Below are 114143 nucleotides of genomic sequence, written 5' to 3' on the forward strand. Positions count from 1 at the left end.
GATCAACCACGCACACCACCCAGAAGAAGTCCTCTACCCACCCGACCAGCACAACGACAACACCCGCGACACCGGCGACGAAGAACCACGACAACCCGCCTGACGACCCACACCACCACCACGGCACAGCTCTGCCTTCAACACAGCCTCGCCTCCCACACAGCCCGGCCGTCCCCACACACCCCGGCCCTCCCACACAACCCGGCCTTACTACCCAGCCCCGGCTTCTGCCCAGCTCTATCCGGAGTGCGCGGCATTGGCTTCCGCTTCTCTTAGCGGCCGGTGCCGGTGATGCGGCTGGGTTAGGTTGCGCAACATCGGGGCACCCTCACCGCATGGCAAATTACAGAGTTATCGACCCGCACGGAACCGTCGTCGCCACCAAGGACATCACCAGTTCCGAGGACGCGCACGCCTGGTTCAAGGACAGCCGCGCCGACAACGAGGAGCTGGGCTGGCGCCTCGAAGTCGAGCACGACGGCGACTGGGCATTCTTCAGCGACTCGGAAGGCACCAAGGACTAGACCTTGTGCTTTCACACGACAATCGGGCGGTCCCAGTGATTCGCGGGACCGCCCGATCGTTGTGCGGGGGGACGGCAAACGACAGTGGGCAGCCCCTGTGCAGGAGCTGCCCACCTCTTGTCGCGGCGATGTCGCCGCCAGTTCTATTGGTCGGTCGTCGGTCGGGAGGTCGGAATCGTCGACTCGAGGTCGGCAACCTGCAGCAGGCGGGTCACCGATCGGCTTGCCACGATCGACCACGAAGCACCGATGCCAGCCGTGTATTCACGAACTGCATCGAAGACGGAGAGTCCGGCGATGCCGAAGAACTCGACATTGGACAGGTCGAGAGTCAGATGCCGTTTGCTGGACACGCGACTGCAGACGAAATCGGAGAACATCGGCGCGCTGAGCATGTCGATGTCGCCGTGGACGGCGACGACGAGTGAACCGTCGGTGCCGTCGTGCGCGGTGAAGATGGCTCCGGTTGCTGCAACGGACACGGACTTCTCCGCGACGCTCACCGAAGTGGTTCGAACTTTGTTGCCTCGTGATTCAACACTCATGGCAGATCCCATCGATCGGTCGAACTGAAGGGGAAACCGATCTACGCAACGGGAGCAGAATTCTTCGCCTGACCCGGGCGCACACTTCGCTGCGTTTCCCCGTGACCGGCTGTTAGCTCAACCACGGCCAACCCTACGGCACCGGCACGCTCGGAGTCCAGCATTGGCACAATGCGGGCCCCCACCAGCGGTTCGAACATCCCGATGCGAACGCGGGCTACGTGCGGGTGCTGTTTCCCAGGTCGGCGTGATGCTCGCGCATGGCTCCGATGAGCGCTTCGAACACTCGGTGGGCAGCGTCGAGATCCGAATCCGGTAGGTCCTCGAGCGCAGCGCTGGTGCGCGCTCCCAGTGGTCCGAAGAACCCGCGAGCAACCTCCATACCGTGCTCGTCGTAGCGAAGTATGACTTTACGTCGGTCCGACGCGTCGGATTCGCGTCGAATATGACCGGACGCGATCATCCGCTCCACCAGATACGTCATCGCCGCGGACGACAGTCCGAGCATCGTGCCGAGCTCACCCGCGGTGAGGGGCGCGCCCTCGACGTCGGCGACCATCACATGCAGCAGAGCGCGAAAGTCGTTGGGCCGCAAGCTGTGCAACGCACCGAATACCTGACCGATCTGTTCCGACACCGATGACAGCGCCCGAAGGTCCGCCGATATCGCGGATTCGAGGTGGTTTCGGTCGGTCATGGCGGTGGTAACTCCTTCGCTGCGGTCATGGTCAGACTACTGCCCGCAAGAGATTCAGTTGCTTAATATCTAAGTAAATGAGATTGTTTCTTCGTGGACAGCACCCGTACCGAGACCACCGCAGCCTGGGACCGCATCGCCGCGGCCGTGACGCATCGTCGATCGTGGGCGCTCGCCCTCGCCATTCTTATTCTCTCGATTGCCGTGATCGGGCTCGTCGGTAGCAACGATTCTGCCGGTCAGTCGCCGAACTCCTTGCCGACATCCGCCGAGTCGTACCAGGTGGACGAGCTGCTCTCCCAGTTCCCGGACTCCGACACCGCACCGGTGATCCTCGTTCTGAGCCGCGTCGATGGCGGTGACCTGACCCCGGCCGATATCGAGGCAGCCGCTGCTGCGCAGGCCAGGCTGCTCACCGTCGACCGGTCGGTGACCGACGAACCTGGACCCCCTCCGATCGTCGCACCGGACGGGAAGGCCGCAATCGCGTTCGTTCAGGTGAACTCGGAACTGTCCGGCTTCACCCTGAACGACCTGATCACAAGCCTCCGATCCGCGGCGACGGTCGGCCTACCGTCCGATCTCAACGCCCAGGTCACCGGCGGGCCGGCATTCGGAGCGGACATCGCCAACTCGTTCTCCGGGGCCAATTTCACGTTGCTCGCCGTCACCGCACTCGTGGTGGCAGTGCTCCTCATCGCCACTTATCGATCGCCCATTCTGTGGTTGGTTCCGCTTGCCGTCATCGGTTTCGCCGATCGGTTCGCCTCCACCGTCGGCACGGCCCTCGCCGAGGCGACCGGGCTGTCGTTCGACGGCTCGACCTCGGGGATCACCAGCGTGCTCGTGTTCGGCGCAGGCACCAATTACGCCCTGCTGCTGATCTCTCGTTACCGCGAGGAACTCCGCCGCGAGTCCGATCACCGGCTCGCGTTGCGCCACGCCGTCCGGAACGCGGGACCGGCCATCCTCGCCAGCAATGCCACCGTTGTCCTCGCACTGCTGACTCTGTTGCTGGCCATCCTCCCCAGCACTCGCAGCTTGGGAGCGCTGGCCGCGGCCGGCCTCGTCGTCGCATCGGTGTTCGTGCTGTTCGTACTGCCTCCGTTGTTGGCACTGTGCGGCCCGAAGTTGTTCTGGCCCTTCGTCCCCAAGCCGTCCGATCGCGATACCACCACCGAGGGCGTCTGGCATTCGGTGGCCGCCGGTGTCGCTCGTCGTCCGGTGGCGACCGCCTCCATCACCATCGCCGTATTGCTCGCATGCTGCGCGGCCTTGGTCGGCACACAGATCGGGCTGTCGCAGACCGAGCAATTCCGGGTGACCGCCGAATCCGTCGAAGGATTCGACACTCTCTCGCAACACTTTCCGGCCGGATCCGCAGACCCGATCACGGTTCTCGCACCCACCTCGGATATCGACGGCGTCGTCGCCACCGTCCGGGACGTCGACGGCGTCGTCTCGGTGGATCGGGTCGCTGATTCCGGTACCGGACTGACCCGGCTGTCGGTGGTCACCGACGCTGCCCCCGCCTCCGACGAATCCTTCACCGTCGTGGAGAACCTTCGGTCCGCCCTTGCGGGTGTCGACGACGCACGAGTCGGCGGCAGCGACGCCAAAGCACTCGACACCACCGACGCTGCCGCCCGCGATCGGATCGTGGTGATACCGGCGATCCTGGCGGTCGTCCTACTCGTGCTGTTGATACTGCTTCGCGCCGTCGTCGCACCGTTGATTCTCGTCGCCACCACGGTCCTGAGTGCCGTGGCCGCCATCGGTATCGGTAGCTGGGTGAGTCTGCACGTCTTCGGCTTTCCCGCGCTCGACGACAACACTCCCCTGTTCGCGTTCCTGTTTCTCGTCGCCCTCGGTGTCGACTACACCATCTTCCTGGTCACGCGGACCCGGGAGGAGACGGTTCGGCACGGCACCAGATCTGCGATCGTGCGGGCGGTCTCGGCCACCGGCGGCGTCATCACCAGCGCGGGAATCGTTCTGGCAGCAGTGTTCTGCGTCCTCGGCGTCCTACCGCTGATCACCCTCACCCAGTTGGGAATCATCGTCGGCCTCGGCATTCTGCTCGACACCTTCGTGGTACGCACCGTCGTGATTCCCGCCCTGTTCACCCTCATCGGCCCGGGGATTTGGTGGCCGAGCACGATCGACAACGAGACGACCGCAACCAAGGAGCGAAATTCATGAAGGTACGTACGATGTTGAGCCGCACCGCAATTGCAGGAGCAGTCGCCGCAGGTGCCCTGCTCGGCGCGGCCCCGGCGCAAGCGCAACCGGTCGGCCCTCTGGGGTCGGTCGGTCTTGAGCCACTGGCTCCGATCCCGTCACTCGATGTCGAACGGTACCTGGGCACGTGGAACCAGGTTGCCGCGGTGCCGCAGCCGTTCAACCTGATCTGCGCCCGTGACACGCAGGCGAACTACCAGATGATCGACGAATTCAACATTCGCGTCGAGAACACCTGCACCACCTGGACCGGCGGTGAGAACCGCATCGTCGGCAATGCTCGGGTCAACGACACCGTCACCAAAGCCCAACTGCACGTGAGCTTCCCGGGCGTCCCCACGCAGGAGAGCCAGGAGGGGCCGACCAACTACATCGTGGCCTACATCGCAGACGACTACTCGTGGGCGTTCGTCGGAAGCCCCAGCCGCACGTCCGGATTCGTGCTCAAGCGCACGCCCGACGTCAGCGTCGAGCAGTTCCGCGAGATCCGCAGCGTCGTCGAATCGCTGGGCTACGACTCGAACTTCATCACCACGACGCCCACCCCGGGCGGCGCGACGACGATTCAGCAGCTCTCGACCGTGTAGTGCGGCGGAGCCGCAGTGGCGTGGTTATGTGCCGCAGAGGGCTTATAACCACGCCACTGCCGGAGGCACTCAGCTCGCGGACAGGATCGAGATAGCGAAGATCAGGCTGTCGCCCTGCTCGATTCCGGCTGCCGGATTGCCGGTCGCGTAACCGTCGGCCGACGTCACCGCTACGGCGACGGTCGAGCCGACGGTCTGTCCGGCGATGGCTTTCTGGAAGCCCGCCACCACGCCGGTCAGTGGGAACTCGACCGGTGCGCCGCGCTCGAAACTGCTGTCGAACGTCGATCCGTCGCGTCCGTTGACGCCCAGGTAGCAGACGGACACGTTCGCGTCGTCGGCGACGATCGGGCCGTCCCCGGCCTTCAGCGTTTTCACCTGCGTCTCGGCGACGCTGAACGGGGCTTCGACGTCGACGGCCGGTGCCGCAGTATCCGTCGATCCGGTGACGGCGATGCTGCCGGTGTCGCCTGCCAATGTCCACTCCGGGGTGGCCGACGGGTCGGGTGTGCCCGTGGGGCAGCTACTCGAAGCCGTCGCATCGGTGGAGGACGTCGCCGAGGACGTCGTCTGCGACGTCCCAGAATCCGAGTCGGAACTGCATGCACCCGTCAACAGGACGAGTGAGGTGGTGGCGGCCAGGAACAGGGTGCGGGTCGAGGTGAGTTTCACGGGGCCCACGCTACAAGTGGCATACGGGGCCCCGTGTATCCCGTCAGATCGCGGAGCGGAACACCTCGGCGACCGGGGTGGACGCGCGGCCGATCAATGCCTGCAGGTCACCGGAATCGGTGTCGAGTTCCCCGCGGGAGATACCGGCATCCGCGCTCGCCAGCATGGTCGCCACGAAATCGGGCAGTCCTGCGCCTTGCAGAATCGAGGCGTACTCCGACTCGGTGACATCCTTGTAGACGACCGGCTTCCCGGAGATGCCGGCGAGAACGTCCGCGAGTTCGGCATAGGTCAGGCGCTCGTCCCCGCCGAGCTCGTAGATCTTCCCGCCCTGGTTCTCGAGAGTCAGCACAGCCGCGGCAGCGGCGGCGTAGTCGGCGCGAGAGGCAGCGGCGATCTTGCCGTTCCCGCCTGCACCCAGCCACACTCCGCTGTCGATGGCCTGGCCGAGCGAGCCCAAGTAGTTCTCCCAGTACCAGCCGTTACGCAGAAACACAGCGGGAATCGGCGAGGCCGTCAATCGCTCTTCGGTGGCCTTGTGCTCCGGCGCAAGGCTGATGCCGGAGGTGTCGGCAGCGAGCACGCTCGTGTAAGCGACGAGGCTCACCCCGGCTGCCTCGGCGGCGTCGATGACGTTGTTGTGCTGAGCAATTCGCTGGCCGACCTCCGATCCCGAGATCAACAGCACCTTCTCGACACCCGCGAACGCAGACGCCAGCGCGTCGGTGTCGCTGTAGTCGGCCACCCGTACCACCACACCGCGCTCGGCGAGTGCGGCCGCCTTGTCGGCGTTGCGTACGACGGCGACGATGTCGGCAGGCGCGACGCCGCGATCGATGAGTGCGGCGACGACGAGCCCGCCGAGATTGCCTGTCGCTCCGGTGATGGCTGTGGTCATGGAAAACGCTCCCGAGGTTGAAGTATCAAGTTCCGTTTCATCATGCACTTACTTTTCGTGCAGTGCAACATCGAAATTTAGCGCTGCCGGTACGGCCTGCGTTAACATGGAGAAATGTCCGAGGCCGTCGAATCTCTCGAAGCATCCGTCTTCGCACGGGAATGCGGGTCACGGCAGACACTGCAGAACGCGACGAGCAGGTGGGGAGTGCTCGTCCTGGCGGCCCTCACCGAGAGCGACTACCGATTCAATGCCCTGCGCCGACGCGTCGACGGCGTCAGCGAGCGAATGTTGGCACAGACGCTGCAGACCCTCGAACGCGACGGCCTCATCGTGCGTACCGTGCTCGAGACCATCCCGCCCAAGGTCGAATACAGCCTCACCCCGCTCGGACGTGAGGTCGGATCACGGTTGACCGACCTCATCGAACTGATCGAGGGCTCGATGCCTGCCGTGCTCGAAGCACGCGCCGAGCACGACGCCCGCTAGTCAGCTGGGGGCGTCACTACACACCATTCGTTGCCCTCGGGGTCGAGTAGCACCTGGAACGACCCGGCCGCAGTGGTGTTCCGGTCCCCCACCGCCGTCGCACCCAGACCTACTGCCTGCTCGACGGCAACGTCGATGCTGGGAACGTCCACGTCGAGATGTAGTCGATTCTTGCCGGACTTACCCTCGGGCACTCGCTGGAACGCCATCCGGGTGAACCCGGGAACATCGACGAAATGCCACGAGTCGTCGCGCACGACGGGCTGACCACCGAGCACACCCGCCCAGAATCGGGCCAGCACAGCCGGTTCCGTGCAGTCGAATACGACCTCGTCGATACGTCCGATCATGGAGCCATCGTAAGCACCGAGGGTGGGGGAACGCTGTTTACCGCGTTGTGATCATACCGAGATGCATTCGTGACCATGCGGATCTCTGAGCGCGTCGCTACGGGGTAACACTCGAGGAAGGTCGTCGGGGCGCACGAGCATGTCGATCCGGCAACCGCAGGAGCGCGGCACGCCCGGTGCCTGCGCCAAATCTTGGAGGCATCGACCATGTTCCATACCAAGAGAATTCTCGGCGGAGCAGCAGCATTCGGATTCGCCTGTACCTTCGCGGCCCTGGTGCCCGGCACGGCCTCGGCCGCACCGGTCGCCTGCACCACGGCACCCGGAGGGGCCGACGTCGCCGCGCTCGTCGGAGGTTCACAGTGCGACAGCTCCGCAGACGGCGCAAGTGCCGCAGCAGGAGTCGGCCTCGAGGGATGGGGCTCGGCGGAGGCGATGAACAACGCGGCGGCACTGGCCCTCGGTCTCAACGGCGGAACTGCCGTCAGCAACGCCGGCTTCGGCGGCGCGCCTGCTGCGATCGCCTTCGGTCCCGGTGCCATCGCGCAGAACACTGCGGCCGGCCTCGGACTGTCGATCGCCGTGGCTGCGCCGGGCTCGACGATAACCCTCACCCCCGAGGGTGCCGCCTGCAACGGTGCCGGCTTCGCCGGAAGCTTCACCACCCTGCAGGGCTGCATCGGCTGATGCCCGTCGTCGTCGGGGTGAAACACGACTTGCGCAGGCCATATCAGTGCCGCCGGGCCCAGGTTGATCTACAGTCTCACTGACTACAGTCTCGGTACGCGAGCCGGTGACGGCCCGCTGAACAAGGAGTTCGACGGCAATGATGTCCTACCTGCTCTACGACGTTCTGCTCCCCCAACTCGGCCACGACGTCGCGTCGTATTGGGCACACCTTCTGGTCATCGCCCCGATCTGACATTCGGATCCGGTGCTCACGAAAAATCCCCGCTCGGCCGCGTTGGCCGGGCGGGGATGATTCGTATGGGGTGACCGAAGATCAGACAGGCTCGGGCAGCAGCCGCGTCAACACATCCGACAGGGTGACAACGCCGATAGTGCGCGCACTGTCACCCGCCTCGGCCGACGGTTCGACGACCAGCGCCAGATGATGTCTGGTCTCGCGCATCGACTGCAGGGCGACGTAGACCGGTGTCGTCCGATCCAGCGTGTAGGCCGGGCGGGTGATCTCGGCGAGATACTCCGGCTCGGTCAACGTATCCCTCACGTGCACAACACCTTTCACTACGTCGTCGTCACTGACGAGGATGCGCAGATGGCCGCTGATCCGGGACGCCTCCCGCACGTCGTCGATCGACGCCGACGACGGTACCGACGTCGGCGCGCCACTTCCGGCCACCAGGTCACCGACGGTCAGATCCTGCAATTCCAATGCCCCGGATATCTGCGCCTGGTAGCTGGCGTCCAGGGCTCCCACGTTGACCGAGTGCTCGACGAGCTGACGCAGGTCGTCTGCGTTCTGCCCGGTGCCGACGGTGTCGGCCGGCTCGACGCCCACCTTGCGTAGGCACCAGTTCGCCATGTTGTTCAGGGCCGTCAGCACCGGACGCGTGAGAAACATGAACGCGCGCATGGGGATTGCGAGCATCGTTGCCGACTTCTCGGGATGTGCGATGGCCCAGGACTTAGGAGCCATCTCGCCGACGACCAAGTGCAGGAACGTGACGATGATCAGGGCCAGGACGAAGCCGAGGACGTCCGCGAACCAGTAGGGCAGGCCGATGCTCTCGAACAGCGGCGTGAGCCAGTAGTGCACCGCAGGCTTGGTGGTCGCGCCGAGCGCGAGGGTGCAGACGGTGATACCGAGCTGCGATCCGGCGAGCAGCACCGTCAATTCCGAGGAGCTGCGCAGAGCAGCCCGCGCCGCCCGCGAGTTGGGGGCAGCATCCTCGAGGCGATGCCGTTTGGCCGCAAGAAGTGCGAACTCCACGGCAACGAAGAAGGCGCTCGCAGCGATCAGACCGATGGTGACGGCCAGAAAGACCCAGAGGTTGCTCATCGGTGCGCTCCTGCAGTATCGGACTCGGCCGAATTCTCGTCGTGCTCGGTTGTCCGCTCGTCGATGGTGAGGGTCAGTAGTGACGGCACGTGACTGTCGATCTCCTGCACCTCGATCGTGACGAATCGAATCGGCGACTCGTCGTCGTTGGCGAGGTCCGCGTTGTCCGGCGGCAGATCGACCTCGATACGGGTCCCGATGTCGGGTAGCGAACCATGATGGGCGATGGCGAATCCCGCGATGGTCTCGTAGTCACCGTCGGGGAGGTCGACGCCGATGGCGCGCTCGACCTCGTCGACGTGCACCTCCCCTGCCATCGTCCAGCTGCCGTCGTCGGCGCTGACCGGGCTCGGGTCGAGTACGCCGTCGTCGTGCTCGTCGGTGATCTCGCCGACGAGCTCTTCGGCCAGGTCCTCGATGGTGATCACTCCGGTGAGACCACCGTATTCGTCGATGACACAAGCCAATTGGTTCCGTGTCGCCCGCAGCTCGCGCATCGCGTCGGGCAGGCTCTGCATCTCGGGAAGGATCAGCGCATCGCGGGTGAGGTCTGCGATGGGGGTCGAATCCGGCGCGGTGGAGGCCAACACGTCGTGCAGATGCACCACGCCCACGATTCCGTCGGCCTCGTCGAGCACGGGGTATCGAGAATGCTCTTGGCCCATCAGTGTTTTCACCTCACCGAGGGTGTCGGTGTCGCGGACCGTCGCCGCACGCGAACGCGGGATCATGGCGTGTTCGACGTTGCGCGTAGGGAAGTCGAGAATGCGATCGAGCAGCGTCGACAGCTCGTCGGGCAGATCCCCGGTCTCCCGCGAATCCGACACGATGTGCTCGAGGTCGCGTGGGCTCGCCGAATGTTCCACATCGTGCACCGGCTCGATCTTGAATGCTTTGAGCAACAGGTTCGACGACTGGTCGAAAATGGTGATGAGCCAACCGAAGAGCTTGAGATAGATGGTCGTCGACAGCGAGAGCCATCGAGCCACGGGCTCGGGGCGGGCGATGGCGAAGTTCTTCGGAAACAGTTCACCGAAGAGCATCTGTACGAACGTCGCGAACGTGATCGCCAGAACGGCACCGAGGCCGACACCGACTGCTGTCGGAACACCGACGCCGCCCAGTATCGCTCCGAACGACTGCCCGATCAGCGGTTCGGCGACGTAGCCGACAAGCAGGCCGGTGACCGTGATACCCAGCTGTGCACCCGAGAGCATGAACGAGGTCCGCTTGGTGACGGTCAGCGTGCGAGCTGCGACGGCGTCGCCGGCCTCGGCACGCGCCTTGAGCCGGGACCGGTCGACGGTCATGTACGCGAATTCCTGCGCAACGAAGTAACCGGTTGCGACGGTGATGAGAAAAACGACGAGCAGGCCGAGCAGAAGAGTGAGCAGAACGCTCATTCGCCGGACACCGCCTCGCACGTAGTAGCTGTAGTGCGGGGAGCCGTGTCCGGCCCGGGTTTATCGCTGTCCATGATTCCTCGAGGTCGAGTGGTGGGATATTTGTCCGATACTACCGGGTCACGGCGCTTTCACGACGAGGACGGGGACCGGGCTGTCCAACAGAACGCGCTGCACCGTGCTGCCCATCAGGAATTTGCCGACCGCCGATCTGCGCTTGGACCCGATGACGAGCATCCCCGCACCGACGTCGGCGACGAGATCGACCAGTGCGCCGGCCGGGTCGCCGCCATCCGGTTCGACGCGCACAGTCGTCGCAGTTCCGGGGAGAGTCCGCTCCACCTCGGCCTGCGCCGCGCTACGGTCTTCCGCCGATACGGAATCGCGGTCCACCACGGACAATACGATCAGCTCGGTCCGACGCAGCTCTGCCTCCGCGGCACCGCGCCGCAACGCTTCCTGCCCCTCGGGGGTGTTGCTCATCGCTACTGCCACTGCGCTGCCTACCGCTGTGTTCGCTGAAGACACGGTCTCTCCCGTTGCTCGAATCCACCGAAGATCGACCTCGATGTTGTGAACTGGACTAATCGGACAAACTGTATCTAACCTGACGCTGTGACACACCACACGAAAGGTCTCTGATGGCGATACCGCCCACGTTGCTTCGAACAGTCGGTGCCCTGGCGGTGGTGGGAGCGGTGACCGTGGCGGGTATCGACGCCGCTCGCAGTGCCAGCGGCTCCGATGCCCGAGCCAAACTGACACTGATCGCTCCGGCTGCTGCGGGCGGCGGCTGGGATCTGGTCGCCCGCGAGTCGCAGCAAGCGCTGCGCAGCGATGGCATCGTCAACAACGCGCAGGTGGTCAACGTTCCAGGGGCCGGCGGCACGATCGGCCTGAGCCAACTCGAGAACCTCAGCGGTCAGCCCACCACGGTGATGATCACCGGCACCGTCATGCTCGGCGGCATCGCGATCAACAACTCCGACACCACCTTGGCCGACACCGTGCCGATCGCCAAGCTCGCCGAGGACTTCGAGGTGTTCGTCGTCCCGAAGGACTCGCCGATCCAGAATCTCGAGGACATGATCGAGGCATGGCGAGCGAACCCCGGTGGCCTGCCGATCGGCGGCGGGTCGCTCGGCGGCATCGACCACATCGTGGCGGGCCAATTGGCCCAGGAAGCCGACATCGATCCGGCCGCAATCAATTACATCGCCTACTCCGGCGGCGGTGAGGTACTCACGTCGCTGCTGTCCAACACCGTCGGCGTCGCGGTCAGTGGATTCAACGACTTCCGCGATCAGATCGAAGCCGGCAACGTGCGTGCCCTCGCCGTGGCCGCGCCCGAGCCGCTCGAGGGATTCGACGTGGACACGTTCATCGAACAGGGCTACAACGTCGACCTCGTGAACTGGCGCGGAATCGTTGCGCCGCCCGGGATTTCGGACGAGGACCGGCAGACGCTCGTCGACATCGTCACCGAGATGGTCGAGACCGAGCAGTGGGCGACGGCCGTCGACCGAAACCGCTGGAAGGAATCGGTCGTCACAGGAGACGAATTCGGGGAATTCCTCGAGGTCGAGCAGGCACGTATCACCGGAATTCTGGAAGAGCTGGGGCTGGTATGACAACGACGACTCCCGACACCGCAACCTCCCGCTCCTTCTGGACGGGCCGTAGCGGCCTGATCGTTCCGGCACTGCTCGTCGCACTGGGCGCATTCCTGGTCTACGGAACCATCACGATGGATGTTCCTCCCACCGCCACCTCCCCTGGCCCGCAGGTCTTTCCGGCCATCGTCGCCGGCGGCTGCTTCGTGGTCGCCGTGTTGGTCACGATCCAACTCATGGTCAAGCCAGACGTCATCGATCGCGGCGTCGACGACGACGGCGTGCCGCACACCGGTACCGTCAGCAACTGGCGAACCCTGTCGATCACCGTCGGATCGGTGGCAGTGTTCATCGCTCTCCTCGACCCGCTCGGCTGGGTTCTCGCCGGTGCCATCCTCTTCTGGGGTGTCTCGGTCGGATTGGGTGGTCGCCGTTACGTGTTCGACGCGGCAGTCGCACTGCTGGTCTCGAGCGCCGTCCAGATCGTATTCTCCGCGGGCCTCGGCCTGACCTTGCCCGGCGGCGTTCTCGCCCAGATCTTCTGACGGAGCTGAATTTCCGATGGATTCATTGAGTAATCTTCTCGACGGGTTCGGCACCGCGCTGACTCCGATGAACCTGGTGTGGGTGTTCGTAGGCGCACTGCTCGGCACCGCCGTCGGCGTGCTACCCGGACTCGGTTCTGCTATGGCGGTGGCGCTTCTGCTGCCGGTCACGTTCACTCTCGACCCCACCGCGGCGCTGATCATGTTCGCCGGAGTGTATTTCGGCGGCCTGTTCGGCGATTCCATCTCGGGCATCCTGATGAACACCCCCGGCAACAGCACCGCCATCGCCGGTACGTTCGAGGGACATCGAATGGCCAAGAACGGCCGCGCCCCACAGGCTTTGGCGACCTCGGCCATCGCGTCGTTCATCGGTGGCATGATCGCCACGACCTTGGTCGTGTTCTTCGCACCGACGCTTGCGGCGCTGGCGACCAACTTCGGACCCGCCGAATATCTCGCACTCGCGGTGTTCGCGTTCATCGCCACTTCGGCGGTGGTCTCGGACTCCGCCCTCAAAGGTCTGACCGCACTGCTGATCGGTCTCACTTTGGCCGTGATCGGTATCGACGGTCCGTCGGGGGCTTCACGATTCACCTTCGAGGTACCTGCCCTGTTCGACGGCATCCACATCGTCGTCATCACCGTCGCGATGCTCGCCCTCGGTGAGGTCATCCACATCGCGTCGAAGATCGGGCGGCCCGAGGATCGGTCGTTGATCAAGTCGCAGGGACGACCGTGGCTGAGCAAGGCGGAGTTCCGCGAAGCACTCCCGGCCTGGCTACGCGGGACGGCATTCGGTGTGCCGTTCGGCGTCATACCAGCAGGCGGCGCTGAGGTGCCGAGCTTCCTGGCGTACGGCACCGAGCGTCGGCTCGATCGTAAACGCGAGAAGCCGATGTTCGGCAAAGGTGCCATTCGTGGTGTGGCAGGACCCGAGGCGGCCGGAAACTCCACGGCCGGTACGGCCATGGGAGCGCTACTGGCGTTGGGTCTACCGACGTCCGCCACGGCGGCGATCATGCTCGCAGCGTTCCAGCAGTACGGTATGCAACCCGGACCGCTCCTGTTCGAGCGCAGTGGAGACATCGTCTGGGCCCTGCTGGCCAGCCTCTTCCTGGCGATGATCGTGCTGCTGATCCTCAACCTGCCGTTCGCACCACTGTGGGCGCAGCTGCTGAAGATCCCGAAGAACTACCTGTACGCGGGTATCTCGGTGTTCGCCGCCCTCGGCGTTTATGCGTCCAGTGCGTCGATCGTGGATCTGATCTTCATGCTCGGGCTCGGCATCGTCGGATTCATGATGCGGCGCTACGACATTCCGCTCGCACCGGTGTTGATCGCCGTGATCCTCGGCCCACTCGCCGAGGAATCACTTCGACGCGCGCTGGCCGTCAGCGAGGGCGACCCGTCGATTCTGGTCAGTAGCGGCATCACCATCGTGCTCTACGCACTGATGATCATCGCCGTGGTGTTCTCGATCGTCAGCAAGATCCGCGCCCGCAAGACCGCCGACTTCTGAGTGCCCTCCGCGCAGTGGTGTGGCTCTGTTCTCCGGTCGTTCCGCAGGCTTCACTCCTGCGCGCCCGCAGGCGCATAACCACACCACTGCGAAGCACTCAGTGCTGCAGAGCCGGGTAATCCGTGTAGCCCTTGGCACCGTCGGTGTAGAACGTGCTCTGGTCCGGCTCGTTCAGCGGAAGATCCTCACGCCAGCGGTACGCGAGATCGGGGTTCGCGATTGCCGGACGTCCGACCACGACGGCGTCGCCGACGTTGTCGTCGAGCAGCGACAGCGCTTCGTCGCGAGTGGTGATCTCACCGAAGCCGCTGTTGACGAGCACGGCACCACCGAACGCCTGCCGCAGATCCTGTACCAGCTCGCCCGACGGATCCTTGTGCAGCACACTGAGGTACGCCAGACCCAACGGCGCGAGCCGCTCGACCAGCGCGCGGTAGGTGGCACGCACGTCGTCGGAGTCCGTCTCGAGCGCATCCTGAATGTTGTGCTCGGGCGAAATGCGGATGCCGACCTTGCCGGCTCCGAGTGCCGCGGCCACGGCCTCGACCACCTCGGCCACGAACCGCGCCCGGTTCTCCGGCGAACCGCCGTACTTGTCGTCACGCTGGTTCGAGGCGGGCGAAAGGAACTCGTGCAACAGGTAACCGTTGGCACCGTGAACCTCGACGCCGTCCATACCGGCAGCGACCGCATTCTTCGAGGCCTGTACGAAATCGGCAATCACCGAGGGCAGTTCGTCCTCCCGCAGTGCACGCGGGGTGGGGTACGCCTTCTTTCCCTCGTACGTGTGAGTCTCGCCGTCGATGGCGATGGCACTGGGGCCGACGACCTCACGGCCACCCGTCGTCGCCTCGTGGGTCACGCGCCCGGCATGCATCACCTGAGCGAAGATCAGCCCGCCGTCGGCATGCACTGCGTCGGCCACATTGCGCCACCCCTCGATCTGCTCGTCGGTCACCAGACCGGGCTGACCGGGGAAGCCCTGGCCCGCATGGCTCGGGTAGGTGCCTTCACTGACGATGAGACCGAGGGACGCCCGCTGCTTGTAGTGCTCGACCACCAGCGGACCCGGCACTCCGTCACGTCCTGAGCGCACCCGCGTCAGCGGAGCCATCACCAACCGGTTGTCGAGCTTCAGGTCACCGAGCGTCAACGGGGAAAACAACTTCATGGTTCTCTATCTCCTTACGAGTGCGTGCACAGTACTTGCCACTGATCACTCGAACGACCGAGATCCATGAAGCTATTCCGATCCGAGACATTGCTCACTCACAGGATGTACAGCATCTCCTGGTACGTCGGCAGCGGCCAGAGATCGTCGGCCACCATTGCCTCGAGGGTGTCGGCCGCAGAACGGACAGCCGCCATCGCAGGCAACAGTTCGTCCTTGGCGTGGGTGGCCTCGGCCAGAGCGTCGCCGCCCGGATTCGCTTCGAGGGCGGTCTTCAATGTCGCCAACGCTGCCCGCAGCTCCGACAGTGGAGCCGAGACTGCGTGCAGCGCAGTCATGTCCACGTCGTCGACGCCCGCGCCCTTGAGCGCACTGACGTTCTGCGCCAATTCCGTCTGGTAGCGCAGTGCAGCGGGAAGGATCGATGTCTGACCCATTTCCAGCGTCAACCGCGCTTCGACGAACACCGTCAACGCGTACTGCTCGAGCCCGATTTCGTAGCGCGAGTGCATCTCTCGGTGGTTGAACACCTTGTACTTCTCGAACAGTTCCATCGCCGACTCGGAAATCAACTCCGGCAACGCGTCGAGCGTCGTACGCAGGTTCGGTAGGCCGCGTGCCTCGGCCTCGATCTGCCAGTTGTCGGAGTAGCCGTCGCCGTTGAACACCACCGCGCCGTGTTCGGTGATGATCTCGGTCAGCAGATTCTGCACGGCGGTGTCGAAATCGGTGCCGTCAGCGACGGCCGCTTCGAGGTTGGTCGCCATGTAGTCGAGCGCCTCGGCCATGATCGTGTTGATCGTGACCATCGGGCCGTTGACGGTCTGCATCGAACCGGGGGCGCGGAACTCGAACCTGTTGCCGGTGAAGGCGAACGGGCTGGTTCGGTTGCGGTCGCCGGGATCGGTCGGCAGTACGGGCAGGGTGTCGGCACCGATCATCATGGTGCCCTTGCCTTTCGAGGATGTGGCTGCGCCCTTGGCGATCTGGTCGAACACGTCGGCGAGCTGATCGCCGAGGAAGATCGAGATGATCGCGGGCGGAGCCTCGTTGGCACCGAGGCGGTGATCGTTGGTCGCCGACGCCACCGATGCGCGCAGCAGACCGCCGTACTTGTGCACCGCGCGGATGACGGCGGCACAGAAGACGAGGAACTGCGCGTTGTCGTGGGGGTTGTCGCCGGGCACCAGCAGCGATCCCAGGTCGGAGTTGCCGAGGGAGAAATTGACGTGCTTGCCGGAGCCGTTGACGCCCTCGAAGGGCTTCTCGTGGAACAGGCACTCCATGCCGTGCTTCTTGGCAATGGTCTTGAACGTCGTCATCAACAGTTGCTGGTGATCGGCCGCGATGTTGCCGCGCTCGAACATCGGCGCGATCTCGAACTGTCCGGGTGCTACCTCGTTGTGCCTGGTCTTGGCAGGAATGCCGAGCTTGAACAGCTCACGCTCGGTGTCCATCATGAAGCCGAGCACGCGCTCGGGGATGGCACCGAAGTAGTGGTCGTCGAATTCCTGACCCTTGGGCGGCTTCGAGCCGAACAGGGTGCGACCTGCATTGAGCAGGTCGGGACGGGCCAGGAAGAAGTGCCGGTCGACGAGGAAGTACTCCTGCTCCGGGCCACAGAACGAGACGATGTTCTCGATGTTCTCGTGTCCGAACAGCTTCAGGATGCGCTCGGCATGTCCGCCCATCGCCTGCTGCGAACGCAACAGCGGCGTCTTGTGGTCGAGGGCCTCACCGGTCATCGAGACGAACACCGTCGGGATACACAGGGTGTTACCGTTCGGGTTCTCGAGGACGTACGCCGGGCTGGTGACGTCCCAGCCTGTGTATCCGCGTGCCTCGAACGTGTTGCGCAGGCCGCCGTTGGGGAAGCTCGACGCGTCGGGCTCGCCCTGAATCAGCGTCTTGCCTGCGAATTCGGCGAGCGCACTGCCGTCACCGACGGGATCGAAGAAGCTGTCGTGCTTCTCGGCCGTCAACCCCGTGAGCGGGTAGAAGACGTGCGCGTAGTGCGTTGCGCCCTTCTCCAGAGCCCAGTCCTTCATCGCCGACGCCACCGCGTCGGCCACCATGGGGTCGAGCTTCTTGCCCTTGTCGATCGTGGCCATCACCGACTTGAAGACCGACTTGGGTAGTCGCTTCTGCATGACGACCTTGCTGAAGACGTTCTCACCGAATATCTCGCCCGGCTTCTCGTCTCCGACGAAGCTGACCGCAGGCGGCACGTACGCCTCGACGTCTTTGATCGCCTGCAGGCGGACGGTATTTCCACTCATGGCTACCCCTTGGCAAGGTGCGCTCCGCACCTGGTGTGTGCGGAGTCCGACTTGGCGACTGTACGAATGCCTCGTGGCGGTGGTGTTTCGTCGCTGTGTCCACTGCAATGCAAAACCGTCGGAAGGCAGGAGTTTCCTTCCCCGCAGACGGGGGTAACTGCGTAGCCAGCGTAATCAACCGGAAAGCGTGGCCCCATGACCGACGAACTGACCGTCCGCCGCGTGATCGACGCTCCTCCCGCCTCCGTCTTCACCGCGCTCGCCAATCCCGAGGTCCAGGCCGCGGTCGACGGCTCGGAAATGCTCCGCGGCGCGATCGATCCGACGCCGCTGAACGCGGTGGGCGACACCTTCGCGATGGATATGTATCAACCGGAACTGGGCGAGTACGTCATGGAGAACACCGTGTTCGTGTTCGAGCAGGACCGACGCATCGGTTGGATTCCCAATCGCCAGGGCATGGAACCCCGTGGCACGCGGTGGTCCTGGGAACTCGAGGAGGTCGCCCACGACAGGACAGCGCTGACGCAGGTCTACGACTGGTCCCGCGTCACCGATCCGGAGTTTCGAAAGATGGCCGGCTTTCCGAGGGTGACCGAAGAACAGATCGTCGGCACGATGCGCCGTCTCGCAGAACACCTCGGCGTCACCGTCGAGAACTGATCCATCGAAAGAGAGAACCTCATGGTCGACGTCACCCGAACCTTCACCGCCGCTGTCGCGCTCGACAAGGCCGCGGCATTCCTGCGCGACTTCTCCAATGCGTCGGCGTGGGATCCGGGAACCGAGAGCTGCACCCAGGTCTCCGACGGCCCGGTGGCCGTCGGAACGCAGTGGCACAACGTCTCGAAGTTGTTCGGAGTCACCACCGAACTGACGTATACGTTGGTCACCGACGAGCCCGATCACGTCGTGCTCGAGGGGAAGAACAAGACGGCAACCAGCGTCGACGACATCACGCTGACAGCCGAGGGCCCCGCGTCGACCCGGATCGACTACCACGCGCACGTCGAATTCAACGGTGCGGCAAAGGTTGCGGGCCCGTTCCTGAAGGCGGGCTTCGAGGCAAAGGTCGCTCCGGAGACCGTGGAGAAGATGACCGCCGCGCTGGAAAGACTGTGACCTCGACGCTTCCGAGCTCAGTACCTCGAAGTCACTTTCGTTCCAGCGCAGGCTTTTTCGCGAGGACGGTGAAGTTGTCGGCCGCGGACTCGTGTCGGTCCGGCGCGATGCGTTCGCCGTCGTCGCCGTAGACGGCGATCAGTTCGAGGCCTGCGCCGGCCACCAGAGTGCGGACGTCGTCGAGGGTCGAGAAGTGCATGACGAGTGCGAATTCGTGGGCTTGCAACGGGGCCAGAGCCCACGATCGGTGATCCTCGGCTTTCGACCGATTGACGAGCCAGTTCCGCACACCGCGCACCTGCGCAGACGGATCGAGCAGACGACGTCCGACGGCGACGAGAAGTGCTCGCAGCGAGAACTGTGGCCGAGTCGTCGGTCGCCGTAACTGAAACGGGCTCTCCAGATACGACCGGCCACCTCGATTGAGCGTCGAGAAGACCACGACGCCTGTCTCGTCGGTCACCCGCGCGAATTCGGCCAGTACGCGGCGGCGTTGCTCGTGGGCCACGGTATCGAGTCCGTTGTTGCTGAAGACGACCAAGCCGAACTCACCGTCCTCGAACGCCGCCAGGTCACGAGCGTCGGCGACGTGCGCAGGCAGATCGGGAAAATTCTTCCGGAAAGCGTCGATCATGTTGGGGGCGTAGTCGATTGCCACGTAGCGGTCGGAAAGCAGTCGCAGCAGCGGCGTGGTGCGGCCGCTCCCCACACCCACGTCCAACACCGGAACCCCGCGGGCCAGGTCTGCGGCGGCGACCAAGGCTGCGGCCTCACCGCGATCGAGAAATCCGTCGGTGGGTCCCATGAATTCCACGTACGTGGCGGCGACCCGAGCATCGTCGAAAACACCCCGGTTGGAGTCGGTGGACAACTCGGACACCTCCCCGTTCACGAGCTGCGGACGTACCGCAACTGCCGACGACCGTACCGACGAATCCTGAGGCGCGCCTGAGGTGCTGCCCCGGCGTCTCGGCACAGGTATGGTCTGGTTCCCCTCGTCCGTGCATCATCGACATATGACGAATTCGTACGACGCGTGGCCCGAACTTCGAGTCGACAGCTGGGCGGACACTCGCGACACGGTGCAACTGTGGACCCAGATAGTCGGCAAGACCCGAATGGCGTTGTCTCCCCCGCTCAACCACTGGTGGGGAGTTGCGCTGTACGTCGACGCGTCGGGCCTGACGACGTCGCTGATGCCACTCGGCGATCGAGGCCTCGAGATTCGCTTCGACTTTCTCGCACACCAGTTGATCCTCGCCACCACCGATGGCGAGCGCCGAACCATGAGGCTCGAGCCTCGAACCGTTGCCGACTTCTACGCCGAGTACACCGATCTGCTCTCCGGGCTCGGCGTGGAGGCTCCGATCGTGGCAGTGCCGGTCGAACTGCCACACGCGACACCGTTCGCCGAGGACGTCGAGCACGCGTCGTACGACGCCGATGCCGTCCAGAAGTTCTGGCGAGCGCTCGTCAGCGCTGATCGGGTGTTCTCGGAGTTTCGAGCCGGCTTCCGCGGCAAATCCAGCCCGGTCCACTTCTTCTGGGGCGCTTTCGATCTCGCTGTCACACGATTCTCCGGAAGGCCTGCACCACAACATCCCGGTGGTGTTCCGAACTGTCCCGACTGGGTGATGCACGAGGCATACAGCGACGAGGTGTCGAGCGCCGGGTTCTGGCCGGGCGGGGCCGCGGAGGGCGCGTTCTACGCGTACGCCTACCCGAACCCGGACGGCTACGACAGTCATCCGGCCGTCACCGCCCCCGCGTACTTCGATCGTGATCTCGGCGAGTACGTACTTCCGTACGAGTCCGTCCGCACCGCCGAGGACCCCGACGCACTTCTGCTCGCCTTTCTCGAGAACACCTACCGCGCTGCCGTCGAGACCGCCCACTGGGACTAGCTCGGGTGGGGGCGGTCATCGTTCCCCCCATTCGGGGGTACCCCACGGGTGACCCGGATCACTACCGTTCGTCGCATTCGGTATCGCACATATACCCGATACCCGACAAAAACGGAGGAACCATGACCGCTGTCTCGCCCGAGGATCCGGGCGTCGCCACTCCGACCCCACCGGCGGTGCAGACGAAGACGAGCGTCCGCCGAGTAGCGGTTGCCAGTGGCATCGGCACCACGATCGAGTTCTACGACTTCTTCATCTACGGCACTGCCGCCGCACTCGTCTTCCCCACGATTTTCTTCCCGGCGCTCGGATCGACCGCAGGCACCGTGGCGTCGTTCGCGACGTTCGCCGTCGCGTTCATCGCCAGGCCCGTCGGTGCGGTGCTGTTCGGCCACTTCGGCGACCGCATCGGTCGTAAGAAGACCCTGATCTCGACCCTGCTGTTGATGGGCGTGTCCACCTTCGCGATCGGTCTACTGCCCGGCGCAGCCACCATCGGAGTCGCAGCCCCGATCATTCTGGTACTGCTCAGATTCGGGCAGGGATTTGCCGTCGGCGGAGAGTGGGCGGGTGCCACGCTGCTCACTGCCGAGTACGCACCGGCCGGCAAGCGTGGGTTCTATGCGATGTTCCCGCAGCTGGGACCCTCGGCCGCGTTCATCTTCTCCAGTGCGACCTTCCTCGCCACCGGCCTGCTGTTCGGCGACACCAACGAGACCTTCCTCAACTACGGGTGGCGAATTCCGTTCCTGCTCAGCGCTGTTCTGGTCCTCATCGGCCTCTACATGCGGTTGGCCATCGAAGAGACCCCGGTCTTTCGAGCCAACAAGCTCGCCGAAGAGCACGCTCCGGCGAACTCGGCACCGACCAAACTGCCGATCTTCGACGCATGGCGCATCCAGAAGCGCGAAATCATCACTGCGGCAGGCGCTTTGGCGTCCCTCTTCGCCTTCTTCTACATGGGGACCGCATACCTGACGAGCTACGGCACCAAAACCCTCGGGTTCGACCGCCCGTTCGTGTTGGTTACCGGGATAGGCGCTGCGGTGATCTTCGGTATCGCCATCGCTACCTCGGCAACCTATTCCGATCGCGTCGGCCGACGTCGGGTCATCATGGCGGCGTGCATCGTCGCGGTGCCGTGGTCGATAGCACTGTTCCCCTTGCTGGACTCGGGCTCACCGGTCGCGTTCGTGATCGGCATGTGCGTGACGCTCGCGATCTTCGGTGTTGCGTACGGCCCGACCGGAGCTCTGCTTCCGGAGCTCTTCCAGACCCGATTCCGTTACACCGGAGCAGGTTTGGGCTACAACCTCGCCGGCGTTCTCGGTGGCGCGATTCCGCCGATGCTTGCCGCACCGCTCGCGGCCGCGTTCGGCAGTATCTCGATCGGCGTGATGCTGGCTCTGCTGTCGGTGCTGAGTCTGGTCTGCACCAAGAGACTGATCGAGACCAAGGATGTCGACATGGCGTAAGGGCCCACAACCGACACACACAAAGAACCGCGGCCACCCGGAAGTCGGGTGGCCGCGGTTCTTGTCAGCTGTCCTGGAACGAGACTCAGTCGTCGCCACGGGGCGGCGGCTGAACGTCGACGCCACCGGAGTTGTGCTCCGGTCCCGCCGCGGGATGCTCGGCCGGTACGCGACCGCGAGTCTTGGCGGCCTCACTGTCCTTGGTGGCACCCTCGGCGAACTTGCGACGCCAGCTCTCCTCGGGACGGTAGGGGCCCGGCTTCGGCCGAACCTTGCCACCCGGGAAGGCCAATCGTGCGATGGTCCGCTGGACCATCCCCCACTGCTGAAAGAACGGCCCGGTGTTGTAGGGCAATTCGTAGCGCTCGCAGATGTCCTTGATCTTCGGCGCGACGTCCGAGTATCGAGTGCTGGGCATGTCCGGGTACAGGTGGTGTTCCACCTGGTAGCTCAGGTTGCCGCTCATCAGGTGGAACAGCGGTCCGCCGTCGATGTTGGCGGCGCCCACCAGCTGACGCACGTACCATCCGCCGCGGGTCTCGTTCTCCACCTCTTCCTGGCTGAAGGTGTATGCCTGATCCGGGAAGTGACCGCAGAAGATGATCGCGTTCGACCAGACATTGCGAATGATGTTGGCGGTGAAGTTGGCGGCAACCGTCGAGAGGAACGTGCTCTCGACACCACTGACCCGACTGTCCAACAGGGCGGCCGTCCGGCGGTTCTTGCCGAAACGCGCGGATCCCCGCAGCTTGGACGCGAGGCGAGACCTCTTGCTCTCGGGTAGACGACCACCCGAGGCGAGCTGCGCCACCGCGAATGCCCCGGCACTGATCAGCGGCCAGCCCACGTAGTCCTTGACGAACTGCTTCCGTGCCTTGACGCCGATGCCCTTGAGGTCCTCGACGAGCTCCTTGACGGGCTTCTCTCCGCGACGGATAGCCTCGATGTCGAGATCGTGCAGGGCGACGCCCCACTCGAAGAACGCCATCAGCAGCACGTTGTAGAACGGCTGGGCCAGGTAGACAGGGCTCCACTTCTGACGTGGATCGATACGCATGATCTCGTAGCCGAGATCCTTGTCCTTGCCGCGAATGTTCGTGTACGTGTGGTGCACGTAGTTGTGGGAGTGCTTCCACGAGTTGGCGGTGGACGCGGTGTCCCAGTCCCACACGGAGGAGTGGATTTCCGGATCGTTCATCCAGTCCCACTGGCCGTGCATGACGTTGTGGCCGATCTCCATGTTCTCGAGGATCTTCGCGATGCCGAGGCATGCGGTGCCGGCCAGCCACGCCGGCTTGCTGGTGGAGCCGAGCAACAGCACGCGGCCGGCAACCAACAGCTGACGCTGGGCTGCGATCACCGAGGTGATGTACTTGCGGTCCTTGTCACCGAGGCTGGAGTACACCTCGTCGTGAATGGCGTCGAACTCCTTGGCGAGTTCGGCGATCGTCTCGTCACTCAGGTGCGCCAGCGGGTTCACCGGCTCATCGGTGTCGGTGACGCGCCTGGTGGTTTCGTCGATAGACATACATTCCCCTGTTCGAATGGAAGATCAGAGTTCGATTTCGATGTCGCCCTCAGCAGTGTTGACACAGATCCGAACCGCTTGCCCCGTAGGTTCGGAGATATCCCCGTTACGTAGGTCACGTAAACGCCCCTTCCTCAGGGTACCTACGCACGTATGGCAGATGCCGATTCGGCAGCCGTACGTCAGATCCAGGCCGGCTTCCTCGCCCGCGGCGAGAATCGTTGTGCCGCCGTCGCACTCGACGTCCTTCTCGCTGTTGACGAAGCGCACGGTTCCGCCCTCACCAGCATCGTCTCCACCGCCGATGACGGGCTGGAAACTCTCGTAATGGAAGCGTTCCGACTCGCCCTGGTCTTTCCAGTACGAGCGCAGATCGTCGAGATGCTCGCCCGGACCGGAGCAGAATGCTTCTCGCTCACGCCAATCCGGGACCAGTTCGTCCAGTTCCGACGCCTTCATTCGACCTTCGTCACTGGTGATGCGTAGCTTCACCGTCAGCCCGTCGTGCTTGGCTTCCAGTTCCTCGAGCGTGTCCGCGAACATCAACTGTTCACGGTTGTGCACCGAGTGCACCACGACCACGTCACGGACCTGGTCGTGATGATCCAGGGATCGCAACATGCTGATGATCGGCGTGATGCCACTGCCGGCGCTGATGAACACCATCTTGTCCGGAACCGGACTCGGAATCGTGAACTCACCCTCGACCTCGCTGAGCCGGACGATGTCGCCGGTTCTGATGGTGCCCACCAGATACGGCGACACGGTCCCCGACGGCACGAGCTTGGGACTGACGCTGACCAACCCGTCCTCGGGGTCAGGATCGGACGTGAGGGAGTACGCCCGCCAGTGATAGCGGCCGTCGATGAGCACCCCGAGCCGTACGTACTGGCCCGGCGTGTGGCCCTGCCACTCGAAACCGGGACGGATGTACACCGACACGGCCTCGGATCCCTCGGGAACCACACGTTCGACTTTGCCGCGGAGCTCACGAGTGGTCCACAGCGGATTGATCATCGACAGGTAGTCGTCGGGCCGGAGCGGATTGAACAACGACCGGACTGCGCGCAGCATCGTCCGTCTCACAAAAGAAACCTGGGGCTTGGCCCCCCGTTCAGCCATACTCAACGGTAACCCCGGGCGGCCTGCCGCGCGCCGGAATTGCTCAGACTCGAATGAGACTGCTACACAACATGAACAGAACCGGGAAATACCGACCGGTCAGCGTGCTCGCGACACTCGGTCTCCCAAGGCGGCACTGACCTTGCCATACCAGCCCAGCGGCCGGGTACCTCGAGTGGGTACATCCGCCAACAACGCCTCGGCTGTTTCCTCGGCATCGATCTTGTTGTCGCCGATGCCACCGGTCGCCCCGCGCTTGGCCCACCCCACCACGTAACACCCGGGCACCGGAGTGCCGTCGGCCGCGGTGACGCGGCCGCCCTCGTTACGGATGGTGCCGGTGATGTCGTCGAACGGGACGCCCGGCGACGGTGTTCCGCGATAACCGATCGCGAGCAGCACCAGCTCCGTCGAGAGAGTGACCGCGTGTTCACCCACTCCCACCTCGATGGACTCCACCGAGCCCTGCCCATGCACAGCAGAAGGTGCCCGCCCGAAGGCGAACACGATGCGACGCCCGTGCGCGCCGGATCCGAGATCGACTCGGGCCGCACCGGCCAGCGCCGATGCGGGAGCGGACAACGGCAGCCGGTCGATCGCGTCGAAAATTCCGTCCGGTCCCGCCACGACGACGTCGACTCCGGCGCGATCGACGAGCGCCTTGCACTCCGATCGTGTGAATGCCGCGAACTCCGGTCCTCGTCGAGCCAGGACGACCACCTCTCGCACGCGATTGCGACGGAGCTCTGCCAACGCGTGTGGGGCGATCTCGGTTCCGTTCAGAGAATCGGGATCGGCCGTGAGAATGCGCGCGGCGTCGAGGGCGACGTTGCCGTTGCCGATGATGGTGACGCGGTCGACGCCCGTGAGATCGATGGCGTCGGCGGGGACGTCGGGATGCCCGGTGTACCAGCCGACCAGGGTGCGCGCGCTGACCGAATTGTCGAGATCGACACCGGGAATCTCGAGCGCTCGATCCTTGTCGGCACCGACGGCATAGACGACGGAGTCGAACTTTCGAGCCAGCTCGACGTGATCGACGTCCTTGCCCACCTCGATGCCGAGCTTCATCGTCACGCGTGGGTGCGCGAAGATTCCGCGAAAGTGCTCGCTGATGCGTCGAGTGCCGAGGTGGTCCGGTGCCACGCCGTAGCGCGCCAGACCGCCTGCGGTCGGCAGCCGGTCGTAGAACGTGATCGTGGTTCCCGGCACGCGCAGCAGGGCTTGCGCGGTGTAGCAGGCCGCCGGACCGGTGCCCACTATGGCGATACTGACCGGAGGCAGCTCGTTGACCGTCGCCACCGGAAAGCGCGGCTCACCCCACTCCGCAACCGCCGGCTTGTCGCGGTAGTAATCCGCGTTGATCTCGGCGTAGATCTGCTGGTCCGGAGTCAACCGGGACACCCGGGTGATCGCGTCGACCGGGCACGCATCCGCACACGCACCGCAGTCGATGCACGATCGTGGATCGATGTACAGCAGCTCGGTCTTACCGAAATCCGGCTCGTCGGGGGTCGGATGAATGCAGTTGACCGGGCACACCGACAGGCAGGATGCGTCGTTGCAACAGTTCTGCGTGATCGCGAACGGCATGGGTTATCGGATGTCCTTCACGGCCTCGAAAAGAGTGGTCAGAGCATGTGCAGACGACGGTAGATCATCTCCGCCGGCTTGGTGATCAAACCGCAGTCGAGAAGAAATGCCATCAGATGCTCGCTCGAGGTGCGCATCATCGTGTGGTGGTGGGCGTTGTTCTTCGCTTCCTTCACCGCACGGTCGACATCGAGGCCCGCTGCTGCGTAGACCTCCTTGTTGACCATGTTGGACACGATCAGTCGAGCGGCGATCGCGACGACGAGCGCGCTGGCCTTGCGGCGAGCCGGACTCTTGCCTTCGATGTCTTCACGCATCTGCGCGCGCGCGAACGTCATGTGCCGCGATTCCTCGACGACATGGATCTTGCTGGTGGTGCGCACGAGGGGCAGGACGTTCTCGCCGCGCATCCAGTCGCGCTGCATGACGTCGAGAACTTCTTCGGCGACGAGGATGCCGCCGTAGGCGACCTCGGCGGATGCCAGGGCCTTGAATCCGCGGCCGAGTTCGATGCTCGACCGGCGCGGCAGGTACGCCTTGATGCCCATCTTCTGGCAGGCCCGAGCGAACATGATCGAGTGACGGCACTCGTCGGCGATCTCGGTGAGCGCGAACTGGAAATCCGAGTTGGACGAGTCCTTGCAGTACTGATCGCGCAACACCATCTGCTGCAGGATCATCTCGAACCAGATGCCGGTGCTCATGATCGAGCAGACCTCGTGGCGAGTGAGCGTGATGCGCTGTTCCTCGCTCATCTCGTCCCACAACTTCGTGCCGTAGAGCGTGCTCCACTCCGGATTGAGACCGTAGAGGGACGGATCGAGATCGGCCTCCCAGTCGACCTCTTCGGCCGGGTCGTACGACAGCTGGGCGGCGGAATCGAGCAAACGTGCGGAAACATCCTCGGGCTCGAGGACATCGTTCCTGGAGAGTGTGCTGGTCATCGCCGTCGTTCCTTTCATCGTCGAACAGGAGTGGTTAGCTGTTACGGAGATTACCAGGTACTTGTCGACACAGATAGTCACTCGGGCAGAATCGCCCGAATTCTTTTCGTCGGGGCACCTAGAGTTCGAGCGTGCAGAGAACGAAGAAGCGCCAGTGATCGCAGCACTGAGGTCCGCCCTCGCCCGCACCCCGATGCGCCTCTACGCGGCGGGAATGGTGTCGGCCAACGCCATCGGGGCGGTCATCGTCTTCGTGTTGGCGCGGTTCATCCTGCCGCTGCCGGTCGGATCGGAGGAGATCCTGTTCTGCTCTGGAGGTCACTCCGCAGGCTGCGCTCCTGACCGAAATTACCTGGCGTTCTTCGTCTACCTACCGGTCGCGATCGGTATAGGGATCGCGCTCGGACTTCGCGTCGCGAGACCGCTCGTCGAGTGGCTGCACACCGGCGGCACGCCGTCGGACGAGACCACGATCGCCGTGATCCGGCTACCCCTCCGGCAACTCGGCGTGCACGTTCTGTTGTGGGCGCTCGGTGTTGCGGTGTTCGTCGGCGTCAACGCCTCGGCCGGGGCTGCACTGTCGATCATCGTGGCCATCGCCGTCAGCTTCGGCGGACTGGCGACCTGTTCGCTGGGCTACCTGGTGGCCGAACGGACCCTGCGGCCGATCACCGCGGCTGTGATGGAGGTCAGCGAGGTCACCGACGCCGCGGCACTCGGCGTGAAACTGCGCGTCGTCCTGATCTGGGTACTGAGCACGGCCATTCCCATCCTGGGGCTCGGGCTGATCGGACTCGGCCGACTGATCGACACCGTCATACCCCCGGACGTCGACCTGTCCCCCGCGATGGTCTCACTGTCTGCCATCGCCCTCGTCGTCGGCTTCGGCGGCATGTTCCTCGTCGGTCGCTCGGTGTCCGATCCGCTGCAGCAGGTGAGCTCTGCCATGCAGCGAGTGGAGGCCGGTGCCACCGATACCCGCGTCGACGTCTACGACGCGTCCGAGATCGGCAGGCTGCAGAACGGGTTCAACAAGATGGTCGTCGGTCTCGACGAGCGCGAACGACTCCGTTCGCTGTTCGGCCGGCACGTGGGCCACGACGTCGCCCAGCGCGCGTTGGCCAGCGCGCCCCGTCTCGGCGGCGAAAACCGAACCGTCGCCGTCCTGTTCATCGACCTGGTCGGCTCGACCGCACTGGCCGAGCGCGAATCCGCCGCGACGGTCGTGGACCTGCTCAATCGGTTCTTCGCAGTGGTCGTCGAACACGGCGAGCGCAACGGCGGCTTCGTCAACAAGTTCGAGGGCGATGCCGCCCTGCTGATCTTCGGCGCTCCGGTCGATCATCCCGACCCGGCCACCGCGGCGCTGCGCACTGCACGCACCCTCGCCGCCGCGCTTCGCGCCGACGGCGGATTCGAGATCGGCATCGGCGTCACGTACGGGCCGGTGATCGCCGGCAACATCGGGGCCGAGTCCCGTTTCGAGTACACCGTCATCGGCGACACGGTGAATCAGGCTGCGCGGCTCACCGATCTCGCAAAAGACGACCCCGACACCGACGTGCTCACATCGTCGACGGTGCTCGAACACGCAACCTCGGACGAGCGGCAACTGTGGGAATCGGGTCGGTCCGTGACCCTTCGCGGGCGATCCGCACCGACGGTTCTGGCGGCTCCGATACTGCGCGGCGAACAGGCGAGCACACGGTAGAAAATTCGAAGGTTTCCCTTTCGGTGCCGATGGGGCATACCCCCCGAACCAACCCACCCATCGCGCTGGCGCGAGACATTTGCTGGTACAACGTCTCTCGCTCCGAAAGGCACCCATGCCCGCAATTCTGTTCGGCTCCATCAGCACTCTCGTCGACACCTCCGAGCTACAGCGACGCTCGTTCAACGAGGCCTTCGCCGCCCACGATCTGAACTGGAACTGGTCGCAGGACGACTATCGGTCCATGCTCGGATCGAACGGTGGTGCCGACCGCATCAGCGAATACGCGTCGAGCACCGGAACCGAGGTGGACGCGGCCGCCGTGCACGCCACCAAGTCCGAGATCTTCCAGCGATTGATCGGCGAATCCGACGTCAAGACGCGACCGGGCGTGGCCGACACGATCGACTCCGCGAAAGCGAACGGGTTGAAGGTCGGGTTCGTGACCACGACCTCGCGAGAGAACATCGACGCACTGCTCGCTGCCCTGTCTCCCGAGCTCACCGCCGATTCGTTCGACATCATCGTCGACGCCTCCTCGGTCGACGCTGGCAAGCCCGACCCCGCGTCGTACGAATTCGCCTTGAAGACGTTGGGCGAGAACGCGTCCGACAGTGTGGCGATCGAGGACAACGCCGGTGGAGTGCAGGCGGCAGCGGCAGCGGGCGTCACCTGTGTCGCGTTCCCGAACGAGAACACTGCCGGTACCGATTTCGGCTCGGCCACCGACACCGTCGATGCACTCGATCCCGAGCGCGTCCGCGCCCTGATTTCAGCCTGAGCGGAGCCTGCGGAGTGAGCATTTTGCCCGATCCTTCATCCATCTCAGGAGCAACAAGTGAGTAATCTTCAGGCCCAGGTCGTCGCCGGCGACCGATCGTTTCGTGTCGAGGGATACGAGCGGATCGAATACGACTTGATCTACGTCGACGGAGTGTTCGCGATCGAGAACACCGAATTGGCCGACAGCTACCGTCCGTACGGGCGCGCCCTGATGGTTGTCGACGAATCGGTGCACGCCATCTACGGCGACCGGATCAGTGCATACTTCGATCACCACGGTATCGCCCTGACAGTGGTGCCGGTCCACATTGCGGAGACCGCGAAATCACTGGAGACGTTCGAGCGCATCGTCGGCGAGTTCGACGCGTTCGGTCTCGTGCGAACCGAGCCGGTCCTCGTGGTGGGTGGTGGATTGACCACGGACGTAGCCGGTTTCGCGTGCGCGAGTTACCGCCGAAACACTCCCTACATCCGCATTCCCACCACGTTGATCGGCCTGATCGATGCGAGCGTCTCGATCAAGGTGGCCGTCAACTACGGCAAGCACAAGAATCGTTTGGGGGCCTACCACGCCTCTCAGAAGGTGCTGTTGGACTTCTCCTTCCTCGGCACATTGCCCGAGGATCAGGTCCGCAACGGGATGGCGGAGCTCATCAAGATCTCCGTGGTCGGCAACCTCGAGATCTTCGAGTTGCTCGAGCAGTACGGCCCGGAACTGCTACGCACCCGGTTCGGCCACCTCGACGGAACTCCTGAGTTGCGTTCGGTCGCAGACCGTTTGACGTACTCGGCAATCGCGACGATGCTCGAGCTCGAGGCACCCAACCTGCACGAGATCGACCTCGACCGAGTCATTGCATTCGGGCACACGTGGAGTCCCACGCTCGAGCTGACGCCGCCCGCGCCGTTCTTCCACGGCCACGCGATCAACATCGACATGGCCCTGTCGACGACGGTCGCCGAACAACGTGGCCACCTTTCGACGGCCGATAGAGACCGCGTGCTCGGAGTCATGAGCAGCATCGGACTGGCGTTGGACAGCCCGTACCTGACACCCGAGTTGCTGACCGAGGCAACAGCATCTATCCTCAAGACTCGGGACGGGATTCTGCGCGCCGCGGTGCCCGACCCGATCGGCACCTGCCGCTTCCTCAACGACCTGGAACCTCGCGAACTGGCCGACGTCCTGTCGTTGCACAAGAAGATCTGTCTGGACTTCCCACGGGCGGGCGAGGGTCTCGACATGTTCACCGCACCCACGCCGTGACCGATGCAGCCATGACGCCGCGTCCGGTCACCCCGACGACGATCCTGGCGCGCGAGCTCAGCGAGATAGCCTCGCTACTCGACGCCGACGCCGGGGTGACCGACGAGTTGACCACCCGTGTTCATCGGGCCCGCGATCTCGCCGCGGGACTCGACCCGTATCTCGACACCTGCACCACCTCCGAATCTGCGGCACTGGCCACGTTGGCGTCGCGGACCCGCTCTGCGGATTGGGGATCACGCGACGTGGTCTCCGGTTCCGGGCCCCTGGAGATGGAAATGCTCTCCGGCCATGTGGAGGGACGCTTCCTGGCGTTTCTCGTGCACATGACGCGGGCGACTCGGGTGCTCGAGATCGGTATGTTCACCGGTTACTCGGCGTTGGCGATGGCCGAGGCGCTGCCCGCGGGCGGCGAGGTCGTCGCCTGCGAGGTGGATCCGTACGTGGCCGAGTTCGCGCAGTCCTGCTTCGCGGAATCGACTGCAGGATCTGCCATCTCGGTGCAGGTAGGGCCTGCGCTCGACACTCTGCATGGGCTCGACGGGAAGTTCGATCTGGTGTTCGTCGACGCCGACAAGAGCGGATACCGCGGGTACGTGGAGTACCTGCTCGAGAGCGATCTGCTCTCCGACGGTGCCGTGATCGCCGTCGACAACACCCTGTTGCAGGGTCAGCCCTACGCTCCGCAGCCGAACGAGAACGGCCGGGCCATCGCCGAGTTCAACGACTATGTCGCGAACGACCCTCGCGTGGAACAGGTTCTGATTCCGTTGCGCGACGGTGTCACACTGATCCGGCGCACATGATCCGCACCGTTGCGGCGCTGATCGGCCTCACGGTCACCCTCCCCGTCGACCTCGCGGCGGTGGGGGTGGCGGCGCTGCGAGGTACCCGGCCCGTCGCCCATCGAACCGATTCGCCCAGAACGATTCTGATCAGTGGCGGCAAGATGACCAAAGCCTTGCAACTCGCACGGTCCTTCCATCTCGCCGGCCATCGGGTGATCCTCGTGGAATCGGCGAAGTACCGCTGGACCGGACATCGTTTCTCCCGCGCTGTCGACCGTTTCCATTGCATTCCCGACCCGGGTGATTCGGGATATGCGCAGGCTCTGCTGGACATCGTGCGCCGCGAGGGCGTCGACGTCTTCGTGCCCGTGGCAAGCCCGGCTGCGAGTATTCACGACGCCGACGCGCGTGCACTCCTCGATGCGCACTGCGAGGTGATCCACGGCGACGCGGATACCGTACGGATGGTCGACGACAAGTCCCGATTCTCCGAGCACGCAGCGTCATTGGGACTCCGTGTTCCCGACTTCAGGCGCATCACCGACCCCGCCCAGATCGACGAGTTCGACTTCGAGCCGGGTCGTGAGTACATCCTCAAGCGGATCTCGTACAACCCGGTCGGCCGAATGGATCTGACGCGGTTGACGGCGCACACGCCGGAACGCAACTCCGCGTTCGCCCGGAGCCTGCACATTACCGAGAACGACCCGTGGATCCTGCAGGAATTCATCGCCGGACAGGAGTACTGCACGCACGGCACGGTGCGCGAGGGTCGCCTGCAGGTGTACGGCTGCTGCGTGTCGTCCGCCTTCCAGGTGAACTACGAGATGGTGGACAAGCCCGAAATCCTGCGCTGGGTAGAGACATTCGTCTCCTCGCTCGACACCACCGGGCAGCTTTCGTTCGACTTCATCGAGTCCGCCGCCGACGGACGGATCTACGCCATCGAATGCAACCCGCGCACCCACTCGGCCATCACGATGTTCTACGACCACCCCGACCTGGCTGCCGCGTACCTCGACGACGGGCATGCCGAGATCGTGCCGCGTGCGACGGCCCGGCCGACGTACTGGATCTACCACGAGCTGTGGCGTCTGATCACCGAGGGTGATCGAGTATCACGGCTCCGCACCATCTTTCGAGGCAAGGACGCCATCCTCACCGGTTGGGATCCCCTGCCGTATCTGTTGGTACATCATCTTCAGATTCCGTCGTTGCTGATCCGGAACCTCCGCGAGCGGCGTGGCTGGTCCCGAATCGATTTCAACATCGGCAAACTCGTGGAAAACGGAGGCGACTGATGACGTTGTCGGTCGTGGTGCTCGTCGGGTCCTCGGTGGACCGCTTTCACAGTGATCTCTCTCGGGTCTACGCCGGCGGCTTCCTGGGTGCCCTCGGTAACGACCCCGCGTACGGTTTCGAGATCGCGTTCGTCTCTCCCGGCGGCCTCTGGAGTTTCCCCACCGATCTCGAGGATTCGAGTATCGCTGCGGCGCAGCAGATGCCGTTGGCACAGGCGGTGGAGCACATCGCGGTGCGAGACTTCGACGTCATGGTTCCGCAGATGTTCTGCATGCCGGGTATGACGACGTACCGCAGCCTGTTCGATCTACTGGGCGTGCCCTACCCCGGCAACGGTCCGGACCTGATGGCGTTGACGGCGAACAAGGCCCGCGCCCGCGCAGTCGTCGCGGCGGCCGGCGTGCGTGTTCCCGACGGCGTGGTCGTCCGATCCGCCGACGACGTGATGGACCTCGCCCTGCCTGTCGTGGTCAAGCCCGTGGATTCGGACAACTCGATGGGTGTCTCGCTGGTCCACGGTTCCGACGGGCTGGCACCCGCGATTCGAGAGGCTCTGACGTATTCGCCTGCTGCACTGGTGGAGACGTACGTTCCACTGGGTCGTGAAGTTCGGTGCGGGATCATCGTCCGAGACGGCGAACTCGTGTGCTTGCCCCTCGAAGAGTACGCCGTCGACTCCGTCCGCAGTAGTGCGGACAAGTTGAATCGCACATCCGACGGCGATCTCTACCTGGTCGCGAAAGAGCAGACCAGAGCGTGGACGGTCGACGTCTCGGATCCGATCACCGAAAAAGTCTGGGCAGCAGCACGATCGAGTCATGTCGCACTGGGATGTCGACACTACGGCCTGTTCGACTTTCGCATCGACCCGGACGGCGAGCCGTGGTTTCTCGAAGCCAGCCTCTACTGCTCCTATTCGCCGTCCAGCGTGTTGGCGGTGATGGCCGCAGCCGCGGGCATCACCGTCGAAGAATTGTTCGCATTCGCGCTCGAAGAACTGCCGGTGAAGGAGTCGTCGTCATGACGTTGGGAACCGAGATGGCCGATCTGAACTTGGAATCGGTTTCAATAGAGCAACTTCGAGAGCTCCTCGCCGAACACGGGGTGTTGATCCTGCCGAACCAGCCCGTCGACGATCAGCGCTTCCTGGCGTTCCTGCGCCGGTTCGGAGAGTTGATGTTCACCGAAGGCGAGACGCCTGTTCCCGACTGTCCGGATCTGAACGTCATCAGCAACGTCGGCCGTTCCACGCCGCCGAAGTCCACGTTCCACGTCGACACCACCTACATTCCGAATCCTCCCGCCTACACCGCGTTACGCGCGGTCGAAGTTCCCGCGGCCGGAGGCAGTACGTTGTTCAGCGACCAATACGCCGCATACGAGACGCTTCCAGCGGAAGTGAAGGAGCATTTGGCCGGGCGCACGGTGACGCACCGAGTGACCGGCGTGGCGTCGGATTCCGATTCTTCCGCCGACCATCCACTCTTCGCCGTTCACCCGATATCGGGACGCACCGCGCTGTCGCTGTCCGCGCCCGCTCGCTGTGTCGCGATCAGCGGACTGACCGAAGACGAAGCACGAGACACCGTTCGCTACCTCGTGGAGCATTCCACGAGGGAGGACAACCTGCTGCGGCACAACTGGTCCCCCGACGACATGGTGATGTGGGACAACAGGTGTGTGATGCACCGCGCCGATCACAGCGGGGTGGTCGGCAACCGGGTGATGCACCGCGGGATGGTGGCGAGCACCCACCCGACTGCCTCTGTGTGACCGATGACTCAAAGATTTGCCGCCGCGGCTCACGCCCGGAGAATCGAGTCATGACTTCCCCCTTGGCGATCAGCCGCGAAACAGCCGTCGGCGCCGAAGCTCGTCTGTCCTGGATCCTGTCCGGACTGGCAGGCATGGTGGGTGCGGTCGCGTTCCTGCATTCCGCCGGCTACTTCGTGACATTCATGACCGGCAACACCGAACGAGCCGTCGTCGGACACTTCGGCCATCCGGAGGGCAAGGAGGTGGCACCTGGAGCATCACCCTGGGCCGCATTGGCACTCATGGCGGCGTTTCTCGGCGGCGTGATCGTCTCGTCGATCTGTCGGCGCCGCTATTGGTCCAACCACCCCCATGGAGCGACGGTGTTGACCACCGTTGCGCTGGGAGCTGCGGGTCTGATCGACATCGCTGTCTCCGGGTGGTCGTCGGCAAACGTGAACTTCTACCCGATCCTCCTCGTCGCCTTCGCGCTGGGCGCGTTGAACACCGCGTTCACGAAGAAGGAGGAGACGTACATCCCGCTCAGTTACGTCACCGGAACGGTGGTCAAGCTCGGCCAGGGAATCGAGCGTCACCTCTTCGGCGGCGGAACACACTACGACTGGCTCTGCTACGCAACGCTTCTGGGCTCCTTCGCGGCGGGAGGTGCTGTCGGTGCGTTCATCGGCGTCGTGATCACCGGGCCGCAGGTGCTACTGCTCACTGCGCTCATCAGCTTCGGTGCAACGATCTTCACGTTCACCCACACCGAACGGAACTCGTTGCTCGGCTGATCGGTGGCTGATCGGCTAATCGGTGACCATCGGGGATGCGCCGACGATCGTGCGCAGCATTCGGTCGACGACGGGACGTGGCAGCCGCGATCCGATCAGCACCTGCCTCCCCACGAGACCCTCGATCATGACCACGAGCATCTCCGCATCCCCCTGGGGGTCTTCGGATTCCAACGACGCGACTATCCACTGGGTGTACGCGACGAACGCGGCCCGCTGAGAGTCGAACAGATCGCGGATTTCCCGATCATGTTGCGCTTCACCGAGCAGGATGCTGCGCGCGATCACTCTTTTCGTTGCTTCTCCGGTGGTCATCGCCTCGATGAAGTCGATGATGCGGTTCACGACGATGTCCACGGTGAGTGGTTTGACATCGACCAGACCACCGAAGGTCGCGCCGGCAGTGTCGTAGTCGCGGGCGAACAACAGCTCGAGCGCCAGGTGCAACAGTCGTCCGCGAGTGGGCGCGTGGTAGTTGACCGACCCGGGGCTCAATCCTGCTGCAGCGTCGACCGCCCGGTGCGTCAAGCCGCGAAAACCTTGCGTTGCCAACACTTCGATTGCTGCCGCGGCGATTTCGTCGCGCCGACGCACTCTCGACTCGTCGTCCTTGGGACGGGCAGGACTCATAGCACGGAGTCTAGTGCCCCACCATTGACAGTTGCCGAAGTCACGTCATAGTCTCAACCGATGTTGAGGAACCCCGCCCGATGAGCCGCGGCCCGTCGAGACGACGAATGATGGTGGGTGCCGCCGCGGCTGCAGCCACGGCTGTGTTCGGCCCCGCGGCACGAGCGGTCGCAACTCCCGGCACCGGTTCGAGTGAAGACTGCGGCGAGCGGTACCAGGGCTACCGCGACATCGACCGAGGACGGCCCTATGCCCATTTCTTCGCCGCACGGACGACACCGGCACCGGCCGTCGTGACCGACGCAGTCGGGGGGCCGCCGATAGCGCCCGAGTGGGTCCCGCACTTCGATTCCATCACAACCGATCTCGCGCCGACGGGATATTCGGCGATCGAAACCGGCTACGGACGACGCGCCGACGGCATGACGTTCGTGGCGGTGCACACCGCGATGCCCCGGGTCACGGCAGCGATGTGGGATTGGTGGTTTGGTTGGCATTCCGCCGAGGCGGCCCGCTACAAACTGTGGCACCCCGATGCCCACCTCCACGCCGCGCTCGCCGAGGACCGGACGGCCCACGCGATACCGGACAGGGCGAAGTACATCGGCAACACATCGTTCGTCGACGAGTACGTCGGCCCGAAGCTTCAGCAGCTGGGTATCGGCTTCCGTGACCCTGTTGCGCACGGTTTCGACATTCCCGCAGACCAAACGGTCGTCTTCGGCCGAGTGGGAAGTTCCATCGCACCGGTGGATCTGGGCTGGCTCGCCCATCAGGTTCGGCCGGTGCAGGGCGGTGCCGAGATGCGCAGCCGGTTCTATCTGAACCAACGGGGATTGCACGTTCCCGATCCGAAGCAGGCCGTGTGCGCAGTTCGCCGGGGTGCGTCCGTGGATCCGGGCGACCTCGTTCTCGGACTCGACCTCGCCCGAGATCTGCTGCTGCACTGCGGACAGGAGATGAACCATCTCGCAGGGTTTCTGCCGGAGCTGCACGCAGAGTTCGGCGGTTGATCCGTCCACGAGGGGCAGCTAGTGGCCCAAGAAGACTTTCGCCAGCACGATGAGCGCCGCGACGACGGCAGTGGCGAGCCCGATCACCAGGGCCCGAAACGTCGGACGGTTCCCGCGAATTCGTTCCGTGACAATCGGTATGGTGGCGATTCGTACGACGATCACCGCACCGGCCAGCAGTTCGGCCCATTGCGCCGGAAGCACCGACAGCCACCCGAGAGCCAGCATCGCCGCCGGAAACGTCCCGGAGCTCAGAATGGGGACTGCATCCCGGAATTCCTCGATGGCCTCGAATGTGCGCTGTTCGTCTGTTGCATCACCGTGCGCCTCCGGTATCTGGCTCCCGGCGACGAAATCTGCGAACACATGCGCGAGAAAAGTCGTTGCCGCAGTGGCCGCTACGAGAACGGCCGCCGTCCCGTGCCCGATGGAACTCGGCGTGGAGGCGGCAACCGCGGCGAGGACCAGGATGTTGCCGTAGATGTACGCCGAGAGCCTCCTGGCCGCCCGAACGGGCGACAAGGGGCCGTCGGACCGGGTGACCAACCGACGATAGAGATGGGTGCCGCCGGGGCGGTGTCCGGGATCGGTCATGCTGCAGATCGTCCCACGTGGCCGGCGATCGGTCGACGAATCATCCCTGCTGGTCGGCCAGCCACTGCCGAATATCGTCCGTGACGGGCTCGACCATGTCGTCGTACTCGTGATGTTCGCCGACGAACGCGGCCACCAACGGACAGATCGGAACGGCGTGCTTGTTCTCGGAACGCGTCGCGTCGAGCGCGTGCCGAACGACGATCGTGGCCAGACCACGTCCGCCGTAGGCCGCATCCACTTCGGTGTGGAAGAAGACGCGCCTGCCCTGCTCGTCGTCGGCGAACTCGGTGAAGCCGACCTGCGTGCCCTCGACCGAAATCGTGAACCTGTCCGCCTGCTGGTCGATCTCGACCTCGACACCGGTTTTGTCGACCGTCATTCGCACTCCTCGTTCGTCACAGGCGCACACCGCACCCGTTTGCACGATCGTCCCTCGAGACCGCGCGTCTGTACAACGAAGGGAAGTTGTCACGGCTCCCCCTGAAGGTCCGGCTCGTCACCGCGGATGGTCTCGGTGTGGATGGTCGACAGATCTCGCAAGAGTTCCGATGCCATGATCACCGACAATTCCGCGCCGGTGTGAAAGACATGGACGATCTTCTGCTCCGCCCACAGGGCCGGGCTCGACACGTTGAAGCCGGGAAACGCCATGATCACTGCCGTCGTGCGATCGTCCAACGGCTTGTTCAGTGCGATCTGTGCGCCCTTGTCCTGTGGGTCCTCTCGTCTCCACCCCCTTCGGCTCAGCGCGAGCAGTTGTTCGGTAGTGGTCTTTCGTCCTTCGAGTGCGGACATCGCAGATGCGACATCCGCACGGAACACCTCGCGTCGAACCTGCGCGAAGGGCTGCTCCGGCATGAACTCCCAGCTGCCGAGCACAGTGTCCATCGTTGCCGGGTGCGCCACGACAACCGGATCCTCGTCCCGAACCTCGACATCGCGACCGTCGGCACCGACAGGGACGCGCAACTCGGAGAATCGGAAACAGCGACCGTTCGTTGTCGACCACACCAGACGCCCGCAGAGTTGCCAGGTCAACGGATGACCGACGAGATGCGCCCGAACCTGTGCCATCGTCCAACGCCGCTGGTTCACCATTGCCTTTTCGAAACGAGAAATGAGTTCAGCGCGCACGCCGTCGAGATCTTTCCGGAGTTCGGTGTACCGACGGTATTCCTCACGCGCGCTGTCGGAATCGCCACGACCGGGCCGAGGCACGCGGTCGCGGGGTCTACCGTCACTGTCTTCGACCACGATTCGTAATGCGTGATCGAACCTGAGCACGAACGTTCGATCCCCGTAATCGAAGGTCGTCGTTCCGTCCTCGTCCAGCCCCAGGTTCGGCACCAGTCGATCGGCAAGTTCGAGCGGAGTCAGACCGAGCTCGTCGGCAATTCGATGAATCAAGTTGTCGGCCTTGGCCCGAAGCGCAGGAAACCGCAGCCCCTGGGAGATCGACCACAGGTGGCCGAGCGCTGCGTCGGTGCCGATCGAGGCGAGGGCATCGAGCCCCATCGCGGCACGTCGGTGCCCGGACTGCAGCGGCCAGGTCTTGATCAACGGAGTCAGCCGCCGCGCCGTATCGTCGTCGCCCACCGTCCCGAGCGCGTCGAGAGCCCAGCTCTGCGCCTCCGGGAAGCCGGCCCGCGACCATCTCTCGAACACGTCCCAGACGAGATCGACCAGCCCACGCCGATCGACGAGTTCTCGAACGATATCGACTCCGGCGTACACCTCGTCCATACGAGACAGGGCGAGCATCGTGCAGATATGGCGTACCGCGTCGCCCGGAAGCCGAGCGCCTTCTCCCCGTGAAGTCAACGGCGGAAGCAACACCGGGTCGAGCCAGTCGGGGATCTGCGGAATGTGTCGCGGCAGCGCGAACAGAGGATCTGCGTCGACGATGCCCTCTACCGCTGCGCCGGCAGACTCTCCGTACGACCGAGCTGCGGTGACCACGGCGTCACGATGCCCCCGCCGCGCCAGAGTGCGCAATGCTTGTTCGGCGAGCGTCCGTTTCGGCCCGAGGTGGCCGAGAGCGAGGGGAACGAGATCAATTACTGCAGTGTTGATATGGCGATCGAACCACTCGAATGCCACCGGCCTGAAAGACTTCTTGTGTAACCATTCGAGCATTGTCGCTGTCACGATCTCACCGACGATGGGGAGCAGAACCTGCGCTTGCCCGGCCGGCGCGGCGAGGACGGCCCGAAGCACGAAGTCGAGTGCATCCTCCTCGAATCGGGCCAGCAGGCGCCGAAGGGCGCTCACGTCTCGATACCCGTAACGCGGTGTGGGGGCGTACGCCAGAACCGGGCGTAACAGACGCTCCGGGGCATACGCGAGTTCGTGCATCGACCAGTAACCGGCACCTCTACCGAAGGCGGCGACCACCTCCGGCCAGTCTCGGCGCCCCAGATAGGGCACGTAACCATCGACGGCTTCGACCCACTGGCGTTGCTCGTCGACGCGCCAGACGATACGCGGCGGCGATCGGGGATGATCGAGCCGAATTACCCGATTGTCATCCCGATCGGCAAGGTCGGCCCGGTCGAGCCACGGCGGATCACGGAGCAGCGCGGGCACATCCGCTGGATCGAGAGTCGGGACAGCCACGTGCTCGGATTTCGTCAACTCCGGGTGGACTCGCTCGAGATCCCGGCGCAGCCGCTCGGCCTCCGGACCCGATGCGCCGGGCAGTAACCGTGCGGCCCGCTCGGGAGATCGACCTATTGCATCGATCATGGCGGGCTCTGCGTACTTGCTGCCCAACCGGGCAAGTAGGTGCTCGAACCCCGAGTCGGTGTCGATCTCGCTCAGTATCCCGGCACACCATTTCTTGTGCTGCGCAGACAGATTGCCCTCGAAGAGCTCGGCAACGAAAGGCTCGACGCCCGGCCCGATATTAGCGCACAGCGCATAGACGAAGTTCATGCTCATCCCGGTGGACCAGAGTGCGTGATCTCGCGTTTCCTCGAGGGCGAGAACCTTGTCGATGGACTCGACCGAGTCGACGCTGGCCAGCAGGTAGTAGCAATAGCCCCGGTAGAAGCGGTGGACGGTGGTCGCCCGCTCGATGTCTGCTGCAACCCAGTGTTGTTGGGTCGGAAAGAGGAACGAAGTCAAGATATTGCACCCGATATGCACCCCGCGAAACGACGCGAGCCTGTCCACCGCGGCCGTGTAGTCCCCGTCGGGCAGGGCTGCCAATGCAGTCCGGACCCTGCTTGCTGCGGCGCCGAACGCGACGTTGCGAAGGTCGTCGGGATCTCGCTCGCCCAGCGAGTGCCGGGCGCGAGATCGATCCGGCACGAGCTCCCGGGTAACCAACTCCACACGTACGGCCTCGGCGAGCATCTCGGCGGCGAAGGTCGCACCGAATCGACCGATGACGAACTCCACGAACGGGACTCGCATAGTGTGCTCGGGCTGGTCGGTGACCACCGTCAGGGTCACAGCTGCGCCTGACGGGGTCACATCGGCACCCGACCCGAGCCCGTCGACGAATGCGTGCGCCGCCGCGGCGTACTGGGACACCGACTCGGGGTGGTCGACAGTTTCGCTGAACCGTTCAGCCGTTCGGCTGAGCAGATCGTCGATGGCGGCAGCTTTGGCAACGAGAGCTCGCGTGGCCGCACGAGCGCTGGTTCTCGGTTGTGGTGAGCGCCCGTGAAACGCCTCGCCGCGGCGCCACCACACTGCGGGAACCTGCCATTCGGTCTGCTGCGCACTCACCCGTCGACCCTAGATCAGGCACATCGAACGTACGGGTCGTCCCGGTACCTCCTCGGCTATCCCGTCCAGCTGTACACCGAAACCCAGTCCAGCAACAGATGCCCGTTGCTGTTTCCGGTGCCGTTGGTCTCGGTCTGCAGTTCCCAGCGCATCGGACCCGAGGGAACCCACTTGGTGCTGTCCAGAACCACGGTGTCGTCGAGGATGTAGCGAACGCGGCCCGGGGACCATTCGATGGTGTACGTGTGCCAATCGGTGAAGTTCGCGCCGATGTTCTGGGCGACGTCCTGGCAGCCGCCGACGCACGAACCGGCACCCGAGTAGTGATGGAATCCGCCGACCTGCCCCGCGAGACTTCCTTCGGGAAAGTCCATTTCGCCGTCCGCAGGCCATCTTTCGGACTGCGGCCACAGCAACCATGCAACGTAGTACTCGGCCAGAGTTGCCGAATCGACCTTGAATCGCGCTGTGTATCTTCCGTACGTCTGGTTCTGCCCTGCCGCGTTGATCACCGGCGAGACGCTGGCCCCTGCCGGGACACCGTCGACATTGTGCAATCCGTAATCGAGCAGGCCGTCGTGCGTGGACAGCACGGCGTCCGCTCGGTACGGGCGCTTCTGATAGGTGTCCTTGTAGCACTTGGGGTACGTACGCCACTGCTGATTCTGAGCACCGACGTAGACGATCTTGGTGGGATCGCAGTCGTTGGCCCAACTGCCGACGGCGGAAGGCTTCGCGAAGTCGTCGACGAAGATCTGCTTCCACCCGGGTAGGTCGCCCACCGGAGCGGCTACCCCGCTGGGCGTGGTGGACGGAGTGGTCGGTGGCGTCGCGGGCGGTGTGGTCGTCGTGGGCGGTGTCGTCGGAAACGGCGTGGTCGCGGTGATCCACTTCTGAGCAGCAGACCCGTTGCATTTCGCCAACACCGGTCGGTTTCCGTTGACCTCACGCGAATTCTGAATGCACAGGCCGGTCTTCTGCAGCAACGAGATCGAGCCGTCCCCACGGATCGACCATTGCTGCGCGGGCTTGCCGTTGCACGCCCACGTCGTCAACGAGACGCCGGCCGCCGCGTAGCCCGATGCCGGCGACAAGCATCGGCCCTGCACTCGAATCGTGGCGTCCTCGGTACCGGTCCACGTCTGCGCGCCGGTACCGTTGCAATCCCAGATCTGGACGGGATTGTTCTGTCCGGTGAGGCCGCCCTTGTTGTCCAGGCAGAACCCTGCGGGCGTCTTGATCTGTCCCGAGGTGGCGGCCGCGGCCTGTGGCACGTGAACTACGAAAGCCGAAAGTAATACGGTGGTTCCGAGCGTCACCAAGGAACGCTTCAGAACAGCACGGCCCGAAACAGTCATGGTTTCATCCTTCGAGAGACCGAACATCGCATTGGATACACGGCGGATAAATACAACTGATTGCCGGCATCTCGAATCATAGGGATGATTCAGACATTGCGCAGTGAATTCGCATTCACCCTTAAACGCCTGGTCAGAGGCATAATTGAAAGAAATACGACCGGTACGAATTAGAGATTAAATATTAAACTAGTTGCTCCGAATCGAAAATCTATTCACGCGAATCGAATTGTCGAGCAAATCGTGCATCTGGACTTTTTACGACGTCATACCGATCATTTCGCTGGCAAACGAGCGCATCGCCAGCCCCGTGCAGGATCCGGCGCGACAATTCGAGGGACGGTGCGCACAGCATCGCGGCTTCCCGAGCACCGGGTCCGGAAAGCGGCACCGAACACCCTCTGTACGGTGGAGCGAAGGACCTCGACCGCGCATCACAAGGGAAAGGAACTTCATGGATCGGCCACAGAGGCTGGAGAAAGACCCGAACAAAGGCTTCGTAGCGCTGCTGGGCTGGAGTTTGGCCGCAGTGGAAGCCCTGGACGCGTTCGATCGACGCTACGTCGTCGTCGCGCCCGAGTGGGCCGAGGCGTACTGCACCGAGCATGACATTCCGTACCTACCGTGGAACTTCGAGCGACTCAACGACAGGTCCCTCGAGATCGCGGAGACTCTCCGAGACAAAGGCGTCGATGTAGCGATACCGCTGTACGAGGAGACAGTCGAGTGGGCCGGGGCCATCAACTCCGTACTGCTGGGCAATCCGAGGTTGTTCGGCCAGGCGATGCTGCTCCGAGACAAAGCGCTGATGAAGCGCCGTGCACAGCTCGGTGGCATTCGTGTCGGCATCTTCGAGGAAGCGCACGATCGTGAGGACGTTATCCGCTTTCTGCGCCGGGTGAACCAGACGCTGCTCAAACTCGACGGTGACCCGAACGACCCCATCCACCTCAAGGCCTTCGACAAGGCAGGATGCCTGGGCCACCGCGTCATTCGGACTCCCGACGAAGTCGACTCCATCCCGGACGAGGAGTTCCCGGTACTGATGGAGTCGCATCTCGACGGCTGGGAGTTCGCCGTCGAGGCGTGGATCCACAACGGAAAGATCAAGTTCCTCAACATCTCCGAGTACGTAACGCTCGGATACTCCGTCTTCGTTCCCGCGACGCCGGAACTCGAGAAGTATCGCGAGCAGATCACGGTGCAGATCGAGAAGCTCATCAAGGCGTTCGACATCGAGTTCGGGTTCATTCATCCGGAGTACTTCGTCACCAGCGACGGAGAAATGTACTTCGGCGAAGTCGCCTATCGTCCACCAGGTTTCAAGGTGTTCGAGCTCCTCGAGCGGGCGTACGGCTTCAACGCGTACCAGGGCCTGGCTCTCGCCTTCGACCCGAAGACCACCGAAGAAGAAATCGACGCCTTCTTCCCGCGCGAGGTGGTCGATGCCACCGGTCACGCGGGTTGCTTCGGGGTGTACCCACGGCGACGCGTCGTGAGCGATCTCGTCATCCCCGACGCGACCGCCGACGACGACTACTACGAGACCAACGACCTGTCGGCACCGGTCGAGGAAACCGTCACCAAGAGAACGGCTTTCGGTACCCACTGGGGCTTGCTGTACTTCTTCGGCGATGATCCGTACCGGATGCGCGACCTGCTCAAGCAACAGGAAGAACTGGACTTCTACGTGTGAAGCAGCAACTCGGCAACGACCACGAACCCACGACGCAGACGATGAACGACGCTGCACCGATCGACAAGGCTCTGGTGTCGCGGCTGGCGCAACTCGATCACGCCGTCGACGCGCTGGCCGCCGCACCGGAGTTCAGCAAGAGCACCAAGGTGCGACGGGTTCTGGATTCTGTTCACCGAGTGTTGTTGCAGCCCGGCGGTTGTGGCGCGGTACGCGAACGCGCCGCGGTGCTGGAGAACGCCGGGCTGTTCGCCGGTACTGACTGGGCGCAGCCGGACATTCTCGTTCCCGCGTTCGTGGGTCCGAGCCTGCGCAGTGGCAACGACGACACCGTGGTTCTCGAAGCAGCCAGCGAGTTGCGGATGGTCGCGATCGTCGCCGGTGAGTACGAGCATCCCGCAGTCACCGCCGACGATGCGCGACGCTTCCTCTCCCAGGTACTCGCGTTGAACCTCGAGGTGTTGTTCACCCCGCCCTCGGAATCGGAGCGAGTCCGTTCGGGGCGGACAGCACACCTGATCCGCGATCTCTTCGGCTACGTTGCCGGGGAGATCGGTTACGACAGTGTGCTGGACGAGTTGCTCGAGGAGATCTGGCGGATTCTGCGTCAGCGTCCGATCCAGGTCGACACCATCAAGTCCATGGTCACGCGCATTGCGATCTATCGCGACGACCCGACCGTCGATCTCGGCACGTCCGGTCAGGGACTCGATCGGTTGACCACGGCGTTGTTCGGCACCACGGACGCATGCCGCGAGGACCCGGGCGTGGAGGTCTACCGCAACCGGCTCGAGGCCATGGACGTCGAGGCACTGCAGTTCGAGGCCCGCGGTTTCGCACGGGCGATGCACGACACCGGTCTCGTTTCGCCGTACCACGCCACACTCACGCAGTATCTCGTCGACCACTACTCGTATGTCCTGCCCGAGGCCTTGGGGCTGTCCGACACCGGGCGTACGTGCCTCACTCGCTACCCGGAATTGGTCCACCGTCTGATCGAAGAAACCGTGTATCCCGAGACGGCGCAAAGTCTCTACGGATTGGCACTGCTCCTCGACCGCGGAATCCTGCATCAGCCGCCGATCGTGCCGTCCCTGTGGCGTCAGCTATCGCTGACCCTCGCGCCCGCAGTGCGAGAACGCTTGATCACCACTTTCGGTCCGGTTCCGGCACCGGAGTCGCGATTGCTCGGTGGGTTGCTCTCCATGCTCGGACAACCGCTCGGTGTCGGCCAGGGCGACAATCCCACGTGTCAGTCGGCGCGCGCGCTGTCGATGTGGGCCTACAACGATCCCGACTACCTGCTGCAGATGGTGGTGTGGGCGGCACGAGACGAAGAGATCGTCATGCACTTCGAGGGCCAGTCGATCTCGTCCGTCGACAGCGAAAGTGGTGTCGCGACCTCGGATCCGGTCGATCTGGACCCGGCATCGCTCATTCTGGTTCCGCACCTGGACCGGATCTACGCCGAGATGGTCCGACGCTGCGCCGACAGACCGGGCGATCCGCATCGCTGGGTCAATCCCGAATTCCACGGGTGGTGGTCGGCCCGCGAATTCCATATCGACGTGGACGTCGCGACCGGAAATCTGGTCGATCTGGATGGTTTCCTGCGGCAGTTCCATGCCGCTTATCACCCCGAGTACAACGGCCATCAGCCGCTGATCCACCCGCAACCCGCCGGGGTGGCCGTAACCGACAGCGCTGCACGGTATGTGGGGTGGCACGCCATCGCCATTCTGCGTGTTGCCCCCGATCCCGACGGCGTCATGCGGGTCTACTTCTTCAATCCCAACAACGACAGTGGGCAGGATTGGGGTGACGGAGTCGTCGTCGGAACGGCAGGGAACGGCGAACGCGCGGGCGAAGGCTCGCTACCGTTCGAGCAGTTCGCGTCTCGCCTGTACATCTTCCACACGGATCCGTTGGAAAAGGGTGAGCCGGAGAAGATTCCGAACGCGGACATCGACACGATCGTCGGTTACATCGAACGCAGTTGGGGTGCCGAGCGCTCGGCGCGGGCTGCGTATCAGCCGTTCCAGGAGTAGACCGAGACCCAGTCCAGGATCAGATTGCCCTCGCTGTTGCCGTCTCCCTTGGTTTCGGTCTGCAGCTCCCATCGCATCGGTGTGGACGGCACGAAGTCGGTGGAGTCCAACACGACCGTGTCGTCGAGGAGGTACCGGATCCTTCCCGGTGACCACTCCATGGTGTAGGTGTGCCAGTCGGTGAACTGCGCGCCGATGTCGAGGGCGGGCGTTTTGCACCCGTCGGCGCACGAGCCTTCGCCCGAGAAATGATGGAACCCACCGACGTTGCCCGACAGCGCACCTTCCGGGAAATCGAACTCGCCGTCGTACGGCCAGTTCTCGGATTGCGGCCAGAGCAACCATGCCGCGTAGTACTCGGACAGATCCGGTGAATCGACTTTCAGACGCGCCGAATATCTTCCGTACGTCTGATACTGGTCGGCACCGATCAGTGGAGAGATACTCGCTCCGGCTGGAACGCCGTCGACCTGACCGAGGTGGTACTGCAGCGCGCCGTCGACAGTGGACAGCACTGCATCGGGCCGATACGGGCGTTTGTCGTAGGTGTCGGGATAGCACGACGGATACGTGCGCCACCGCTGGCCCTCGGCTCCGGTGTAGACGACCTTCGAGGGGTCGCACTGATTGGACCAACTGCCGGTGGCGGACGGGGCGGTGAACTCGTCGACGAATATCTGCTTCCAGCCGGGCAGATCCCCGGTGGGTGCAGCAATTCCGCCGGGGTTGTCGGCGGTCGGTTCTGCGGCCGCTACCGGTGTCCACGTCTGCACCGACGAGCCGTCGCATTCGGCCAGCACGGCCACACGCCGAGAGGTCTGCCGTGCGTCGTCCGCAAGACAGAGGCCGGTGCCCGTCAGAGCGATCGCACCGGATTCGCCCGCGGTCCAACTGGCGACCGCACTGTCGTCGCAACTACCGAGGACAACAGGTACACCGGCTGCGGTCTCGCTGTTCTTCGGCACCAGACACTGCGATTGCGACCGAACCGTGCCGTCGGCCTCGGCGACTACTTGCTGCGCCGGCGTTCCGTTGCACGTCGCGAGACGGACGGTGTCGGTGTCACTTCCATCGAGGCAGAGCTTGTCGGGAGACTCGAACTGCCCGGTGAAGGTCACTGCAGACGGTGTGTCCGCGTCCGTGGTCGAGTCCCCGGAGAACACGCCGCAGCCCACGACGAGTACGGACACGGTCGCCAGCGTCCCCGTAGCGACAAGAGCCCTCCCCGTGCGGCAACCGCTACCCCACCGACCGAGACGCGAACGTGCACGAACAATCCGCATCGGGGTCGTCCCCATCGTTGCCTCCAAAGTGACGATCCGTCCCAGCCGAGGGTACAGATCGTCAGCAGGAGCAACTTTCGAGAAGCTTACGGAGCGAGATCAGTCCTTCTTGTCGAGCGATTCGGGCTTGTGCACTGCGTCCTTTCCGGACTTGTCACTTTCGACGCGGTACTGCGGGTCGTCTTTCGAGGCTTTGACCTTGCGGCCGGCGGCTTCGGTCTCGGAGGTGATCTTCTCCTGCACCGTTCCCTCGGTGGTAGTTCCGTGGGTCTGCCATTCGACCTTGTCGCCCTTGTGCAAATCGTCCTTCGACATGTTCCGGTGATCCCTTCGTCGGTGGTCTGTCCATCGACACTTACCCACGAGCGCGTCGGCGCAATCAGCTGGTTCCCAGAGCCGGAGCCAGTGTGGTGAACCAGGCCTCTCGCAACTGGTCCTCGAACAGCGGCCAGGTATGCGCACCTTCGTCGCGCATGGATACCGTCGCCGGAACGTCGGCCCGACGCAGGGCGTCGACGAAGATGGACGTGCAGTAGTTGACCATCGCTTCGACCGCCATGCCGCCGAACGGCGGAACGGCACCGTCGGGAATGCGATCCACGGCGCCGGGCGCACCGCGTGACGAGCTCACGTACACCGCCGTTCCACGAAGTCGTTCGACATTGAGCGACGGGTCGTGGTCTCGCCATCCCTGACTTCCCGGCAACCCCCACATGTTGAACGGGTTGTTGAGTCCGCCGGCGATCATGGCCGAGATGCCTGCGGTGGCAAGCGGATTGGACGGTGCCGGGCATCCGCTGAACGACGCGGCCGCGTCGAACACGTCGGGAGCCTGGATCGCCAGATCCAACGCCGGGCCACCGCTCATCGACAGGCCCGCGACGCCGCGCTTGCCCGTCGAGCCGTAAGCAGCGTCCACGGCCGCGGGTAGTTCACGGCTCAGATAGGTCTGCCAGAGGTTGATCCCCAGCACCGGATCGGTTGTCAGCCAATCGGTGTAGAAGCTGAACCGACCGCCGATCGGTGCGACGACGGTGACGTTCTTGTCGAGGAAGAACTGTTCGACGCCGGAGTTGTTGAGCCAGCCGACCCCGTCCTCGTTGCCGAGGGCACCGTTGAGCAGAACCAGCGTGGGCGCGGGACCACCTCCGGGCGAGTGCAGCACCTCGTTGGAGATGACCCGATTCATGGACGGAGAGAACACGTTCAGCACCGCGCGCGTTGCCGACACCTGGTGGATTCCGACGGCCCCGACTGCCGCATCGGCCGATCCGGTAGTGCCCGGCAGCGCCTGCGCCGCGTTTCCGGCCAACACTATCGACGCCAGTACGGCCGCCGTCACCACCGCGGTGGATCGCGTCAGCTTCTTTCTCATCTGTCCCACAGGCAACATCAGCACCATACGAGGGTTGCACGAATTCCGCTTTCGACCGCTAACGATCCGATTACAAAACCGCCCGGTCCGTTCGCTGTTTCCCGGTATCTCTACGAACCTGCGGTACGAATTCGAGTGGCGCGCAGCGTCAGATGATGCCGCTCGGCCACCGAGGACGCCGACTCGGCCGCACGCACGAACAGCTCGGCCGCCAACCGGAGATCGCCGGCCTTCTCGTGCAGATGCGCAGCCACCGCGTGGTACCGCGGTACTGCGGAATCGACGGCGGCGAGCGCCGCGAGTCCGGCGGCCGGGCCGTCCGCTTCCCCCACCGCGACAGCTCTGTTGAGCCGTACTACCGGACTGTCGGTGATCGCGAGCAACTCGTCGTACCACTCGACGATCTGTACCCAGTCCGTGTCCTCGACCCGTTGCGCATCGGCATGCAGGGCGGCAATGGCGGCTTGTATCTGGAACTCGCCCAGCCGATCCCGAGCGAGCGCCGCCTGCAGAATTCGAATTCCCTCGGCTATCGAGACGGTGTCCCAGCTCGACCGATCCTGCTCGGCCAAGGGAATCAGCCGGCCGTCGGATCCGGTTCTCGCAGCGCGCCGGGCGTGGTGCAACACCATCAACGCCAACAGTCCAGCGGTCTCCGCGTCGTCGGACAGGGTCGCGAGCTGCCTCGTCAACCTGATCGCCTCGGCCGCGAGATCGACGTCGCCGGTATACCCCTCGTTGAACACCAGGTACAGCACCCGCCGAACCGTCGAGAGGTCACCCGGAGCGTCGAAACGGACGTCACGCACCGCCCGTTTGGCTCGGCTGATGCGCTGGGCCATGGTTTTCTCCGGCAGCAGATACGCCTGCGCGATCTGCCGCGTCGTCAGACCCCCGACGGCACGCAACGTCAGCGCTACCGCTGCTGCGGGTGTCAGCACCGGGTGCGCGCAGAGGAAGAACAACTGCAGTGTGTCGTCGACGCCGTGGACACTGCCCGGTTCCGGCTCGGCCGCAACCCGGTTCTCTCGATCCCGTCGAGCCTTCTCCGATCGCTGGGAGTCGAGAAATTTGCGCCACGCCACGGTGACGAGCCACCCCTTCGGGTCGGACGGCGCGTCACCCGCCCCTGCCGACGCTCCCCACACCGAGGCCGCCTGCACCAACGCCTCCTGGACGGCGTCCTCGGCCGCCGCGAAATCTGCTCCACGGTGGACGAGGACGCCGATCACGGACGGAGTCAGCATCCGCAGCGCGTGAGGATCCACGAGTGCCGTCACTCGTCGATCGTGGCGGGGGCCTCCATGAACGGACGTAGCTCGAGCCATTCGCCGATCGGCTCACCACCGGCACCGGGTGCTGCCGAGAGCTGCCCCGCGAGTTCGAGTGCGCGGTCGTAGGACTCGACGTCGATGACCATCCAACCTGCGATCAAGTCCTTGGTCTCCGCGAACGGACCGTCGGTGACCGGGGGCTTTCCGGCCCCGTCCGACCGCACCCACGTTCCCTCGGGGGCCAGGGCCTGCGCGTCGACGAACTCGCCCGTCTTCTCGAGCTCGGCGGCGAAGTCTTGCATGAACTGGATATGGTCGTGCACTTCGGCCGGGGTCCACCGGTCCATCGGAATCCAGCCGGCAGGCTCGGGGGCCCCGCGGTAATGCTTGAGCATGAGGTACTTGGCCATGATGTCTCCTAGCGTCGGATGCAGTCATTCTTTCTGCATTCGCCCCTGGGACGGAGCCGGTCGGCCGATATCTACATACTCGGCCGAAAAACTTCACCGCATCGTGCGTCCGACCGAGCCGAGCATCTGGGTTGCCTCGACCACGCGGGCTGCCATGGCCGACTCGGCCGGCTTGCCCCACGATCGGGGGTCGTAGGCCTTCTTGTTGCCGTACTCGCCGTCGATCTTGAGAACCTGGTCGTACTTGCCGATCATGTGGCCCGCGATGGACCTGGTGAACGCGTACTGGGTGTCGGTGTCGATGTTCATCTTGATCACCCCGCTCGCCACTGCCGACGCGATGTCGGCGGCACTCGAGCCCGATCCACCGTGGAAGACCAGATCGAACGGCTTGTCCTTTCCGGTTTCGGCACCGACGACCGACTGGATCTCGTCGAGAATCTCGGGACGTAGATGTACCGAGTCCGGGTTGTAGACACCGTGGACGTTGCCGAAAGTCAGTGCCGTCATGTATCGACCACGCTCGCCTGCACCGAGCGCGGCGATCGTGGCGCGGGCGTCGTCGACGGTGGAGTACAGCTGCTCGTTGATCTCGTGAGACACCCCGTCTTCTTCCCCGCCGATCACTCCCACCTCGATCTCGAGAATGGTGTCGGCCTGCACCGACAGATCGAGCAGTTCGCGTGCGATACGCAAGTTCTCGTCGAGCGGCACGGCGGAGCCGTCCCACATGTGTGATTGGTACAGCGGTGCCAGGCCGCGCGAGCGTCGTTCGATCGCGTCGGACAGCAGTGGGCGCACCCAATCGTCGAGGTTCTCTGCGGGGCAGTGATCGGTGTGCAGGGCCACCGAGATCGAATAGTGTTGCGCCACTTCGTGGGCGTACTGCGCGAGCGCCTTGGAGCCGGCGAAGCGGTTCTGCACGGCATTGCCGGACAGGTACAGCGCGGTACCGACCGACACCTGGATGATGCCGTCGCTCTCGGCTTCGGCGAATCCCTGCAGCGCCGCGTTGAGGGTCTGTGAGCTGGTGACGTTGATCGACGGGTACGCGAACCCGCCCTCCTTCGCGCGGTCCAACATGGCGACGTACTGTTCCGGACTGGCAATCGGCATGGGCTGTTCTCTCTTTCGGGTGCGGCTGGTCTTCAGCGTGTTGCTGCAGCGCAGCCGCACGAATTGCGGTGGGTGAACGTAGTCGGTACCGAAATGGATCGCGGCGCGTCGTCACGGCCTTCGATTCGACCGATCAACAGGTCGGCAGCGGTTCTGCCGATGGTCTGCACGTCCTGCGCGGCGGCCGTCAGGCGCGGCTCGAACAGATCGGACCACTCGAAATCGTCGTAGCACACGAACGCCAGGTCGTCGGGAATCGACAAACCAAGGCCGCGAACTGCTTTGAGGGAACCGATGGTCATCGAGTTGTTCATCGACACCAGAGCCGAAGGCCGGTCCGAACCCGTCAGCAGTCGACGTACCTCCGTCTCGGCCACCTCGACATTGGACCTTCCCTCGAGAATCAACCGAGGGTCGACATCGATTCCCCGGTCGGCGAGCGCCCTGGCATAACCTGCGAAACGCTCTGTGGTGGACGAGATTCCCTCGATGCCGCGGACGATCGCAATTCGGTCGTGTCCGGAGTCGAGCAGATGGGCCGTCAGCTCGTACGCGGATTGCTCGTTCTCCGGGCCCACCTGATCGCACGGGATATCCAGCATACGGTCGATCAGCACCAGAGGTGTTCCGCTGCGCATGATCTCGGGAATCGTCGACTCCTCCGAGCCGGCCGCAGGCGCAAGGATCATGCCGTCGACCTGACGGTCCAGCAGAGAATCGGTGACGCGCCGCTCCGACGTCGGCTCGTCGTGCGAGTCACCGAGAATCAACACGTAACCGGCCTCCGACAACCGCTGCTCGACGGCATAGACGAGGCTGCCGAAGTACGGATTGGTCAGCGCCGCGATCGACAGTCCCACCGTGTGGGTTCGACCGGCCGCGAGAGAACGCGCCACGACGTTACGCCGGTATCCGATCTCGACGATGGCAGCGTCGACGCGTTGCCGGGTCGCCGGGTTGACCTTACGAGTTCCGTTGAGCACGTGCGAGACCGTCGACACCGACACTCCGGCGATCCGAGCGACGTCGTCCATGGTGGGCATGTCAGTCGTCTCCGTGGGTATCGGACGCCGGCGGTCTCATGTCAATCGCAGGATTCGATCGGCGCGCTGGGCGGTCGACCCGATGAGCTCGGCGTTGCGTTCGTCCGAACCCAATGCCCAGAACTGCGCTTCCTCGGGTGATTTCCCGTACGCCTCGTGCCGCGCGACGAGACGCTCGTGCCGAACGGCCGTGTGCGGAGCCAGGAACCACACCTCGTCGATCATCTCCCGTGCAGCAGGCCATGCGTCGGATTGCATCAGCAGGTAGTTGCCCTCGGTGATCACCAGCGGAACGTCCGACGGGACCGGTACGGCGGACCCGATCGATTCCTCGATCTCTCGCCTGAACTTCGGTGCGTACACCAGCGGATCGCCGGGGCGTTGATCGTGAATCGCGGCGACGAGACGCGCATAGCCGCCGTCGTCGAAAGTATCGTGTGCGCCCTTGCGATCGAGCCGGCCCAGTTCGATCAACACCTCGTTGGCCAGGTGGAATCCGTCCATCGGAACCAGCACCGAAAGCTCGGGTCCCAGTGCATCCACCAACTGCTGTGCCACGGTGGACTTTCCGGCACCCGGTGCACCGGTCAGGCCGAGTATGTGCCGCTCTCCCGGCACGGCGAGCCGCCCGGCCAGCTCCACGAGTTCGTCGAGGGATGCTTCCTGCACCTGTCGGTCATTGCTCACTGTTGTCGCTTTCGAGTACGTGGGTGGGAAGTTCGCGTAGCCACGCCCTGGGGCCTATGACCGAACAGCGCAGCGCGGCAACGCGAGCCGACCGTCGGATACGTTCCTGCACGGAGCCGAACTGCGTCGAGTAGTACGCGTACGCACCGTGGAAGACGTCGCCGGCTCCCAGTGTATCGACCACGGTGACCGCCTCGACGGCCACGGAGCCGGAGTTGCCCTCGGACCAGAATTCGACGGGCTCTCCGCCGTGGGTGGTGACAACCGTGCGTACGCCCGAGCGCACCAACGTCGCCGCGGTGGCAGCTGTGTCCGACGCTCCGGGCGTGCGAAAGTCCGCTGAGCACACCATGTCCGTGACGAACGGAATCAGCTCGCTCATCACGGGTTTCCAGCGTCCGGCGTCGACGACCGACGTGGTATCCCGCGCCGCCGCATGTTCCACGGCGGCGCGGGCGATCAGGGGGTGGTGGCCGTCGACGAGTACGACGTCGGCACCGGCGAGCACGGCATCGAGATCGTTCGGCGGCGCGGCGTCGGAGTGCACGGCGTCGGCCGAGACGACCGACCGGTCTCCCGTCGACTCGATCACTGTCACGGCCGACACTGGTACAGCTCTCACGGTGCCCGCGATCGAGTCGATCACGCGCACATCGCATTCCGCAAGTTCTGCCTTGATCAAGGCAGCCACCGGATCGTCCCCGAGCGCAGTGACGAGAACGGCCGTACCACCCAGTGCGGCGAACGTGACGGCGGCGTTGGCGGCAGGACCGCCGGCCGCAACGAACTGCGCGTTCGACGTGATCTTCTGGTTCGACGCCGGCGGCGACGACACTCGATGAATCACATCGAGTGTCGCCAGCCCGACGAAAACGCCGACCGGGCGAGACGCATCAGAGGCCGGCGCGTTCCTCATCGGTCGGCTCCTCCGCGCCGGTCATGAGCGCGACGACCTCGGACATGGTGCGCTTCTTCGGATCCACGACGCCTGCGCGTTTGCCTAGGCGGTGGATGTGGATGCGGTCGGCGACCTCGAACACGTGCGGCATGTCGTGGCTGATGAGCACCACGGGTATCCCACGGTCGCGAATCGTTCGGATCAGGTCGATCACCATGCCCGATTCCCGCACGCCCAGAGCTGCGGTCGGCTCGTCCATGATGATCACCCCGCGGCCGAATGCCGCTGCTCGCGCCACTGCGACGCCCTGACGCTGCCCACCGGACAACGTCTCGACGGCCTGGTTGACCGACTTGATGCCGATCTTGAGGTCCTGCAGATGCTTCGACGACTCGTCGCGCATTCTCGGCATGTCCAATCGCCGAAAGATGCTGCCGCTGATGCCTTTGCGCTTGATCTCGCGTCCGAGGTAGACATTCGAGGCGATGTCGAGCGCAGGAATGACGGCCAGGTCCTGATAGACCGTCTCGATCCCGGCCGCCCGGGCATCGCGGGTGTTCTTGAACGACACGGGCGAGCCGTTCATCAGGATCTCTCCCGAATCCGGAATGACAGCTCCGGCCAAAGCCTTGATGAGACTTGACTTTCCGGCACCGTTGTCACCGATCACTGCCAGTACCTCACCGGCCCGCAGCTCGAAATCCGCGCCGTTGATGGCCGTCACGCTGCCGTAGGTCTTGACCAGACCACGTGCTTCCAGAGCGAGGGGGGCAGTCACTGTGACCTCCTGCGTGCGAATTGATCGACGGCCACCGCGACGATGACGAGAATGCCGGTCGCGACGTTCTGGTACAGGCTGTCGACGCCGGCCTGGGTGAGCCCGTTGCGCAGCACCCCGACGATCAGAGTTCCGATGAGAGTCCCGATGACGGTGCCGCGGCCACCGAACAGGCTGGTTCCACCGATGACGACCGCGGTGATCGTTTCGAGGTTGGCGTTCTGATAGGCGTTCGGGTCGGCATTGGGGATTCGTCCGAGCGCTGCCCATGCCGCGATCGCGGCGATGACACCGGTGACGATGTAGACCGAGAACAGCACGCGACCGGACTTGATGCCGGAGCGGTCCGAGGCCTGCGGGCTACCACCCACCGCGTATATGTGCCTGCCCCAGGATGTTTGGGACAGTGCGTACCACATCACGGCGTACACGAGCAGCATCACCACCACGCCGTAGGTGGTGGAAAAACTGCCGATTTTGAACGACGTCCCCAGCAGTGTCAGCGGCCCGCTCGGCACCTGGTAGGTCTCGGAGCCGGCCAGCAACCTGGTGGCTGCCTGGATCGCGGTGAACGTGCCGAGTGTGACGATGAACGGCGGCAGTCGCAGCATCGTCACCAAACCGCCGTTGATCGCGCCGAACGCCACGCACACGGCCAGTGTCGAGCCGAGCGCCACCACCGGGCCGTTGGCACCAGCGGTCTGCGCCATGACGATGGTGCCCATCACGGCCACCGCGCCGATCGACAGATCGATACCGGAGGTGAGGATGATGAGCGTCTGGCCGACGGCCAGAATGCCGACCACCACCGACTGCTGCAGAATCAGAGAAACGTTCTGCGGGTTGAGAAACGAGCTCGAAATCGAGCTGAACACGATGATGGCGATGACGAGCGCGGCCATGGGCCCGAGCAGCGGTTCACGCAGGATGGTTCCCACGTTGAACCGGCTCGGAGCCTTGGGAGGCGCGGCGGTATCGGTGCTCACGAATCAGTTCCTGGTCCTCGACGGATTTCTGCGATCAGCCCCAGCAATTCGCTTCGCCCCATGCGGTGTCCTGGGATTCGATTCCGGCAACAGGCTTGTCGGTGACCAGCTGTGAACCGGTGTCGTTGAAGCCACTGGGCTTGGTGCCGTCCTGGGCGAACTTGACCACAGCGTCGACGCCCTGCTCGGCCATCTTCGCCGGGAACTGCAGCACCGTCGCACCGATGATGCCGGACTTGACGTTCGCGATACCGGTGCAGCTACCGTCGATCGAGCCGATGGTGATCTGATCGGCGCGGCCTGCGGACTGAATCGCCTGGTAGGCACCCGCCGCGGCGGGCTCGTTGATCGTGTAGAGCGCATTGACACCCGGAGCGCGCTGCAGCAGGTTCTCCATGGCCGTCTGCGCCTTGGTCTGGTCGCCGTTGGTGTTCTCCTGGCCGACGATCTCGGGAGAGCTGTCGGTCAGGCCCATTCCTTCGAGGAAGCCGTCGTGACGGAACGTGTCGACGGTGCCGCCCGCGGTGCCGTCGAGCATGATGACCTGGGGTGCAGTGGTTCCCAACGTGCCCTTGACCCATTCGCCCTGGCTGACGCCTGCCGCCTTGTTGTCGGTGGCGAACGTCGCGTCCACCGCGTCCTCGGGGTCGGTGGCCGTATCGAGGGCGATGACGACGACGCCTGCGTCGCGTGCCTTCTTGATCGCGTCGAGGACTCCGGTGGAGGAGTTCGGGGTGATCAGAATGCCTTTGACACCCTGGCCGACCAAGTTCTCGATCGCCGCGACCTGACCCTCGTTGTCACCGTCGAATGCACCTGCGAGAGCGACCAATTCGGCTCCACTGGAGTCCGCCTTGGCCTGAGCTGCCTCACGAAGCTTCACGAAGTACGGATTGGAATCCGTCTTGGTGATGAGTCCGACCTTGACGCTGTCCGAATCCGAACCGCTGCATGCGGTCAGTCCGAGCACGAGGGAACCGGCCATCAACGCGGTTCCGATCGTCAGCGTGGTCTTCCGACGGTGATTGAACATCTGGACTCCCTTGTCCTCGCTACGCAGGTCGCGTCGCTCGATTGCAGGAGCGTACGACCAATACAAGCGCTTGCGCATGCGCTTTCGCGAAATAGTTCCGAAAACTTTTCCGACCGGCCGGCGTCAGCTCGTCATCACGCCGCTCAGCCCCAGTTCCCGCAAACGCGCGCGCGTTTGCCATCCGCGCGCGGAATAGTGCCCGATCGCTCCGCTATTCCGCGCGCACCCAACGAATGCGCGCGCGTTTGCCCACGCCGATCGGTCTCCGCCCCGGTCTCCGCCGCCCCGGCCCTGCGCCGCCCCGGTCCTCGCAAACGCACGCGCGTTTGCCATCCGCGCGCGAAATAGTGCCCGATCGCCCAGCTATTCCGCGCGCATCCAACGAATGCGCGCGCATTTGCGGAGCCGATCAGTCCCCGCCCCGGCCCCGCCGCCCCTAGTCCTCGCAAACGCGCGCGCGTTTGCGGAGCCACGATCAGTCCCCGCCCCAGTTCCCGCCGCCCCGGTCCTCGCAAACGCGCGCGCGTTTGCGGTGCCGATCAGTCGCCTCGCGTGCTCGACGAGTCCTCGTCCACCACCGAATTCGGCTCGTCGTACGTGACGGTGATGTCTTGGAATCCTTTGTTACGCTGCGCTTCTGCCTGGCCGGTGTAGGAGTTCTTGTCACCCTCGGTGAGTTCGACGTTGTCGGTGAACGGCGTCAGCAGAGCCCGGGGATGCAGGTGGTCTACGCGCACGGCGTTGATCTCGATGCACAGCACGATCAGCACCGACGCGACGTACAGGAAACCGAGCAGACCGAGGACGATGGCGAAGATGCCGTTGCTTGCACTCGCGTTGCCCACGACGTAGCGGATGTAGATTCCGCCGAACGACTGCAGCGCCTGCCAGACGACCGCCGCGATCGCCGCGCCGGGGAGTACGTCGCGCACGCTCAAATCGCGCGCGGTGCCGATTCGGAAGGCCGCGGTGAAGACGGCGGCGTTGACCACCACCGCTCCGACGAGTGCGAGCGCACCACCGGCGAACCCGAACACGCCCGAGGACGCGACGCCGTTCAGCACCGTCAGTCCGATGATCGCGGTGCCGACAGTGCTGAGCAGCAACAATCCGCGCAGCCGACCCTTGATGGGGTCCGGTTGCTCGTTGCGCGGCACCGACCACGCCGTGTTCATCGCGTACTGCACGGCCAGCGACACTCCGAGTCCGCCGTACAGCGACCCGACGACGCCGATGACGATGGCTGTCGTGCCACCACTGAGGCGATCCGGTTGACCGAGCTGGTCACCGATGACCGGGATCTGACTCATCGCCGAGTCGATGATGCGGGTCTGCAGCTCCGGGTCTCCGGCCAGCACGATTCCCAGCAGCGTGGTGAACAGCAGCAGAAGGGGAAACAGCGACAGGAACGAGTAGTAGGCGATCAATGCCGCGAGGTAGCCGCCCCGGTCGTCCATGAATTTGTAGAGCACCGCCAGCGGGAAACCTGCCGAGGGGTGCCTGCGCTGGAAGTTGTCCACCTTCGCGACCATCATCGGTCGAATGTAGCCAGCGGCGAGCCTGCGGAAACGTCGACGCTCCGGCTTTCGGTGTGACCCAGATCTCACAGTCTGGACGTGCGCTTCGTCGGTCGAGCTCCGACCAACCCTTCGAGAACAACCCGAACCGAGAAAGGAACTCGCCATGAGCTTCATCGACAAGGCCAAGAACGCAGCAGAGGACGCCATCGGCAAGGCGAAGGAAGTTGTCGGCGACGCAACCGACAACAAGGACCTCGAGGCCGAGGGCAAGAAGGATCAGGGTTCGGCCGGCGTCAAGAAGGTCGGCGAGAACATCAAGGACACCTTCAAGTAACCAGCAGCCCCGGAAGGGTCGTCGATCGAATGATCGGCGGCCCTTCGTGCATCCCGCGATGATGCGCCGCGATACTCACCGGACCACCGCATCGCGAACCGTATAAAATCCATTGATCCGGCCTCGAGGTCGGGACAGGGCGTCCAGAAGCAGGCGCACGATCGAGGATCTCGCCGACGCGACGACGTCGACGGTCCACCGCACGAGAGGATCGTGTGAATGACTGATTCACCGGCCGAGCAAGACACGTCTCGAACGTCCGAAGCACTGTCGCTCGCGCAGTTCGCGCGATCGCTGCGCGACACTCATCGGTCGATGCCGCAGACGTTGAGTGAGATTCTCCGAATGGCGATTCGGCTCATTCCGGGCGCAACCACCGGATGCATCACCACGGTGAACAAGGGTGAGCGCACAGTCGTCGCATCGACGGACCCGATCGCCGAGAAGCTGTGTCGGTTGCAGTACGAACTCGACGAAGGTCCGATTCCCACCGAGGTCCGACACCTCGACGTGGTCGTGTCCTACGATCTGGCAACCGAACCGCGATGGCCGCAGTTCGCTGCGATGGCCATCGAGGCCGGTTTCAAGTCGCTCTCGGCCTTTCAGCTCTACAGCAACGCCGATGACCTCGGGGCCCTGGTGTTGTACAGCGACGTCACCGGAGCGTTCGACGCCGATGCGGTAGCGATCGGGGAGGCCTTGTCTGCGCATGCTGCCATCGCAATGCTCAGTGCCCGCGACACCGAGCAATTCCGGACCGGCTTGGCCAGCCGGGACATCATCGGCCAGGCAAAAGGCATGATCATGGAACGCTACGACCTCGACGCGGTACAGGCGTTCGACCTACTGGCGAAACTGTCGCAGCAACAGAACCTTCCCTTGCACACCGTTGCCCGCAACCTGGTCGACGCCGACCACCCCACGAACTCGACGTTCTGACCCTTCCGCGGTCACAGCCCTGGCTCCGGCTGGCAGTGCGGACACCACCATGTTCGACGTCGATCGGGGTCGTTCGGCACGTCGGCCTCGACACGAATGACGGTCGCGCACCGCAGACACGGTTTACCGGCCCGACCGGCAACCCAGTGGGTCCGGCCGCGACGAGTGTCGCCGGTGGTGACCTGCATGGACCCGGGGGTGCTCGCCGAATGCCGCATCGCCCGCTCGAGCAGAGTCACCAGTTTCTCCGCGTCGACGCCTGCCGACGGAGCCCAGGGCCACAGTCCACGCAGAAAACACAGCTCGTTCGCCCATAGATTTCCGGGCCCCGCGATGACCCGCTGATCCAGGAGGGTAGAGACGATCGGCCGAGAACCCTGCGCGAGGATGTTCGATGCCGCACGATCGGTGTCGAACTCGGCATGCAATGGGTCCGGTCCCAGATGCGCGACCAGCGCATTCATCGAGGCCGTGTACCCGTAGTCGACGACCGGCAACAGGATTCCGTATGCGGTCGGCCCGTCCACCGCGGCCAGCCGCACGCGGACGTCGGGCTGCACCCGCCGCGGTATCGAGCGGCCGGCTCGCACCACCGTCCACGATCCCGTCATGCGGAGGTGGGTGTGCAGCGTGGTGTCGTCGTCGAAATCGGTGAACAGATGCTTGCCGTGCGTTCGGTGCGCGACGACGGTTCGCCCGGCAAGATTCTCGACGGCGTGTGCGGGCACGTTCAGTCGCCCTGCCCGTAGCGTGACGCCGTCCAAGGCTCGCCGCAATCGTGCGGCGAGCGCGTGGACGGTGTCACCTTCGGGCATGGTCTCCGAGTATCCCGAGGGCGGCAGAAACAATCGGACCGACCGGCGAGAGCGCGTCGTCCTCCTCGCGTCAGTGCGCGGGCCGCCTGACGTATCCGACCATGAAGTCGACCGCCAGGAAGGCGACCAGGCTGAGCCCCAACAAGGGCAGGAACCAGCCGACGGCCACGGCAGCCGTGGCGAGGAGCACCGCAGAGATCGGCGAGATGCGGCGCAGTCCCCCACGCAGAGGCGGCCGGCCTGCGGTGAGTCCAGCGCTCTTCGTGGGGCGACGCTTCCACCACATCATGTAGCCGCGCACGATGACCGACGCCAAGGCGAGCGAAAGCCCAACCAGGGCAATCTGATTGGCTGCGCCGAACAGCGTCCCCATGTGCAACTGAATTCCCCAGGCCGCCAGCTTGGCTGCCACCGGCCAATCGGCGAAGTATTGGGTGTCGATCACCGCGCCGGTGCTGCCGTCGATCGAGATCGAGTTGTTCGACATCACCCAGGGCTGACGGGTTTCGGCGACGACGAACGCCACGTCGTCCGACGCCGGGATCGATGCCTCCACCGCACCGTCGATGCCGTTCGCTGCGGCAGTATCGATCACCGAATCGATGCGGCCGACATTGCTGTCTGTCGCCGACGCATCGGCCGACATGTCCATCGAATGCCCACCGTGGCCCGAGTGATCCCCCATGGTCGCCGTGTCGGAGGAACCGATGGTCGTGGCGACGGCAGGGGTCGTCCAGCTCAATGCCGCACGGAGGTCGGTGACGTTCGCGCCCGCGTAGGTGGACCACGTGAGTCCGGTGGCGGAGAGGAAGATCAGACCTACAGCGATCCAGATACCGGCTACGCCATGCCAGTTCAAGGATCGGTTGCGGCCCTTCGATTCACGATCGAAGGTGAGCAGTGTCGCCCGGTCTCGGTTGCGTCGGTAGCGATCGATCCACAGGTACAGGCCGCCGAGCGCGATCACCCACAACCACGATGCGGCCAGTTCGCTGTAGATCCGGCCCGGTTCACCGAGGTGCAGGTGTCGGTGCAATTCCGAGATCCACGTTCTGACCGGCAAGGCGCTCGAGGAGCCGTAGACGGCGAGTTCACCCACCGGTGACGCCGTGGCGGGATCGACGAAGACGGCCAGTCGTCGCGATTCGCCGAGGGTCGGGTCGGTGAACAGCACTCGGGTGGTGTCGCCGACTTCGGCGGCGGGTCGCACGGCCGACACGGTCAGATCCGGCCTCTCGGCCTGAGCGGCTCGGATCTGTTGGGCGACCGGGACAGCCGGTCCGGTGGAGTCGACGTGCAGATAGTCGCGATAGACGAGTTGTTCGATGGTCGGGGCGACGGCGTAGAGGCCGCCGCTGACGGTGGCGATCAGGATGAACGGTGCGATGAGTATGCCCGCGTAGAAGTGCAGACGAAGAATCAGCGGACGCCAGCTGCGCGGGCCGGACGGACGGGTGGGCGGGGAAGGATCGGCGACGCGTTCCTTTTCCGGTGTGGACATGAGAGCTCGTTTCGTGAAGGCAGGGGTGGGCGCGCGCCGTGGGCACGGGTCGACTCGATGTCGAGCGAATCGTGCTGTGCGCGTGAAGAAATTGCCGCAGCTCTGCTCGCCCCCGCGGTGCAGGAGCGGTAGGTGGGAGGCTGCGGTCAGTACGACGCGGCAGGCGGTCCGCGGTTCCCGGAGCCCGAGAGATCGAGGAGCCGGTGGACGCCGGGTGTGCGATACAGCGGAAGCGGGGCGGCACTCTGCGAGTCGTCGACGACGAGAATTGCCAGTATCGGGAGTATTCGACGAACAACGGTGGCTGCGTGCGAGATCCCACGCTCGGCCCCGTGCACGATCACCGCGCCGACGACGATCGCGATCGCGTGGGCCGCAAGCATCTGCTGCGTCAGCACCGAACCGTGGTGATCGCCGTCGACGATCGTCAGCAGCACGTGTCCGATCGTCTGCGCAGCGGCCAGCGTCGCCATCAGCTGCAGGCGAGGCGCGATGACGATCGGCACTGCGCCTGCGGCGTAACCGAGTCCCGCGCACACCAGTGCCAACAGGACGATCGCGGCGTCGGAGGGGAACATACCTCCGCCGAATGCGTGCGCGGTGGCGGTGATCGTTGCCGTCAGAGCGCCGACGGCCGACCCGCGCAGGGCTGCGGATCCGTCCGGGGTCGCGGGCACGAACAGCAGACTACTACCCGTTTCGGCAGAGGCACTGGCGTCTCGCCTATGTCGCATGGTTTGTGCGCGAAAACCGATCCAGCGGTCTTTTTCAGGTCCGTTATGGTGATCGCGAGTATCACGCCACGTTCAGAGAGGATTGCCGTGCCGGACAGTTCGGATGTGGCTCAGGCCCGTGTGTTCGCCCACATGCTCGCGGCCGAAATTGCGTCGACATCGAGCCGAATCGAGGTCTCCGAGAACTACGCCCACAAGGCCTTCCGGGTGGGCGACCCCCGCAGCGCGAAGTGGCACACCGACGAGGCCCGCGCTCAGAAGCAGGCGCTGTACGAATTGCACCGCCAACTGGACGCACTGCACAGCCGCTTCCAGATCTCGAATGGTGAACCCGAACCCGTGTGCTGACGTCGGCTCGGTGTGTGAGGGCGCCTGGTCCGGGGTACCGCGACAAGATGGTTTTCGACAAGACAGACAACGGCTCGGGGGCCGATAGCGAAGGACAACGAACGATCACGATCGGGTTGGTGGCCGACGAGGGATTCGCGTCGACGATAGCGGCCGCCATCGAACAGGAACTTCCGCCCACCATCACGATCGACGGAACCGATGCCCGACTGGACACGGCCCGGCCCGCAGTCACGCTGCCTCCCACCGAGGCAGGTTCTGCGCCGTTGGGTCAGTGGCTGGAGGCCATTCAGGCCACCAACACATTCGACCTGGTGCTCTGCATCTCCGAGGTTCCGCGACGCGTCGGGGCCAGCCCCGTCGTCGCCGAATTGCGTGACGGTTCGACCGGTGCTTTGTACGTACCCTCGTTCGGCACCATAGGAGTACGGCGTCGCGCTGTGGCGGTGGCCATCGCCATCGTGCACGATCTCCTCCGCAGCGATACCGCCTCGCGGCCACGCCTGCGACGGTCGATGTCCAAGTGGGCTCCGGGCCCCGACCCCGACGGTGGCGGAGAGCGAATCCTGCTCACTCCCGGCATGTTCGGCCGAACACGCATGATCATGGGCATGATTCGCTGCAATCGGCCGTGGCGTCTCGTCCCCGCACTGTCGAGCGTGCTCGCGGCCGCGAGCGCCGCGTCGGCGTTCGGTGTGTTCTACGCGAGCATCTGGCAGATGGCGGCCTCGATGACACCTGCCCGGCTCACACTGATCGGCGTCGCCGCCATCGTGGCTATCACGGTGTGGCTGATCTTTCCGCACGGCCTCTGGGAGCACCGACGGTTCCGCTCCTCGACCACCGATCGCTGGATATACAACTCTGCCACTCTCGGCACCGTCGTGGCCGGCGTGCTGTGTATGTATGCCGTTCTGTTCGCGGTCGTGTTGCTCTCTGCTGCCGTGGTGATCTCGCCCGAGTTTCTCACCGCTCAGATCGGGCGAGAAGCAAACACGGCGGACTACCTGTCACTGGCCTGGTTGGCGGCGTCGTTGGGCACGGTCGCCGGAGCAGTGGGCTCGTCGGTGTCCGATCGCAGCGACATCCTCAACGCTACGTACGGCCACCGAGAGATGCTCCGGCGCCAGCACAGTGCAGAACGGTCCCGCACCGACGACGCCGGTGCGGCTCAGCCCGAAGCTCGGTCCCAGGCCCGATGACCCAGGGCCGCGACGGCGGCGGTCAGCGCGGCACCGAGCAACACCGGTATCGCGATATCCACCCGAAGTAGCAGCGCACCGATGACGGCACCGACGAACAGCACGAGGATCGCCCAGAGCCGCCGGTTGAACAGCCGACCGGGGCCCTGGCCGACGAACGACTCGCCGGCGAGCGAGGTGATGGTCGACGTGACGACGACGGTCGTCATGTCCTTGACCGCGAGGAAGCGCGCGGCGAGCGCCTGAGCCCCCATGTCGACTGCGATGACACTGGCGATCGCGATACCGAGCGGCGAGTTGCCTTGCACGTCGACCACCAGCAGCGTGACGCCTGCTGCGAGAAGTGCCAGCGTTCCCACTGCGAAGATCGCGGTGACCCGAATGTTCCATCCCGGCGCAGCCGAGCGAAGCGTCACCCCGGCCAGCGCGGCACCGAGCACGAAGGCGAACAGCGCTACCAGCGGGCCGACGATCGGCAGTCCGTCCTCACCTGCCACCCCCATACCGAGGATGACGATGTTGCCGGTCATGTTTCCGGTGAAGATGCGGTCGAGCCCGAGGTAGCCGACGGCGTCGAGCATGCCGGTCACCATCGTCAGCACCATCATCGACCACAATCGGAGATGACCGTTCACGGCCTCGCCGACACGGTGCCTCATGGTCGTCGGTGCCGGCCCGTCTCCGGCCACCGTCGTTTCGTCGAGACTCATGCGGTCACCCACACGCCGCCGTCACTACGTGGGTCCGCGCCGGCACCGAGCGTTCCGTCGGCTGAAACCCTGGCCACCATGGAATGACCTGCGTTACTGTCCAATTCGGTGCCATGCTTGACGGTGAACACCGTCTGCGAGATCTGTTCGACGGCGAAGTCCTCCAATGTCGGCTCGACCAGTACCGAACCGTTGGGTGTGCCGGCTTCCAATCCGCCGACGATGAATCGGGGCGCGGAGACGATCTGCTGCGGATCGAATCCACGCAGCGCCCGCAGGATCAACTGGGTGTGAATCTGCGACTGCGCTTTGCCTCCCATGGTCGAGTGGGCGGACACCGCTCCGTCCGCCCAGTCCACGATCACCGGAACGAGCGTGTGCGCGGGCCGCTTTCCGGACTCGACGCGATTGGGCGACGCGGCATCGAGCGTGAAGAACGCAGCTCGGTTGTGCAGCACAAGTCCGGTGTCGGGCTCGAGGATCTGCGCTCCGAACGAGTGAAAGACGGACTGAATCAACGACACTGCTGTGCCGTCCTTCGCTACGACGGCGATTCCGACGGTGTCACCGCCCGGACGCGGAGACGCGGTCGAGGTCTGGCGTTCGGCTCCTGCCACCCGGGCTGCCGCCGCGTCGTGAATTGCCGCGAAGCCGGCCGGGGTCAGCTGATCGTGGATATCCACAGTGGCACAGCGTGGGTCGGCGAGGTAGGTATCACGATGCTCGTCGGAGTCGTAGAAGATCTCGGCCAATACCCCGGCGTCGACATCCCCCGCAGACGCACTCCCGGACAAGGCGGCACCGAGAGATCGAATCAGCGTGTAGCCCTGCGAGTTCGGTGGTGCCGTGGCCACCGAGAATCCGTCGAATTCGCGCACCAGAGGTTCTTCGACGCTCGGACGATGACGTTCGAGATCCTCTCTCGATACCGGCACGTCGAGTTTCTTCAGTCCGGCGGCGAATCGGTCGGCGGTGTGACCGCGATAGAACGAATCGAGGCCATCGGTCGCCAGGTCCGTCAGGGTTCGGGCCAACTCGGGCTGCACGACGAGGTGCCCGACGGGGATCGGCTGACCATCGACGAAGAACTTCGCGCGCAAGCCTGGATCGGTGATCAGTGCGTCACGGTCGAGCTCGATCATCTCGACGAGTCCGGGGCTGGCCGGAAACCCCTCTGTGGCAAGCGAAATTGCCGGTGCCAGTACGTTGCGTAACGGCAGCGAGCCACCGGCGTCGAGCAGAGCCGCCCACCCGGACACTGCACCCGGAACGGACACCGTCAGCGGACCGTTGATCGGCATCGTCTGGATCGTCTCGAACAGCTGGTCCACGGATGCGGCCGAACCGTATGCTCCCGATGCGTTGATACAGGTGGTGCTGCCGTCGCTCGTTCGCAGCAACGCGATGACGTCACCGCCCACACTGCACATGTGCGGGTAGACCACGGTGAGGGCCGCAGCCGCAGCGACCGCTGCATCGACGGCGTTGCCACCGGCTTCGACGATCGTGCGGGCAGCGTCGACGGCCGCGGTGTGCGGCGCGGCGATTGCCACGCCGGGTGCCGGTTGCGACTGTTCGGGCATGAATATCTCCTCGAGTGCGGCCGATCCGACAGCAGGATCGGTCGGGGCATGTTCTGGGTTCGTCCGAAAGTGTTGCGTTGGAGCAGTGTCACGTCATGGAAGTGTCACGTCAGAGCGCTCGTGCGATGAGCGTGCGATAGGCACCGTACAGCACCGCCGCGGCGACGATCGACGCCGCGGCCGTCGCACCGAAGAAGGTCAGTTCGGTTGTTGCAGAGTACTTCTGAGCGAGCAAGCCGGCCAGCGTCGATCCTCCCGCCATCGTGAGGAAGTACAGCGAGGTCATGCCGGCCTTGTGCGATGCGGGTGCGAGCTGCGCCGTCGCCGACAGGACCGACGGCACGACGGCTATCTCGCCGGCACCGAACAGCAACATCGCGACGAGAACCAGCACAACGGAATTCGTCGCCCCTGATGTGCCCGCCATTGCCGCGAACATGGCCATCGCCACCGCCAGCAGGCCGATTCCCACGACGATTTTCGTTCCGGGACTGGGCTGCCGACTGCCCATCCGAGTCCAGACGACGGCATAGATCGGAGCGATGACAGTGGCGAAGAGACCTTCCAACGTGATCACGGTTGCCGCAGGGATCGTCAACGAGCCGACCGTCAGATCGACGCGGGTGTCCATGTACACCGCCAGGGTGGTGAACAACTGGAACAGCAACGTCCAGAACAGCAAGCTACTGAGGAACACCGGAATGTAGGCGAGCACTCGTCGATGCTCGGTAGCGTCGACTTTTCTCGAGGACAACAGCATTGCGAAGTAGGCGATGCTGGCGATCACGATGATCGCGGTCAGCACGGTTCCCAGATTGTCGAGATTCAGGAGGCCGCTGACGGCCGCGGCAACGATGACCAGGGTGACCGATCCGGCGAAAGCTGCGGCCGCGGCCCGACGCGAGCGCGGAAGCGGATTGGCTACCGTTCGGGTGGCCTCGGGCAGATGCTTGTACCCGACCGCGTACTGGGCCAGGCCGATCAGCATGCCCACTGCCGCTGCGCCGAAGGCGATGTGGAAACCGGCCGAGCTCTGCAGGGCACCGGTGAGCAGCGGGCCGAGGAATGCGCCGAGTCCGATCCCCATGTAGTAGAGCGAGTAGCCCGAGTCGCGTTTGGGGTCGTCGTTCGCGTACAGCAGTCCGACCATCGCGGTGACGTTGACTTTGAGTCCGCCGGTTCCGATGACGATCAGCAGCAATCCTGCACCCATACCGGCTGTCGTCGTGATCAGCGCCAGTACGACGTGGCCGGCGATGATGGCGACAGCGGAGTAGAGCACCACCGTGCGCGGGGCGACGAGTCGGTCGGCAACCCAGGCTCCGCCCATCTGGGCGATATAGACTGCGCCGCCGTAGGATCCGGCGATACCGACCGCCACGCCGACATCGAGTCCCAGTCCACCCTCGGCGAGTGAGTAGTACAGGTAGTACGCGAGGATCACCTGTAGGCCGTAGAAGCTGAATCGCTCCCACAACTCCGTGCCGGCCAGCGTCACGAGCCCACGCGGCTGATCACGGAACGTCGAGCCGATCGCTCCCCGCTCTCCTGCGTTCGGCTTGTGGAGTGTTCCGTCCGTTGTCATGCTGGTCCACCTCTGGGGTCCATGGGAATCAGTGGTTCAGGAGAATGAGTGACCGTTGTCACGATGTGTTGATCTAAAACTGGTAGGACCAGACCGTCAAGGTGAAGAGTGGGATATTTACACGTCAACGGATCTTTACTGGGGAAACAGAGTGAATCTGGTATTTTGGTAGGACCAGTTCGTAACCTGCGGGGACGGGGCTTTCCATGACAGCGTGGTCCGAAATAGACGTCGAAGCGGCGTCGGTCCCCGAGCTGCTCAGCGCCAGGATCGCGCAGCTGATCGACAGCGGTCGCGTCGAAGCGGGATCGAAGCTGCCCAGCGAACGCGCCCTGGTGACGATGCTCGGAGCGTCGCGAATCTCGATCCGCCATGCACTTCAGGATCTCGAATTGCGGGGTTATCTGACGCGCAGGCCCCGCGCCGGCCGCATCGTCGCACCACTGGAGATGCGCGCTCTGGCCGAAGGCAGCATCTTCGGAAGCATGAGCAGCGACCAACGCACCGTTCGCGAGGTGATGGATCTACGCACGGTCGTCGAACCACCCATTGCCGAGCGTGCCGCCGTCCGCCACCGCACGTCCGAGTTACATGCCTTACGCACTCCACTCGAAACGTCCGAGCGAGAGCTCGTGAATCGGCCGCCGTCTCTGCAGGTCATGCAACTCTGCGACGTGCAGTTCCATCTCGCGATCGCCGGCCTTGCCCACAACTCCATGCTCACCAGGCTCGTGACCGAGACCAACGAGTGGATGGCACCGTCGAGGCAGGCAAGTTTTCAGACCGAGCAGCGGATGCAACGCTCCGTCGATGCCCACCGCAGCATCTATCACGCTATTGCAGAACGTGATCCGGTTCGCGCCCGGAAGGCGATGCACGATCACCTTGCCGACGTGCTCGAGGCGATCACACCGCTCGCGCACTGACTTTTACCGCCGATCGCACCAGCCTGTTGTCCGAAACGGTGCGCGTGAATGCGCTCGATTGGCCACTTCGTCGTGTGCGGATCGGGTGGATTCCGGACAGAATCGAGGTGCTATCGGCTCGGGCCGATCGACCGCGAACAAAGGAGCTCGACAGTGCCCACCCTCGACCGTGACGTCGCTATCGTCGGGGCCGGCCCTTCCGGCCTGGCCGCAGCAACCGAGCTCCGCAAAGCAGGATTGTCCGTCGCCGTGCTGGAAGCGCGTGACCGCGTCGGAGGACGTACCTGGACGAACACCATCGACGGTGCGAGCCTCGAAATCGGCGGTCAGTGGGTCTCACCCGATCAGGAATCTCTCATCGCGCTGATCGGTGAGCTCGGCCTCGAGACGTTCGACCGATACCGCGAGGGCGAGTCCGTCTACATCTCCGCCGCGGGCGAGCGGACCCGTTACTCGGGTGACTCGTTCCCCGTCGACGAGACCACCGAGAAAGAGATGGACCGACTCGTCGCTCTGCTCGACGACTTGGCCGCCCAGGTCGGCCCCGAGGAGCCGTGGGCGCACCCGCTGGCGCGTGAACTGGACACGATCTCGTTCGAGCAGTGGCTGATTCGTGAGTCCGACGATGCCGAGGCACGAGGAAACATCGGCATGTTCATCGCCGGTGGCATGCTCACCAAACCTGCGCACGCGTTCTCGGCTCTGCAAGCAGTCTTGATGGCCGCATCGGCGGGATCGTTCTCGCACTTGGTGGACGAGAACTTCATCCTCGACAAGCGCGTCGTCGGTGGCATGCAGCAGGTGTCGATCCGTATGGCGGCCGCCCTCGGCGACGACGTCATCCTCGACGCGCCGGTGCGAACGGTGCGGTGGAACTCCGACGGCGCAACAGTATTCGCCGACGGTGACATCGAGGTACACGCCAAGCGGGTCGTTCTCGCCGTTCCACCGAACCTGTATTCGCGCATCTCCTACGACCCGCCGCTCCCGCGTCGCCAGCACCAGATGCACCAGCATCAGTCCCTCGGACTGGTGATCAAGGTCCATGCCGTCTACGACACCCCGTTCTGGCGCGAGGACGGGCTGTCGGGAACCGGCTTCGGTGCCTCAGAGATCGTGCAGGAGGTGTACGACAACACCAACCATCAGGACAGCCGCGGAACACTGGTCGGCTTCGTGTCCGACGCCAAGGCAGACGCGATGTTCGAGCTCGACGAGCAGGAGCGCCGCGCGAAGATCCTCGAATCGATCGCACATTACCTGGGGCCCAAGGCAACCGAGCCGGTCGTCTACTACGAGTCGGACTGGGGTTCGGAAGAATGGACCCGTGGTGCGTACGCGGCCAGCTTCGATCTGGGGGGTCTGCACCGCTACGGCAAGGACAGCCGCACTCCCGTCGGCCCGATTCACTTCTCCTGCTCCGACATCGCCGCGGAGGGCTACCAACACGTCGACGGCGCAATCCGCATGGGTCACCGCACCGCCGCGGACATCGTCTCGAGAATCGTTTCCTGACACCCGATCTTCGATCGCACACCGCAGACCCACACCTAGCACCGAGGACACACATGCGCACTGTCACAAAACATAACTCGCCCGCTGCTGCGGCCTCGAACCTCGGGAGGCAGTGATGACGTGGACGATGCCGGCCGAAGGTGTTCGGCACGAACGGACCTGGATGGCCTACCCGTGCGAGGGGTATTCGCTCGGTGACACGCCCGAGGAGCACCACGAGGCTCGCACCACGTGGGCCGAGGTCGCGCAGGCGGTCGCTCGATTCGAGCCGGTCACCGTCGTCGTCGATCCCGCCGAAAGCGCCGTCGCACGCACGTATCTGACCTCCGAGAGCGCTTTCCCCATCGACATCCTCGAGGCACCGTTGAACGACGCCTGGATGCGCGACATCGGGCCCACGTTCGTGCTGTCCGAGGACGGCCGTGTCGGCGGCGTCGACTGGGTGTTCAACGGCTGGGGCGCGCAGGATTGGGCGCGCTGGGACAAGGACTCGAAGATCGGCGCGCTCGTCGTCGAGAAGTCCGGTGCCGAGATGATCGATTCACCGATCGTCAACGAGGGCGGCGGTATTCAGGTGGACGGGCTGGGAACGGTTCTCGTCACCGAGACGGTACAACTCGATCCCGGTCGCAATCCCACGCTGTCGAAGGCCGATGTCGAGGCCGAACTCGCCCGCACGATCGGCGCCACCACGGTGATCTGGCTTCCTCGTGGACTCACCCGTGACGCGGACGAGTTCGGAACCCGAGGCCACGTCGACATCGTCGCTGCCATCCCCTCGCCCGGCGTCGTTCTGGTGCACGACCAACGCAATCCCGAACACCCCGATCACGACATCAGCAAGGCCGTGTTCGAGATCTTCGAGAACAGCACGGACGCACGCGGTGAGAAGTGGACCATCGTGAAAGTTCCGGCACCGGAGATTCTCCGCGACGAGGAGGGCTTCGTCGATTACAGCTACATCAACCACTACGTCGTCAACGACGGTGTGATCGCCTGCAGCTACGGCGATCCCGCGGACGAAGAGGCTGCTGCCATTCTGTCGGCGGCATACCCGGGCCGCACCGTCGTCACCGTCGACGCTCGGCCACTCTTCGCCCGCGGGGGCGGAATTCACTGCATCACACAGAACCAGCCACAGGCTCAGACGGACTGAGTGGACGCGGGAGCAGGTATCGAATACTGCTCCCGCAACTCGTTCTTGCGGATCTTGCCCGTCGGATTGCGCGGGATCTCGTCGACGAGGATGTAACGCTTGGGGATCTTGTACCGCGCGAGCCGACCGCCGAGCGCGTCCGCGATGGCATCGAGGTCGACGTCTGCTCCCTCGACGACAGTGATTGCGGCAACGGCAGATTCGCCCCATTTTTCGTCCGGTACACCGAACACTGCGCAACTGTCGATGCCGGGCAGTTCGAGAAGTGCCGCTTCGACCTCGGCCGGATAGATGTTCTCTCCGCCCGAGATGATCATGTCCTTGAGCCGATCGACGATCGTGACGAATCCCTCCGCGTCGGCAATTCCGATGTCGCCGGTACGGAGCCAGCCGTCGTCGAACACGTCGGCGGTCGCGTCGGGACGACCCCAGTATTCCTTCATCACGTTGGGGCCCTGGATCTGAATTTCACCGCGCTCCCCCGGTTTCACCGGCTGTGACATCGCGTTGACGATCCTGACGTCGGAGAAGGTATGGGGAACCCCCGCGGTACCCATTTTTCGTTCGGCATCGACGGCAGCGAGCATCGTTGCGCCAGGACCACTTTCGGTGAGCCCGTAGCCCTGACACATCTTGATCCCGCGTTCGGAATACGTACGGAGCGTGCGCGGCGGCACCGGCGCCGCGGCCACCACCACCCGGCGTAGCGACGTCAGATCCGTGTCGTCCCACGCGGGATGCGACACGAGCGAGTCCAGGATCGTCGGCACTCCGAATGTATACGTGACCGAGCGTGATTCGACGAGATGGAGCACGCGTCCGGCATCGAACCCTTCCTCGATGACGACCGAGCCGCCCTTGAACAGGACGGGTAACGCAACCATGTCGAGCGCGGCGGTGTGAAACAGCGGAGCGCAGACCAGGGCTACCTCGTCGCTGCACAGGTCCAGATCGAGGACTGCGTTGAGAACGGCGAACAGCACGTTGTCGTGAGTCATCACGACGCCTTTGGGTTTACCGGTCGTACCGGAGGTGTACATGACGAAGCATAGATCCGCACCCTCCACCGATTCGTCGATGCGCGTCGAGGGGGCCGCCGCGATCAGCGATTCGTACTCCTCGCCGAGCGTGAGGCGACGCGTGGGGCCGTCACCGACCGCCGAGGTCGCGACGTCGTGCAAGGCCTCGGAATGCACCAACAACGACAGCCCCGAGTCCTGCACTGCGAAAGCAACTTCCGGTGCGGTCAACCGTGCGTTGAGTGGCACGAAGATCGCTCCGAGCACGCCACAGGCGAACAGTACTTCGAGGTAGGCGGGATGATTGGTGGACAACAGCCCGACCCGGTCCCCGGGACCCACCCCCAGCTCACGTAGACCGTGCGCGAGCCGGGTGGTGCGCTCGTCCAATTGCTCGTAGGTCGAGACCTGGCCGCGGAACTCGAGTGCCGTTGCTCGCGGGCACTGCCTGGTACGTCGACGGATCCACGAACCGACGCCTTTATTACGCATCTGAAATCTGTTCCTCTCGGGTCCGTGATCTCAGTCGAACATGCGGTAGACGGCCTCGACGACGACCGCGGGGCGCTCGCTGCCTTCGAGTTCGATCGTCGCGGCGACGGTCAGCTGAGCTCCGCCCTTGGGCAGCTCCTCGTACCCCTTCAGCGTGGCGGCCAGGCGCACTCGGCCGCCGGCGGGGACCGGGTTGGTGAAGCGAACCTTGTTCAATCCGTAGTTGATCTTCGTGGTGACGCTGTCGACGACCAGTAGCTCGTCCCACATCGGAATGATGAGCGACAGAGTCAGATAGCCGTGCGCTATCGGACCGCCGAAGGGGCTTTCGGCCTTGGCCCGTTCGGGATCGACGTGAATCCACTGATGGTCGTCGGTGGCGTCGGCGAAGGTGTCGATGCGCTGTTGCGGCACCTCGATCCACGAGCTGGTTCCCAGTTCGGTGCCTTCGAGGTTCTTCAACTCGGCGAGAGTGGCGACGCGGGTGGTCATGATGTCTCCTTGGCGGACAGGCCGAGTGCGGCCAGTGCATTGGTCTTGAACACGAGTGGACGAATCTCGTCCTTGATGTCGAGCTCGGCGAAGTCCTTCATCCAACGATCCGGCGTCAGAACCGGAAAGTCCGAGCCGAACAACACCTTTCGCTTCAGCATGGAATTCGCCGCCCGCACCAGTTGAGGCGGAAAGTATTTCGGTGCCCAACCCGACAGGTCGATGTACACGTTCGATTTGTGCGTGGCGATCGAGATCTGCGCGTCCGCCCACGGCACCGCGGGGTGCGCCATGATCATCGTCAGTTGGGGGAAGTCCGCGGCGACGTCGTCGAGCAGCATCGGATCGGAATAGCGCAACTTGATGCCGTGCCCGCCGGGAAGTCCGGCACCGATACCGGTTTGTCCGGTGTGGAAGAGCGCGGGTACTCCGGCTTCGGTGATGGCCTCGTAGATCGGATAGAAGCGGCGATCGTTCGGCTCGAAGCCCTGCATGCTCGGATGGAACTTGAAACCGCGCACCCCGAACTCCTCGACGAGCCGGTGCACCCGCCGCACGGCGGCCTTACCCTGCCACGGGTCGACCGAGCCGAAGGGGATCAACACGTCGTTGTGGCGTGCCGCCCCCTCGGCGATCTCCTCCACCGAGTTCGGTGAATGTCCCGACGCTGCACCGGCATCGACGGTGAACACCACTGCGGCCATGTTGCGGGCCCGGTAGTACTCGGCGATGGTGTCGATCCCTGGAGTACGGTCCTCGCCCGACTTGAAGTACTTCTCCGACGCGGTCATCAATTCGTCGTCCAGTGCGCGGTGGCCGCACCCGTCGATCTCCACATGAGTGTGCACATCGAGTGCCAGTATCGAGTCGAAGTCGATGGCGCACTGGTATTTCGAGCTCATCGCGCCGGCTCGACGGGGAGGTTCTCTCCGACCGATTCGAGGCTGCCCGCGAACGTCGACGGCCACACAGCGGCGATGTCCTCGGCCGACCAGCCGCCGTCGTGATAACTCGTGGCGATCATGTCCGGGTGCGTCCACAGTGCCAGGCGGTCACCGCCGACGGCGAATGCCTGACCGGTCACGTCTGCACTCGCGTCGCTTGCCAGGAAAGAGACGATTCCTGCGGCGTCCGCGGGGGTCCCGAACCCGAGTTCACGACGGGCGAACGGCGGCAACGGATCCCCGTTGTGCATGGCCTCGATGTACGGCTGCAGGAACGGGATGGTCTCGGTCATCGCCGTGGCCGCCACCGGGCACACCGCGTTCACAGTGACACCTGCACGCTGGAGTTCCATGGCCCAGGTCCGCACCATGCCGACGATCCCGGCCTTGGAACCGGAGTAGTTGGTCTGTCCGAAATTTCCGCGCTGACCGGCGGGAGAGCCGATGCACACGATCCGGCCGCCCTCACCCTGAGCGCGGAAGTGAACGGCTGCTTCGCGTGCGCAGGTGAACGTGCCGCGGAGATGAACGTTCACGACGGCATCGAAGTCGTCGTCGGTCATCTTCCACAACACCTTGTCGCGCAGGATCCCCGCGTTGGTGACCATGACGTCGAGACGACCGAACGCCTCGACCGCGCCTGCCACCAACTTCTGTGCGGTCTCGGTGCTGCCCACCGGAGCCACGACCGCCACTGCCCGTCCACCCGCGTCGACGATCGAGGAGACAGCCGCGTCTGCTGTCGCCTGGTTCACGTCGTTGATCACGACTGCTGCACCGTGGCGCGCGAGGTCCTGGGCATACGCAAGTCCGAGCCCCTGGCCGCTACCGGTGACGACAGCGACCTTGTTGTCGAGATTCATAGCTCTCTCCTCTTCGTGGTTACCAGACTGAGAAAACCATCAATAATTGAGAAAGTCAATGATTTACGTTTGCTAGAATTACCGACGATACGAGGAGTCTCATGACCGACATCGCACCCCTGTCCGACGACATCGGATTCCTGCTGACGCGCGCAGGAACGTCGCTGACGGCCGCCGCCAAGACGGCACTGGCACCCTTCGAGCTGCGCGTACGTTCGTACTCCGTGCTGGCCCTGGCCTGCGAACATTTGGACGGACTCGGCCAGCGGCAGCTCGCCGAGCAACTGGGCTTGGACCCCAGTCAGATCGTGGCGTTGGTGGACGATCTGGAGGTCCGCGAACTGATCACCCGACGGGTCGACCCCGGCGATCGACGAAACAAGCGAATCCACGCGACCGACGCCGGCCGCGCGCTGTGCGTCGACGCACAGCGCGCGCTCGCGGCGACCCAATCCGCCACGCTCTCAGCCCTTGGCGACCGCGGTGTCCGAGAGCTGCGGCAGTCACTGCAGTCCATCGTCCGCGCACAATAGATCTTGCACAGTAGTAAGTGCGCACGTAGGCCGATCACCGTTCGTAGACAACCCTGCCACCGACGACCGTCGCGATGATCGGTAGTTCGGGAATTCGATCCGCCGGGCCCATCAGGTCGCCGCCGACTGCGGTGAAATCTGCGGGACCACCGACGACGATGGTTCCGGTTCCGTCGGTCAGACCGGCCGCCGCCGCGGCGTGGGTGGTGTACCCGTCGAGGGCTTGTCGAGCCGAAATCGCCTGCCGGGGTTGACGAGGAGGGTCGGCCGGCAGGCCTGCGGGGCGGCGTAGCCGGGCATCGGCCATCACGACTCGGGGATCGAAATGTGCTACCGGCCAATCGGATCCGAGCGCAACGGTCACACCGAGATCGAGAAGCTCGGCCACCGGCCAACCACGGTCGATACGATCGCGGCCCATGCGCCGAGACCAGTCGTCGGCCTCGTCCGCTCGGGTGTACCTGGTGCAATGGGTCGGCTGCATCGATGCGGCAATACCGGCGTCCGCGATCGTTGTCAGATCCTCGGGACAGACGGTCTCGAGGTGTTCGAGGCGATGCCGAACCCCCGTCCCGAGGGCTGCCAGCGTCCGTACGCAGTGGTGCACAGCGGCATCACCGATCGCATGAGTAGTGGTCGACACTGCACGGCGGTCGAGCTCGCGCACCACGGCCGCATACCGTTCCGGGTCGGTCCACGACGGCCGGGTACCGTCGCCGTACAGGTCCGGGTGACACAACCACGCCGTCCCACCTTCGACGGTTCCGTCCATGAACAGTTTTGCGCCCGCGTATCGCCACCGCGCCCCGGCGGTACCGTGCACCAGCGCAGCCAGTTCTGCGACCCGATCGGCAGGATGATCCGGCTGGACCCAGCCGTACACCCAGAACCGCAGTCCGGCGTCGTCCTCGTCGAGCGCCCGGATCATCTCGACGGTCCCGGGGAGGTCGTCCATGACGTGCACCCCGGTCAGCCCGACCGATGCCATCTCCTCGGTCACGGTGCGTAACAAAGACTTCGCCGCGACGACGTTCTGGGCAGGCATGACCGCCTCCACCAGATGGATGGCCGGCTCCTCGATCAGGTGACCGGTGGTCTTCCCGCCACTGTCCACCGCCACTCGGGCACCGCCGTGGTCGAAGGTCTCTCGGCCGGTCACGCCGGCAATATCGAGTGCAGCCCGATTGGCCAGCGACGAATGCGCGTCGTAGAACCGAATGAGAACAGGGGTCGTGACCGAGTCGGAGATGGCTTCGAAGCTCGGAGCTCGGCCGCCGAATACGTTGTGGTTCAGGCCCCAGCCGCGAATCCAACCGTCCGTCGGGTGCGCATCGTGCAGTACCCGACGCACGTCGTCCAGATTCTCGCACCGACTGAAATCCACGCCGAGTGACATCAACGCGCCTTGCACCACGTGCGTGTGGGCGTCGACCCATCCGGGTGTCAGAGTGCTCCCGGCCAGGTCGATGATCTTCGTTCCGGGACCACTGCACCCCAGGACGTTGTCGGTACTCCCGAGTGCGATCACTCGGTCGTCTCGAACGGCTACTGCCTGCTGCGGCTCGGCACCATCGACCTGGGTGAGCACCGTGGCGTTCATCAGAATCAGTGTCGCATCAGTCATGTCGCACTCCTCGTGCATCATCGGTAGGTAGTGCGGTCGACGGTCCGGCCTGGGTATCGGGCAGTATCTCGGAATCGATGTCGGTCGTCCCCAGCCGTGCGTACACCTGGGGGCGGCGTGCCCGGATCCACAGGGCCACTGCCGAACCCAACGCGAACACCACGACGGATCCGACGGAGGCGACGGTGTTCACCACCGGGTCGGTCGTCAGGGTGGCGATTTCGATCTTGTCGACGACGAGGTACAGAGCGATTCCGATCAGGACGAACGCGGCGATTCCAGCGAGTGCCGCGCCCCGATCCCGTGCCACTTCTCTACCGCGCAGGAAGAACACGGCAACCGAGAGAGAGGTGAGCCATTGCAGCGCAAGGATTCCCACGGTTCCCGTACTCGCCGTCCACGCAGCCAACTGCAGAACCGGATCGACGTCGGCCGCGGCGAAACACGCGATGGCCACTACGGCCGTCGCCGTCTGCGCGATGCTGGCGATGTGCGGAGACAAGTGCTTGCTGTGCACGTGGCTGAGCCGCACCGGGAAGATTCCTTCACGACCGAGCGCATAGCCGTACCGGGTGATCGCGTTGTGGAAGGCCAGCAGAGCCGCCAGCCCGCTCGAGACGATCAGCACGCGCATCACATCCGTTGCCGCACTACCGACGTAGGTCTGCATGGCGGTGAAGAAGAAACCGGCAGGATCCGATGCAGCCGCGGCGACCGCGTTCTCGGCACCGAACGCCATGACCGCAACCCAGACGATGAAGCAGTAGAAGACCGCGAGGAAAATGACCGCGGCATAGGTTGCGCGGGGGACCGTCCGGTCCGGTCGTACCGCCTCGTTGCGGAACAGGGCGGTTGCCTCGAAGCCCACGAACGCGGCGAACGACACGGCCAGTACCGCCCCCATCGATCCGGTGAAGACGTTCTCGGGATAGAACGGCTGCAGGTTCAGACCACTCGCACCGCCCTTGGCGATCACTGCGATCGCCAATACGAGCAGCACCAGCACTTCGAGAACGAGCAGCACGCCGAGGACCTTGGCCCCCACCCGAATCGATCGATATCCCAGCACGGACACGATCGCCGCAGCGACCAACGCCCACAGCCACCAGGGTAGGTCGACTCCGACGAAGTCGTTCATCGTCGCCTTGGTGACCGCTCCGAACAACCCGTAGGTGCTGATCTGCAGGAGGGTGTACCCCGCCACGGCCACCAGAGCGCTACCGAGACCGGCAACTTTGCCCAGACCCATCCGGATGTAGGAGTAGAACGCGCCGTTGTTGTGCACGTGCCGCGCCATCTTGGTGAAGCCGATGGCGAACACCGTGCTGATCAGACCGGCGCACAGGTATCCGGCGGGAGCGCCGATCCCACCGATCAGCAACGCGATCGGAGCAACGGCCACCATGACGGTGAGCGGTGCCGCTGCCGCGACGACGAAGAAGACGATGTCGCGTGAGTTGAGGCTGGAACTATCGAGGGCATTCGGCTGCCCGGAATGTTGGGGGATGGTCATGGCCGGCTCCGTGTGATTAATCCAACGATGTTTGGTTTTGACGTAACGTAGACCACAGAAGACAGTTTGGAAAGACCCCGGCGAAATGGAGTACACGTGGCAAGGCCGAAGACAGCACTACTCGATGTCGATCGCATCGTCGATGCCGCACTTCAGATCACCGACGCCACAGGCGATTTCACAGTTGCACAGCTCGCCTCCAAACTCGCCGTGCATCCATCCTCGCTGTACCACCACGTGTCCGGAAAAGACGAAGTGATCGATCGAATGCGGGCTCGAATCGGTCGCAAGATCGACAACACGGGCTTCGGAACGGGCCCGTGGGACGAGGCATTGAAGAGGTTGGCGTGGTCGTATCGAGCGGCGTTCGCCCGTCACCCCGGGTCCATTCGCTTGTTCGCGACCTCACGCATCCGCGACCGCGAATCGCTGTCCGAGTACGAGCGAATCGCCGACGGTCTGCACGATGCGGGCTTCGCTTGGCCCGAGGTACTTCCGATCATCATCGCGTTCGACAACTTCATTCTCGGCTCGGCCCTCGACATGGGCAGCGGCGGTAACCTCTACACACCCGACCCGCAGATGCACCCGGCCCTGACTGCTGCGGTGGGCGATCCCGAGGAACAGCCGAACCCCACCGACGTCGCCTTCGAGCTGGGACTGTCGGCACTGCTGACGGGCCTGCAACACCGCCTGGGCAATCGCTGACGCACCCTCCGCTCCTCGGGGCTCAGTGCGCCCCGGTGTGTCCGAGAGCCAGGCGACAACTACGGAGGAAGCCGCGGAATTCGTCTCGTTGACGCGGCGACAGATCGGCGACCATGCGGTCCTCCAGGTCACCGATCTGCGCGTCGTACTCTGCGAGCAAGCGTCGTGCTTCCTCGGTCAAGCTCGTGAGCATCCGCCGTTTGTTGGCCGGATCCGTTCGGCGAGTGACCAATCCACGCTTCTCGAGTGCGGCGATCATCTCGCCCATCGTCTGAGCCGTCACGAAGGAATTGCGTGCCAACTCCGCGGACGACAGCCCGTCGCGTCGACGTAGCACCGTCAGCGCCGTGTACTGCACGGCAGTGATGTTCATCGGCCGCAACAGCGCATCCATCTGGGCCCGCACCGCCAGCTCGACCTGCTTGATGGCGTAGAGCAGCGTCGGCTGCTCGCCTGCCGACGACGGCCTCGATGCCACGTTCACCACCTCGCTTTCCGAACTCGCGTGTGGCTGCAGCCTAATTACCGAATGCCGCCGACCGGCACCTGGATCGCCTATTGCTTTCCGCGCATGCGCGAGGTTGTATATAAGGAACCCTGTTAATCAGGTCACAGCCGGCCATCGAAGCGAGGCGTTCATGACGATCACCGACGACAGCGTCACTCTCACCCGACCCGACGTCACTCCCGGACGGCTCTTCGTCGACGGTCACTGGCGTGACGCTGCCGCAGGTGGCCGATCCGACGTGCTCGATCCGTCGACGGGAGCGGTGCTCACCTCCGTGTCCGAGGCGTCCGCTGTAGACGTCGACGCAGCAGTGTCCGCAGCTCGCACCGCCTTCGACGACGGCCGCTGGTCGTCACTGCCCGGACGCGAACGGGCACGCATTCTGCACCGAGCCGGTCAGCTCATCCGCGAACGCGCCGACGAGATCGTTGCCGTCGAAAGCGCCGATGTGGGTAAGCCGGTGTCGTTGTGCCGCCCGGTGGACGTACTGACCTCCGCGGAGCAGTACGAGTACTGCTCCGCACTGGCTCAGACGCTCGGTGGATCGCATCGCGACACTCCGCTGTCTGCGCACGCGTACACGCGCAGAGAACCGCTCGGTGTGGTCGCCGCGATCACCCCCTTCAACTTTCCGCTGATTTTGTCGAGTTCGAAGATCGCGCCTGCACTCGCCGCGGGTAACACCGTGGTCCACAAACCCAGTGAGGACACCCCGCTCAGCGCATTGCTGATGGCTGAAATATTGACCGAGGCGGGCGTACCGCCAGGCGTGATCAACGTCGTCACCGGAACAGGTTCCGTTGCGGGAGAGGCACTTCTGCAGCATCCGGGAGTCGACAAGATCGCATTCACCGGGTCAACGGCTGTGGGCAGGCACGCTGCCGGGGTCGCAGGCCGCAATCTGGTACCGGTGACGATGGAACTGGGTGGCAACGCCGCGCACATCGTGTTCGAGGACGCCGACATCGACAAGGCGATCGGAGCGATCATCAAAGGGTTCGTCTTCAACTCCGGGCAGTTCTGCATGGGCGGCCCGCGCCTGCTCGTCCAGCGCTCTCGATACGAAACGGTGTTGGACATTCTGGCCCAGGCGGTTCCCGGTGTTCCCGTCGGCGACCCGTTCGATCCGGCCACGGTGGTCGGACCCATGGCCGGAGAGCGGCACGTGCACAAGGTCGAGGAGTACGTGGACATCGCCCGCCGCGACGGCGGCCGTATCGTCGTCGGCGGGCACCGTCCAGACCTGTCCGGTACGCCCCTCGCCGGTGGCTCGTTCTACTCCCCCACCGTTATCGCAGACTTGCCCGCCACGTCGCGGGTCGTTCGAGAAGAGATCTTCGGACCCGTTCTGACGGTACAACCGTTCGACACCGAAGACGACGCGGTCCGCCTGGCCAACGGCACCGAATACGGCCTCGCTGCCGGTCTGCAGACGACGAATGTGGCTCGCGCACATCGTGTTGCAGCACGACTGCACGCCGGCATCGTGTGGGTCAACGACTGGGCGATGCTCGATCCGGCCGTTCCCTTCGGCGGAGTCAAGAACTCCGGCTTCGGCCGTGAGTACGGCCCCGAGGGCCTCGACTCGTACACCAAGGTCAAATCCGTCGTCATCTCGCTCGACTGAATCGAAGGCTCGACCGAATCGAAGGCCTCGACCAAATCGAAAGGGCAGTGCCATGACCACAACCACAGCGGCAGTAGTCGAATCGGGCGGAGCCGCGTTCACATTGTCCCCGGTCCAACTGGGCGAACCCCGCAGCGGAGAAGTGCGCGTGCGCATCGTCGCAGCCGGCTTGTGCCACACCGATCTGGGCGTCGCCGCGGGCGGGCTGCCGTTTCCGCTTCCCGGCGTCCTCGGCCACGAGGGTGCGGGGGTCGTCGAAGCCATCGGTCCCGGAGTCACCGGCGTGCAGGAAGGTGACCACGTTCTGCTGTCGTTCACCTCGTGCGGTACCTGTGGAAACTGCCGAGCCGGTCATCCCGCCTATTGCGCAACGTGGTTGCCGCTCAACCTCATCGGCGGGGCTCGCGCCGACGGCTCCAGCCCGATCACGCGCAACGGCACTGCGCTCGGAGGCCATTTCTTCGGCCAGTCGTCGTTCGCGAATCACGCGATCGTGGACGAGCGGAGCCTGGTTCGGGTCGATTCCTCCGCACCGCTGGAGATCCTGGCACCGCTGGGCTGCGGGGTGCAGACCGGAGTCGGTGCCGTGTGGAATGTGCTGCGACCACGCCCGGGAGATACCGTCGTGGTGACCGGCGCAGGCGCAGTGGGTCTTTCGGCCATCATGGCTGCCGCTCTCACTCCCGCGGCCAAGATCATCGCGGTCGATCGGGTTGCCGAACGCCTGGAACTGGCCACCGAGTTGGGAGCGACCCACGTCGTCGACGCCACTCGCGAGGACACCGCGGCTGCGTTGGCAGAACTGACCGAGGGCTCCGGCGTCGACGGAGCCATCGAAACCACCGGGAACGTAGGGGTGCTGCGCACCGCGATCGATGCCCTGGCCCCTCGTGGAACCGCCGTCGTCGTCGGCGCTCCGCCCTTCGGCACCGAGGTCCCGGTCGACGTCAACGCCATGCTGCCGGGCAGACGCATCGTGGGACTGACCCTCGGCGACAGCGAAACGCAGACCCTGATTCCGGTGCTGGTGGATCTTGTCGTGTCGGGTCGATTGCCCCTGCAGCGCTTGATCACTCACTACCGATTCGACGACATCAACTCCGCGGTGGCGGACATGATCAGCGGTGCGTCGATCAAACCGGTCCTCCTCTTCTGACCGGGATTCCGACCGGGCTTCCGGCATCCGGAAGTCCGCTCGCACCGGCGGGGTGGCGTGCCACACACTCGATGTCACGATCGCTGACGAGACGTCAAGCGACCGAACGACTTCTACGTGTTCAGGAGAATCGATGACGACAATCGTCCGTAACCAGTGGTATGTCGCTGCGTACAGCAGAGAAGTGGGCCGAGAGCTGTTCTCGCGCACCATTTGCAGCGAGCCCATTCTGTTGTGGCGCACCGAGTCCGGGGCTGTGACCGCAATGAGCGATCGTTGTGTGCACCGGCGGTACCCACTCTCCGCGGCCCCCAGCCACCTCGATGGCGACACCGTGGTCTGCGGGTACCACGGATTCACGTACGGCATTGACGGCGGCTGCGTCTCTGTTCCCGGACAGAAGCGGGTGCCGAGGACGGCCAGGCTCACCACCTATCAGGTGCACGAGCAGGATTCGTTCGTCTGGGTGTGGATTGCCGACCCGGACGATCCGATCGACGGCGACATCACTCGTATTCCCCGGGCCCCGTGGATGGACTCCCCGGACTACACCGTGGTGAGCGGAATGGAGCCGATCTCGTGCAACTATCAGTTGCTCGTCGACAACCTCATGGACCTTTCGCACGAGACCTACCTGCACGGCGGTTACATCGGCACTCCCGAAGTCGCCGACACACCGATCACCACCGAGATCGACGACGATCGCAACGTCATCTACGTTTCGCGGCACATGGACGACGCCGAATGCCCACCGTTCTACTCGAAGTCCACCGGCATCGACACGCGCATCTCGCGTTGGCAGGACATCGAATACATGCCCCCGTGCCTGTATCTACTGCACAGCCGCATCGCTCCGCTCGGATCACCGCTACCCGCGGACGACGGCTCCGACGCCCACGCGTTCCACAGCGAGATCGTGTACGCGATCACTCCGGAAACCGAGACCTCGACACACGACTTCTGGGCTGTTGCTCGCGATTTCGCAATCGACGACAACGAAGTGTCCCAGTTTCTGGCCGAGAACAATCGCACAGTGGTCATGCAGGACGTGGTGGCGCTGAACATTCTTCAGCAAGCACTGGACACCGAAAAGGCCGGCTACCAGGAACTGTCGATCAACATCGATGCGGGCGGCCTCGGTGCGCGTCGGCTTCTGAGCAAACTCCTCGAGGGCTCGCGAGCAGGTGCCGAGGTGGTCTCGTGACACCGGAACCGAATCGAATGCTGCAGGGCCCCAACGTGCTGCGTGTGGTGTGGGTTCCGGGTACCGACCGGCTGCGCGGCGTCTGCCATTGTGGCTCGTCCCGGCTCGAGGAGGATCCGGCACTGCTGTGGGAGTGGTTGCTCGCGCACCCCATCGGGCACTTCTCGACCGTCGACCCCGGCCATCCCGAGTTGCCCTCGGTGCGAGGCGAACTCGTGAGTCACGTGGGGAGAGCCGAGTGACGCGAAACCTCCCCGAGTGCGACCTGGATCTGATCGTCTCGGACAAGTGCAGCGGCGCGGATGGCGTTGCCCTGCTGCAGTTGCGCAAGCCGGACGGCACAGACCTACCGAGCTGGACGCCGGGAGCTCATATCGATCTGGAGTTGACTTCCGACATCACGCGCCAGTACTCGCTGTGCGGAAGCCCGGCCGACCGCGGCACCTGGCGCATCGGTGTCCTGAAAGAACCGGCATCCCGCGGTGGTTCGCTCCATGTCCACGACACCCTTGCCGTCGGCGACACCGTCCGTGTCCGTGGACCGCGCAATCACTTCGAGTTGACCGAATCCGAGAACTATCTGTTCATCGCCGGCGGTATCGGAATCACACCCATCATCACGATGGTGGCCGAGGCCGAGCGGCGTGGGGCCGGGTGGTCGCTGGCGTACGGCGGCCGGTCCCGCGACAGTATGGCGTTCGTCGACGAGCTCGTTTCCCGCTACCCCGGCAACACGACCGTGGTCCCGCAGGACGAAAAAGGACTGCTCGATCTCGACGATCTGCTCGGGACTGCGCGCGTCGGCACGGCCGTCTACTGCTGCGGACCGGGGCCTTTGTTGGACGCCGTGACCGAACGGGCGGGGCACTGGCCCGAAGGAAGCGTGCACCTCGAGCGGTTCCGTTCCGACACACTCGATCGGCCGACACCCGATGCGTCGTTCGAAGTCGAACTCTCCGTGAGCGGACGAACCGTCACCGTGCATCCGGACGAATCGGTGCTCGACGCCGTGACGAACTCGGGAGTGCAGGTGCTCTCGTCGTGTAGAGAGGGAACGTGCGGAACCTGCGAAACAGCCGTTCTCGCCGGCACCGTCGACCATCGGGACACACTGTTGACCGAGGAGGAACGCGGTGCCAACGACACCATGATGATCTGTGTGTCCCGGTCGACGGGCTCCCGGCTCGTTCTCGAACTGTAGAGCTCGTTGTACGACATTCCACACGAATCGAAGCCCGACGAATCGAAGAAAGCACTCCATGACGGCCGAGGGCCCCGCTCGCACCGGTCCGGTGGCCGTACGCGCGCTGACACTGCTGGAGGCGTTCACGCCAGAGCATCCGACGTTGACGTTGAGCGAGCTCGCTCGACGATCGGGGTTCCCGCTCTCCACCACGCACCGGCTCGCGCTCGATCTCGTCGGGTGGGGAGCGATCGAGCGCGATGACCGGTCGGGCAGATTCCACATCGGTCTGCGACTGTGGGAGATCGCGTCACTCGCACCGCGGGGCCTGGTCCTCAGGGAAAGCGCGTTACCGGTCATGGAAGATCTCGCCCACGTCACCCAGGAGAACGTGCAGCTAGGAGTACGCGATGGTCACGAGGTCGTGTTCGTCGAGAGAATTCGCAGCCGCGACTCGGTGGCCCTGCGCACGCGCGTCGGCGGCCGTTTCGCGTTGCCGCCCACCGGAGTCGGTCTGGCGCTGCTGGCCCACGCGCCCGCCCACGTTCAGGAGGAGGTGTGCTCGGCACCGTTGACCAGATTCACCGAGCACACCATCTGCGATCCGGACATCCTGCGGCGCACGCTGGCCGATATTCGGAGAACCGGTGTCGCCGTCAGCGACAGACAGATCACCTCGGACGCCGTATCGGTCGCCGCACCGATCTTCGACCGCACTCGCACGATCCGCGCGGCCGTCTCGGTCGTCGTCGACGCCGATACCGCAGCCCCGTACATGCTCGCCCCGTTGCTGCGGGCCGCCGCCCTGAGTATCGAACGCGCACTGTCCCCGCCCGACATATCCGCGCGCTCGTAATGCGCGGAGCACGGTCGGTGTGATTACCCGATCTCGTGGTACCCCTGGAGTATGAGTGAATTCGCGACGGGACCGGTAGCTGCGTCCGACAACCCGCCTTCATCGGTCCCATCGTCATGGGGACTGGAGTCGACGTTGGTGGACGACGTTCCCGGCTTCACGGTGCCGTGGCAGGGCGCACTTGCACCGGATCCGCGGGTGCTGATCCTCAACGAGAACCTCGCCAGGTCACTGGGGCTCGACCCGTCGATGCTGCGCTCCGAGCAGGGCGCAGGCGTGTTGTCCGGGGCTCTCGCACCGGCCGATTCGACCCCCTCGGCGATGGCGTACGCCGGTCATCAGTTCGGCGGATTCGTGCCATTGCTGGGCGACGGTCGAGCACTACTGCTGGGCGAGCTGCACGACGAACACGGCCGACGAGTCGATCTGCATCTCAAGGGCTCCGGTGCCACGCCGTTCTCCCGCGGCGGAGACGGGCGCGCGGTGGTGAGTGCGATGCTGCGCGAGTACCTGATCAGTGAGGCCATGCACGCTCTGCACATCCCGACCACCCGCTCGTTGGCCGTCGTCACGACGGGTGAGCAGGTGGTTCGGGAAGCAGGTCCGCAGCCCGGCGCAGTGCTGGCTCGGGTTGCCTCGAGCCACCTGCGCGTAGGTACCTTCGAGTTCGCGGCCCGCCGCGAGGGTCTCGCGCAGAACCTCGCCGACTATGCCATCGCACGGCATTATCCCGAGCTCGCCGACCTCCCGGCAGAGGGCGCGGAGAGTCGATACCTCGCATTCTTCGAGGCCGTCGTCGACAAGCAAGCACAGTTGGTGGCGCAGTGGATGTCCGTCGGCTTCGTGCACGGCGTCATGAACACCGACAACACGACGATCTCCGGTGAGACGATCGACTACGGGCCGTGCGCGTTCATCGACGCCTACGATCCTGCAACGGTCTTCAGCTCGATCGATCACGGCGGCCGCTACGCGTACGGCAACCAACCCGCCGTCCTGGGTTGGAACCTGGCACGATTCGGCGAAACACTACTGCCGCTGGTCGATTCGGTTCCGGACCGCGCCATCAGCGCGCTGACGACGGTGTTGGACTCCTACGGTGATCGCTACCGACAGCACTACGAGAACCTGATGGCCGCCAAGCTCGGCCTCGACGCTATCGAACCGGACGGCAGTCTCCTCGACGAACTGCACGTGCTTCTGCGGGATCATCGTGCCGACTGGACCCTGACCTTCCGCGCGTTGGCGGAGAATCTGCGGGGCAACGACGCAGATTTTGCGTCACTCGTACCGCACGAGGCAGCTGCACCGTGGCTCGAACGATGGCGCGCAGCGGTGCTCGAGCGGGGCCACGACCTCCGGTCCGTCGCGGACGCCATGGACCGAGTGAACCCCGCGTACATTCCTCGCAACCACATGGTCGACGCGGCGCTGGCAGCAGCGACCGAGGGTGACCTCGCGCCCTTCGACCGCTTGTTGTCGGTCGTGACGAATCCGTTCGACGGTCGGGTCGAGCTGTCGGACTACGCCGGACCCGCGCCCGTCGACTTCAGCGCGGGGTTCCGAACGTTCTGCGGGACGTAGTCAGCTGACCGCAGCAGTTGCGACGCGATATTCGCGTCGCAACTGCTGTGCGGCACAGGGAGTTCGGGCCTACTTCTCGTCGGGATCCAGGGCGTCCTTGATCTTCCCCATGACGCCCTTCTCGGTACCCAGTGCGGCCGACGCGGGATCCCCCTTGGCCCCGTCGTACGTCGCGTACAACTTCGGATCGGGTGCAGGCGCGGATGCCTTGCCGCCCAGAGGCTGCGGATCGGCGAGGAACCCCATCTGCCGTTTGCCGTCGGGCGCAAGCCGATTCGCCCAGCCACCGGTCGAGGAGAACTCACCGTCCGAGAGGTGCCACAGATCGGTTGCGTGCTCGGATGCCTCCTCGTCGAGAAGTGCACTCGGTGCTACGACGTCCTCGAGTCCGTCGGCTTGCAGCTCTTCGATGGCAGCGAGCCACAGATTCTGATGGTGCGTATCGCGAGCGAGATTGAACTGCAGCATGGCCTTGACGCCCGGGTCGTCGGTCATGTTGTACAGACGCGCGGTCTGCAGCCGCCCCTGCGCCTCGGCGGCAACGTTCGCACGAAAATCTGCGAGCAGGTTGCCACTGGCGATGATGTACCGACCGTTCCACGGGTAGCCGTTGGAATCCGCCGGAAGCGCACCGCCGCCCGACACGATCGCCTGCTGCGGGTCCATGCCGCCCATCACTGCCGCTACCACGGGATCGGTAGCAGCGGCTTTGGTCGACTCGGTGGCCGGTGCACCCTCGAGCAGACGAGCGACCATGGTGGCCAGCATCTCCACGTGACCCATTTCTTCGGTCGCGATGTCCATGATCAGGTCCTTGTACTTGCCCTCCATGCGACAGTTCCAGCCTTGGAACAGATACTGCATGGTCACGGTCATCTCGCCGAATGCACCACCGATGAGCTCCTGAAGCTTGTGTGCGTACACAGGATCCGGCTTCTCGGGCTTGGCATCGAATTGTAGGTAGTCGGTGTGTCGGAACATAGGGACTCCAGTTCGGGTCGAAGTTCGAGCAGGTGACTCGATCCGGCTACCCGCCGAAATTCCCAGCAAACACTTTGCACTGCAAGGGTTTAGAACTCGATACACAGGTCTGGACCGCGACGCCTCGACGACGGACACCGGCGGAACATCCCGGTACACACGGCTTTCCGCAGCACCGTCCGCACGAGGGCCGCGGTGCTATCGACCTACAGGTAAGTCCCCTGCAGCGCATCGACGGCAGGGGTACGACGGCGCGATACTGCCGACATCGGATCGGACACCGCATCCGATCCCCGATGAACGTGAACACGCTCCCGGAGCCGTCGAACGTTGCGGTCGTCGGCGGAGGCCGGCGCGACGACGGTGAGACGGAACCCTCGGCACAGCAGCTGATGGGACGCATCGACGATGTACTGCGTTGCCGCATCACCGATCTCGGTGACACCGACCAGGTCGACCACCACCGGTCGGTCGGCGAGCACGGACCCCGCCAGGCAGTCTGCCAACAGGCGGGTATTGCCGGGGATCTCGAGTGCGCCCTGCACCGAGACGACGATGGGGCCGTCGTCTCCGCGGTCGACGGACATCGAAAACGACGAGGATTCGGGAATCATGGGCATTGACCTCCACAGATCGAAGACTGTGGCAGGGGAAGATCGTGGTTCGTACCGCAGTCGATTCTGCGGGCGTGGTCTCCACCCAATCACTTTGTAGGATACCCCGACTCGGGCCTGGATGCGACCACCCCTGCGTTCAGCGGGCCCGTTGGCGTGCGCTCGGGACAGGTGCGAATGCACCCGCGAGGCTCTGTATATTATGACCCCGTTCGGTCGAGTCGGGGCCGGGAGTTGACGAGTGGCCGCCTGCTGTCTATGCGGGGGCCCGACCGAAACGAGCCCACCAGATGAGTGACTTTTCAATCGAAGACGACCGTCTTCACGACGCACCGGACGCCTCGGGTTCGGCGTTCGCCCGGATCGGGCAATACATCCAAGCGTTGCGCCGAATCAAGGGGAAGATACTGACCGGTGCCGACGTCGATGCCGTTCTTCAAGCCGTGTGCTCCGAGGTCGCAGCCGTGGTTCCCGACGCGGATCTCGTCGGCATCACCATGCTCGACGACACCGGCCGACCGCGAACCGTGGCGTCCACCGACCCCGCTGTGCACGACATCGATTCCGACCAGTATCGCGCTGGTCAAGGCCCCTGCCTGCACGCCATCCGCAGCGGACGTATGGTTCGCGCACAGGCGCACGAGGCAGTAGCTCGCTGGCCTCGCTTCGCTGCCGCAGTGGCCGATCTGGGCGTCCACAGCTATTTGTCGGCCCCGCTGACGCCCGACGAGAACCGCCACGGGTCGCTGAACATCTACGGGACGAGTGCCGACGGCTTCGACCCACTCGACGAGGTCTCGTTGGCCCTGCTCGCCACCTCGATCGAGACCGTCATCGCGATCACCGAGCGCGCCCGGTCGGCCGAACGAGAAATCACCGGCCTGCGGACAGCGATGAAAACGAGAGCTGACATCGACCAGGCGAAAGGAATCATCATGGCGATGCGCGGAATCTCCGCCGACGACGCGTTCGCCCTGCTGTCCGAGCAGTCGCAGAACAGAAACATCAAGGTCAGCGAGATTGCGTCGGCGATGATCGAGTCGGTTGCCGAACATTCGAACTCTCGAACCGGCCTGCACGAAGAAACGAACAGTGGGTATGATTCGGACAGCGTGGTGTAGCCCCTGCCCGCAGTCGACAGCGCCGCTCGCACCGGGTTCGCCTCAATTCTGCAATCCTTGCCGGTCTCGGTTATGCCGCAGTGCGCTGTTCGACGAACATGCCACTGCACAGGGTAAGGACGGTGACCCCCTATGAAACACAACGAGTTGCTCGGGCTCGGCATCGCCGGCGAACACCATGACAACGCAATTGTTCTGCGGGTCAACGGAGAAGTGGATCTCGCGACCGCGTCCGATCTCGCCCACCACATCGAACAAGCGGTCACGGCAGCGCCTGCAGCCGTGATCGTCGATCTGTCGGGGGTGTCCTTCTTGGCCTCCGTCGGCATGAGCGTGCTCATCGCAGCTCGCCGAAAGGCATGCTGCTCAACCTCGTTGGTGGTGGTCGCATCCGGGCCGACCACGGGGCGGCCGATGCATCTGGTCGGACTCGATGCTGCGATTCCGATTTTCACCGATATCGATTCGGCCCTCGAGTCCGTCGGTTCGTCGCTGAGGAAGTCCGTAACCGGGGCATCGGGCTCGTCCGAGTCCGGTGCCGGGTGTCCAGAGTGTGCGACCGGCACGTCGACCGCGGATGTACACACTGCGTGAACCGGTCCGATTTCCACCGCCTACCCGTCGAGATCGCACTAGTCTTGGTCGATGACGACGGGTGACGAGGACGAGGACCACCGTGCGTGGAACGACAAAGCGCGCAACGAAACTCCCACTCAGCAGTTGGATCGCAATTGGTCGTCGTTGCTACAGGAACTCCGTGTCGTACAGACCGGTGTACAACTTCTGACCGGGTTCTTGTTGACCCTGCCGTTCCAGGCCCGCTTCGACGGGCTGTCCACGGCCGGCCACGTGGTCTATCTGATGACGGTGTCGGCGTCGATGCTTGCGACGATCCTGTTGGTAGCTCCCGTCAGCATGCACCGACTCCTGTTCCGGCAGCGTGCAATAGGGGTCATAGTGCGCGTCGGCAACATACTCGCCATCAGCGGTCTCGCCATGTTGGGAGTGACACTGGTGGGTGCTGCCGCCCTGACGTTCGAGATAGTGCTCGGTGTGCGCGCCGCAGCCCCCGCGGCCGCTGTCGTGGCGTCGACGGCCGTCGCGTTCTGGTTCCTACTGCCCCGGATCCACCGCCGTCGATAAAGTCTCGTCGACGGTGCCTCAGGGCCGGCAGTCGACGGCCGTGCGCCACCACCGATCGTCCGGCCCCACCGGCATGGCGCGCTTGTGCCGGGTCTTGTCGAACCAGCGCTCGATGGTGTCCACCGCATCGTCGTCGACGGGTCCGCCCTGCAGGTATGCGTCGATCTGTGCGTAGGTGACGCCGAGTGCTTGTTCGTCCGGGAGCGCGGGACGGTCGTTCTCGAGGTCGGCTGTCGGCACTTTGCGCCACGTCGATTCCGGTGCGTTCAGGTGCCGCAAGAGCTGCGCACCTTGGCTTTTGGTGAGACCGCTCAGCGGAGTGACGTCCGCGCCTCCGTCACCGTATTTGGTGAAGAAGCCCGTCACCGCCTCGGCCGCGTGATCGGTACCCACCACCAGAAGATTCTCCTGGCCGGCGATCGTGTACTGCGCGATCATGCGTTCGCGCGCCTTGATGTTGCCCCGTACGAAGTCCGCGATACGCGGAGTATCCAGCGCCGAGGCGGCCGAGCGCGCCGAGGCGTCGACGGCGTCGCGGATATCGACAGTGACCGTCCGGTCCGGCTCGATGAAGTCGAGTGCGACGACGGCGTCGGCTTCGTCCGCCTGAGTTCCGTACGGCAGACGCACCGCGACGAATGTGGCCTGGTTACCGAGTTCCGCGGCCTCGCGAACGGCCAGCCGAGCGAGCTTTCCGGCCAGGGTGCTGTCCTGTCCCCCGCTGATGCCGAGCACGAAACCCGCTGTGCCACTGACCCTCAGATAATCGGCGAGGAAACCGACCCGGCGGCGGATTTCCGCGTCGGGGTCGATCGACGGCCGAACGCCCAGCTCGTGCTGAATACGGCTTCGGACACTGGAATCGGTACTCATACTGCGCTCCGATCTCGTTGACGAACAGTTGTCTGCACTCCCCCGGCGTCAGCTACCCGTGGGCTCGTTTCCGCGCGTGGCGCAGCAGGGTATCGAGGGAAAACGCCATGGTCCGGGCCAGAACTTCTTCCGGTTCACCGTCGAAGTGCTTGCATTCGGTGCTCACGTCGCCACGGTCGTACACCGCTGCCCACACCGTCCCCGGTGGTTGGTCTTCCTGGCTCTGCGGCCCGGCTTCGCCGGTGACGGCGATCGTCAGATGTGCGCCGACCAGCGACGCCGTCGATCGAGCCATCGCCGTCGCGGCCTGTTCGCTGACGACCGGGCCGTCGGGGACCTCGAGCAGAGTGTGCTTCACGCTCTCGTGGTACGCGACGATTCCGCCGCGGTACCACTGCCCCGAGGACGGTGCCTTGCCGAGCATGGCCGCGAGATTTCCGGCGGTCAGCGATTCGGCGGTGCCAATCGCGATGTCGTACGTCTGTGCCAGGTCGGCAATCTTCCTACATACCGAGGAGGCGTCGGCCTCGGTCGGTAGACGCTGTTCTGCATCGGTGTCCATCACACACTCTCCGTACCTGATTCGTCGAAGGTGTTCGCCGGATTGTTTCAGCGACTGGTTCTGTGGGCGCGGGGCCGGAGGCTGCAGGGGTTGAACCTCCGGCCCCTGGCTCGACCGCACGGCCCGGGCGCGTACGCCGAGCCGTGTATCGAATTCCACGCACGACGGCAGTCCAAACACGGGGCTTACGACCGATATTCGGGTCCTTATCGCAGATACCGGACCCTTGGCACGTGTTCGCGAGCAGTGCTAATTTCGGATCGACAGTCAGTTCCAGGAGGTGTGTTATGCCGAATCGACGTACTTCTGCGGGGGCAGAGCGACCGGTAGCGTTCTACTCCGACACAGACCGCGCCATGATCGACTTCGCCCTGAGATGGGTCAATCACGGAGGCGGACCGGACGACGAAATCCGGTCCGCCTTCGCGATGTCGACTCAGGACTACTACCGCACCGTGTTGGAGATCCTCGACCGCGACCCCGGCAGCGTGTTCGGCGAGTTCGGCCTCAGCCCTGTCATGGTGACGCGAATCAAAGCCATTGCCAGAAGGCGCATCTGGCTCACCCGGTGATCGGCTCCGCGCTACCGGATGTCGAATCGATCGTTGTCTGTCAGCTTCGCCCACGCGGCCACGAAGTCGTCGACGAACTTGCCACCGTTGTCGGCCTGGGCGTACACCTCGGACAGCGCTCGCAGTTGTGAATGGGACCCGAACACCAGGTCGATCGATGTCGCTGTCCACTTCTGGCTGCCGGAGCCACGATCCGTGCCGACGTAGGTGCCGTCCTCACTCGTCGTCCACTCGGTGTCGGAGTCGAGAAGATTGACGAAGAAATCGTTGCTCAGAACTCCGGGGCGATCGGTGAACACTCCATGGCTCGAACCACCGTGGTTGGCCCCCAAGGCTCGAAGACCGCCGAGAAGAACCGTCATCTCGGGCGCAGTCAGATTCAGCATGTAGGCGCGATCGAGGAACAACACCTGCTCGGGAGTGCTCTCCCCTGCAGCCATGTAGTTGCGGAACCCGTCGGCTCGTGGCTCGAGTACCGAGAACGATTCGACGTCGGTCTGCTCCTGCGTCGCGTCGGTGCGACCCGGCCGGAACGGGACGGTCACCTCGTAACCGGCGTCGCGTGCGGCCTTCTCGACGGCCGCATTGCCGGCCAGCACGATGACGTCGGCGAGCGAGACCTTCTTGTCACCGGCCGCCGAGCCCTCGAACTTTTCGCGTATACCGTCCAAGATTGCGAGCACCTCGCGGAGGACCTCGGGTTCGTTTGCCTCCCAACTCTTCTGTGGCTCGAGCCGAACCCGAGCGCCGTTGGCACCGCCGCGGTAATCGGTGACTCGGAAGCTGCTGACCGACGACCACGCGACACCGATGAGCTGAGCGATCGTCAAGCCCGAGTCAAGGATCGCCGACTTCAACGCAGATGCGTCCGCCTCGTCGATCAGGTCACCGTGCGGCGATGGAACCGGGTCCTGCCACAGCTGAGGTTCGGGAACCCACGGCCCGAGGTACCGGGACACCGGTCCCATATCGCGGTGCAGCAACTTGTACCACGCCTTGGCGAACGCGAGCGAGAGCTCCCCGGGGTGATCCAACCACCTCCGAGTGATCCTCTCGTACGCCGGATCTGCCCGCATTGAGATGTCGGTGACGAGCATCGTGGGGGCACGGCCCGGACCGCCGAACGGATCGGGAATCGTGCCCGCACCGGCACCGTCCTTGGCAGTGAACTGCCACGCGCCGGCGGGGCTCTTCGTGAGCTCCCACTCGTATCCGTAGAGATTCTTCAGGTAGCCGTTACCCCACTGCGTCGGAGTCTCCGTCCAGACCACCTCGAGCCCGCTGGTGATCTGGTCCTCGGCCTTGCCCTTGCCGTAACCGCTCTTCCAGCCGAGGCCCTGCTGTTCGATGGGGGCACCCTCGGGTTCCGGCCCGATCTTGTCGGCCGGTCCGGCTCCGTGTGTCTTACCGAAGCTGTGTCCACCGACGATGAGTGCCGCCGTCTCCTCGTCGTTCATCGCCATCCGCGCGAAGGTTTCCCGGATGTCGTGGGCCGCGGCCACCGGATCCGGCTCTCCCTCGGGGCCTTCGGGATTGACGTAGATCAAGCCCATGGTGGTGGCACCGAGGGGCTTGGAGAGCTCCCGTTCGCCGGAGTATCGCTTGTCGGTGCCCAGCCACTGATCCTCGGGACCCCAGAAGACCTCTTCCGGTTCCCAGATGTCCTCCCGACCGAAGCCGAATCCGAACGTCTCGAACCCCATGGACTCGAGCGCCGCGTTACCGGCGAACACCAGCAGATCAGCCCACGAAATCTTGTTGCCGTACTTCTGCTTGACCGGCCACAGCAACCGACGCGCCTTGTCCAGGTTGGCGTTGTCCGGCCAACTGTTCAGTGGCGCAAAGCGTTGCGCGCCCTGACCCCCACCGCCTCGTCCGTCGAACGTGCGGTAGGTGCCGGCGGCGTGCCAGCTCATACGAATGAAGAGTCCGCCGTAGTGGCCGTAGTCGGCCGGCCACCAATCTTTCGAAGTGGTCATCACCGAGATGACGTCGGCTTTGAGCTCGTCCACGTCGAGCTTCTCGAATTCCGCTTTGTAGTCGAGCTTTTCGCCGAACGGGTTCGATTTGGAGGTATGCGCATGCAGGATGGACAGGTCCATCTGCTCCGGCCACCAGTCCTTGTTCGTCAGCGGTGCGTGCGCCTTGGGCTTCGGCGACTCGATGACCGGATTCTCGCTCTCGCTGGTGCTGGCGGTCTCGGTGGCGGAGTGGGGTGGGCGTGCGTCGGAGGTCACGAATTGTCCTTTCCGATGGGCATTGTGGATGGACGATCGCGGGCTGCGATCGATCGGTCGGATGCACAACTGGGGCACGTTCCCCAGTAGGTCACCTCGGCCTCGTCGAGGACGAAACCGTGATCTCGGGCGGGTCGTGCACACGGTGGCTCACCGGTGGCGCAGTCGGCGTCGACGATGAAACCACAGGAACGGCAGACGATGTGGTGATGATTGTCTGCCACCCTGGTTTCGTAACGTGCGGAGTGACCCGCGAGGCGGATACGACGAACCAAACCCGATGCAGTCAACGCATCGAGCACGTCGTACACGGCCTGCTTCGAGACCGTGGGCAGGGTGGCGCGCGCCAGTCGCAAGATGGTGTCGGTATCGGAATGCGGTTGTGCATCAACGATATCGAGAACCAACTCTCGGGGACGCGTCACCCTCAGTCCGGCGTCACGAAGCATGCTGGCGGAAGTGCTTGCCATGGCTTTCACGATAACCACCTTCGGTCGCATCGTCGATCGTTTCCTGGAATCGGTCGATTGTCGCGGCGCGGGCACGGCCGCCTACAGACGAGGCCGGCCACCGCGATCAACCCGCGTCCTGTGCCACCGGCGAGTTCCACTCAGCAGTAGTGAAACGGGCTGCGTGAGCAGCGACGGCGGCAGCGTCTGCATTGCGCGAGAAGATCCGGCGTTGGCGTTGCGCGCCGTTCCCGAGGTGCGTCAAACGTTCGAGAGAAGTCTGCACGCAGCGGAGGTCGCCTGTGCTGGTCAGCGCCGGTTCCACGTAGCGGACGAGCGATCGGAGCAGACTCGATGCCGACACCGGTCTCCCGGTGCTCGGATCCACTGCGACGCCGGTCAATCCATCCATGCGGGCACGGTGGTATGCCGCTGCGAGGTGATTGCCGGCCACGACGAGTGCCGGCTCGCCGCGGTCGATGGACCGAAGGGCCGTGACGACGAGACCGCGGACCAGTGCAGCGGACAACACCACCTCCTCGGCGACGGCAGGTACGTCGCCGACCCGCACCTCGACCGTCGGCTGGTGGGAGCTGGGCCGTACATCCCAGTAGAGCGATGCTTCGTCGAGAATCATCCCGGTCTCGATCATCGAGCCGACCAGGTCGTCGTACTCCGCCGTCGAACTCAGGTGAGGGGGCGGACCAGCCGTCGGCCACCTGCCCCACACCGTCGAACGCCAACTCGAGTGCCGAGTGTCGACGCCGTCGTGTATAGCGCTGTTGCACGTCAACGCCAGAAGTGTCGGGAGCCAGGGCCGCACGACATTGCATACCCCGATCGCCGTCTCCTTGTCCGGCACCTCGACATGAATGTGACCCCCACACGTGGCAACGCTCTCTGCCAGTGCGCCGTAGGTCTCGGCAAGACGCCGATAGCGGGAGCCGTCCGAGATGGGCAGGCGGCCACGATCAGCAGGCGCAACCGGCGAGACACCCGCCGCCAGTAGGTGGGCACCCTGCGCCAGGGCCACCGCCGACAGCGTGGCGCGGGTGGAGATCACGTTCTCCCGCAATTCGCGAAGACACTGCAGCGGAGGCGAATTGGCCTCCACCTGCACCTCGGTCAGCTCCGAGACGGCATCGATTCCCGCAGCTCGGGCATGCGCAACGACACCGGGGCCGACCGCCACCGGACGCAGCATGTCGATGTCGGCGAGAAAGAACTCCTCCTCCACTCCAACGGTGGGGACTGCCTCTGCACTCATCGGGCGCTGTCGCCCGGGTGATCGCCGACCCCCACCGCGAGATACACCGCGGCGACGATCGTGCACGGTGCGGAACTGCCGGTCACGCCGACCGCGCATGCGTCTCGCCTGTGCAGGAATTCGAAACCTGTTCGGATCTCGCCGGTTTCACCGCACTTCGAACGGCGTCCGCGACGCTGCGGACGCACTCCGTACCGAGGTGAGCGCCACTCGGATCGAGTTGTCGCTGCAGCTCGGGTGTACAGGCGACGATCGCGCGACACCGGTGCGCAGCGAGCCGAGAGGCAGCTGCCGAGAGGACGGGAACCACTGCGGGGTCGACGAATTCGACATCGAGCAGATCCACGACCAGCGACCGCCCGCACACGATGGCCTCCGACACGCATTCGCCTATGACCGGAATTGCCGATCTGTCGATCGACCCGATGATGCGGATGACGACCGGTCCGCCGACGAGTTCGTCCACGGACAGCGCGAATGCGCCGTCCTCGGGATTGTCCGGCCCACAGAACGACAATCGAATCGATTCCGGATCACTGTGCACCGACCGTAGAAACACCATTGCCCACCTCCACCGGCTCGCGACCGGAGACTGTCGGCTGCCTCTGACACCAGTTCTCGAGAAAACGAATCTCGGACCATCAGGTGTCGAAGAGCGCGGTCGGGCACATCTCGCAGTCGCTACTTCCTGACTACGGGGCTTCTCCTCAACCGCGTGGAAACAGTGTATACACAAATGCGCCTGGCGAAACACGCTACGCTGCTGCGATTGTCGGCGGTTGACGGTTGAACCGACCGCAATCCAGTGCCCGGAAGCCGTACCGAACACGCTCCCCGCTTCGGCCGCAAGGCACGTCGGTTCGGCCCGTTGTGAGCGTTCCAGCGATGGCAACTCCCTCGTGTGAGGTTTCGCAACGCGGCTGCACGTAATAGGGTGGTGTTCGACGCCCAGTTGCGATGACCGTTCTGGCCGCGTCTCGAGCACGCTGACTCCAAAATCGGGTCGGCATATCCCACACCCTTCACCGGTGCCGGGCTATGCGCCCGAAAGGGGCCGTGCGAACCCATCAGGGATCGAATCGATATGCACGTTGCGCTTGTCTCCGAACACGTGAGTCCGATAATTGATGCGGCCGGCATCGAGGCAGAACAATCGGCTGCCCAGCTCGATCGGCTGGCCTCGTCGCTGGCCCGCGCCGGCACCCGAGTCGATGTGTACACCAGGAAGCAGAACCCGGATCACGAGGACGAGCTGCTCACCCCCGACGGTTACCGGGTGGTCAACCTGTCTGCGGGGCCTGCTGTCCCGATGACCGAAGAGGAATCGATTCCTCACACGAGCGCGTTCGCCTCCGCGCTCCGCGATCACTTGCTCCGAACGAAACCCGATGTAGCACATGCACATTCATGGGTGTCGGGGCTGGCAACCATACTGGCCGCCGGCGCGACGGGCGTCCCCACGGTGATGTCGTTCCACGGTCTCGCCGCGACCGACCGATCCGGGCCCCCGACGGCCGGCACCGATTCGGTGGTTCCCCGGGCGGCTATGGAGAAGAAGATCGCTCGATCGGCGAGCCGCATCATCGCGTCATGTCCCGACGAGGCCGACATGTTGACGCGGATGGGCGTCGCCAGAGCCAAGGTGTCCATCGTCCCGACCGGGGTGGATCTGAGTGACTTCGATCCATCCGGACCGACCGCACCACGCAGCGGTGCCGCGTGTCGGGTGGCGACCGTCGGGTCGGATGCCGAGGTATCGACGATCATCGAACTGCTCGGAAAACTCGACGACACCGAATTGGTCGTTGTCGGCGGCGAGCCACGCGAATCCAGCGGCGTGGCGCAGCTACGCACGGTCGCCGCAGCACACGGCATGGCCGGGCGCACGGTGTTCACCGGCCCGGTCCGCCATCGCCACATGTCGTCGCTGTTGAGGTCGGCCGACGTGTTCGTCTGCCTGTCCCCGACCGAATCGGCAGGGATCGCCACCCTCGAAGCCATGGCGTGCGGACTTCCCGTCGTCGCATACGGAGTGGGCTACGCCGGAGAGTTGGTGATCGACGGGGTCACCGGCCGCTCGATCAGGCCGGGCGACCGTCGTCGCTTGGCACGAGAGCTGGCCCTGCTGCTACGCAACGAGTCCAGGCGTTTCGAGCTGGGAGTGTCCGGCTCCGACCGTGCGCAATCTCGCTTCTCGTGGGACCGCATCGCCGAGGACACTTCACGCGTCTACGAGGCAACCGCACAGACCGGGTCGACAGTGAACGCCGGGTCGACCCAGCAAGCCGGCTCGACTCACGACCATCCGGTGCCGCCGACTGCACCCTCTCGTCGGCACACGGTGTGAACAGCCGGCGAGCCTATCTGGACGAGCGTTCCTTGTTCGATTCGGAACCGAGGTCGACGAGTTCTGCGGCCAAGGTGGCCACCGGGACGTTCTGGGTTTGCGACAGCCGTGAAATCAAGTCGAACGCCTGTACCGCATCGATTCCGTACCGCTCCATCAACATGCCCTTGGCTTGGCCGATGATGTCCCGTGAAGCCAAGCCGGACTTGAATTGCTCGGTCTTGTTCGCTGCATACAACGCCACCGCAGCGTGGGTTGCGAGCACGCGACCGAGTTCCTCGTCCTCGTCGCTGAACGCATCACTGGTCAGTGCGAACAGATTGAGCGCCCCGATGGTGTCCTCGTTGGTGTAAAGGCGGAAGGACAGGCTGCTGAGAACCCCTGCTCCCACCGCCTCCGGACCGAAACGTGGCCAGCGGGAATCGGAGCGGAAGTCGTTGCACCGCACGAACAGCTCGCTTCGTGCGGCATCGATGCACGGCCCCTCGTCGAGGCGTTCCTGCATTGCGTCCAGGCGCACCGGCAGCTCACTGGTCGCGGCGTGCGACTGGTACTTCTTCGGCCCCGCCACCACGAGAATGTCGGCGCAATCGACCGCGGGTATCAGAGATCGGGCGCTCTCCGTCACGCCGCGCAGAGTCTCGTCGAGACTGGACGGTGCGAAAAATGACCTCGTCGCTTCGGCAATCGCCTGTGTGAGGTCGCGAGCTGTCATCGATCGATCGGGTCCCATACCTGACGATGCTAGTCAACAGGAATCGACCGCTCGACGGTTGAGTCCACCGGAAGCGGGGCATGCAGAGCGCAGCAACCAACCGACCGACGATCAGGAGTGCTCATGACCATGCCGACCGATGCAGGTGCAGAGATCCCATCCGAAGGCAGCAACGACGGTCCGCGCGAAGAATCTCCCGACGAGGCTGCAGTCGGTGCTCACGTCGACGAAGAGAACGTCCCACACCCGCCCGAGGACGACACGCAGAACTGATTCACTGGGCGGTCGGGGTCAGACGGAAGATCGGAAACCGCCTGCCCTCGGCCGTTTCCGTGTATTTCGCGAATCCGTCCGATGCGTCGAGGAATTTCTGCCACTGCCGGTCCCACTCGGATTCCGGAATCTCGTCGGCGTCGACGGCAACGGTGCGAATGCCTCCGTCCCCGGGTGTCTCGATGTCGATGGCCGGATGGGCTCGCAGATTGTGCACCCACGCTGGATCTTTCGGTGACCCGGCAGCCGAGCCGACCACCAACCAGCTCTCTCCCTCCGGAATCGCCATGAGCGGGTTGAGCCGCACCGCACCGCTCTTGGCCCCGATCGTGTGCAGAACGACGAGCGAATCACCGAAGCCGGCCGTGGACACGTGGCCATTGTTGCTTCGGAACTCGTCGATGATGATCTCGTTGAAGTCGGCCATGGGCCGATTATGCCGCCCATGCGGCGCGGCCACTCCGCTTTTCGCCGGCGTTCGACGGTGTCAATTTCCCGGTATTCCGTCCTCGTGATCGACGAGCAAAGACAACGACTCCCAATTCTCTTGCACTGCAGCGGCCGCACCGTCCGCGTCACCCTCACTGCAGAGCTTGATGATCCGTTCGTGTTGGGCTATCGAATCTCGGCCCACCAGCGAGGCGAATCGTAGCCGTTCGAGTCGGCGCAGGGTCGGCGTCACCTGCTCGAGAACCGTGACCACGACCTGATTCTGACTCGCTTCGACGGCCACTGCGTGGAATGCGTCGTCGCCGGCCAGCGCGAGGTCCACATCGCCTCGGGTGAATGCGGCGGCGAAATCCTTGTTGGCGCGACGCATCGCGGCGATGTCGCGCTTGTTCATCAGCGGTACAGCCGTCCGGACCGCGAGTGCATGCATCGATGCCGCGACCGCCTGCGCGTCCAACACCGCCTTGCGTTCGATGGTCGACACGATGGTCGAACGCCCGGGCTGGGTGTGTACGAGGCCCGCCAGTTCCAGCCTGGCCATGGCGTCGCGAATAGGTGTCCGCGACACCCCGAGCCACTGCTCGAGTTCGGCATCCCGCAGCCGCTCGCCGGGCGCGAAGGTGCCGTCGACGATGGCGTCGCGAATCGAGACGTAGGCGTTGTCGCGCAGCAGGGAGCGCTTGTGTTTTCCGAGCTCGACGGGGACCGGCATGCAAAATATCGTAGCCCACCGCTTTCGCTGGCGAGGTGTCCCACGTACAGTATGCGATATATTGCATCCTGCATGACACACCGATCAAAGGAGAACCACGTGGCGATCGCGGACTTCGAGCGTTATCCCCTCACCTTCGGCCCGAGCCCGATTCACCCGATGAAACGACTGAGCGCGCACCTCGGCGGGGCCAAGATCTGGGCCAAGCGAGAAGACGTCAACGCAGGATTGGCCTACGGCGGCAACAAGACCCGCAAGCTCGAATACATCGTTCCCGACGCACTCGCGCAGGGTGCCGACACATTGGTCTCGATCGGTGGCGTGCAGTCCAACCACACGCGACAGGTGGCTGCGGTCGCGGCAAAGCTCGGACTCAAAGCCGTTCTGGTGCAGGAGAAGTGGGTCGATTGGCCGGATTCGGTCAACGACAAGGTGGGCAATATCCTGCTCTCCCGCATCATGGGTGCAGATGTCCGCCTCGATCCGTCGGGCTTCGGAATCGAATTCAAGGACAGCTGGCAGAAGGCCATCGAGGACGTCGAGCGAGCGGGCGGCAAGCCCTACGCCATTCCCGCGGGCGGCTCCGACCACAAGCTCGGCGGACTCGGCTTCGCCAACTGGGCGTACGAAGTACAGAAGCAAGAAGAGGAGCTCGGCATCTTCTTCGACACGATCGTGGTGTGCAGCGTGACCGGGTCGACGCATGCCGGCATGATCGCCGGGTTCGCCGGGCAGGATCGGCCGCGTCGAGTGATCGGCATCGATGCATCCGCCAAAATCGCTCAGACCCGCGACCAGGTGGCCCGAATCGCCCGTAACACAGCAGAACTCATCGAACTGGGTCGCGATCTTCGCGACGACGAGATCACCGTCCTCGAAGGCTGGGCCGGCGACTACTACGGAATACCCGTCGACTCCACGATCGAGGCAATCAAGCTCACCGGCCGTCTCGAAGGCGTGATCATCGACCCGGTGTACGAGGGCAAGTCCATGGCCGGACTGATCGATCTGGTTCAGAAGGGCGATATCGGCAAGGACTCCACCGTTCTCTACGCGCACCTGGGTGGTCAGCCCGCCCTCAACGCGTACAGCGGAATCTTCTGAGCTGGACTTCGCGGTACCGGTGCCCGAGGATCGACAGGTGATCCTCGGGCACCGAACCTGTTTCTGCACCGGCCGACCCGATTCGGCACGACGAGCGAAGGTGTACGCATGAGGCAGCGCTCCAACGAATTGGACTCGCTGAGTTGCCGAATCACGGCGGCGCTGCAGTTCAATCCCCGGGCGTCCTGGGTCAGCATCGCCGAGGCGCTCGGTGAACCCGAACGCACCGTCACCCGACGCGGCAAGGAACTACTCGATTCCGGGGACGTGCGCGTGGTCGGCGTCATCGGCGCGACGGGCGCGGTCGTTCTGCGAGCTCGATGTCACGTCGGTATGGCACGTGCCGTGGCAGTCGGGTTGGCGCGCCGCGACGACACGATGTTCGTGTACGCCACGTCGGGGCACGAGGAATGCGTCGCCGAAGTCCTGGTCGACGATGCCCATCTGGCGGATCTGATGCTCGACGACCTACCCGGCATCACCGGGATCAGACGCATTCGGGTAGATCCCATCACGCGGGTCTATCGCTCGGTCCGCGAGTGGCGGCCGGCGATTCTGAATGCGCACCAGATCGCGGCCCTGACGCCTCCCGTACACGAGGGCTACCAACCGGACGGCCGTGTGGGACCGGAGATCTCGACCCTGCACCGCAGCATTCTGCGCGTCCTGGCCGAGGATGCCCGGACGCCCACCTCGGACATCGCGCGCGTCGTCGGTGCCACCGAGAACACTGTCCGACGCCACATGGACACTCTGGAACAGACCAACAAATCCAGACTGCGGGTGGTCGTCGAGCCGGCGCTGATGGGGTATTCGGCGGAAGCCCTTGCCTGGGTCAAGGTTCCGCCTCGACACCACGAAGCACTGGTCGAGCTATTGCTCGCACATTCGGAGGTTCGATACGCGGTGGCCCTCGCGGGCTCGGACAGTCTGCTCGTCAACCTCGCGTGCCCGGACCGAATGGCGTTGCATCGCATGACAACTGCGTCGGACTGGGCCGCCCTGGCCGACGCGATCTCGGTGGTGTCGATTCTGCGGGCCACCAAACGCAGCGGCAACCGTCTGCTGGCCGCGGACTCCGCGTCGTACCTGTATTGATCCGGTACGACGCGGCAGTCACTGCGGTCAACGGATCGGTGCGCCGGGGCCGAGCGGGATGCCGAGCATGTACCAGACTGCGAACAACGCCGCCCACACGATCAGCATGCCCAGCGCGACAGGGATGGTGAACGAGGCGAGGGTACCGATGCCTGCATTCTTCTTGTAGCGCTGGATGAGTCCGAGGGTGAGCACGAAGTAGGCCGACATCGGGGTCATCGCGTTGGTGCAGGAATCGGCGATTCGGTAGACGGCCTGGGTGGTTTCGGGGTTGACGTCGATGTACATGAGCATCGGCACGAGAACCGGGGCCAGCATCGACCACATGGCCGAACCACTGGTGACGAGCAGGTTCATCACCGAGATCAGCACCAGCATCATGGCGAACACCACGAGGGGGTGTAATCCCCCGGCTTTCAGCAGTTCCGCGCCCTCGACCGCAACGACGTTGCCGATGCCGGTCCACTTGAAGTAGGCGAGGAACTGCGAAATCGCGAAGAACAGCACCAGGATCGGAGCAAGGGTCTTGATGCCGACGGCCATCGATTCCGGAATCTCACGGAGGTGCCGAAGACTGCCGGTAGTGCGTCCGTACACCCATCCGACCAGGACGAAGGCGATCGCGATGAAGAACGCGATGTTCTGCAGCACGATCGACTGTACGAACCCGCCGTCCTCACCACGCAGCGGCGACGAGGGAGGAAGCAGTGCCGCGACGACGACGGCCACGTACACCGCCAAAGCTGCTCCGGCGCGGCGCATTCCCTTCTTCTCGATCGGCTCGAGATCGAGTGCCAGCTTTTCTGCGCCGTCCTCGACGCCCTCGTCGGCATCGAGATTCATGTGCTTGGCCATCACCAACTCCACCACCAGGGTGATGAAGATCGAAATCACCAGGGACGACGCGAGACTGAAGAAGTAATTGTCCACCGGGGTCACGCTGTAATCGGCATCGACGATCTGAGCGGCGGAGGTCGTCAACGACGACATGATGGCATCGCTGGGCGTGATCAACGGTGACGCGTTGTAGCCACCGGCGATGGCGACGAACGCCACCATCATGCCCAGTACAGGACTTCGGCCCGCTGCCTTGAACGCCATTGCCGCCAGCGGAAGGACGACGATGAATGCCGCGTCGAACATGACGTGAGACATGGTCCCGGCGAAGGCAACCGAGAACGTCACCCACTTGGCGGGCAGCTTCACGATGGTGGCGCGCAGCAGCGTGGTGAGCACACCGGAATGCTCGGCGACGGACACACCGAGGATGACGGTCACGATGATGGGGAGCGGCGCGAACCCCGCGAAGTTGTCCAGTGCCGTTCCGAAGATCATGGCTACGCCGTCACTGCTGAGCAGGCTGCGAACCATCGACACCTCACCGGTGCTGGGTAGCACCACCCCGGTGCCCAGTGCGGCGAGGATCGCGCTGACCACTGCCAGCACTGCGGCCAGAAGCCAGAACAACAGGAAGGGGTGCGGCAGTTTGTTGCCGACGCGTTCGATGCTGGACACAAGACGGAACAGTGTCTTCAGTCCCCAGGGCATTCGTGCTTCGGGCGCATCCGCAGTTGCCGGTGGACCGTCGATCTGACTGGACATGATTGACTCTCTTTCGCATACCGTCGGACTGCGACCGAGCCCCGGGCTCGGATGTCCTGCTCACTCAAGTCGGTTCACGTTGCCGATATGTTGCATGTGTGAAATTTTCGGCCGTCTGAGCGAAACCGCCAATCCAACGGCGAAAACGCTCAATGGACGACGATAGCCCGGTGGGCTCCGCGCGGTGGTGCAGTCTTGAAACAGGCTTCCGACAACAACTCCGGCCGATCCGGATCGAAGCGAGGAGTTTCATGACCGGCGACATTCAGTCACTGTCCCTGCGCGCGCTCGCGGCACACATCCGCGATCGCGAGATCTCGGCCCGCGAGGCGCTCGAGTCGCATCTGGCTCGCATCGACGACTTCAACCCTGTCGTCAACGCGATCGTGACCTTCGACATCGATGGGGCGACCGAACGTGCGAGTGCAGCAGACCGCGCAACGGTGTCCGGCGAGGCACTGCCCGTTCTGCACGGCGTCCCGATGACGCACAAGGACAATCACCTGACCGCCGGTCTGCGCACGACTTTCGGCTCGCCCATCCTGGCCGACAACATCCCCACCGAGGACTCGGGCATCATCGCCCGCCTCAAGCGCGCAGGTGTCAACACCACCGGCAAATCCAACGTTCCCGAATTCGCTGCAGGCTCACACACTTTCAATCCGCTGTTCGGTACCACCACCAATCCGTACGATCCGACTCGCAGTGCCGGCGGCAGCAGTGGCGGTGCCGCCGCCGCCATCGCCGCCGGGATACAACCGGCGGGCGACGGGTCGGACATGGGCGGGTCGCTGCGCACTCCGGGATCGTTCTGCAACCTCGTCGGATACCGGCCGTCGTTGGGCCGAATTCCGATGCTGCCCGCCAAGAACCCGTGGGCCTGGATCGCTCGGCAGGGCGTGCTCGCGCACGACATCGAGGACGTGCGCTTTCTGATGCGCGCACTCGCCGGTCCGGATTCGTCCAGCCCTCGTGGTCTCCCGCTCGACGACTCGTACCGCTCGGAGGAGGCCGGCTCGCTGCGTGGGCTGAAAGTAGCGTGGACAACGGATTTCGGTCTCGGCGTACCCGTCGACCGTGAGGTGATCGACGTCCTGAGCCGCCAACTGCACGTGTTCGAGCAACTCGGTGCCAGTGTGGACGTCGATTGCCCGGACCTGTCCGACGCGGACGAGGTGTTCCAGACGACGCGTGCCTTCGACTTCGCCACCGCCTACGGGCACCTGTTGGACGAACACCGGCATCGCATGAAGAGCGCCGTGCAGTGGAACGTCGACAAGGGAATGGCGCTCACGACACGAGACATGATCTCCGCCAACACCGCTCGCAAGAACCTCGATACCGCAGTGCGACAGTTCTTCTCGCGATACGACGTGTTGATCGCGCCTGCCGTTCAGGTACTTCCGTTCCCCGCGGACGAGGAGTACCCCGCCGTCGTCGACGGCACCCCGATGACCAACTACCTCGATTGGATGCGGGCCGCTTCGCTGATCTCGGCAACAGGCCTACCGTCGCTGTCGATGCCCGGCGGCTTCAGCTCATCCGGCCTTCCGGTTGGATTGCAGATCGTCACCGCCGACCGCGCCGATCACCTGCTGCTCCGGGTAGCGCATGCATTCGAAGCCGAGACGGCATTCCACCGTCGTGCGCCCGAATCGGCGGCCGCCACCGTCTGACAGATCCGGCGGGCCGAGTTCAGGACCTGGCGACCGCGGCGACGATCAGATCGGTCAACTCCCCGATCGCTTCGGCCGGTGTGAGTGACCCGGATACGGCACCGTGGGACAACGCGTCTGCGGCACCGAAGACGGCGGTCAGAGATGGCGTGGACATGCCGTCGGCATCGGTGAACGGACGCAGAATCTCCCGACACCGCTCGAAGTAGGCGCGCTCGGCGGTGCGCTTGACCTGTTCGAGTTCGGGCGAACCTTCGAGTGCCGCAAGCACACCCGTCAATTCCCTCCCCTGGGCCAATGTGCACCCCACGTAGGAGTCGGCAATGGCCTTCGCCCGACCGCGGACCGTCATGGGTGCCGAGTCGAGAGATTCCTCCAGCATCGCCGCCTGCCTGGCATCGAATTCGGTGAACAGAGCGGCAAGAAGTTCGGCGCGGGAGGCAAAGTGGCTGTACACCACCGGTTTCGCGACACCGGCATGCTCTGCGAGCCGTCCGAGAGTCAACGCGTCGGCCCCCTCGGCGCGTACGAGAGCCCAGGACACCTCGATCAACTGGGCGTTTCGATCGGAGCGCGACAGCCTCGTCCGTGCCATTCCGCCACCTCCTTGCTTATGTACTAATAGTAACCTACTGTTGGTACATAGCCGATCTTCCCCAGCCGAAGGAACAGCCATGAACACGCTCGTCGTAGTCTCCCATCCCGACCCGCACTCTCTGACCCATCAGGTCGCTCACTCCGTAGTCGAGGCCATCCGATCCACCGGCACCACCGTGGAGACCGCAGATCTCGCCGCAGAGAGCTTCGATCCACGATTTTCGGCTGCAGATCTGAGCCTGTTTCGCGGAAACGGAAGCACACCGTCCGATGTAGCCGAGGAGCAGACACGGATCGACCGCGCCGAACACCTGATTCTCGTCTTCCCGATGTACTGGTGGTCGATGCCCGCACTACTGAAAGGCTGGATCGACCGCGTGTTCGTCGAGGGCTGGGCCTATGAATACGGGGACAGAGTATTCGTGAAGAAGCTGGACCGACTCACAATCCATCTGGTCGTCGTCGCGGGAGACGATGCAGACAGCTTCGAGCGCCATGGCGTCCATCAGGCCATTCGAACGCAGATCGAGCGCGGCATCATCGAATACTGCGGTGCCACAGTGGGATCCACGAACTTCGTATACGGGTCGGACACCAGGAGTCGCGCAGAACTCGCTACCGAGATCTCCGCTATCGGTAGCACGGTCGCAGACCGGGTCGCCGCGCAGCGCGCGCTCACCTGACCTGCCACCGCCACGCGGGACGAGGGTGGTCAGCGATTCCGCTTCTGCTCGGCACGGATCAAACCGCCGCCGACGATCAGCCGCTGAATTTCGCTCGTGCCCTCGTACAGGCGGAGAAGACGGACATCTCGATAGATTCGCTCGACGGGAACGCCGCGCATATATCCTGCGCCGCCGTGGATCTGGACCGCGAGGTCGGCAACTGTGCCGACCATCTCGGTGCAGAACAGCTTCACCGCCGACGGCGCGATCCGTCGATCGGTGTTTTCCACCCAGGCTCGGGCAGCCTCACGCACCATGGCCCGGCCTGCCATGACTCCCGTCTGCTGGTCGGCGATCATCGCCTGGACGAGTTGATGATTGCCGATGGGCTCGCCACCCTGCGTGGAAGACGCAGCGTAGGAGACGGATTCGTCCAGGGCACGCTGCGCTTGACCGACGGCGAGCGCTGCGATGTGGACGCGGCCACGCGCCAACGACGTCATCGCCGCCCGGTATCCGATGTCACCGTTGCCGCCCACCAGAGCGTCGGCGTCGACCTCGACGTCGGTGAACGTCACATCCGCGGTTCCTGCTCCCTGCTGACCCATCTTCGCGTCCTTGTCACCGACCTCGACACCCGCAGCGTCGGCGGGGACCAGAAACACCGCGATCCCGTTGCCGCTGTTCGGCTTCGGGTCCACTCGCGCGAACACGACGAACAGGTCCGCGATGGGCGCATTGGTGATGTAGCGCTTGCTTCCGCTGATGATCCAGCCAGTACCGTCCACTACTGCCGTCGTTCTCAGCCCTGCCGGGTTCGAGCCGGCACCGTCCTCGGTCAACGCGAACGACGCGACGACGTCGCCGGCCGCCATGCCGGGCAACCACGTTGCCTTCTGCTCGTCGGTGCCGAACCCGACGAGCACCTGGCCCGCGATTCCGTTGTTGGTGCCGAACATCGACCGCAACGACAGTGTGGTGTAGCCGAGCTCCATGGCAATCTCGACATCCTGAATCAAGTTCAGGCCGAGACCACCGAACTCTTGCGGAATCGCGTATCCGAACAACCCCATCTCGGCGGACTGTCTCCGGAGATCGTCGGGAATCGAATCGGCGTTCATGATCTCGAGTTCACGCGGAACCACCCGCGATCGGACGAACTGGGCGACCTGCTTCTTCACGTCCGCGAAGACGTCGTCGGGTACCTCGGCATTGCGCACGGTCATGGCACCACTATCGACGCTGCCCACGGATCGGACAACCGACAACCGACAACCGACAACCGACAACCGCGAGTAGTTGACACAACAATCATAGTGGGTACCATCGAATACAGTTGACATCGCAACTACTTCGGATGTCCACCCGACGAAAGGTCTCATCGATGACGAAGATCGCAATCATCTACTACTCCGCAACCGGCCACGGATCCACGATGGCGAACAAGCTCGCCGACGCAGCGACGGCAGCTGGAGCCGAAGTACGCGTGCGGCACATCGCGGAGACGCGCGACCCCAGCACCTTCGCCGAGAACCCCGCCTGGTCCGCCAACTACGAGGCAACCAAGGATCTTCCCGCTGCCAGCGGCGACGACATCGTCTGGGCCGATGGCGTCATCCTCGGATCTCCGACGCGTTTCGGTAGCACCGCAGCACCGTTCCAGAACTTCATGGACTCGCTCGGCGGCTACTGGGCCAAGGGTGAACTTGCGAACAAGGCATACGCCGCCTTCACCTCGAGCCAGACCGCGCACGGCGGCCAGGAGACCACCCTCATCGGTCTTTACACCTCGCTGATGCACTTCGGCGGCGTCCTGGTTCCGCCCGGATACACCGACGGACTGAAGTTCGCCGACGGCAACCCCTACGGCGTCAGCCACGTCACCGGCCCCGAGAACAAGAACGAACTGGACGACGCGACCACCGCAGCGCTGACCCACATGGCCACGCGCGTCGTCACCATCGCCGAGGCTCTGGCGAAGTAAAGGCCGGCTCTCGTCACCTCGAGAAGACCGACCGATTCGCGTCCGGGTCCGCACATCGCCAGTGCGGACCCGGACGTAGTACATGCGTGATGACAAACGGCGTGTTTGTCATCTCGGGCGCGCACCGCCATGCTGTGTGCAGGGAACAGCAACTCCGCTGACTTCTGCGAGCGGTCGGTGGCGTCGCCCACCGACTCGTCGCTGCGACGAGTGCGAAACGGACATCGATGAACGATCCCGGCTTCGATCCGCTCGTTCTCCGCGCCCTGTTCGACGAATCCCCCGACATGGTGGCCCTGTCCGCGTTCTCCGGCAGCGTGATCGACGTCAATCCGGTCGGCCTCCGCCTGGTCGGCCTGGAAGAACTACCGTCGTCAGGCCTGTCCACAGCAGATTTCTTCACCGCCCGCGGGCTCGAAGTCTCCGGTGACGTCGAACATGCGTTGCAGACGACCGGTCACTGGCAGGGTCGTACCGAATTACGCCACTTCGTCTCCGGCGGGGGCATTCCCGTTGCCCTGTCCACGTTCGTCGTCCGACGTTCCGGGCGAGAACCCGACCTGATCGCCACGATCGTCCGTGACCGCACCCGTGGACACCAGCGCGATCTGGACCTGCTGGCCGCGGCTGTATCGGCGGAGAGAATCGCAGTCGAGCAACGGGCACTGGCCGAATTGAGCGCACTTGCCGTCACGGCGGACTTCGATACTGTGCTGACTGCGGCCACGAGCACGGCGGCCAAGTTGGTGGGCGTCGAGTCTGCGGCCCTGGCCCGACGTTCGGAGGACTCGACCGACCCGCTTCTGTCCGTCGACGCGATCACCCGCACGCTCCCACACGATTTCGTGCTTGCCACCGGCGACGGGTCGTTGACCGGTTATGCCTTGGCGCGAAGGGCGATCACCGTGTGTTCCGACGTCGAATCCGAAACACGATTCGACACCTCGGCCATGGCTGCCCTGGGCTTTCGCAGCGGTGCCGCCGTTCCGATCACCATCGGTGCCGGGCTGTGGGGCGTACTGATCCTGTTCGGCCGAGAACCACACGTTTTCGGCGACGGAGACATCGCATTCGTCTCCGCAGTCGCCGGAGTGCTCTCCGCTGCACTCGAACGAGTGGAACTCGACCGCGAGCTGCGCTGGCGCAGCGCGCACGATCCCTTGACCGAACTGCCGAATCGGGCGGTGGCGTACGACGCGATCGACACTGCGCTCGCACAGGTCGCGGACACCGGCGGCCGAGTGGCCCTGCTGTTGCTCGACGTCGACGATTTCAAGATCATCAACGACAGCCTCGGCCACGACGTCGGAGACCGCGCACTCGTGCACTTCTCACGCCGCCTGGCCGCGACCGCGAGACCTGGCGATACCGTGGCCAGGCTCGGCGGCGACGAATTCCTGATGATCTGCAATCACATCGACGACGTCGCACATGCCGAACGCGTCGCCGAGTGCATCCGTTCCGCTCTCGCGGCCCCTACCGCGGAAGACGAGGGCGACGACCCGATTCCGGTGAGCGCCAGCATCGGAGTTGCGGTGTCCACTGCGGGCTCGACCCGACGCGAGCTCCTTCGATCGGCCGACCTGGCGATGTACCGCGCCAAGGACACCAGGGCCGGGCACGCCGTCTTCGACTCGAGCGACCTCTACGACGCCGACCGTGTGCGCTCCATGTCGGTGGACCTGCGCCGCGCCGTGGCCTCCGGCGACCTGACACTGGACTACCAACCCGTGATCGACGTCGAGACCGGACACATCGTTTCCGTCGAAGCTCTGGCGCGTTGGCAGCACCCCAATCTCGGTCCCATCGAACCGTCCGAATTCGTTGCCGTGGCCGAACGCACGGGTGTGGCAACGCTTCTCGACGATTGGGCCCTCACCACCGCCTGTCGACAACTCGTCGACTGGCGCGGGCTGGGCTGCGTCGGCATGCGCGTCAACATCAGCGCGCTGCAACTGCGCGACCCGGCCTTTCCCGATCGAGTGGCTGCCGCCCTGCGCACCACCGGTGCGCACGCTGACGGCGTCGTTCTCGAACTCACCGAGACGGAATGGCTCGCCGACACCGGCACGGTTGCGTCCAATTTGGCGAGACTCCACGAGATGGGAGTTGCGTTGTCACTCGACGATGTCGGGAAGGGCTACAGCAGCCTGGCCTACCTCGAACGATTCCCGGTGATCGGCAGCTTCAAGATCGACCGAACGTACATCGACGCTCTCGACACCGAGCGAGGACGAGAAGTGTTGACCGCCATCGTGTCACTGGCGAAAGCCTACGGCGTGACCGTCGTGGGCGAAGGCGTCGAGACGCAGGCTCAACT

Annotated in this window: 111 protein-coding genes (1 of these 111 running past the window's edge); 51 read left to right on the forward strand and 60 right to left on the reverse strand. The window is 64.3% G+C overall.

What is annotated here, in order from left to right; translation table 11 throughout:
- Positions 1 to 335: 335 nt before the first annotated feature.
- Positions 336 to 524 carry a hypothetical protein gene (locus CH281_RS21725; RefSeq protein WP_027495777.1) on the forward strand — a complete coding sequence of 63 codons (189 nt, stop codon included), beginning with the start codon at positions 336 to 338 and terminating at the stop codon, positions 522 to 524.
- 143 nt (positions 525 to 667) lie between these two features.
- Here CH281_RS21725 and CH281_RS21730 read toward each other — a convergent pair whose 3' ends face one another.
- Together CH281_RS21730 and CH281_RS21735 are read right to left on the reverse strand one after the other, a co-directional pair.
- Positions 668 to 1069 (reverse strand): STAS domain-containing protein, encoded by a 402-nt coding sequence (locus CH281_RS21730; RefSeq protein WP_051365044.1) that lies wholly within the window; start codon positions 1067 to 1069, stop codon positions 668 to 670.
- Positions 1070 to 1286: 217 nt separating this feature from the next.
- On the reverse strand, positions 1287 to 1766 hold the full coding sequence (locus CH281_RS21735; protein ID WP_032371734.1) for a MarR family winged helix-turn-helix transcriptional regulator: 480 nt from the start codon (positions 1764 to 1766) through the stop codon (positions 1287 to 1289).
- Between the two features lie 147 nt (positions 1767 to 1913).
- Between CH281_RS21735 and CH281_RS21740 the strand changes: the two genes are divergently transcribed.
- Together CH281_RS21740 and CH281_RS21745 are read left to right on the forward strand one after the other, a co-directional pair.
- Entirely contained in the window at positions 1914 to 3968 is a 2055-nt protein-coding gene (locus tag CH281_RS21740; protein WP_230591164.1) for an MMPL family transporter, read from the forward strand.
- A complete protein-coding gene (locus CH281_RS21745; RefSeq protein WP_094695500.1) occupies positions 3965 to 4594 on the forward strand; it encodes a lipocalin family protein in 630 nt (209 codons plus the stop codon). Before CH281_RS21740 ends, CH281_RS21745 begins: the two co-directional genes overlap by 4 nt.
- 69 nt (positions 4595 to 4663) lie before the next feature.
- On the opposite strand, the gene CH281_RS21750 is transcribed toward CH281_RS21745, so the two are convergent.
- Together CH281_RS21750 and CH281_RS21755 are read right to left on the reverse strand one after the other, a co-directional pair.
- Positions 4664 to 5275 carry an FKBP-type peptidyl-prolyl cis-trans isomerase gene (locus tag CH281_RS21750; RefSeq protein WP_080730137.1) on the reverse strand — a complete coding sequence of 204 codons (612 nt, stop codon included), beginning with the start codon at positions 5273 to 5275 and terminating at the stop codon, positions 4664 to 4666.
- A 34-nt stretch (positions 5276 to 5309) separates the two neighbouring features.
- Positions 5310 to 6164 carry an SDR family oxidoreductase gene (locus tag CH281_RS21755; RefSeq protein ID WP_032386400.1) on the reverse strand — a complete coding sequence of 285 codons (855 nt, stop codon included), beginning with the start codon at positions 6162 to 6164 and terminating at the stop codon, positions 5310 to 5312.
- Between the two features lie 114 nt (positions 6165 to 6278).
- Here CH281_RS21755 and CH281_RS21760 point away from each other — a divergent pair, with 114 nt between their 5' ends.
- Positions 6279 to 6653 carry a winged helix-turn-helix transcriptional regulator gene (locus tag CH281_RS21760; RefSeq protein WP_027495770.1) on the forward strand — a complete coding sequence of 125 codons (375 nt, stop codon included), beginning with the start codon at positions 6279 to 6281 and terminating at the stop codon, positions 6651 to 6653.
- Here the strand turns inward: CH281_RS21760 and CH281_RS21765 are convergent.
- Positions 6650 to 7003, reverse strand: a complete 354-nt coding sequence (locus CH281_RS21765) for a VOC family protein (protein WP_032386401.1) — start codon at positions 7001 to 7003, stop codon at positions 6650 to 6652. The two genes, CH281_RS21760 and CH281_RS21765, sit on opposite strands and share 4 nt — an antisense overlap.
- Positions 7004 to 7210: 207 nt before the next feature.
- Here CH281_RS21765 and CH281_RS21770 point away from each other — a divergent pair, with 207 nt between their 5' ends.
- Positions 7211 to 7690 (forward strand): DUF6764 family protein, encoded by a 480-nt coding sequence (locus tag CH281_RS21770; RefSeq protein WP_032386402.1) that lies wholly within the window; start codon positions 7211 to 7213, stop codon positions 7688 to 7690.
- 316 nt (positions 7691 to 8006) lie between these two features.
- Here the strand turns inward: CH281_RS21770 and CH281_RS21775 are convergent, their stop codons facing one another.
- The 3 genes from CH281_RS21775 to CH281_RS21785 all read right to left on the reverse strand — a co-directional run bounded on the left by CH281_RS21775 (position 8007) and on the right by CH281_RS21785 (position 10957).
- Positions 8007 to 9026 carry a hemolysin family protein gene (locus CH281_RS21775; RefSeq protein ID WP_032374841.1) on the reverse strand — a complete coding sequence of 340 codons (1020 nt, stop codon included), beginning with the start codon at positions 9024 to 9026 and terminating at the stop codon, positions 8007 to 8009.
- Positions 9023 to 10429, reverse strand: a complete 1407-nt coding sequence (locus CH281_RS21780) for a hemolysin family protein (RefSeq protein ID WP_094695501.1) — start codon at positions 10427 to 10429, stop codon at positions 9023 to 9025. The genes CH281_RS21775 and CH281_RS21780 overlap by 4 nt, the downstream gene beginning before the upstream one ends.
- A 120-nt stretch (positions 10430 to 10549) precedes the next feature.
- Positions 10550 to 10957 carry a universal stress protein gene (locus tag CH281_RS21785; RefSeq protein WP_236253864.1) on the reverse strand — a complete coding sequence of 136 codons (408 nt, stop codon included), beginning with the start codon at positions 10955 to 10957 and terminating at the stop codon, positions 10550 to 10552.
- A 113-nt stretch (positions 10958 to 11070) separates the two neighbouring features.
- On the opposite strand from CH281_RS21785, the gene CH281_RS21790 reads away from it, so the two are divergent.
- From CH281_RS21790 to CH281_RS21800, 3 genes are read left to right on the forward strand one after another with little or no spacing between them, the layout of a single operon-like run.
- The gene (locus CH281_RS21790) at positions 11071 to 12060 is read left to right on the forward strand and encodes a Bug family tripartite tricarboxylate transporter substrate binding protein (protein ID WP_032366791.1); all 990 of its coding nucleotides are present in this window, start codon (positions 11071 to 11073) and stop codon (positions 12058 to 12060) included.
- Entirely contained in the window at positions 12057 to 12587 is a 531-nt protein-coding gene (locus CH281_RS21795) for a tripartite tricarboxylate transporter TctB family protein (protein WP_032366792.1), read from the forward strand. The genes CH281_RS21790 and CH281_RS21795 overlap by 4 nt, the downstream gene beginning before the upstream one ends.
- A gap of 16 nt (positions 12588 to 12603) precedes the next feature.
- A complete protein-coding gene (locus CH281_RS21800; RefSeq protein WP_032366793.1) occupies positions 12604 to 14109 on the forward strand; it encodes a tripartite tricarboxylate transporter permease in 1506 nt (501 codons plus the stop codon).
- Positions 14110 to 14206: 97 nt separating this feature from the next.
- On the opposite strand, the gene CH281_RS21805 is transcribed toward CH281_RS21800, so the two are convergent.
- Both CH281_RS21805 and CH281_RS21810 read right to left on the reverse strand, forming a co-directional pair.
- Entirely contained in the window at positions 14207 to 15280 is a 1074-nt protein-coding gene (locus CH281_RS21805) for an alkene reductase (protein WP_027495761.1), read from the reverse strand.
- Between the two features lie 98 nt (positions 15281 to 15378).
- Positions 15379 to 17559, reverse strand: a complete 2181-nt coding sequence (locus CH281_RS21810; protein WP_027495760.1) for a glutamine synthetase III family protein — start codon at positions 17557 to 17559, stop codon at positions 15379 to 15381.
- Positions 17560 to 17754: 195 nt separating this feature from the next.
- On the opposite strand from CH281_RS21810, the gene CH281_RS21815 reads away from it, so the two are divergent.
- The gene (locus tag CH281_RS21815) at positions 17755 to 18222 is read left to right on the forward strand and encodes an SRPBCC domain-containing protein (protein WP_057473643.1); all 468 of its coding nucleotides are present in this window, start codon (positions 17755 to 17757) and stop codon (positions 18220 to 18222) included.
- A gap of 21 nt (positions 18223 to 18243) precedes the next feature.
- Entirely contained in the window at positions 18244 to 18681 is a 438-nt protein-coding gene (locus tag CH281_RS21820) for an SRPBCC family protein (RefSeq protein ID WP_057473642.1), read from the forward strand.
- 31 nt (positions 18682 to 18712) lie between these two features.
- Here the strand turns inward: CH281_RS21820 and CH281_RS21825 are convergent, their stop codons facing one another.
- Positions 18713 to 19552 carry a class I SAM-dependent methyltransferase gene (locus CH281_RS21825; RefSeq protein ID WP_057473942.1) on the reverse strand — a complete coding sequence of 280 codons (840 nt, stop codon included), beginning with the start codon at positions 19550 to 19552 and terminating at the stop codon, positions 18713 to 18715.
- Positions 19553 to 19697: 145 nt separating this feature from the next.
- Here CH281_RS21825 and CH281_RS21830 point away from each other — a divergent pair, with 145 nt between their 5' ends.
- Positions 19698 to 20585: a DUF5996 family protein gene (locus CH281_RS21830; RefSeq protein WP_032369126.1), complete on the forward strand. Its 888-nt coding sequence runs from the start codon at positions 19698 to 19700 to the stop codon at positions 20583 to 20585.
- A gap of 122 nt (positions 20586 to 20707) precedes the next feature.
- The gene (locus CH281_RS21835; protein ID WP_057473941.1) at positions 20708 to 22060 is read left to right on the forward strand and encodes an MFS transporter; all 1353 of its coding nucleotides are present in this window, start codon (positions 20708 to 20710) and stop codon (positions 22058 to 22060) included.
- An 85-nt stretch (positions 22061 to 22145) separates the two neighbouring features.
- Here the strand turns inward: CH281_RS21835 and CH281_RS21840 are convergent, their stop codons facing one another.
- From CH281_RS21840 to CH281_RS21855, 4 genes are all read right to left on the reverse strand, one after another.
- Positions 22146 to 23588 (reverse strand): fatty acid desaturase family protein, encoded by a 1443-nt coding sequence (locus CH281_RS21840; protein ID WP_094621564.1) that lies wholly within the window; start codon positions 23586 to 23588, stop codon positions 22146 to 22148.
- Between the two features lie 24 nt (positions 23589 to 23612).
- Positions 23613 to 24710 (reverse strand): ferredoxin reductase, encoded by a 1098-nt coding sequence (locus CH281_RS21845; protein WP_052054647.1) that lies wholly within the window; start codon positions 24708 to 24710, stop codon positions 23613 to 23615.
- A 99-nt stretch (positions 24711 to 24809) separates the two neighbouring features.
- On the reverse strand, positions 24810 to 26303 hold the full coding sequence (locus tag CH281_RS21850) for an FAD-dependent oxidoreductase (RefSeq protein ID WP_051365042.1): 1494 nt from the start codon (positions 26301 to 26303) through the stop codon (positions 24810 to 24812).
- A 38-nt stretch (positions 26304 to 26341) separates the two neighbouring features.
- Positions 26342 to 27247, reverse strand: a complete 906-nt coding sequence (locus tag CH281_RS21855) for an AurF N-oxygenase family protein (RefSeq protein ID WP_027495752.1) — start codon at positions 27245 to 27247, stop codon at positions 26342 to 26344.
- 154 nt (positions 27248 to 27401) lie between these two features.
- Here CH281_RS21855 and CH281_RS21860 point away from each other — a divergent pair, with 154 nt between their 5' ends.
- The 8 genes from CH281_RS21860 (at position 27402) to CH281_RS21895 (ending at position 35647) form a co-directional block, all read left to right on the forward strand.
- The gene (locus CH281_RS21860) at positions 27402 to 28958 is read left to right on the forward strand and encodes an adenylate/guanylate cyclase domain-containing protein (protein ID WP_051365041.1); all 1557 of its coding nucleotides are present in this window, start codon (positions 27402 to 27404) and stop codon (positions 28956 to 28958) included.
- A 115-nt stretch (positions 28959 to 29073) separates the two neighbouring features.
- A complete protein-coding gene (locus tag CH281_RS21865; RefSeq protein ID WP_032366799.1) occupies positions 29074 to 29739 on the forward strand; it encodes an HAD-IA family hydrolase in 666 nt (221 codons plus the stop codon).
- Between the two features lie 57 nt (positions 29740 to 29796).
- Positions 29797 to 31008, forward strand: a complete 1212-nt coding sequence (locus CH281_RS21870; protein ID WP_027495749.1) for a sedoheptulose 7-phosphate cyclase — start codon at positions 29797 to 29799, stop codon at positions 31006 to 31008.
- The gene (locus CH281_RS21875; RefSeq protein ID WP_236253865.1) at positions 31005 to 31814 is read left to right on the forward strand and encodes an O-methyltransferase; all 810 of its coding nucleotides are present in this window, start codon (positions 31005 to 31007) and stop codon (positions 31812 to 31814) included. The genes CH281_RS21870 and CH281_RS21875 overlap by 4 nt, the downstream gene beginning before the upstream one ends.
- The gene (locus tag CH281_RS21880) at positions 31811 to 33097 is read left to right on the forward strand and encodes an ATP-grasp enzyme (RefSeq protein ID WP_094695502.1); all 1287 of its coding nucleotides are present in this window, start codon (positions 31811 to 31813) and stop codon (positions 33095 to 33097) included. Before CH281_RS21875 ends, CH281_RS21880 begins: the two co-directional genes overlap by 4 nt.
- A complete protein-coding gene (locus tag CH281_RS21885) occupies positions 33097 to 34122 on the forward strand; it encodes a D-alanine--D-alanine ligase family protein (protein ID WP_094695503.1) in 1026 nt (341 codons plus the stop codon). The genes CH281_RS21880 and CH281_RS21885 overlap by 1 nt, the downstream gene beginning before the upstream one ends.
- Positions 34119 to 34871 carry a TauD/TfdA dioxygenase family protein gene (locus CH281_RS21890; RefSeq protein ID WP_094695504.1) on the forward strand — a complete coding sequence of 251 codons (753 nt, stop codon included), beginning with the start codon at positions 34119 to 34121 and terminating at the stop codon, positions 34869 to 34871. The genes CH281_RS21885 and CH281_RS21890 overlap by 4 nt, the downstream gene beginning before the upstream one ends.
- Positions 34872 to 34921: 50 nt before the next feature.
- Positions 34922 to 35647, forward strand: a complete 726-nt coding sequence (locus CH281_RS21895) for a YoaK family protein (protein ID WP_045842079.1) — start codon at positions 34922 to 34924, stop codon at positions 35645 to 35647.
- A 15-nt stretch (positions 35648 to 35662) separates the two neighbouring features.
- Here the strand turns inward: CH281_RS21895 and CH281_RS21900 are convergent, their stop codons facing one another.
- A complete protein-coding gene (locus CH281_RS21900; RefSeq protein WP_051365040.1) occupies positions 35663 to 36277 on the reverse strand; it encodes a TetR/AcrR family transcriptional regulator in 615 nt (204 codons plus the stop codon).
- Positions 36278 to 36357: 80 nt separating this feature from the next.
- On the opposite strand from CH281_RS21900, the gene CH281_RS21905 reads away from it, so the two are divergent.
- Entirely contained in the window at positions 36358 to 37290 is a 933-nt protein-coding gene (locus CH281_RS21905; RefSeq protein WP_256983968.1) for a DAPG hydrolase family protein, read from the forward strand.
- 18 nt (positions 37291 to 37308) lie between these two features.
- Here the strand turns inward: CH281_RS21905 and CH281_RS21910 are convergent, their stop codons facing one another.
- The 4 genes from CH281_RS21910 to CH281_RS21925 form a co-directional block, all read right to left on the reverse strand.
- Positions 37309 to 37884: a hypothetical protein gene (locus CH281_RS21910; protein ID WP_094695505.1), complete on the reverse strand. Its 576-nt coding sequence runs from the start codon at positions 37882 to 37884 to the stop codon at positions 37309 to 37311.
- A gap of 40 nt (positions 37885 to 37924) precedes the next feature.
- Positions 37925 to 38266, reverse strand: coding sequence for a GNAT family N-acetyltransferase (locus CH281_RS21915; protein WP_057473637.1), 342 nt, complete (start codon positions 38264 to 38266; stop codon positions 37925 to 37927).
- Positions 38267 to 38355: 89 nt separating this feature from the next.
- Positions 38356 to 41622 carry a DUF4132 domain-containing protein gene (locus CH281_RS21920; RefSeq protein ID WP_094695506.1) on the reverse strand — a complete coding sequence of 1089 codons (3267 nt, stop codon included), beginning with the start codon at positions 41620 to 41622 and terminating at the stop codon, positions 38356 to 38358.
- Between the two features lie 56 nt (positions 41623 to 41678).
- Positions 41679 to 42980 carry a glycoside hydrolase family 16 protein gene (locus tag CH281_RS21925; protein WP_094695507.1) on the reverse strand — a complete coding sequence of 434 codons (1302 nt, stop codon included), beginning with the start codon at positions 42978 to 42980 and terminating at the stop codon, positions 41679 to 41681.
- A gap of 454 nt (positions 42981 to 43434) precedes the next feature.
- On the opposite strand from CH281_RS21925, the gene CH281_RS21930 reads away from it, so the two are divergent.
- Together CH281_RS21930 and CH281_RS21935 are read left to right on the forward strand one after the other, a co-directional pair.
- Positions 43435 to 44676 (forward strand): ATP-grasp domain-containing protein, encoded by a 1242-nt coding sequence (locus CH281_RS21930; protein WP_032399260.1) that lies wholly within the window; start codon positions 43435 to 43437, stop codon positions 44674 to 44676.
- Between the two features lie 41 nt (positions 44677 to 44717).
- Complete coding sequence (locus CH281_RS21935) at positions 44718 to 46724, forward strand: hypothetical protein (protein ID WP_032367296.1); 2007 nt, start codon at positions 44718 to 44720, stop codon at positions 46722 to 46724.
- Here the strand turns inward: CH281_RS21935 and CH281_RS21940 are convergent.
- The 13 genes from CH281_RS21940 to CH281_RS22000 form a co-directional block, all read right to left on the reverse strand.
- The gene (locus CH281_RS21940) at positions 46706 to 47914 is read right to left on the reverse strand and encodes a ricin-type beta-trefoil lectin domain protein (protein ID WP_256983969.1); all 1209 of its coding nucleotides are present in this window, start codon (positions 47912 to 47914) and stop codon (positions 46706 to 46708) included. The genes CH281_RS21935 and CH281_RS21940 overlap by 19 nt on opposite strands.
- A gap of 192 nt (positions 47915 to 48106) precedes the next feature.
- A complete protein-coding gene (locus tag CH281_RS21945; protein WP_027495736.1) occupies positions 48107 to 48322 on the reverse strand; it encodes a DUF2945 domain-containing protein in 216 nt (71 codons plus the stop codon).
- A gap of 64 nt (positions 48323 to 48386) precedes the next feature.
- Positions 48387 to 49382 carry an alpha/beta hydrolase gene (locus tag CH281_RS21950; RefSeq protein WP_179274253.1) on the reverse strand — a complete coding sequence of 332 codons (996 nt, stop codon included), beginning with the start codon at positions 49380 to 49382 and terminating at the stop codon, positions 48387 to 48389.
- A 110-nt stretch (positions 49383 to 49492) separates the two neighbouring features.
- Complete coding sequence (locus CH281_RS21955) at positions 49493 to 50650, reverse strand: RNA polymerase sigma factor (RefSeq protein WP_094695766.1); 1158 nt, start codon at positions 50648 to 50650, stop codon at positions 49493 to 49495.
- A gap of 8 nt (positions 50651 to 50658) precedes the next feature.
- Positions 50659 to 51066 carry a YciI family protein gene (locus CH281_RS21960; RefSeq protein ID WP_032366806.1) on the reverse strand — a complete coding sequence of 136 codons (408 nt, stop codon included), beginning with the start codon at positions 51064 to 51066 and terminating at the stop codon, positions 50659 to 50661.
- A 93-nt stretch (positions 51067 to 51159) separates the two neighbouring features.
- Positions 51160 to 52182, reverse strand: a complete 1023-nt coding sequence (fbaA, locus tag CH281_RS21965; protein ID WP_032367298.1) for a class II fructose-bisphosphate aldolase — start codon at positions 52180 to 52182, stop codon at positions 51160 to 51162.
- A gap of 32 nt (positions 52183 to 52214) precedes the next feature.
- The gene (locus CH281_RS21970; protein ID WP_032374853.1) at positions 52215 to 53225 is read right to left on the reverse strand and encodes a LacI family DNA-binding transcriptional regulator; all 1011 of its coding nucleotides are present in this window, start codon (positions 53223 to 53225) and stop codon (positions 52215 to 52217) included.
- A gap of 36 nt (positions 53226 to 53261) precedes the next feature.
- A complete protein-coding gene (locus CH281_RS21975) occupies positions 53262 to 53912 on the reverse strand; it encodes a nucleoside/nucleotide kinase family protein (RefSeq protein ID WP_032366808.1) in 651 nt (216 codons plus the stop codon).
- A complete protein-coding gene (locus tag CH281_RS21980) occupies positions 53902 to 54828 on the reverse strand; it encodes a PfkB family carbohydrate kinase (RefSeq protein WP_027495730.1) in 927 nt (308 codons plus the stop codon). Before CH281_RS21980 ends, CH281_RS21975 begins: the two co-directional genes overlap by 11 nt.
- Entirely contained in the window at positions 54806 to 55588 is a 783-nt protein-coding gene (locus CH281_RS21985; protein WP_027495729.1) for an ATP-binding cassette domain-containing protein, read from the reverse strand. Before CH281_RS21985 ends, CH281_RS21980 begins: the two co-directional genes overlap by 23 nt.
- Entirely contained in the window at positions 55585 to 56574 is a 990-nt protein-coding gene (locus CH281_RS21990) for an ABC transporter permease (RefSeq protein WP_027495728.1), read from the reverse strand. Before CH281_RS21990 ends, CH281_RS21985 begins: the two co-directional genes overlap by 4 nt.
- A gap of 34 nt (positions 56575 to 56608) precedes the next feature.
- Positions 56609 to 57607, reverse strand: a complete 999-nt coding sequence (locus tag CH281_RS21995) for a substrate-binding domain-containing protein (protein ID WP_027495727.1) — start codon at positions 57605 to 57607, stop codon at positions 56609 to 56611.
- Between the two features lie 539 nt (positions 57608 to 58146).
- The gene (locus tag CH281_RS22000) at positions 58147 to 59139 is read right to left on the reverse strand and encodes a YihY/virulence factor BrkB family protein (protein ID WP_027495725.1); all 993 of its coding nucleotides are present in this window, start codon (positions 59137 to 59139) and stop codon (positions 58147 to 58149) included.
- A gap of 151 nt (positions 59140 to 59290) precedes the next feature.
- Between CH281_RS22000 and CH281_RS22005 the strand changes: the two genes are divergently transcribed.
- The gene (locus CH281_RS22005) at positions 59291 to 59461 is read left to right on the forward strand and encodes a CsbD family protein (protein ID WP_008718579.1); all 171 of its coding nucleotides are present in this window, start codon (positions 59291 to 59293) and stop codon (positions 59459 to 59461) included.
- Between the two features lie 219 nt (positions 59462 to 59680).
- A complete protein-coding gene (locus CH281_RS22010; protein ID WP_032366809.1) occupies positions 59681 to 60400 on the forward strand; it encodes a GAF and ANTAR domain-containing protein in 720 nt (239 codons plus the stop codon).
- A gap of 11 nt (positions 60401 to 60411) precedes the next feature.
- Here CH281_RS22010 and CH281_RS22015 read toward each other — a convergent pair whose 3' ends face one another.
- The 3 genes from CH281_RS22015 to CH281_RS22025 form a co-directional block, all read right to left on the reverse strand.
- Positions 60412 to 61215, reverse strand: a complete 804-nt coding sequence (locus tag CH281_RS22015) for a DNA-formamidopyrimidine glycosylase family protein (RefSeq protein ID WP_094695509.1) — start codon at positions 61213 to 61215, stop codon at positions 60412 to 60414.
- A gap of 70 nt (positions 61216 to 61285) precedes the next feature.
- Positions 61286 to 62716 (reverse strand): PepSY-associated TM helix domain-containing protein, encoded by a 1431-nt coding sequence (locus CH281_RS22020; protein ID WP_094695510.1) that lies wholly within the window; start codon positions 62714 to 62716, stop codon positions 61286 to 61288.
- A gap of 146 nt (positions 62717 to 62862) precedes the next feature.
- Entirely contained in the window at positions 62863 to 63393 is a 531-nt protein-coding gene (locus tag CH281_RS22025; RefSeq protein ID WP_045842081.1) for a hypothetical protein, read from the reverse strand.
- Positions 63394 to 63537: 144 nt separating this feature from the next.
- On the opposite strand from CH281_RS22025, the gene CH281_RS22030 reads away from it, so the two are divergent.
- Both CH281_RS22030 and CH281_RS22035 read left to right on the forward strand, forming a co-directional pair.
- Positions 63538 to 63798, forward strand: coding sequence for a hypothetical protein (locus CH281_RS22030; RefSeq protein ID WP_143544845.1), 261 nt, complete (start codon positions 63538 to 63540; stop codon positions 63796 to 63798).
- Positions 63799 to 63845: 47 nt separating this feature from the next.
- Positions 63846 to 65000 (forward strand): hypothetical protein, encoded by a 1155-nt coding sequence (locus CH281_RS22035; RefSeq protein WP_094695767.1) that lies wholly within the window; start codon positions 63846 to 63848, stop codon positions 64998 to 65000.
- Here the strand turns inward: CH281_RS22035 and CH281_RS22040 are convergent.
- From CH281_RS22040 to CH281_RS22050, 3 genes are all read right to left on the reverse strand, one after another.
- Complete coding sequence (locus CH281_RS22040; protein WP_256983972.1) at positions 64970 to 65710, reverse strand: YoaK family protein; 741 nt, start codon at positions 65708 to 65710, stop codon at positions 64970 to 64972. The two genes, CH281_RS22035 and CH281_RS22040, sit on opposite strands and share 31 nt — an antisense overlap.
- Positions 65707 to 67293 (reverse strand): gamma-glutamyltransferase family protein, encoded by a 1587-nt coding sequence (locus CH281_RS22045; RefSeq protein WP_094621552.1) that lies wholly within the window; start codon positions 67291 to 67293, stop codon positions 65707 to 65709. The genes CH281_RS22040 and CH281_RS22045 overlap by 4 nt, the downstream gene beginning before the upstream one ends.
- A 109-nt stretch (positions 67294 to 67402) precedes the next feature.
- Positions 67403 to 68878 carry a peptide MFS transporter gene (locus tag CH281_RS22050; RefSeq protein ID WP_094621551.1) on the reverse strand — a complete coding sequence of 492 codons (1476 nt, stop codon included), beginning with the start codon at positions 68876 to 68878 and terminating at the stop codon, positions 67403 to 67405.
- 206 nt (positions 68879 to 69084) lie between these two features.
- Here CH281_RS22050 and CH281_RS22055 point away from each other — a divergent pair, with 206 nt between their 5' ends.
- From CH281_RS22055 to CH281_RS22065, 3 genes are all read left to right on the forward strand, one after another.
- On the forward strand, positions 69085 to 69804 hold the full coding sequence (locus CH281_RS22055) for a FadR/GntR family transcriptional regulator (protein ID WP_032369142.1): 720 nt from the start codon (positions 69085 to 69087) through the stop codon (positions 69802 to 69804).
- A 153-nt stretch (positions 69805 to 69957) separates the two neighbouring features.
- Entirely contained in the window at positions 69958 to 71319 is a 1362-nt protein-coding gene (locus CH281_RS22060; protein ID WP_094695511.1) for a flavin monoamine oxidase family protein, read from the forward strand.
- 115 nt (positions 71320 to 71434) lie between these two features.
- Positions 71435 to 72475: an agmatine deiminase family protein gene (locus CH281_RS22065; protein ID WP_027495713.1), complete on the forward strand. Its 1041-nt coding sequence runs from the start codon at positions 71435 to 71437 to the stop codon at positions 72473 to 72475.
- On the opposite strand, the gene CH281_RS22070 is transcribed toward CH281_RS22065, so the two are convergent.
- From CH281_RS22070 to couN, 4 genes are read right to left on the reverse strand one after another with little or no spacing between them, the layout of a single operon-like run.
- A complete protein-coding gene (locus CH281_RS22070) occupies positions 72463 to 73986 on the reverse strand; it encodes an acyl-CoA synthetase (protein ID WP_094695512.1) in 1524 nt (507 codons plus the stop codon). The two genes, CH281_RS22065 and CH281_RS22070, sit on opposite strands and share 13 nt — an antisense overlap.
- Before the next feature lie 30 nt (positions 73987 to 74016).
- Positions 74017 to 74478: a p-hydroxycinnamoyl-CoA hydratase gene (gene couM / locus CH281_RS22075; protein WP_032366817.1), complete on the reverse strand. Its 462-nt coding sequence runs from the start codon at positions 74476 to 74478 to the stop codon at positions 74017 to 74019.
- Positions 74475 to 75380: a 4-hydroxyphenyl-beta-ketoacyl-CoA hydrolase gene (couO, locus tag CH281_RS22080; RefSeq protein ID WP_032369144.1), complete on the reverse strand. Its 906-nt coding sequence runs from the start codon at positions 75378 to 75380 to the stop codon at positions 74475 to 74477. Before couO ends, couM begins: the two co-directional genes overlap by 4 nt.
- Positions 75377 to 76285, reverse strand: coding sequence for a 4-hydroxyphenyl-beta-hydroxyacyl-CoA dehydrogenase (gene couN, locus CH281_RS22085; RefSeq protein WP_094695513.1), 909 nt, complete (start codon positions 76283 to 76285; stop codon positions 75377 to 75379). The genes couO and couN overlap by 4 nt, the downstream gene beginning before the upstream one ends.
- A gap of 101 nt (positions 76286 to 76386) precedes the next feature.
- On the opposite strand from couN, the gene CH281_RS22090 reads away from it, so the two are divergent.
- On the forward strand, positions 76387 to 76818 hold the full coding sequence (locus tag CH281_RS22090) for a MarR family winged helix-turn-helix transcriptional regulator (protein ID WP_094695514.1): 432 nt from the start codon (positions 76387 to 76389) through the stop codon (positions 76816 to 76818).
- Between the two features lie 34 nt (positions 76819 to 76852).
- Here CH281_RS22090 and CH281_RS22095 read toward each other — a convergent pair whose 3' ends face one another.
- Both CH281_RS22095 and CH281_RS22100 read right to left on the reverse strand, forming a co-directional pair.
- Entirely contained in the window at positions 76853 to 78442 is a 1590-nt protein-coding gene (locus tag CH281_RS22095; protein ID WP_094695768.1) for an amidohydrolase, read from the reverse strand.
- Positions 78435 to 79955, reverse strand: coding sequence for an APC family permease (locus tag CH281_RS22100; RefSeq protein WP_094695515.1), 1521 nt, complete (start codon positions 79953 to 79955; stop codon positions 78435 to 78437). Before CH281_RS22100 ends, CH281_RS22095 begins: the two co-directional genes overlap by 8 nt.
- A 96-nt stretch (positions 79956 to 80051) precedes the next feature.
- On the opposite strand from CH281_RS22100, the gene CH281_RS22105 reads away from it, so the two are divergent.
- Positions 80052 to 80663: a TetR/AcrR family transcriptional regulator gene (locus CH281_RS22105; protein ID WP_032366821.1), complete on the forward strand. Its 612-nt coding sequence runs from the start codon at positions 80052 to 80054 to the stop codon at positions 80661 to 80663.
- A 22-nt stretch (positions 80664 to 80685) separates the two neighbouring features.
- Here the strand turns inward: CH281_RS22105 and CH281_RS22110 are convergent, their stop codons facing one another.
- Positions 80686 to 81141 (reverse strand): MarR family winged helix-turn-helix transcriptional regulator, encoded by a 456-nt coding sequence (locus CH281_RS22110; protein WP_032369239.1) that lies wholly within the window; start codon positions 81139 to 81141, stop codon positions 80686 to 80688.
- 160 nt (positions 81142 to 81301) lie between these two features.
- Between CH281_RS22110 and CH281_RS22115 the strand changes: the two genes are divergently transcribed.
- From CH281_RS22115 to CH281_RS22145, 7 genes are all read left to right on the forward strand, one after another.
- Positions 81302 to 82798, forward strand: a complete 1497-nt coding sequence (locus CH281_RS22115; RefSeq protein ID WP_032381517.1) for an aldehyde dehydrogenase family protein — start codon at positions 81302 to 81304, stop codon at positions 82796 to 82798.
- A 52-nt stretch (positions 82799 to 82850) separates the two neighbouring features.
- Complete coding sequence (locus CH281_RS22120; RefSeq protein ID WP_032381516.1) at positions 82851 to 83954, forward strand: NAD(P)-dependent alcohol dehydrogenase; 1104 nt, start codon at positions 82851 to 82853, stop codon at positions 83952 to 83954.
- 133 nt (positions 83955 to 84087) lie between these two features.
- Positions 84088 to 85158, forward strand: a complete 1071-nt coding sequence (locus tag CH281_RS22125; protein ID WP_094695516.1) for an aromatic ring-hydroxylating dioxygenase subunit alpha — start codon at positions 84088 to 84090, stop codon at positions 85156 to 85158.
- Positions 85155 to 85400, forward strand: coding sequence for a hypothetical protein (locus CH281_RS22130; RefSeq protein WP_201245408.1), 246 nt, complete (start codon positions 85155 to 85157; stop codon positions 85398 to 85400). The genes CH281_RS22125 and CH281_RS22130 overlap by 4 nt, the downstream gene beginning before the upstream one ends.
- Entirely contained in the window at positions 85397 to 86359 is a 963-nt protein-coding gene (locus CH281_RS22135; RefSeq protein WP_094650771.1) for a PDR/VanB family oxidoreductase, read from the forward strand. Before CH281_RS22130 ends, CH281_RS22135 begins: the two co-directional genes overlap by 4 nt.
- Before the next feature lie 58 nt (positions 86360 to 86417).
- Positions 86418 to 87197 (forward strand): IclR family transcriptional regulator, encoded by a 780-nt coding sequence (locus tag CH281_RS22140; RefSeq protein ID WP_032386433.1) that lies wholly within the window; start codon positions 86418 to 86420, stop codon positions 87195 to 87197.
- A 51-nt stretch (positions 87198 to 87248) separates the two neighbouring features.
- The gene (locus CH281_RS22145; protein ID WP_094695517.1) at positions 87249 to 88781 is read left to right on the forward strand and encodes a protein adenylyltransferase SelO; all 1533 of its coding nucleotides are present in this window, start codon (positions 87249 to 87251) and stop codon (positions 88779 to 88781) included.
- Positions 88782 to 88850: 69 nt separating this feature from the next.
- Here CH281_RS22145 and CH281_RS22150 read toward each other — a convergent pair whose 3' ends face one another.
- Together CH281_RS22150 and CH281_RS22155 are read right to left on the reverse strand one after the other, a co-directional pair.
- Positions 88851 to 89762, reverse strand: coding sequence for a manganese catalase family protein (locus CH281_RS22150; RefSeq protein ID WP_032369153.1), 912 nt, complete (start codon positions 89760 to 89762; stop codon positions 88851 to 88853).
- A 206-nt stretch (positions 89763 to 89968) separates the two neighbouring features.
- Positions 89969 to 90376: a hypothetical protein gene (locus tag CH281_RS22155; RefSeq protein WP_032391874.1), complete on the reverse strand. Its 408-nt coding sequence runs from the start codon at positions 90374 to 90376 to the stop codon at positions 89969 to 89971.
- A gap of 290 nt (positions 90377 to 90666) precedes the next feature.
- Between CH281_RS22155 and CH281_RS22160 the strand changes: the two genes are divergently transcribed.
- From CH281_RS22160 to CH281_RS22170, 3 genes are all read left to right on the forward strand, one after another.
- Entirely contained in the window at positions 90667 to 91497 is an 831-nt protein-coding gene (locus CH281_RS22160) for a GAF and ANTAR domain-containing protein (protein WP_052060688.1), read from the forward strand.
- Between the two features lie 132 nt (positions 91498 to 91629).
- Positions 91630 to 92091, forward strand: coding sequence for an STAS domain-containing protein (locus CH281_RS22165; protein ID WP_052060689.1), 462 nt, complete (start codon positions 91630 to 91632; stop codon positions 92089 to 92091).
- 51 nt (positions 92092 to 92142) lie between these two features.
- Entirely contained in the window at positions 92143 to 92640 is a 498-nt protein-coding gene (locus CH281_RS22170) for a DUF6328 family protein (RefSeq protein WP_032369156.1), read from the forward strand.
- Positions 92641 to 92658: 18 nt separating this feature from the next.
- Here the strand turns inward: CH281_RS22170 and nadE are convergent, their stop codons facing one another.
- Both nadE and CH281_RS22180 read right to left on the reverse strand, forming a co-directional pair.
- Positions 92659 to 93513 (reverse strand): ammonia-dependent NAD(+) synthetase, encoded by an 855-nt coding sequence (gene nadE, locus CH281_RS22175; protein WP_094695519.1) that lies wholly within the window; start codon positions 93511 to 93513, stop codon positions 92659 to 92661.
- Between the two features lie 52 nt (positions 93514 to 93565).
- Positions 93566 to 94075, reverse strand: a complete 510-nt coding sequence (locus CH281_RS22180; protein WP_032407235.1) for a CinA family protein — start codon at positions 94073 to 94075, stop codon at positions 93566 to 93568.
- Between the two features lie 287 nt (positions 94076 to 94362).
- Here CH281_RS22180 and CH281_RS22185 point away from each other — a divergent pair, with 287 nt between their 5' ends.
- On the forward strand, positions 94363 to 94647 hold the full coding sequence (locus CH281_RS22185; RefSeq protein WP_048317425.1) for a DUF3263 domain-containing protein: 285 nt from the start codon (positions 94363 to 94365) through the stop codon (positions 94645 to 94647).
- Positions 94648 to 94658: 11 nt separating this feature from the next.
- On the opposite strand, the gene katG is transcribed toward CH281_RS22185, so the two are convergent.
- From katG to CH281_RS22205, 4 genes are all read right to left on the reverse strand, one after another.
- Positions 94659 to 96884: a catalase/peroxidase HPI gene (gene katG, locus CH281_RS22190; RefSeq protein ID WP_032407236.1), complete on the reverse strand. Its 2226-nt coding sequence runs from the start codon at positions 96882 to 96884 to the stop codon at positions 94659 to 94661.
- The gene (locus tag CH281_RS22195; RefSeq protein WP_045842162.1) at positions 96881 to 97354 is read right to left on the reverse strand and encodes a Fur family transcriptional regulator; all 474 of its coding nucleotides are present in this window, start codon (positions 97352 to 97354) and stop codon (positions 96881 to 96883) included. The genes katG and CH281_RS22195 overlap by 4 nt, the downstream gene beginning before the upstream one ends.
- 106 nt (positions 97355 to 97460) lie before the next feature.
- The gene (locus tag CH281_RS22200) at positions 97461 to 98600 is read right to left on the reverse strand and encodes a carboxylate-amine ligase (RefSeq protein WP_072692056.1); all 1140 of its coding nucleotides are present in this window, start codon (positions 98598 to 98600) and stop codon (positions 97461 to 97463) included.
- An 82-nt stretch (positions 98601 to 98682) separates the two neighbouring features.
- Entirely contained in the window at positions 98683 to 99162 is a 480-nt protein-coding gene (locus CH281_RS22205) for an STAS domain-containing protein (protein ID WP_052060691.1), read from the reverse strand.
- Positions 99163 to 99711: 549 nt separating this feature from the next.
- Here CH281_RS22205 and CH281_RS22210 point away from each other — a divergent pair.
- Positions 99712 to 100947, forward strand: a complete 1236-nt coding sequence (locus CH281_RS22210; protein ID WP_179274254.1) for a glycosyltransferase — start codon at positions 99712 to 99714, stop codon at positions 100945 to 100947.
- A 13-nt stretch (positions 100948 to 100960) separates the two neighbouring features.
- Here the strand turns inward: CH281_RS22210 and CH281_RS22215 are convergent, their stop codons facing one another.
- A complete protein-coding gene (locus tag CH281_RS22215; protein WP_032366830.1) occupies positions 100961 to 101680 on the reverse strand; it encodes a GAF and ANTAR domain-containing protein in 720 nt (239 codons plus the stop codon).
- Positions 101681 to 101785: 105 nt separating this feature from the next.
- On the opposite strand from CH281_RS22215, the gene CH281_RS26990 reads away from it, so the two are divergent.
- Positions 101786 to 101935 (forward strand): hypothetical protein, encoded by a 150-nt coding sequence (locus tag CH281_RS26990; protein WP_167328339.1) that lies wholly within the window; start codon positions 101786 to 101788, stop codon positions 101933 to 101935.
- Between the two features lies 1 nt (position 101936).
- On the opposite strand, the gene CH281_RS22220 is transcribed toward CH281_RS26990, so the two are convergent.
- The gene (locus CH281_RS22220; protein ID WP_032407238.1) at positions 101937 to 102362 is read right to left on the reverse strand and encodes a nitroreductase/quinone reductase family protein; all 426 of its coding nucleotides are present in this window, start codon (positions 102360 to 102362) and stop codon (positions 101937 to 101939) included.
- Positions 102363 to 102422: 60 nt separating this feature from the next.
- On the reverse strand, positions 102423 to 103097 hold the full coding sequence (locus tag CH281_RS22225; protein ID WP_032391869.1) for a GntR family transcriptional regulator: 675 nt from the start codon (positions 103095 to 103097) through the stop codon (positions 102423 to 102425).
- A 99-nt stretch (positions 103098 to 103196) separates the two neighbouring features.
- Between CH281_RS22225 and CH281_RS22230 the strand changes: the two genes are divergently transcribed.
- Both CH281_RS22230 and CH281_RS22235 read left to right on the forward strand, forming a co-directional pair.
- Positions 103197 to 104201 (forward strand): 1-aminocyclopropane-1-carboxylate deaminase, encoded by a 1005-nt coding sequence (locus CH281_RS22230; RefSeq protein ID WP_032391868.1) that lies wholly within the window; start codon positions 103197 to 103199, stop codon positions 104199 to 104201.
- 108 nt (positions 104202 to 104309) lie between these two features.
- Positions 104310 to 105299, forward strand: a complete 990-nt coding sequence (locus tag CH281_RS22235) for an Lrp/AsnC family transcriptional regulator (protein ID WP_094695520.1) — start codon at positions 104310 to 104312, stop codon at positions 105297 to 105299.
- Positions 105300 to 105326: 27 nt separating this feature from the next.
- On the opposite strand, the gene CH281_RS22240 is transcribed toward CH281_RS22235, so the two are convergent.
- Entirely contained in the window at positions 105327 to 106901 is a 1575-nt protein-coding gene (locus CH281_RS22240) for an AbgT family transporter (protein ID WP_256983976.1), read from the reverse strand.
- A 251-nt stretch (positions 106902 to 107152) separates the two neighbouring features.
- Here CH281_RS22240 and CH281_RS22245 point away from each other — a divergent pair, with 251 nt between their 5' ends.
- Complete coding sequence (locus CH281_RS22245; protein ID WP_094695521.1) at positions 107153 to 108577, forward strand: amidase; 1425 nt, start codon at positions 107153 to 107155, stop codon at positions 108575 to 108577.
- Positions 108578 to 108596: 19 nt separating this feature from the next.
- Here the strand turns inward: CH281_RS22245 and CH281_RS22250 are convergent, their stop codons facing one another.
- On the reverse strand, positions 108597 to 109172 hold the full coding sequence (locus tag CH281_RS22250; RefSeq protein WP_032381506.1) for a TetR/AcrR family transcriptional regulator: 576 nt from the start codon (positions 109170 to 109172) through the stop codon (positions 108597 to 108599).
- A 79-nt stretch (positions 109173 to 109251) separates the two neighbouring features.
- Between CH281_RS22250 and CH281_RS22255 the strand changes: the two genes are divergently transcribed.
- Positions 109252 to 109857, forward strand: coding sequence for an NAD(P)H-dependent oxidoreductase (locus tag CH281_RS22255; RefSeq protein WP_027495696.1), 606 nt, complete (start codon positions 109252 to 109254; stop codon positions 109855 to 109857).
- A gap of 29 nt (positions 109858 to 109886) precedes the next feature.
- On the opposite strand, the gene CH281_RS22260 is transcribed toward CH281_RS22255, so the two are convergent.
- Positions 109887 to 111065: an acyl-CoA dehydrogenase family protein gene (locus tag CH281_RS22260; RefSeq protein WP_094695522.1), complete on the reverse strand. Its 1179-nt coding sequence runs from the start codon at positions 111063 to 111065 to the stop codon at positions 109887 to 109889.
- Positions 111066 to 111223: 158 nt separating this feature from the next.
- Here CH281_RS22260 and wrbA point away from each other — a divergent pair, with 158 nt between their 5' ends.
- The gene (gene wrbA, locus CH281_RS22265; protein WP_027495694.1) at positions 111224 to 111823 is read left to right on the forward strand and encodes an NAD(P)H:quinone oxidoreductase; all 600 of its coding nucleotides are present in this window, start codon (positions 111224 to 111226) and stop codon (positions 111821 to 111823) included.
- Positions 111824 to 112050: 227 nt separating this feature from the next.
- Positions 112051 to 114143 carry the 5' portion of a sensor domain-containing protein gene (locus CH281_RS22270; protein ID WP_094695523.1) on the forward strand. The gene runs 118 nt beyond the window's last position, so 2093 of the gene's 2211 nt are visible here — the first part of the coding sequence; its start codon is at positions 112051 to 112053; its stop codon lies off the right edge, out of view.

The sequence above is a fragment of the Rhodococcus sp. 06-221-2 genome, assembly GCF_002258365.1.
GTDB lineage: Bacteria > Actinomycetota > Actinomycetes > Mycobacteriales > Mycobacteriaceae > Rhodococcoides > Rhodococcoides fascians.

Coding starts and splice junctions, on each gene's coding strand:
- CH281_RS21925 (WP_094695507.1), bottom strand. CDS start 42,980: ATGACTGTTTCGGGCCGTGCTGTTCTGAAGCGTTCCTTGGTGACGCTC.
- CH281_RS21915 (WP_057473637.1), bottom strand. CDS start 38,266: ATGACGGTCGACAAAACCGGTGTCGAGGTCGAGATCGACCAGCAGGCG.
- CH281_RS21855 (WP_027495752.1), bottom strand. CDS start 27,247: ATGACCAGCACACTCTCCAGGAACGATGTCCTCGAGCCCGAGGATGTT.
- CH281_RS21835 (WP_057473941.1), top strand. CDS start 20,708: ATGACCGCTGTCTCGCCCGAGGATCCGGGCGTCGCCACTCCGACCCCA.
- CH281_RS21865 (WP_032366799.1), top strand. CDS start 29,074: ATGCCCGCAATTCTGTTCGGCTCCATCAGCACTCTCGTCGACACCTCC.
- CH281_RS22155 (WP_032391874.1), bottom strand. CDS start 90,376: ATGATTCCCGAATCCTCGTCGTTTTCGATGTCCGTCGACCGCGGAGAC.
- CH281_RS21775 (WP_032374841.1), bottom strand. CDS start 9,026: ATGAGCAACCTCTGGGTCTTTCTGGCCGTCACCATCGGTCTGATCGCT.
- CH281_RS22005 (WP_008718579.1), top strand. CDS start 59,291: ATGAGCTTCATCGACAAGGCCAAGAACGCAGCAGAGGACGCCATCGGC.
- CH281_RS21810 (WP_027495760.1), bottom strand. CDS start 17,559: ATGAGTGGAAATACCGTCCGCCTGCAGGCGATCAAAGACGTCGAGGCG.
- CH281_RS22065 (WP_027495713.1), top strand. CDS start 71,435: ATGACGTGGACGATGCCGGCCGAAGGTGTTCGGCACGAACGGACCTGG.
- CH281_RS22225 (WP_032391869.1), bottom strand. CDS start 103,097: ATGCCGGTCCCCGTCGAGCTCGGAAAACACAAGCGCTCCCTGCTGCGC.
- CH281_RS21995 (WP_027495727.1), bottom strand. CDS start 57,607: ATGTTCAATCACCGTCGGAAGACCACGCTGACGATCGGAACCGCGTTG.
- CH281_RS22145 (WP_094695517.1), top strand. CDS start 87,249: ATGAGTGAATTCGCGACGGGACCGGTAGCTGCGTCCGACAACCCGCCT.
- CH281_RS21830 (WP_032369126.1), top strand. CDS start 19,698: ATGACGAATTCGTACGACGCGTGGCCCGAACTTCGAGTCGACAGCTGG.
- CH281_RS22160 (WP_052060688.1), top strand. CDS start 90,667: ATGAGTGACTTTTCAATCGAAGACGACCGTCTTCACGACGCACCGGAC.
- CH281_RS21890 (WP_094695504.1), top strand. CDS start 34,119: ATGACGTTGGGAACCGAGATGGCCGATCTGAACTTGGAATCGGTTTCA.
- CH281_RS21895 (WP_045842079.1), top strand. CDS start 34,922: ATGACTTCCCCCTTGGCGATCAGCCGCGAAACAGCCGTCGGCGCCGAA.
- couN (WP_094695513.1), bottom strand. CDS start 76,285: ATGAATCTCGACAACAAGGTCGCTGTCGTCACCGGTAGCGGCCAGGGG.
- CH281_RS22255 (WP_027495696.1), top strand. CDS start 109,252: ATGAACACGCTCGTCGTAGTCTCCCATCCCGACCCGCACTCTCTGACC.
- CH281_RS22055 (WP_032369142.1), top strand. CDS start 69,085: ATGACAGCGTGGTCCGAAATAGACGTCGAAGCGGCGTCGGTCCCCGAG.
- CH281_RS22125 (WP_094695516.1), top strand. CDS start 84,088: ATGACGACAATCGTCCGTAACCAGTGGTATGTCGCTGCGTACAGCAGA.
- CH281_RS22100 (WP_094695515.1), bottom strand. CDS start 79,955: ATGACCATCCCCCAACATTCCGGGCAGCCGAATGCCCTCGATAGTTCC.
- CH281_RS22250 (WP_032381506.1), bottom strand. CDS start 109,172: ATGGCACGGACGAGGCTGTCGCGCTCCGATCGAAACGCCCAGTTGATC.
- CH281_RS21930 (WP_032399260.1), top strand. CDS start 43,435: ATGGATCGGCCACAGAGGCTGGAGAAAGACCCGAACAAAGGCTTCGTA.
- CH281_RS22070 (WP_094695512.1), bottom strand. CDS start 73,986: ATGCGTAATAAAGGCGTCGGTTCGTGGATCCGTCGACGTACCAGGCAG.
- CH281_RS21780 (WP_094695501.1), bottom strand. CDS start 10,429: ATGAGCGTTCTGCTCACTCTTCTGCTCGGCCTGCTCGTCGTTTTTCTC.
- CH281_RS22170 (WP_032369156.1), top strand. CDS start 92,143: ATGACGACGGGTGACGAGGACGAGGACCACCGTGCGTGGAACGACAAA.
- CH281_RS22220 (WP_032407238.1), bottom strand. CDS start 102,362: ATGGCCGACTTCAACGAGATCATCATCGACGAGTTCCGAAGCAACAAT.
- CH281_RS21840 (WP_094621564.1), bottom strand. CDS start 23,588: ATGTCTATCGACGAAACCACCAGGCGCGTCACCGACACCGATGAGCCG.
- CH281_RS22000 (WP_027495725.1), bottom strand. CDS start 59,139: ATGGTCGCGAAGGTGGACAACTTCCAGCGCAGGCACCCCTCGGCAGGT.
- couO (WP_032369144.1), bottom strand. CDS start 75,380: ATGAGCTCGAAATACCAGTGCGCCATCGACTTCGACTCGATACTGGCA.
- CH281_RS22010 (WP_032366809.1), top strand. CDS start 59,681: ATGACTGATTCACCGGCCGAGCAAGACACGTCTCGAACGTCCGAAGCA.
- CH281_RS21725 (WP_027495777.1), top strand. CDS start 336: ATGGCAAATTACAGAGTTATCGACCCGCACGGAACCGTCGTCGCCACC.
- CH281_RS21790 (WP_032366791.1), top strand. CDS start 11,071: ATGGCGATACCGCCCACGTTGCTTCGAACAGTCGGTGCCCTGGCGGTG.
- CH281_RS21805 (WP_027495761.1), bottom strand. CDS start 15,280: ATGAAGTTGTTTTCCCCGTTGACGCTCGGTGACCTGAAGCTCGACAAC.
- CH281_RS21970 (WP_032374853.1), bottom strand. CDS start 53,225: ATGCCCACCATGGACGACGTCGCTCGGATCGCCGGAGTGTCGGTGTCG.
- CH281_RS21770 (WP_032386402.1), top strand. CDS start 7,211: ATGTTCCATACCAAGAGAATTCTCGGCGGAGCAGCAGCATTCGGATTC.
- CH281_RS22180 (WP_032407235.1), bottom strand. CDS start 94,075: ATGGACACCGATGCAGAACAGCGTCTACCGACCGAGGCCGACGCCTCC.
- CH281_RS22120 (WP_032381516.1), top strand. CDS start 82,851: ATGACCACAACCACAGCGGCAGTAGTCGAATCGGGCGGAGCCGCGTTC.
- CH281_RS21815 (WP_057473643.1), top strand. CDS start 17,755: ATGACCGACGAACTGACCGTCCGCCGCGTGATCGACGCTCCTCCCGCC.
- CH281_RS21885 (WP_094695503.1), top strand. CDS start 33,097: ATGACGTTGTCGGTCGTGGTGCTCGTCGGGTCCTCGGTGGACCGCTTT.
- CH281_RS21765 (WP_032386401.1), bottom strand. CDS start 7,003: ATGATCGGACGTATCGACGAGGTCGTATTCGACTGCACGGAACCGGCT.
- CH281_RS22240 (WP_256983976.1), bottom strand. CDS start 106,901: ATGTCCAGTCAGATCGACGGTCCACCGGCAACTGCGGATGCGCCCGAA.
- CH281_RS21735 (WP_032371734.1), bottom strand. CDS start 1,766: ATGACCGACCGAAACCACCTCGAATCCGCGATATCGGCGGACCTTCGG.
- CH281_RS21755 (WP_032386400.1), bottom strand. CDS start 6,164: ATGACCACAGCCATCACCGGAGCGACAGGCAATCTCGGCGGGCTCGTC.
- CH281_RS22045 (WP_094621552.1), bottom strand. CDS start 67,293: ATGCCCGAACAGTCGCAACCGGCACCCGGCGTGGCAATCGCCGCGCCG.
- fbaA (WP_032367298.1), bottom strand. CDS start 52,182: ATGCCGATTGCCAGTCCGGAACAGTACGTCGCCATGTTGGACCGCGCG.
- CH281_RS21945 (WP_027495736.1), bottom strand. CDS start 48,322: ATGTCGAAGGACGATTTGCACAAGGGCGACAAGGTCGAATGGCAGACC.
- CH281_RS21880 (WP_094695502.1), top strand. CDS start 31,811: ATGATCCGCACCGTTGCGGCGCTGATCGGCCTCACGGTCACCCTCCCC.
- nadE (WP_094695519.1), bottom strand. CDS start 93,513: ATGAGTACCGATTCCAGTGTCCGAAGCCGTATTCAGCACGAGCTGGGC.
- CH281_RS22015 (WP_094695509.1), bottom strand. CDS start 61,215: ATGCCCGAAGGTGACACCGTCCACGCGCTCGCCGCACGATTGCGGCGA.
- CH281_RS22195 (WP_045842162.1), bottom strand. CDS start 97,354: ATGGCAAGCACTTCCGCCAGCATGCTTCGTGACGCCGGACTGAGGGTG.
- CH281_RS21730 (WP_051365044.1), bottom strand. CDS start 1,069: ATGAGTGTTGAATCACGAGGCAACAAAGTTCGAACCACTTCGGTGAGC.
- CH281_RS22050 (WP_094621551.1), bottom strand. CDS start 68,878: ATGACAACGGACGGAACACTCCACAAGCCGAACGCAGGAGAGCGGGGA.
- CH281_RS21950 (WP_179274253.1), bottom strand. CDS start 49,382: ATGAGAAAGAAGCTGACGCGATCCACCGCGGTGGTGACGGCGGCCGTA.
- CH281_RS22095 (WP_094695768.1), bottom strand. CDS start 78,442: ATGACTGATGCGACACTGATTCTGATGAACGCCACGGTGCTCACCCAG.
- CH281_RS22040 (WP_256983972.1), bottom strand. CDS start 65,710: ATGAGTCTCGACGAAACGACGGTGGCCGGAGACGGGCCGGCACCGACG.
- CH281_RS22035 (WP_094695767.1), top strand. CDS start 63,846: ATGGTTTTCGACAAGACAGACAACGGCTCGGGGGCCGATAGCGAAGGA.
- CH281_RS22165 (WP_052060689.1), top strand. CDS start 91,630: ATGAAACACAACGAGTTGCTCGGGCTCGGCATCGCCGGCGAACACCAT.
- CH281_RS21745 (WP_094695500.1), top strand. CDS start 3,965: ATGAAGGTACGTACGATGTTGAGCCGCACCGCAATTGCAGGAGCAGTC.
- CH281_RS22200 (WP_072692056.1), bottom strand. CDS start 98,600: ATGAGTGCAGAGGCAGTCCCCACCGTTGGAGTGGAGGAGGAGTTCTTT.
- CH281_RS22090 (WP_094695514.1), top strand. CDS start 76,387: ATGACCGACATCGCACCCCTGTCCGACGACATCGGATTCCTGCTGACG.
- wrbA (WP_027495694.1), top strand. CDS start 111,224: ATGACGAAGATCGCAATCATCTACTACTCCGCAACCGGCCACGGATCC.
- CH281_RS21800 (WP_032366793.1), top strand. CDS start 12,604: ATGGATTCATTGAGTAATCTTCTCGACGGGTTCGGCACCGCGCTGACT.
- CH281_RS22020 (WP_094695510.1), bottom strand. CDS start 62,716: ATGTCCACACCGGAAAAGGAACGCGTCGCCGATCCTTCCCCGCCCACC.
- CH281_RS21900 (WP_051365040.1), bottom strand. CDS start 36,277: ATGAGTCCTGCCCGTCCCAAGGACGACGAGTCGAGAGTGCGTCGGCGC.
- CH281_RS21820 (WP_057473642.1), top strand. CDS start 18,244: ATGGTCGACGTCACCCGAACCTTCACCGCCGCTGTCGCGCTCGACAAG.
- CH281_RS21905 (WP_256983968.1), top strand. CDS start 36,358: ATGAGCCGCGGCCCGTCGAGACGACGAATGATGGTGGGTGCCGCCGCG.
- CH281_RS22235 (WP_094695520.1), top strand. CDS start 104,310: ATGAGGCAGCGCTCCAACGAATTGGACTCGCTGAGTTGCCGAATCACG.
- CH281_RS21850 (WP_051365042.1), bottom strand. CDS start 26,303: ATGCCGTTCGCGATCACGCAGAACTGTTGCAACGACGCATCCTGCCTG.
- CH281_RS22205 (WP_052060691.1), bottom strand. CDS start 99,162: ATGGTGTTTCTACGGTCGGTGCACAGTGATCCGGAATCGATTCGATTG.
- CH281_RS22140 (WP_032386433.1), top strand. CDS start 86,418: ATGACGGCCGAGGGCCCCGCTCGCACCGGTCCGGTGGCCGTACGCGCG.
- CH281_RS22115 (WP_032381517.1), top strand. CDS start 81,302: ATGACGATCACCGACGACAGCGTCACTCTCACCCGACCCGACGTCACT.
- CH281_RS22215 (WP_032366830.1), bottom strand. CDS start 101,680: ATGGGACCCGATCGATCGATGACAGCTCGCGACCTCACACAGGCGATT.
- CH281_RS21935 (WP_032367296.1), top strand. CDS start 44,718: ATGAACGACGCTGCACCGATCGACAAGGCTCTGGTGTCGCGGCTGGCG.
- CH281_RS26990 (WP_167328339.1), top strand. CDS start 101,786: ATGACCATGCCGACCGATGCAGGTGCAGAGATCCCATCCGAAGGCAGC.
- CH281_RS21760 (WP_027495770.1), top strand. CDS start 6,279: ATGTCCGAGGCCGTCGAATCTCTCGAAGCATCCGTCTTCGCACGGGAA.
- couM (WP_032366817.1), bottom strand. CDS start 74,478: ATGACCACCCGCGTCGCCACTCTCGCCGAGTTGAAGAACCTCGAAGGC.
- CH281_RS22150 (WP_032369153.1), bottom strand. CDS start 89,762: ATGTTCCGACACACCGACTACCTACAATTCGATGCCAAGCCCGAGAAG.
- CH281_RS21845 (WP_052054647.1), bottom strand. CDS start 24,710: ATGGCTGAACGGGGGGCCAAGCCCCAGGTTTCTTTTGTGAGACGGACG.
- CH281_RS21960 (WP_032366806.1), bottom strand. CDS start 51,066: ATGGCCAAGTACCTCATGCTCAAGCATTACCGCGGGGCCCCCGAGCCT.
- CH281_RS21980 (WP_027495730.1), bottom strand. CDS start 54,828: ATGAGGAACGCGCCGGCCTCTGATGCGTCTCGCCCGGTCGGCGTTTTC.
- CH281_RS22245 (WP_094695521.1), top strand. CDS start 107,153: ATGACCGGCGACATTCAGTCACTGTCCCTGCGCGCGCTCGCGGCACAC.
- CH281_RS21795 (WP_032366792.1), top strand. CDS start 12,057: ATGACAACGACGACTCCCGACACCGCAACCTCCCGCTCCTTCTGGACG.
- CH281_RS21910 (WP_094695505.1), bottom strand. CDS start 37,884: ATGACCGATCCCGGACACCGCCCCGGCGGCACCCATCTCTATCGTCGG.
- CH281_RS22260 (WP_094695522.1), bottom strand. CDS start 111,065: ATGACCGTGCGCAATGCCGAGGTACCCGACGACGTCTTCGCGGACGTG.
- CH281_RS22185 (WP_048317425.1), top strand. CDS start 94,363: ATGCCGAATCGACGTACTTCTGCGGGGGCAGAGCGACCGGTAGCGTTC.